The sequence below is a fragment of the Nocardia sp. AB354 genome (assembly GCF_049538315.1).
Lineage (GTDB): Bacteria > Actinomycetota > Actinomycetes > Mycobacteriales > Mycobacteriaceae > Nocardia > Nocardia nova.
In genome coordinates, this window is record NZ_JBMVFU010000019.1 from 1 (window position 1) to 113,567 (window position 113,567).

The 113,567-nt window shown below is 68.0% G+C and carries 112 protein-coding genes (1 of these 112 running past the window's edge); 65 read left to right on the forward strand and 47 right to left on the reverse strand.

Going from position 1 to position 113,567, the window contains the following annotated elements; all coding sequences use genetic code 11:
- Positions 1–307 precede the first annotated feature (307 nt).
- The 13 genes from ACPCUW_RS24535 to ACPCUW_RS24595 all read left to right on the forward strand — a co-directional run bounded on the left by ACPCUW_RS24535 (position 308) and on the right by ACPCUW_RS24595 (position 13,689).
- The gene (locus ACPCUW_RS24535) at positions 308–1,291 is read left to right on the forward strand and encodes a DUF2520 domain-containing protein (protein WP_082856667.1); all 984 of its coding nucleotides are present in this window, start codon (positions 308–310) and stop codon (positions 1,289–1,291) included.
- Positions 1,291–2,316 (forward strand): pantoate--beta-alanine ligase, encoded by a 1,026-nt coding sequence (gene panC / locus ACPCUW_RS24540; RefSeq protein WP_423427358.1) that lies wholly within the window; start codon positions 1,291–1,293, stop codon positions 2,314–2,316. The genes ACPCUW_RS24535 and panC overlap by 1 nt, the downstream gene beginning before the upstream one ends.
- Positions 2,317–2,330: 14 nt before the next feature.
- Positions 2,331–2,750: an aspartate 1-decarboxylase gene (gene panD, locus ACPCUW_RS24545; protein WP_030517343.1), complete on the forward strand. Its 420-nt coding sequence runs from the start codon at positions 2,331–2,333 to the stop codon at positions 2,748–2,750.
- 21 nt (positions 2,751–2,771) lie between these two features.
- Entirely contained in the window at positions 2,772–3,566 is a 795-nt protein-coding gene (locus tag ACPCUW_RS24550) for a type III pantothenate kinase (protein WP_036497452.1), read from the forward strand.
- 175 nt (positions 3,567–3,741) lie between these two features.
- A complete protein-coding gene (locus ACPCUW_RS24555) occupies positions 3,742–4,401 on the forward strand; it encodes a cysteine dioxygenase (RefSeq protein ID WP_423427361.1) in 660 nt (219 codons plus the stop codon).
- Positions 4,398–4,835 (forward strand): rhodanese-like domain-containing protein, encoded by a 438-nt coding sequence (locus ACPCUW_RS24560; protein ID WP_063010130.1) that lies wholly within the window; start codon positions 4,398–4,400, stop codon positions 4,833–4,835. The genes ACPCUW_RS24555 and ACPCUW_RS24560 overlap by 4 nt, the downstream gene beginning before the upstream one ends.
- Positions 4,836–5,000: 165 nt before the next feature.
- Positions 5,001–6,467, forward strand: coding sequence for a lysine--tRNA ligase (gene lysS / locus ACPCUW_RS24565; protein ID WP_423427471.1), 1,467 nt, complete (start codon positions 5,001–5,003; stop codon positions 6,465–6,467).
- Positions 6,468–6,581: 114 nt separating this feature from the next.
- The gene (locus tag ACPCUW_RS24570; RefSeq protein WP_030517338.1) at positions 6,582–6,947 is read left to right on the forward strand and encodes a histone-like nucleoid-structuring protein Lsr2; all 366 of its coding nucleotides are present in this window, start codon (positions 6,582–6,584) and stop codon (positions 6,945–6,947) included.
- A gap of 238 nt (positions 6,948–7,185) precedes the next feature.
- Positions 7,186–7,809 (forward strand): FHA domain-containing protein, encoded by a 624-nt coding sequence (locus ACPCUW_RS24575; RefSeq protein WP_063010126.1) that lies wholly within the window; start codon positions 7,186–7,188, stop codon positions 7,807–7,809.
- 111 nt (positions 7,810–7,920) lie between these two features.
- A complete protein-coding gene (locus tag ACPCUW_RS24580; RefSeq protein ID WP_423427363.1) occupies positions 7,921–8,895 on the forward strand; it encodes an esterase/lipase family protein in 975 nt (324 codons plus the stop codon).
- Positions 8,896–9,222: 327 nt separating this feature from the next.
- Entirely contained in the window at positions 9,223–11,772 is a 2,550-nt protein-coding gene (locus ACPCUW_RS24585) for an ATP-dependent Clp protease ATP-binding subunit (RefSeq protein WP_063010122.1), read from the forward strand.
- Positions 11,773–11,918: 146 nt separating this feature from the next.
- The gene (locus tag ACPCUW_RS24590; RefSeq protein WP_423427365.1) at positions 11,919–12,704 is read left to right on the forward strand and encodes a phytanoyl-CoA dioxygenase family protein; all 786 of its coding nucleotides are present in this window, start codon (positions 11,919–11,921) and stop codon (positions 12,702–12,704) included.
- Between the two features lie 76 nt (positions 12,705–12,780).
- Positions 12,781–13,689 carry an LLM class flavin-dependent oxidoreductase gene (locus tag ACPCUW_RS24595; RefSeq protein ID WP_423427366.1) on the forward strand — a complete coding sequence of 303 codons (909 nt, stop codon included), beginning with the start codon at positions 12,781–12,783 and terminating at the stop codon, positions 13,687–13,689.
- 24 nt (positions 13,690–13,713) lie between these two features.
- On the opposite strand, the gene ACPCUW_RS24600 is transcribed toward ACPCUW_RS24595, so the two are convergent.
- Both ACPCUW_RS24600 and ACPCUW_RS24605 read right to left on the reverse strand, forming a co-directional pair.
- The gene (locus tag ACPCUW_RS24600) at positions 13,714–14,379 is read right to left on the reverse strand and encodes a response regulator transcription factor (protein ID WP_030517332.1); all 666 of its coding nucleotides are present in this window, start codon (positions 14,377–14,379) and stop codon (positions 13,714–13,716) included.
- Positions 14,376–15,587: a sensor histidine kinase gene (locus ACPCUW_RS24605; RefSeq protein WP_423427368.1), complete on the reverse strand. Its 1,212-nt coding sequence runs from the start codon at positions 15,585–15,587 to the stop codon at positions 14,376–14,378. Before ACPCUW_RS24605 ends, ACPCUW_RS24600 begins: the two co-directional genes overlap by 4 nt.
- Positions 15,588–15,713: 126 nt before the next feature.
- Between ACPCUW_RS24605 and ACPCUW_RS24610 the strand changes: the two genes are divergently transcribed.
- From ACPCUW_RS24610 to ACPCUW_RS24620, 3 genes are all read left to right on the forward strand, one after another.
- Entirely contained in the window at positions 15,714–16,706 is a 993-nt protein-coding gene (locus tag ACPCUW_RS24610) for an ABC transporter ATP-binding protein (protein WP_423427370.1), read from the forward strand.
- Entirely contained in the window at positions 16,703–17,551 is an 849-nt protein-coding gene (locus tag ACPCUW_RS24615) for an ABC transporter permease (RefSeq protein WP_423427371.1), read from the forward strand. The genes ACPCUW_RS24610 and ACPCUW_RS24615 overlap by 4 nt, the downstream gene beginning before the upstream one ends.
- Positions 17,552–17,665: 114 nt before the next feature.
- On the forward strand, positions 17,666–18,109 hold the full coding sequence (locus ACPCUW_RS24620; RefSeq protein WP_423427372.1) for an OsmC family peroxiredoxin: 444 nt from the start codon (positions 17,666–17,668) through the stop codon (positions 18,107–18,109).
- 60 nt (positions 18,110–18,169) lie between these two features.
- Here the strand turns inward: ACPCUW_RS24620 and mhuD are convergent, their stop codons facing one another.
- A complete protein-coding gene (gene mhuD / locus ACPCUW_RS24625; protein WP_030517327.1) occupies positions 18,170–18,484 on the reverse strand; it encodes a mycobilin-forming heme oxygenase MhuD in 315 nt (104 codons plus the stop codon).
- A gap of 44 nt (positions 18,485–18,528) precedes the next feature.
- Here mhuD and ACPCUW_RS24630 point away from each other — a divergent pair, with 44 nt between their 5' ends.
- The 3 genes from ACPCUW_RS24630 to ACPCUW_RS24640 all read left to right on the forward strand — a co-directional run bounded on the left by ACPCUW_RS24630 (position 18,529) and on the right by ACPCUW_RS24640 (position 21,629).
- Complete coding sequence (locus tag ACPCUW_RS24630; RefSeq protein ID WP_423427374.1) at positions 18,529–19,272, forward strand: alpha/beta fold hydrolase; 744 nt, start codon at positions 18,529–18,531, stop codon at positions 19,270–19,272.
- A 125-nt stretch (positions 19,273–19,397) separates the two neighbouring features.
- On the forward strand, positions 19,398–20,570 hold the full coding sequence (locus tag ACPCUW_RS24635) for an acyl-CoA dehydrogenase family protein (RefSeq protein WP_030517325.1): 1,173 nt from the start codon (positions 19,398–19,400) through the stop codon (positions 20,568–20,570).
- A 228-nt stretch (positions 20,571–20,798) separates the two neighbouring features.
- On the forward strand, positions 20,799–21,629 hold the full coding sequence (locus tag ACPCUW_RS24640; RefSeq protein WP_030517324.1) for an enoyl-CoA hydratase/isomerase family protein: 831 nt from the start codon (positions 20,799–20,801) through the stop codon (positions 21,627–21,629).
- A gap of 75 nt (positions 21,630–21,704) precedes the next feature.
- On the opposite strand, the gene ACPCUW_RS24645 is transcribed toward ACPCUW_RS24640, so the two are convergent.
- From ACPCUW_RS24645 to carD, 6 genes are all read right to left on the reverse strand, one after another.
- Positions 21,705–22,001, reverse strand: a complete 297-nt coding sequence (locus ACPCUW_RS24645) for a hypothetical protein (RefSeq protein WP_063010108.1) — start codon at positions 21,999–22,001, stop codon at positions 21,705–21,707.
- 274 nt (positions 22,002–22,275) lie between these two features.
- Positions 22,276–23,244, reverse strand: a complete 969-nt coding sequence (rlmB, locus tag ACPCUW_RS24650) for a 23S rRNA (guanosine(2251)-2'-O)-methyltransferase RlmB (RefSeq protein WP_063010106.1) — start codon at positions 23,242–23,244, stop codon at positions 22,276–22,278.
- Between the two features lie 61 nt (positions 23,245–23,305).
- Positions 23,306–24,691, reverse strand: coding sequence for a cysteine--tRNA ligase (gene cysS / locus ACPCUW_RS24655; protein WP_423427377.1), 1,386 nt, complete (start codon positions 24,689–24,691; stop codon positions 23,306–23,308).
- A gap of 227 nt (positions 24,692–24,918) precedes the next feature.
- Positions 24,919–25,401 (reverse strand): 2-C-methyl-D-erythritol 2,4-cyclodiphosphate synthase, encoded by a 483-nt coding sequence (gene ispF / locus ACPCUW_RS24660; protein ID WP_063010212.1) that lies wholly within the window; start codon positions 25,399–25,401, stop codon positions 24,919–24,921.
- A 14-nt stretch (positions 25,402–25,415) separates the two neighbouring features.
- Positions 25,416–26,192, reverse strand: coding sequence for a 2-C-methyl-D-erythritol 4-phosphate cytidylyltransferase (gene ispD / locus ACPCUW_RS24665; protein WP_423427379.1), 777 nt, complete (start codon positions 26,190–26,192; stop codon positions 25,416–25,418).
- 10 nt (positions 26,193–26,202) lie between these two features.
- Positions 26,203–26,691: an RNA polymerase-binding transcription factor CarD gene (gene carD / locus ACPCUW_RS24670; protein ID WP_019931623.1), complete on the reverse strand. Its 489-nt coding sequence runs from the start codon at positions 26,689–26,691 to the stop codon at positions 26,203–26,205.
- Positions 26,692–26,963: 272 nt separating this feature from the next.
- Here carD and ACPCUW_RS24675 point away from each other — a divergent pair, with 272 nt between their 5' ends.
- The 3 genes from ACPCUW_RS24675 to disA all read left to right on the forward strand — a co-directional run bounded on the left by ACPCUW_RS24675 (position 26,964) and on the right by disA (position 30,404).
- Positions 26,964–27,692: a hypothetical protein gene (locus ACPCUW_RS24675; RefSeq protein WP_063010102.1), complete on the forward strand. Its 729-nt coding sequence runs from the start codon at positions 26,964–26,966 to the stop codon at positions 27,690–27,692.
- A 52-nt stretch (positions 27,693–27,744) separates the two neighbouring features.
- Positions 27,745–29,148, forward strand: a complete 1,404-nt coding sequence (radA, locus tag ACPCUW_RS24680; RefSeq protein WP_030517317.1) for a DNA repair protein RadA — start codon at positions 27,745–27,747, stop codon at positions 29,146–29,148.
- 152 nt (positions 29,149–29,300) lie between these two features.
- Complete coding sequence (gene disA / locus ACPCUW_RS24685; protein WP_423427381.1) at positions 29,301–30,404, forward strand: DNA integrity scanning diadenylate cyclase DisA; 1,104 nt, start codon at positions 29,301–29,303, stop codon at positions 30,402–30,404.
- 36 nt (positions 30,405–30,440) lie between these two features.
- Here disA and ACPCUW_RS24690 read toward each other — a convergent pair whose 3' ends face one another.
- Entirely contained in the window at positions 30,441–31,094 is a 654-nt protein-coding gene (locus ACPCUW_RS24690; RefSeq protein WP_063010098.1) for a hypothetical protein, read from the reverse strand.
- Positions 31,095–31,242: 148 nt separating this feature from the next.
- Positions 31,243–31,866, reverse strand: a complete 624-nt coding sequence (locus tag ACPCUW_RS24695) for a carbonic anhydrase (protein WP_030517314.1) — start codon at positions 31,864–31,866, stop codon at positions 31,243–31,245.
- Between the two features lie 98 nt (positions 31,867–31,964).
- Between ACPCUW_RS24695 and ACPCUW_RS24700 the strand changes: the two genes are divergently transcribed.
- A complete protein-coding gene (locus ACPCUW_RS24700; RefSeq protein WP_423427383.1) occupies positions 31,965–32,885 on the forward strand; it encodes an A/G-specific adenine glycosylase in 921 nt (306 codons plus the stop codon).
- A gap of 11 nt (positions 32,886–32,896) precedes the next feature.
- Here the strand turns inward: ACPCUW_RS24700 and ACPCUW_RS24705 are convergent, their stop codons facing one another.
- The 5 genes from ACPCUW_RS24705 to kstR all read right to left on the reverse strand — a co-directional run bounded on the left by ACPCUW_RS24705 (position 32,897) and on the right by kstR (position 39,388).
- Positions 32,897–33,856, reverse strand: a complete 960-nt coding sequence (locus tag ACPCUW_RS24705) for a metal ABC transporter permease (RefSeq protein ID WP_084494013.1) — start codon at positions 33,854–33,856, stop codon at positions 32,897–32,899.
- A complete protein-coding gene (locus ACPCUW_RS24710; protein WP_423427472.1) occupies positions 33,853–34,668 on the reverse strand; it encodes a metal ABC transporter ATP-binding protein in 816 nt (271 codons plus the stop codon). The genes ACPCUW_RS24705 and ACPCUW_RS24710 overlap by 4 nt, the downstream gene beginning before the upstream one ends.
- 257 nt (positions 34,669–34,925) lie before the next feature.
- The gene (locus ACPCUW_RS24715; RefSeq protein WP_082856661.1) at positions 34,926–35,855 is read right to left on the reverse strand and encodes a metal ABC transporter solute-binding protein, Zn/Mn family; all 930 of its coding nucleotides are present in this window, start codon (positions 35,853–35,855) and stop codon (positions 34,926–34,928) included.
- Between the two features lie 136 nt (positions 35,856–35,991).
- Positions 35,992–38,565 (reverse strand): trehalose-phosphatase, encoded by a 2,574-nt coding sequence (gene otsB / locus ACPCUW_RS24720; protein WP_423427385.1) that lies wholly within the window; start codon positions 38,563–38,565, stop codon positions 35,992–35,994.
- A gap of 166 nt (positions 38,566–38,731) precedes the next feature.
- Positions 38,732–39,388, reverse strand: a complete 657-nt coding sequence (gene kstR, locus ACPCUW_RS24725) for a cholesterol catabolism transcriptional regulator KstR (RefSeq protein ID WP_423427386.1) — start codon at positions 39,386–39,388, stop codon at positions 38,732–38,734.
- Positions 39,389–39,538: 150 nt separating this feature from the next.
- Between kstR and ACPCUW_RS24730 the strand changes: the two genes are divergently transcribed.
- The 6 genes from ACPCUW_RS24730 to ACPCUW_RS24755 are packed head-to-tail and all read left to right on the forward strand — an operon-like array spanning position 39,539 to position 46,661.
- A complete protein-coding gene (locus ACPCUW_RS24730) occupies positions 39,539–41,722 on the forward strand; it encodes an acyl-CoA dehydrogenase family protein (RefSeq protein WP_423427388.1) in 2,184 nt (727 codons plus the stop codon).
- Positions 41,723–41,776: 54 nt separating this feature from the next.
- On the forward strand, positions 41,777–42,946 hold the full coding sequence (locus ACPCUW_RS24735) for an acyl-CoA dehydrogenase family protein (protein ID WP_423427390.1): 1,170 nt from the start codon (positions 41,777–41,779) through the stop codon (positions 42,944–42,946).
- Positions 42,931–44,100, forward strand: a complete 1,170-nt coding sequence (locus ACPCUW_RS24740; RefSeq protein ID WP_063010086.1) for an acyl-CoA dehydrogenase family protein — start codon at positions 42,931–42,933, stop codon at positions 44,098–44,100. Before ACPCUW_RS24735 ends, ACPCUW_RS24740 begins: the two co-directional genes overlap by 16 nt.
- 22 nt (positions 44,101–44,122) lie before the next feature.
- Positions 44,123–45,073 (forward strand): bifunctional MaoC family dehydratase N-terminal/OB-fold nucleic acid binding domain-containing protein, encoded by a 951-nt coding sequence (locus ACPCUW_RS24745; protein ID WP_423427474.1) that lies wholly within the window; start codon positions 44,123–44,125, stop codon positions 45,071–45,073.
- Positions 45,070–45,489: a MaoC family dehydratase gene (locus ACPCUW_RS24750; protein WP_030517303.1), complete on the forward strand. Its 420-nt coding sequence runs from the start codon at positions 45,070–45,072 to the stop codon at positions 45,487–45,489. The genes ACPCUW_RS24745 and ACPCUW_RS24750 overlap by 4 nt, the downstream gene beginning before the upstream one ends.
- Positions 45,486–46,661 (forward strand): lipid-transfer protein, encoded by a 1,176-nt coding sequence (locus tag ACPCUW_RS24755; protein ID WP_423427392.1) that lies wholly within the window; start codon positions 45,486–45,488, stop codon positions 46,659–46,661. Before ACPCUW_RS24750 ends, ACPCUW_RS24755 begins: the two co-directional genes overlap by 4 nt.
- 127 nt (positions 46,662–46,788) lie before the next feature.
- Here the strand turns inward: ACPCUW_RS24755 and ACPCUW_RS24760 are convergent, their stop codons facing one another.
- Positions 46,789–47,391: a TetR/AcrR family transcriptional regulator gene (locus ACPCUW_RS24760; protein WP_423427393.1), complete on the reverse strand. Its 603-nt coding sequence runs from the start codon at positions 47,389–47,391 to the stop codon at positions 46,789–46,791.
- A gap of 87 nt (positions 47,392–47,478) precedes the next feature.
- Between ACPCUW_RS24760 and zapE the strand changes: the two genes are divergently transcribed.
- From zapE to ACPCUW_RS24790, 6 genes are all read left to right on the forward strand, one after another.
- Positions 47,479–48,585 (forward strand): cell division protein ZapE, encoded by a 1,107-nt coding sequence (zapE, locus tag ACPCUW_RS24765; protein ID WP_423427395.1) that lies wholly within the window; start codon positions 47,479–47,481, stop codon positions 48,583–48,585.
- Positions 48,586–48,698: 113 nt separating this feature from the next.
- Positions 48,699–49,637: a DUF4129 domain-containing protein gene (locus ACPCUW_RS24770; protein WP_423427397.1), complete on the forward strand. Its 939-nt coding sequence runs from the start codon at positions 48,699–48,701 to the stop codon at positions 49,635–49,637.
- A 5-nt stretch (positions 49,638–49,642) separates the two neighbouring features.
- Positions 49,643–50,137 (forward strand): hypothetical protein, encoded by a 495-nt coding sequence (locus ACPCUW_RS24775; protein ID WP_104391239.1) that lies wholly within the window; start codon positions 49,643–49,645, stop codon positions 50,135–50,137.
- A 49-nt stretch (positions 50,138–50,186) separates the two neighbouring features.
- Entirely contained in the window at positions 50,187–51,149 is a 963-nt protein-coding gene (locus ACPCUW_RS24780) for an AAA family ATPase (protein ID WP_030517297.1), read from the forward strand.
- Positions 51,146–52,420 (forward strand): DUF58 domain-containing protein, encoded by a 1,275-nt coding sequence (locus tag ACPCUW_RS24785; protein WP_063010078.1) that lies wholly within the window; start codon positions 51,146–51,148, stop codon positions 52,418–52,420. The genes ACPCUW_RS24780 and ACPCUW_RS24785 overlap by 4 nt, the downstream gene beginning before the upstream one ends.
- Entirely contained in the window at positions 52,417–52,866 is a 450-nt protein-coding gene (locus ACPCUW_RS24790) for a hypothetical protein (protein WP_423427399.1), read from the forward strand. The genes ACPCUW_RS24785 and ACPCUW_RS24790 overlap by 4 nt, the downstream gene beginning before the upstream one ends.
- Before the next feature lie 271 nt (positions 52,867–53,137).
- Here ACPCUW_RS24790 and ACPCUW_RS24795 read toward each other — a convergent pair whose 3' ends face one another.
- Together ACPCUW_RS24795 and kstD are read right to left on the reverse strand one after the other, a co-directional pair.
- Positions 53,138–54,001, reverse strand: coding sequence for a MaoC family dehydratase (locus ACPCUW_RS24795; protein ID WP_030517294.1), 864 nt, complete (start codon positions 53,999–54,001; stop codon positions 53,138–53,140).
- Positions 54,002–54,125: 124 nt separating this feature from the next.
- On the reverse strand, positions 54,126–55,829 hold the full coding sequence (kstD, locus tag ACPCUW_RS24800) for a 3-oxosteroid 1-dehydrogenase (protein ID WP_423427401.1): 1,704 nt from the start codon (positions 55,827–55,829) through the stop codon (positions 54,126–54,128).
- Positions 55,830–55,981: 152 nt separating this feature from the next.
- Here kstD and ACPCUW_RS24805 point away from each other — a divergent pair, with 152 nt between their 5' ends.
- From ACPCUW_RS24805 to ACPCUW_RS24830, 6 genes are all read left to right on the forward strand, one after another.
- Positions 55,982–56,767, forward strand: a complete 786-nt coding sequence (locus tag ACPCUW_RS24805) for a 2-keto-4-pentenoate hydratase (RefSeq protein WP_423427402.1) — start codon at positions 55,982–55,984, stop codon at positions 56,765–56,767.
- Positions 56,768–56,777: 10 nt separating this feature from the next.
- A complete protein-coding gene (locus tag ACPCUW_RS24810) occupies positions 56,778–57,689 on the forward strand; it encodes an acetaldehyde dehydrogenase (acetylating) (RefSeq protein ID WP_030517291.1) in 912 nt (303 codons plus the stop codon).
- Positions 57,690–57,702: 13 nt separating this feature from the next.
- Complete coding sequence (gene dmpG, locus ACPCUW_RS24815) at positions 57,703–58,755, forward strand: 4-hydroxy-2-oxovalerate aldolase (protein ID WP_036497546.1); 1,053 nt, start codon at positions 57,703–57,705, stop codon at positions 58,753–58,755.
- A gap of 252 nt (positions 58,756–59,007) precedes the next feature.
- Positions 59,008–59,493 (forward strand): hypothetical protein, encoded by a 486-nt coding sequence (locus tag ACPCUW_RS24820; RefSeq protein ID WP_146165143.1) that lies wholly within the window; start codon positions 59,008–59,010, stop codon positions 59,491–59,493.
- Between the two features lie 162 nt (positions 59,494–59,655).
- On the forward strand, positions 59,656–60,417 hold the full coding sequence (locus ACPCUW_RS24825) for a TetR/AcrR family transcriptional regulator (RefSeq protein ID WP_423427405.1): 762 nt from the start codon (positions 59,656–59,658) through the stop codon (positions 60,415–60,417).
- A gap of 119 nt (positions 60,418–60,536) precedes the next feature.
- Positions 60,537–60,944, forward strand: coding sequence for a cupin domain-containing protein (locus tag ACPCUW_RS24830; protein WP_063010204.1), 408 nt, complete (start codon positions 60,537–60,539; stop codon positions 60,942–60,944).
- Positions 60,945–61,083: 139 nt separating this feature from the next.
- Here the strand turns inward: ACPCUW_RS24830 and ACPCUW_RS24835 are convergent, their stop codons facing one another.
- Together ACPCUW_RS24835 and ACPCUW_RS24840 are read right to left on the reverse strand one after the other, a co-directional pair.
- On the reverse strand, positions 61,084–61,401 hold the full coding sequence (locus ACPCUW_RS24835; RefSeq protein WP_423427407.1) for a hypothetical protein: 318 nt from the start codon (positions 61,399–61,401) through the stop codon (positions 61,084–61,086).
- Complete coding sequence (locus tag ACPCUW_RS24840; RefSeq protein ID WP_423427409.1) at positions 61,401–62,624, reverse strand: Rieske 2Fe-2S domain-containing protein; 1,224 nt, start codon at positions 62,622–62,624, stop codon at positions 61,401–61,403. The genes ACPCUW_RS24835 and ACPCUW_RS24840 overlap by 1 nt, the downstream gene beginning before the upstream one ends.
- 225 nt (positions 62,625–62,849) lie before the next feature.
- Here ACPCUW_RS24840 and hsaA point away from each other — a divergent pair, with 225 nt between their 5' ends.
- From hsaA to ACPCUW_RS24865, 5 genes are all read left to right on the forward strand, one after another.
- Positions 62,850–64,019, forward strand: coding sequence for a 3-hydroxy-9,10-secoandrosta-1,3,5(10)-triene-9,17-dione monooxygenase oxygenase subunit (gene hsaA, locus ACPCUW_RS24845; protein ID WP_195072940.1), 1,170 nt, complete (start codon positions 62,850–62,852; stop codon positions 64,017–64,019).
- Entirely contained in the window at positions 64,019–64,900 is an 882-nt protein-coding gene (hsaD, locus tag ACPCUW_RS24850) for a 4,5:9,10-diseco-3-hydroxy-5,9,17-trioxoandrosta-1(10),2-diene-4-oate hydrolase (protein ID WP_030517283.1), read from the forward strand. Before hsaA ends, hsaD begins: the two co-directional genes overlap by 1 nt.
- Before the next feature lie 67 nt (positions 64,901–64,967).
- Complete coding sequence (gene hsaC, locus ACPCUW_RS24855) at positions 64,968–65,867, forward strand: iron-dependent extradiol dioxygenase HsaC (protein WP_423427411.1); 900 nt, start codon at positions 64,968–64,970, stop codon at positions 65,865–65,867.
- Positions 65,868–65,890: 23 nt separating this feature from the next.
- On the forward strand, positions 65,891–66,481 hold the full coding sequence (gene hsaB / locus ACPCUW_RS24860) for a 3-hydroxy-9,10-secoandrosta-1,3,5(10)-triene-9,17-dione monooxygenase reductase subunit (RefSeq protein ID WP_030517281.1): 591 nt from the start codon (positions 65,891–65,893) through the stop codon (positions 66,479–66,481).
- Between the two features lie 278 nt (positions 66,482–66,759).
- Positions 66,760–67,668: an AraC family transcriptional regulator gene (locus tag ACPCUW_RS24865; RefSeq protein ID WP_423427413.1), complete on the forward strand. Its 909-nt coding sequence runs from the start codon at positions 66,760–66,762 to the stop codon at positions 67,666–67,668.
- 57 nt (positions 67,669–67,725) lie between these two features.
- On the opposite strand, the gene ACPCUW_RS24870 is transcribed toward ACPCUW_RS24865, so the two are convergent.
- The 8 genes from ACPCUW_RS24870 to ACPCUW_RS24905 all read right to left on the reverse strand — a co-directional run bounded on the left by ACPCUW_RS24870 (position 67,726) and on the right by ACPCUW_RS24905 (position 76,747).
- Complete coding sequence (locus ACPCUW_RS24870) at positions 67,726–68,475, reverse strand: DUF427 domain-containing protein (RefSeq protein ID WP_104391152.1); 750 nt, start codon at positions 68,473–68,475, stop codon at positions 67,726–67,728.
- 425 nt (positions 68,476–68,900) lie between these two features.
- Positions 68,901–70,154: an MFS transporter gene (locus ACPCUW_RS24875; RefSeq protein ID WP_423427415.1), complete on the reverse strand. Its 1,254-nt coding sequence runs from the start codon at positions 70,152–70,154 to the stop codon at positions 68,901–68,903.
- Between the two features lie 8 nt (positions 70,155–70,162).
- Positions 70,163–70,663: a MarR family winged helix-turn-helix transcriptional regulator gene (locus ACPCUW_RS24880; RefSeq protein WP_423427416.1), complete on the reverse strand. Its 501-nt coding sequence runs from the start codon at positions 70,661–70,663 to the stop codon at positions 70,163–70,165.
- Between the two features lie 314 nt (positions 70,664–70,977).
- Positions 70,978–72,078: an acyl-CoA dehydrogenase family protein gene (locus ACPCUW_RS24885; protein WP_423427418.1), complete on the reverse strand. Its 1,101-nt coding sequence runs from the start codon at positions 72,076–72,078 to the stop codon at positions 70,978–70,980.
- Between the two features lie 31 nt (positions 72,079–72,109).
- Complete coding sequence (locus tag ACPCUW_RS24890) at positions 72,110–73,114, reverse strand: acyl-CoA dehydrogenase family protein (protein WP_423427420.1); 1,005 nt, start codon at positions 73,112–73,114, stop codon at positions 72,110–72,112.
- A gap of 55 nt (positions 73,115–73,169) precedes the next feature.
- On the reverse strand, positions 73,170–74,300 hold the full coding sequence (locus ACPCUW_RS24895; protein WP_195022926.1) for an acyl-CoA dehydrogenase family protein: 1,131 nt from the start codon (positions 74,298–74,300) through the stop codon (positions 73,170–73,172).
- On the reverse strand, positions 74,301–75,203 hold the full coding sequence (locus ACPCUW_RS24900) for an enoyl-CoA hydratase (RefSeq protein WP_255359499.1): 903 nt from the start codon (positions 75,201–75,203) through the stop codon (positions 74,301–74,303).
- Complete coding sequence (locus ACPCUW_RS24905) at positions 75,200–76,747, reverse strand: FadD3 family acyl-CoA ligase (RefSeq protein WP_063010043.1); 1,548 nt, start codon at positions 76,745–76,747, stop codon at positions 75,200–75,202. The genes ACPCUW_RS24900 and ACPCUW_RS24905 overlap by 4 nt, the downstream gene beginning before the upstream one ends.
- A 141-nt stretch (positions 76,748–76,888) precedes the next feature.
- Here ACPCUW_RS24905 and ACPCUW_RS24910 point away from each other — a divergent pair, with 141 nt between their 5' ends.
- From ACPCUW_RS24910 to ACPCUW_RS24930, 5 genes are all read left to right on the forward strand, one after another.
- Complete coding sequence (locus ACPCUW_RS24910) at positions 76,889–78,247, forward strand: acyl-CoA dehydrogenase family protein (RefSeq protein WP_423427422.1); 1,359 nt, start codon at positions 76,889–76,891, stop codon at positions 78,245–78,247.
- 75 nt (positions 78,248–78,322) lie between these two features.
- Entirely contained in the window at positions 78,323–79,117 is a 795-nt protein-coding gene (locus ACPCUW_RS24915; protein ID WP_423427424.1) for an SDR family oxidoreductase, read from the forward strand.
- Positions 79,118–79,395: 278 nt separating this feature from the next.
- Entirely contained in the window at positions 79,396–80,130 is a 735-nt protein-coding gene (locus tag ACPCUW_RS24920) for a hypothetical protein (protein WP_063010041.1), read from the forward strand.
- 45 nt (positions 80,131–80,175) lie between these two features.
- Positions 80,176–80,838, forward strand: a complete 663-nt coding sequence (locus ACPCUW_RS24925) for a TetR/AcrR family transcriptional regulator (protein ID WP_063010039.1) — start codon at positions 80,176–80,178, stop codon at positions 80,836–80,838.
- 9 nt (positions 80,839–80,847) lie between these two features.
- Positions 80,848–82,035, forward strand: a complete 1,188-nt coding sequence (locus tag ACPCUW_RS24930; RefSeq protein WP_423427427.1) for an acetyl-CoA C-acetyltransferase — start codon at positions 80,848–80,850, stop codon at positions 82,033–82,035.
- A gap of 92 nt (positions 82,036–82,127) precedes the next feature.
- Here the strand turns inward: ACPCUW_RS24930 and ACPCUW_RS24935 are convergent, their stop codons facing one another.
- Complete coding sequence (locus ACPCUW_RS24935) at positions 82,128–83,444, reverse strand: lipase family protein (protein ID WP_423427429.1); 1,317 nt, start codon at positions 83,442–83,444, stop codon at positions 82,128–82,130.
- A 546-nt stretch (positions 83,445–83,990) separates the two neighbouring features.
- On the opposite strand from ACPCUW_RS24935, the gene ACPCUW_RS24940 reads away from it, so the two are divergent.
- A complete protein-coding gene (locus ACPCUW_RS24940; RefSeq protein ID WP_064901577.1) occupies positions 83,991–84,896 on the forward strand; it encodes a cyclase family protein in 906 nt (301 codons plus the stop codon).
- 46 nt (positions 84,897–84,942) lie between these two features.
- A complete protein-coding gene (locus ACPCUW_RS24945) occupies positions 84,943–86,463 on the forward strand; it encodes a long-chain-fatty-acid--CoA ligase (protein WP_423427431.1) in 1,521 nt (506 codons plus the stop codon).
- 223 nt (positions 86,464–86,686) lie between these two features.
- Here the strand turns inward: ACPCUW_RS24945 and ACPCUW_RS24950 are convergent, their stop codons facing one another.
- Genes ACPCUW_RS24950 through ACPCUW_RS24975 form a run of 6 tightly spaced genes read right to left on the reverse strand, consistent with a single transcriptional unit; the run spans position 86,687 to position 92,553 of the window.
- Entirely contained in the window at positions 86,687–88,072 is a 1,386-nt protein-coding gene (locus tag ACPCUW_RS24950) for a phosphotransferase family protein (protein ID WP_423427432.1), read from the reverse strand.
- Positions 88,063–89,247: an acyl-CoA dehydrogenase family protein gene (locus ACPCUW_RS24955; RefSeq protein WP_423427434.1), complete on the reverse strand. Its 1,185-nt coding sequence runs from the start codon at positions 89,245–89,247 to the stop codon at positions 88,063–88,065. The genes ACPCUW_RS24950 and ACPCUW_RS24955 overlap by 10 nt, the downstream gene beginning before the upstream one ends.
- Positions 89,247–89,636, reverse strand: coding sequence for a nuclear transport factor 2 family protein (locus tag ACPCUW_RS24960; RefSeq protein ID WP_030518675.1), 390 nt, complete (start codon positions 89,634–89,636; stop codon positions 89,247–89,249). Before ACPCUW_RS24960 ends, ACPCUW_RS24955 begins: the two co-directional genes overlap by 1 nt.
- A 31-nt stretch (positions 89,637–89,667) precedes the next feature.
- A complete protein-coding gene (locus ACPCUW_RS24965) occupies positions 89,668–90,579 on the reverse strand; it encodes a hydroxymethylglutaryl-CoA lyase (protein ID WP_423427435.1) in 912 nt (303 codons plus the stop codon).
- Positions 90,576–91,871: a CaiB/BaiF CoA transferase family protein gene (locus tag ACPCUW_RS24970; protein ID WP_423427437.1), complete on the reverse strand. Its 1,296-nt coding sequence runs from the start codon at positions 91,869–91,871 to the stop codon at positions 90,576–90,578. Before ACPCUW_RS24970 ends, ACPCUW_RS24965 begins: the two co-directional genes overlap by 4 nt.
- A 46-nt stretch (positions 91,872–91,917) precedes the next feature.
- Positions 91,918–92,553 (reverse strand): TetR/AcrR family transcriptional regulator, encoded by a 636-nt coding sequence (locus ACPCUW_RS24975; RefSeq protein WP_423427439.1) that lies wholly within the window; start codon positions 92,551–92,553, stop codon positions 91,918–91,920.
- A gap of 123 nt (positions 92,554–92,676) precedes the next feature.
- On the opposite strand from ACPCUW_RS24975, the gene ACPCUW_RS24980 reads away from it, so the two are divergent.
- Together ACPCUW_RS24980 and ACPCUW_RS24985 are read left to right on the forward strand one after the other, a co-directional pair.
- The gene (locus ACPCUW_RS24980) at positions 92,677–93,243 is read left to right on the forward strand and encodes a VOC family protein (protein ID WP_063010029.1); all 567 of its coding nucleotides are present in this window, start codon (positions 92,677–92,679) and stop codon (positions 93,241–93,243) included.
- A 46-nt stretch (positions 93,244–93,289) separates the two neighbouring features.
- Entirely contained in the window at positions 93,290–93,928 is a 639-nt protein-coding gene (locus ACPCUW_RS24985) for a carboxymuconolactone decarboxylase family protein (RefSeq protein WP_104391165.1), read from the forward strand.
- 69 nt (positions 93,929–93,997) lie between these two features.
- Here ACPCUW_RS24985 and ACPCUW_RS24990 read toward each other — a convergent pair whose 3' ends face one another.
- The 5 genes from ACPCUW_RS24990 to ACPCUW_RS25010 all read right to left on the reverse strand — a co-directional run bounded on the left by ACPCUW_RS24990 (position 93,998) and on the right by ACPCUW_RS25010 (position 97,697).
- Positions 93,998–95,092, reverse strand: a complete 1,095-nt coding sequence (locus ACPCUW_RS24990) for an NAD(P)H-dependent flavin oxidoreductase (protein WP_030518669.1) — start codon at positions 95,090–95,092, stop codon at positions 93,998–94,000.
- Entirely contained in the window at positions 95,089–95,847 is a 759-nt protein-coding gene (locus tag ACPCUW_RS24995; protein WP_423427442.1) for a CoA-transferase subunit beta, read from the reverse strand. The genes ACPCUW_RS24990 and ACPCUW_RS24995 overlap by 4 nt, the downstream gene beginning before the upstream one ends.
- Positions 95,844–95,981 carry a hypothetical protein gene (locus tag ACPCUW_RS25000; protein ID WP_156511191.1) on the reverse strand — a complete coding sequence of 46 codons (138 nt, stop codon included), beginning with the start codon at positions 95,979–95,981 and terminating at the stop codon, positions 95,844–95,846. The genes ACPCUW_RS24995 and ACPCUW_RS25000 overlap by 4 nt, the downstream gene beginning before the upstream one ends.
- Complete coding sequence (locus ACPCUW_RS25005) at positions 95,978–96,859, reverse strand: CoA transferase subunit A (protein WP_423427475.1); 882 nt, start codon at positions 96,857–96,859, stop codon at positions 95,978–95,980. The genes ACPCUW_RS25000 and ACPCUW_RS25005 overlap by 4 nt, the downstream gene beginning before the upstream one ends.
- 73 nt (positions 96,860–96,932) lie before the next feature.
- Positions 96,933–97,697, reverse strand: a complete 765-nt coding sequence (locus tag ACPCUW_RS25010) for an enoyl-CoA hydratase family protein (RefSeq protein ID WP_030518666.1) — start codon at positions 97,695–97,697, stop codon at positions 96,933–96,935.
- A 50-nt stretch (positions 97,698–97,747) separates the two neighbouring features.
- On the opposite strand from ACPCUW_RS25010, the gene ACPCUW_RS25015 reads away from it, so the two are divergent.
- The 8 genes from ACPCUW_RS25015 to ACPCUW_RS25050 all read left to right on the forward strand — a co-directional run bounded on the left by ACPCUW_RS25015 (position 97,748) and on the right by ACPCUW_RS25050 (position 105,860).
- Positions 97,748–98,542 carry an SDR family oxidoreductase gene (locus ACPCUW_RS25015; RefSeq protein ID WP_423427445.1) on the forward strand — a complete coding sequence of 265 codons (795 nt, stop codon included), beginning with the start codon at positions 97,748–97,750 and terminating at the stop codon, positions 98,540–98,542.
- Positions 98,543–98,617: 75 nt separating this feature from the next.
- Complete coding sequence (locus ACPCUW_RS25020) at positions 98,618–99,535, forward strand: SDR family oxidoreductase (RefSeq protein ID WP_423427447.1); 918 nt, start codon at positions 98,618–98,620, stop codon at positions 99,533–99,535.
- A gap of 327 nt (positions 99,536–99,862) precedes the next feature.
- The gene (locus ACPCUW_RS25025) at positions 99,863–101,173 is read left to right on the forward strand and encodes a hypothetical protein (RefSeq protein ID WP_423427449.1); all 1,311 of its coding nucleotides are present in this window, start codon (positions 99,863–99,865) and stop codon (positions 101,171–101,173) included.
- Between the two features lie 11 nt (positions 101,174–101,184).
- On the forward strand, positions 101,185–101,697 hold the full coding sequence (locus ACPCUW_RS25030) for an ImmA/IrrE family metallo-endopeptidase (protein WP_063010015.1): 513 nt from the start codon (positions 101,185–101,187) through the stop codon (positions 101,695–101,697).
- 222 nt (positions 101,698–101,919) lie between these two features.
- Positions 101,920–102,966, forward strand: a complete 1,047-nt coding sequence (locus ACPCUW_RS25035) for a hypothetical protein (protein ID WP_423427450.1) — start codon at positions 101,920–101,922, stop codon at positions 102,964–102,966.
- Between the two features lie 1,062 nt (positions 102,967–104,028).
- Positions 104,029–104,196, forward strand: coding sequence for a hypothetical protein (locus tag ACPCUW_RS25040; RefSeq protein WP_156747601.1), 168 nt, complete (start codon positions 104,029–104,031; stop codon positions 104,194–104,196).
- Between the two features lie 10 nt (positions 104,197–104,206).
- Positions 104,207–104,722 carry an ImmA/IrrE family metallo-endopeptidase gene (locus ACPCUW_RS25045; RefSeq protein ID WP_423427452.1) on the forward strand — a complete coding sequence of 172 codons (516 nt, stop codon included), beginning with the start codon at positions 104,207–104,209 and terminating at the stop codon, positions 104,720–104,722.
- A gap of 112 nt (positions 104,723–104,834) precedes the next feature.
- Positions 104,835–105,860 carry a hypothetical protein gene (locus ACPCUW_RS25050; RefSeq protein WP_063010007.1) on the forward strand — a complete coding sequence of 342 codons (1,026 nt, stop codon included), beginning with the start codon at positions 104,835–104,837 and terminating at the stop codon, positions 105,858–105,860.
- A 194-nt stretch (positions 105,861–106,054) separates the two neighbouring features.
- On the opposite strand, the gene ACPCUW_RS25055 is transcribed toward ACPCUW_RS25050, so the two are convergent.
- Together ACPCUW_RS25055 and ACPCUW_RS25060 are read right to left on the reverse strand one after the other, a co-directional pair.
- Positions 106,055–106,471, reverse strand: a complete 417-nt coding sequence (locus ACPCUW_RS25055; protein ID WP_014348820.1) for a helix-turn-helix domain-containing protein — start codon at positions 106,469–106,471, stop codon at positions 106,055–106,057.
- A gap of 358 nt (positions 106,472–106,829) precedes the next feature.
- Positions 106,830–107,996 (reverse strand): steroid 3-ketoacyl-CoA thiolase, encoded by a 1,167-nt coding sequence (locus ACPCUW_RS25060; protein WP_063010005.1) that lies wholly within the window; start codon positions 107,994–107,996, stop codon positions 106,830–106,832.
- Between the two features lie 213 nt (positions 107,997–108,209).
- Here ACPCUW_RS25060 and ACPCUW_RS25065 point away from each other — a divergent pair, with 213 nt between their 5' ends.
- Positions 108,210–109,424, forward strand: a complete 1,215-nt coding sequence (locus tag ACPCUW_RS25065) for a cytochrome P450 (RefSeq protein WP_423427477.1) — start codon at positions 108,210–108,212, stop codon at positions 109,422–109,424.
- Between the two features lie 173 nt (positions 109,425–109,597).
- Here ACPCUW_RS25065 and ACPCUW_RS25070 read toward each other — a convergent pair whose 3' ends face one another.
- The 4 genes from ACPCUW_RS25070 to ACPCUW_RS25085 all read right to left on the reverse strand — a co-directional run bounded on the left by ACPCUW_RS25070 (position 109,598) and on the right by ACPCUW_RS25085 (position 113,344).
- Entirely contained in the window at positions 109,598–110,020 is a 423-nt protein-coding gene (locus ACPCUW_RS25070) for a nuclear transport factor 2 family protein (RefSeq protein WP_423427455.1), read from the reverse strand.
- A gap of 103 nt (positions 110,021–110,123) precedes the next feature.
- Entirely contained in the window at positions 110,124–111,290 is a 1,167-nt protein-coding gene (locus ACPCUW_RS25075; protein ID WP_062962009.1) for a thiolase domain-containing protein, read from the reverse strand.
- The gene (locus ACPCUW_RS25080) at positions 111,287–112,321 is read right to left on the reverse strand and encodes a thiolase domain-containing protein (RefSeq protein WP_423427456.1); all 1,035 of its coding nucleotides are present in this window, start codon (positions 112,319–112,321) and stop codon (positions 111,287–111,289) included. Before ACPCUW_RS25080 ends, ACPCUW_RS25075 begins: the two co-directional genes overlap by 4 nt.
- A gap of 12 nt (positions 112,322–112,333) precedes the next feature.
- Entirely contained in the window at positions 112,334–113,344 is a 1,011-nt protein-coding gene (locus tag ACPCUW_RS25085) for a Zn-ribbon domain-containing OB-fold protein (RefSeq protein ID WP_063009999.1), read from the reverse strand.
- A gap of 118 nt (positions 113,345–113,462) precedes the next feature.
- Here ACPCUW_RS25085 and ACPCUW_RS25090 point away from each other — a divergent pair, with 118 nt between their 5' ends.
- Positions 113,463–113,567, forward strand: partial view of an LLM class F420-dependent oxidoreductase gene (locus tag ACPCUW_RS25090; protein WP_063009993.1) — the 5' end (the start) only. 933 nt of this gene lie beyond the right edge of the window; 105 of the gene's 1,038 nt are visible here — the first part of the coding sequence; the start codon lies at positions 113,463–113,465; its stop codon lies beyond the right edge, outside the window.

A 113,567-nucleotide genomic window follows, 5' to 3' on the forward strand; every position in this document is an offset into this window, starting at 1 on the left:
ATCACGAGCCGTCCGCCCTCGGCCCTCGAAAACCGATCAGGTTCACATCTGCGAGCCGTAAACCTTGGGGGTCTCGGCCCGCCTCGATTTTGGACTGACGGAGCGAAGGAGCGCAGCGACTGAGCGGAGGAGGGAAAAATCGAGGCCCAGGGGGCCGAGAACCCGCCGGAGCGAAGCGGAGGCCAAAGGTACTGAGGGAAATATCACGCGCGGGTCCTCTGGCAGCGCACCCGGTCACTACCTATTCTCGACTCGTAACGTCCGGTACCCGCCATGCGGGACTGGAACGCCTTCCGAGAGGACAACGGTGACCTCCGATTTTTCGCGGCCCGACGAGGCCGATTCGTCGCGCCCCGCCGCGCCTGCGGTCTCGGGCTCGTCCGCTGTACCCGGCAGTGATCCGGCGCCGGCCCGGCTGACGGTCGGCATCGTGTCGGCGGGCCGGGTGGGTTCGGCGCTGGGTGTCGCGCTGGAGCGGGCCGGGCACGTGGTGTTCGGGGTGTCGGCGATTTCCGATGCGTCGCGGCATCGGGCGCACACGCGGTTGCCGGAATCGCAGATCTTGCCGGCCGAGGAGATCGCGGCGCGCAGCGAACTGTTGATCCTGGCCGTACCGGACAGTGAACTGCCCGGTCTGGTGGCCGGTTTGGCGGCGGCGCGGGTGGTCCGTCCGGGAACGATCGTCGCGCATACCTCGGGGGCCAACGGTGTGGCCGTCCTGTCCCCGCTGACCGATGTCCGCCCGCTGGCGATCCATCCGGCGATGACCTTCACCGGCCACGACGAGGACACCGCCCGCCTGGCGAATGCCTGTTTCGGCATCACCGCGGCCGACGAGATCGGCTATGCCATCGCGCAGTCGCTGGTGATCGAGATGGGCGGCGAGCCGGTGCGGGTCCCGGAGGAGAATCGCGCGCTGTACCACGCGGCTCTCGCGCACGGCAGTAATCATCTGGTCACCCTGATCGTCGATGCGGTCGCGGCGTTGCGGGCGGCGCTGGAGGGTCCGGGCCTGCTGGGGCAGCAGGTGGTCGACGACCAGCCCAACGGATTGGCGGAGCGGATGTTGGCGCCGCTGGTCTCGGCGGCGCTGGACAACGCGCTTCGGCGCGGCCTGCCTGCGCTGACCGGTCCGGTGGCGCGGGGTGACGCCCTCGCCGTTTCGACGCACCTGGAGGCACTGGCCGCGGCCGATCCGGAGCTGGCGGCCGGCTATCGCGCGATGTCGCTGCGCACGGCGCAGCTGGCCCGCACGAATCCGGATCTGATCGGCCTGCTGGAGGGATACTGATGTCGAATTCGGGAGCGAAGAAGCTGACCCCGGAGCAGCTGCGCAAGCTGTATCGCCCGGGCGAGCTCACGGTCGTCCACGAGCCGGCCGGTGTTTCGGCGGTGACCTCCGCACTGCGCGGGGTCGGTCGCACGGTCGCGCTGGTGCCGACGATGGGTGCTCTGCACGAGGGCCATCTGGAGTTGGTGCGCCGCGCCAAGCGCACGAATCAGGTTGTGGTGGTGTCGATCTTCGTCAACCCGCTGCAATTCGGTGAGAACGAGGACTTCGACAAGTACCCGCGCACGCTCGACAGCGATGTGGCGCTGCTGCGCGAGGAGGGTGTGGTGTTGGTGTTCGCGCCGAGCGTCGCCCAGATGTATCCGGACGGCCCGCGCACCTCGGTCCATCCGGGACCGCTCGGCGCCGAATTGGAGGGCGCCAGCCGCCCGACCCATTTCGCCGGGATGCTGACGGTGGTGGCGAAACTGCTGCAGATCGTGCGTCCGCACGAGGCGTTCTTCGGCGAGAAGGACTATCAGCAGCTGACGTTGATCCGGCAGATGGTCCGGGATCTGAACTTCGACGTCGATATCGTCGCGGTGCCCACGGTCCGCGAGTCCGACGGCCTGGCGCTGTCCTCGCGCAACCGCTACCTGGACGAACAGCAGCGGGAGTTGGCGATCACCCTGTCCGCCGCGCTGGCCGCGGGCCGGCATGCGGCGGGGCGCGGGCCCGACGCGGTTCTGGCCGCGGCTCGTTCGGTGCTCTACGGTGCGACCGGTGTCGACGTCGACTACCTGGAGTTGCGTGGTTCGGATCTGGGCCCCATTCCGAGCAGCGGGAACGCTCGTCTGCTGGTGGCCGCCCGCATCGGCGCCACCCGCCTGATCGACAACGTGCCCGTTTCCGTCCCTCCCGCGGTGTCCGATGCGGCGTCCGCGGGGCCCTCCGTGGTTACGCAGGCTGCCGCCTGCGGACCAGTCGCACCCGCCGACGGCCACAACGCTGTCCCCGATTTCCAGCCTGCCCAGGCCGACGCATAGGAAAGGCGACCACGATGTTGCGCACCATGATGAAGTCGAAGATCCACCGTGCCACGGTGACTCACGCCGATCTGCACTATGTGGGTTCGGTGACCGTGGACCCGGATCTGATGGACGCCGCCGATCTGCTCGAGGGTGAGCAGGTCTGCATCGTCGACATAGACAACGGCGCCCGGCTGGAAACCTATGTGATCGCCGGTGAGCGCGGTTCGGGCGTGATCGGAATCAACGGCGCCGCAGCGCATCTGGTGAACCCGGGTGATCTCGTCATCCTGATCGCCTACGGCATGATGGACGAGGCCGAGCTGCGCGAGTACCAGCCGCGGGTGGTGTTCGTCGACGACCGCAACCGTCCGGTGGAGCTGGGTTCGGACCCGGCGCACGCCCCGGAGGGTTCGGGGTTGACCTCGCCGCGCTCACTGACCTTCGCCTGAGCCGCGGGCAGCGGGGCGAGGATGCTGCTGACGATCGACGTCCGCAACACCAGTATCGAGATCGGCCTGTTCTCGGGCAGTGGTGCGCATGCGGAGCTGGTGCACACCTGGCGCGTGCACACCAATCCGCTGCTGACCGCCGACGAATTCGCCATGCAGGTGCGGGGTTTGGTGGGCGAGCGGCTGGACCAGGTGGTCGGGGTGTCGGCCTTGTCGACGGTGCCGCCGGTGCTGCGGGAGTTGCGCACCATGTTGGGGCGCTACTGGTCGCACGTGCCGCACGTGCTGGTGGAACCCGGTGTGCGCACCGGAATCCCGCTGCTGGTCGACAATCCGAAAGAGGTCGGCGCGGACCGGATCGTGAATTGCCTTGCGGCATATCATCGTTTCGAGTCGCCGGCGATCGTGGTCGATTTCGGCACCGCCATCTGTGTCGACCTGGTGTCGGCGAAGGGAGAGTTCCTCGGCGGGACGATCGCCCCCGGCGTGGAGATCTCCACCGAGGCGCTGGTGGCCCGGAGTGCGCTGCGGCGCGCGGAACTGACCCGCCCGCGTTCGGTGGTGGGTAAGAACAGCATGGAGTGTATGCAGTCCGGGGCGGTTTTCGGCTTCGCGGGCCTGGTGGACGGTTTGATCGACCGGATTCGCGACGAACTCGACGCCTTCGCCGGTGACGATGTGTCGGTGGTGGCGACGGGCCCGACCGCACCGCTGATCGTCCCCGAATCCGAGACCATCGACCACCACGAGCCGCATCTGACCCTGGACGGCCTCCGTCTGGTCTACGAGCGCAACCAGCAGCGCCGCCGCCCGTGACCGGCGCGCTGTGGGGTGAAACACACCGCCTTGCACGCGCTGGTCACCCTGCTAGACTTCGGCTCGTGACTTTCCGCGTGAGCACCCAGGAGTGTTGTCGAGGCTGATTCGCCTCGGCTGATTGTCGAGGCTGCGTATCCGCCCTCGGCCGTCCACTACTCCTGGAGCTTCGCTCATGCGTTCCTCTGTCCTCACCTCTGCTGTTACCTCCGCCGCGAGCGGTGATGCCGCGCGGCGTCGGACGGGGCAGTTGCCGCCCGCTCGTCCGGCCAACCGCCTCACCGCCGAGATCACCGATCGCTCGGTGTCGTCCGCATTGCCGACCCGGCTGCGCCCGGCGGATCTGCTGCGGCTGACCGACGAGGGCGCCGAGGACGTCGTGGCGGGCCGCTTCGACCACCTGCTGCCGTCCGGTGGCGTGTGGCCCACCGAAAACCGTTGGGCCGTCCGGCTTCTCGCGGACGACGAGGTCGATGTCTGGCTGATCAGCTGGGTGCCGGACCGGTCGACGGAATTGCACGACCACGCCGGCTCGCTCGGCGCGCTCACCGTGCTGAGCGGTGCGCTCTCGGAATTCCGCTGGAACGGCAAGGAATTGCGCCAGCGCACTCTCACCGCCGGTGATCAGGCCTCGTTCCCGCTCGGCTGGGTGCACGACGTGGTGCGTGCCCCGGATCAGTTCGCGGGTGTGCCCGAGCCGTCGAATCCGACGCTCTCGGTGCACGCGTATTCACCGCCTCTGTCCGCCATGTCGTATTACGAGGTGACCGGCCACGGGACGCTGCGACGTACCCGGACCTTGCTCACCGACCAGCCCGAAGGCGATGTGAAATGACGTACCCGCATCTCACCATCAACGACATGCTGGAGGCGGCGCGTGCGCGATTGACGCGCATGTACGCATTCGAATTGCCGGAGGCGATCGCGCGCGGCGCCCTGCTGGTCGACATCCGCCCGCAGGCCCAGCGGGTCAAGGAGGGCACCCTGCCGGGCGCCCTGGTGATCGAGCGCAATGTGCTGGAGTGGCGGCTGGACCCCACCAGCCCCGCGCGGCTCGCCCTGGCCACCGATCACGATCGCGAATGGGTGATCGTCTGCTCGGAGGGTTACACCTCCAGTTTGGCGGCAGCCACACTGCAGCAGCTGGGTCTGCACCGGGCCACCGATCTGGTCGGTGGCTACCAGGCGGTAAAGGCCGCGGGGCTGCTGTCGGTGGCCGCCGGCGCACCGCATCTGGCCGGTGAGATCACCGCACTCGTCTCGCTGTAATAGCCCGGGTGAGCGGGGGTCGGGCGCGCGCAGAACGATTTCCGGCGCACGATAGGGTGGTTCGCTGTGAGCACCCCGAAAAGCCCTTCGTCCGGTGGCTCCGCGGGCCGGGTTCCTGCGGGGCAATCGCATCCTGCCGCAGCGGAAGTCGACGTTCCCGAGCAGATGCGGATCCGCCGGGAGAAGCGTGAGCGGCTGCTCGACGCGGGCGTAGAGCCGTATCCGGTGGTGGTGCCGCGGACCCACACCCTCGCCGAGATCCGCGCCGCCTATCCCGACCTCGAGCCCGACACCAGCACCGGCGTGCCGGCCGGTGTGGCCGGCCGGGTCATCTTCATGCGCAATACCGGCAAGCTCTGCTTCGCCACGCTGCAGGAGGGGGACGGCACCAAGCTGCAGGCGATGATCAGCCTGAACGGTGTCGGCGCCGATGCGCTGGCGGCGTGGAAGGCCGATGTCGATCTGGGCGATTTCGTCTTCGTGCACGGCGAAGTGATTTCCTCCCGCACCGGCGAATTGAGCGTGATGGCCGATTCGTGGTCGATGGCGGCCAAATCGCTGCGTCCGCTGCCGGTGGCGCACAAGGAGATGAGCGAGGAGTCGCGGGTCCGCCAGCGCTATGTCGACCTCATCGTGCGCCCGGAGGCGCGGGAGATGGCCCGCACCCGGGTGGCGGCCGTGCGCGCACTGCGAAATGCGTTGGAGCGCAGGGGTTTCCTCGAGGTAGAGACGCCGATGCTGCAGACTTTGCACGGAGGTGCGGCGGCGCGTCCGTTCGTCACCCATTCCAATGCGCTGGATATGGATCTGTATCTGCGCATCGCGCCGGAGTTGTTCCTGAAGCGCTGCGTGGTGGGCGGGATCGAGAAGGTCTTCGAGGTCAATCGCAACTTCCGTAACGAGGGCGCCGACTCGACGCATTCGCCCGAGTTCGCGATGTTGGAAACTTATGAGGCCTACGGCACCTACGACGATTCCGCGCGGATGATGCGGGAATTGATCCAGGAAGTCGCACAAGAGGTCTTCGGCACTCAGGTCGTCACACTCGCCGACGGTACGGAATACGACCTGAGTGGTGAGTGGAACACCATCGAGATGTATCCCTCGCTATCCGATTCGCTGGGGGTCGAGGTAACGCCGGAAACTACTGTTCCGGAATTGCTCGCGCTAGCCGATCGGGTCGGTCTGGAAATTCCTCCGGACAAGGGTTACGGCCACGGCAAACTTGTCGAGGAACTGTGGGAACACAGCTATGGCGACAAGCTCTATGCGCCCACTTTCGTGCGGGACTTCCCGGTGGAGACCTCACCCTTGACGCGCCAGCATCGCAGTAAGCCGGGCGTCACGGAGAAGTGGGATCTGTATGTCCGCGGATTCGAGTTGGCTACGGGCTATTCGGAACTCGTGGATCCGGTCGTACAGCGGGAACGTTTTGTCGACCAGGCCAGACTCGCCGCCGCCGGTGACGAGGAGGCCATGCGGCTGGACGAGGACTTCCTCGCCGCCATGGAACACGGTATGCCGCCGACAACGGGTACCGGTATGGGAATCGATCGGTTGCTGATGGCGCTGACCGGACTCGGAATCCGGGAAACCATACTGTTCCCAATTGTGCGTCCGTCCGGTCGCTGAGTACCGGGTTTGAATGCCGATTCCCCGTCTTGGAAATTTCGTATCTAGAGGTATTCTCGACTCGGGCATCGGCCTGGTATCCGGGTCGCACGATTTCGAGAGGACGTTCATCTCATGGCAAAGAAGGTCACCGTTAGCCTGATCGACGATGTCGATGGTGAGTCCATTGCGGACGAGACCATCGAGTTCGCGATCGACGGTGTTTCGTACGAGATCGACCTGTCGGCGGCGAATGCGGCGAAGCTGCGGGACGGGCTGGACGTGTGGGTTGCCAATGCCCGCCGGGTGAGCGGTCGCCGGCGCAGCAAGCCGGTCGGTGCGACCACCGGTGCGCCGAAGGGCCGAGTTTCCATGGATCGCGAACAGAGTGCGGCAATTCGGGAGTGGGCGCGGCGTAAGGGCCACAAGGTTTCCGCGCGCGGTCGCATCTCCGCCGATGTCGTGGAGAGCTACCACAAGGAAGTCGGCCGCAACAACTAGTGCGGTCGAAAAGACCCGGCTGCGTCTGTGCCGCTGCCGCCCGGAGGAATCGTGCGACGTCCGGGCGGCAGCGGCATTTCGATGCCTCGGCGGTATTTCCGTGCGGTCGCGGTATTTCGGTGCGGCCGTACCCGGACGGTCCCGGCGTGGTGATCTTGCTCGTCGCCGCGTCGGCGCGGCACCATGGGGCCTATGCAGACCACGTCACTGGCGGTACGAGGGTGGGGGTAGCAACGCGGTGACGAATATTCACGAATCGTTTCTCCGGTTCATCGACGACACCGGCCGCCGCCACGAACTGACGCTGACCCCGGATCATCAGCGCATCACCATCGGGCGTTCGCCGCAGGCCGATCTGTCCCTGGGCTGGGACGCCGAGGTGTCGCGACTGCATGCGGCAGTGGAATACCTCGGCGCGCACTGGACGATCGTCGACGACGGACTCTCGCGCAACGGCACCTTCGTCAACGGCGAGCGGCTGGCCGGCCGCCGCCGGCTGGAGGCCGGTGACCGCATCCGGGTCGGGACCTCGATGCTGTCGTTTCACGATTACACCGGCACGGTCGACGACGCGACCCGGACTTCCGTCGGCTCGGTGCCGAGTCCCCGTTCGCTCACCGATACGCAGCGCGCGGTTCTGATCGCGCTGTGCCGCCCCTACCGCGGCAATACCGAATTCGCCACGCCCGCCTCCAATCAGCAGATCGCCGACGAGTTGTATCTGAGCGTGGATGCGATCAAAACCCATCTGCGCGCGCTGTTTTCGAAGTTCGGCGTCGAGGATCTGCCGCAGAATCAGAAGCGGGTGCGGCTGGCGGCGCTGGCCATCCAGAACGGCATCATCTCGCAGCGCGACCTCTGAGATCCGTCCGCCGGATGTGACGCGCGATTCCGGTTACCCGCCGGTATCGATCCGCACGGTTCCCTGCTCCCGCTAGCGTGTTGAAACGCGTTCTAGTTTTTGGAGCTCTCGATGTCGTCTCGTCCCGTGCGTGCGCCGCGTCTGCTGCGCCGGTTACCCGGATCCATCCTCGTCCTGGCGGTATTGAGCACCCTGTGGGTGACCGCCGCAGCGGCGGCCCACGCCGAATATCCGGTGGACTACAACTTCTTCTCCGGCATTCCGTACGAGCTGCGAAATCCGGGTGGTTCCCTGCCCGGCGCCGACGACTGGTCGTGCCGGCCCAGCGCCGCGCATCCCGAACCCGTGGTGCTGGTGCACGGCACCGGCGGCGGGGCGCAGACGAACTGGGGCGTGTACGCGCCGCTGCTGGCCAACGAGGGATATTGCGTCTACTCGCTGACCTACGGCGCCTACGACCTGCCGTGGCCGCTCTCGGCGATCGGCGGCATGCGGCCGATCGAGGACAGTTCGGCGCAGCTCGCGGAGTTCGTGGACCGGGTGCTGGCGGCGACCGGCGCCGCGAAGGTCGATCTGATCGCGCATTCGCAGGGCAATCTGGTGGGCAACTACTTCGTCAAGCGGCTGGGCGGTTCGGACAAGGTCGACAAGTTCGTGGCGATCGCCGCGCCGTGGCTGGGCACCTTCGGCCCGGTGATCGATCCGGCTCGCGATTTCGCGCGGCGCCTGGGCGCGGAGCCGGCCTTCGACGGCGTCCTGAGCGTGAGCCCCTGTGCCGCGTGCGCGCAGATGACGGGCAGTACGGATTTCATCCGGTCCCTGAATTCCGACGGCGTCTACGACCCGGACGTCACCTACACCAATATCGAGACCCGCTACGACGAGCTGGTGGTCCCGTACACCGTTGCCCTGGTGCCCGGACCGACGACGACGAACATCGTGGTCCAGGACGGCTGCGCGTCGGACTATTCGGAGCACGCGGGCATTGCGGGCAGCGACCGGGCGGCCGCGTTCGCGCTCAACGCCCTGGATCCGGACGATCCGCACCCCGTGCCCTGCCATTTCATCCCACCGCTCACCGGATAGTTCCGTCGGCGAGGACGTCGCGCGGAGATTCGCGGCCGAGTTTCGGGGCCGCGAACCCCGACGTCGGGAAGGGGGCCCGAAAATTCAGCTGTGGGCGTAGTTGCTGGGGAAACGTTCCGGGTTGGAGCCGCGTTAGAACGGTATGACTCGCGTTGTCGCCCGTTCGCAATAGGGTAGACGGACGACGGCCGTGACCCCCGCCAACTACAGTAGAGGCGGGGGATGCAACCCCAGGGCTTCATGGCAGGCTGGCGCCACAGGTGTGAAGCACGAAGCACAACAGCAGCGCCGGATGCCGTGGATAGCGGAGCAGGAAGTGAGGGAGCGATGTTCGAGAGGTTCACCGACCGCGCGCGGCGGGTCGTTGTCCTGGCCCAAGAAGAGGCTCGGATGCTCAACCACAACTACATCGGCACCGAGCACATCCTGCTGGGCCTGATCCACGAGGGTGAGGGTGTCGCGGCGAAGTCCCTGGAGTCGCTGGGAATTTCGCTCGAGGGTGTGCGCAGCCAGGTGGAGGAGATCATCGGACAGGGCCAGCAGGCGCCGTCCGGTCACATCCCCTTCACCCCCCGGGCCAAGAAGGTGCTGGAGCTGAGCCTGCGCGAGGCGCTGCAGCTCGGCCACAACTACATCGGCACCGAGCACATTCTGCTCGGCCTGATTCGTGAGGGCGAAGGCGTCGCGGCCCAGGTGCTGGTGAAGCTGGGCGCCGACCTCAACCGGGTGCGGCAGCAGGTCATCCAGCTGCTGTCCGGCTACCAGGGCGGTAAGGAGGCGGTGGAGTCCGGTGCTCGTGGCGAGTCCGGGACCCCGTCCACCTCGCTGGTCCTCGACCAGTTCGGCCGCAACCTGACCCAGGCCGCACTCGAAGGCAAACTCGACCCGGTCATCGGCCGCTCGAAGGAGATCGAGCGCGTCATGCAGGTGCTGAGCCGCCGCACCAAGAACAACCCGGTCCTGATCGGTGAGCCCGGCGTCGGTAAAACCGCCGTCGTCGAGGGTCTCGCTCAGGCCATCGTCAACGGCGAGGTGCCGGAGACGCTGAAGGATAAGCAGCTCTACACCCTCGACCTGGGTTCCCTGGTCGCGGGCAGCCGCTACCGCGGTGATTTCGAGGAGCGCCTGAAGAAGGTGCTCAAGGAGATCAACACCCGCGGCGACATCATCCTGTTCATCGACGAGCTGCACACGCTCGTGGGTGCGGGTGCCGCCGAGGGCGCGATCGACGCGGCCTCGATCCTGAAGCCGAAGCTGGCCCGCGGTGAGCTGCAGACCATCGGTGCCACCACCCTCGACGAGTACCGCAAGTACATCGAGAAGGACGCCGCCCTGGAGCGCCGGTTCCAGCCGGTCCAGGTGGGCGAGCCGACGGTCGAGCACACCATCAACATCCTGAAGGGCCTGCGCGACCGCTACGAGGCGCACCACCGGGTGTCCATCACCGACGGTGCGCTGGTGGCCGCGGCCACGCTGGCCGACCGGTACATCAACGACCGGTTCCTGCCGGACAAGGCGATCGACCTGATCGACGAGGCGGGCGCGCGGATGCGCATCCGCCGGATGACCGCTCCGCCGGACCTGCGCGAATTCGACGACAAGATCGCCGATGCCCGCCGGGAGAAGGAAAGCGCCATCGACGCGCAGGACTTCGAGAAGGCCGCGCGGCTGCGCGACAAGGAGAAGCAGCTCGTCGCCAAGCGCGCCGAGCGGGAGAAGCAGTGGCGTTCCGGTGATCTGGACGTCGTGGCCGAGGTCGACGACGAGCAGATCGCGGAGGTGCTGGCCAACTGGACCGGTATTCCGGTGTTCAAGCTCACCGAGGAGGAGACCACCCGTCTGCTCCGCATGGAGGACGAGCTGCACAAGCGGATCATCGGCCAGGAGGACGCGGTCAAGGCCGTGTCGAAGGCCATCCGCCGTACTCGCGCCGGCCTGAAGGATCCGAAGCGTCCGTCCGGTTCGTTCATCTTCGCCGGTCCGTCCGGCGTCGGTAAGACCGAGCTGTCCAAGGCGCTGGCGAACTTCCTGTTCGGCGACGACGACGCGCTCATCCAGATCGACATGGGCGAGTTCCACGACCGCTTCACCGCCTCGCGGCTGTTCGGTGCCCCTCCGGGCTACGTCGGCTACGAGGAGGGCGGCCAGCTCACCGAGAAGGTGCGCCGCAAGCCGTTCTCGGTCGTGCTGTTCGACGAGATCGAGAAGGCCCACCAGGAGATCTACAACACCCTGTTGCAGGTGCTGGAGGACGGCCGCCTCACCGACGGCCAGGGCCGGACCGTGGACTTCAAGAACACGGTGCTGATCTTCACCTCGAACCTCGGCACCTCGGATATCTCGAAGGCCGTGGGCCTGGGCTTCTCGCAGTCCAACGCCGAAGGCTCGAACTACGAGCGGATGAAGCTCAAGGTCAACGACGAGCTGAAGAAGCACTTCCGTCCGGAGTTCCTCAACCGTATCGACGACGTCATCGTCTTCCACCAGCTCACCAACGAGCAGATCGTGGAGATGGTGGATCTGATGATCAACCGCGTCGCGACGCAGCTGCGGAACAAGGATATGGAGATCGAGCTCACCGAGAAGGCGAAGAGCCTGCTCGCCAAGCGCGGTTTCGATCCGGTGCTGGGCGCTCGCCCGCTGCGCCGGACCATCCAGCGCGAGATCGAGGATCAGCTCTCGGAGAAGATCCTGTTCGGCGAGATCGGCCCCGGCCAGATCGTCGAGGTCGACGTCGAGAACTGGGACGGCGAGGGCGCCGGCGAGGATGCCAAGTTCACTTTCGCCGGTAAGGCCAAGCCCGCCAAGGCGGAAGCCGAACCGGTCGCGGCGCTGGCCGGCGCCGGTGAGACCGCTCCGGAGGCCTCGGGCGAGTAAGTAGTCCGTACGAACCGACCGATGCCGGTCACCCCGACGGGGTGGCCGGCATCGTCGTATCTGCGGCTGCCTGCCCTGAAAATGAGTGGCGGCCGCGCGGGAACCTGTTCCATGCTGGCGATGTTCGCGAGCGGAATGAGGGCTGTGTGCTGACCGATGCCGAGGTGCAAGACTTCATCTCCGACGGTTTCGTCCGAGTGGAGGGTGCGTTCTCCGAGTCCACCGCGGCCGGGGCGCGGGAAATACTCTGGCGCGCGACCGGATGCGATCCGGCGGATTCCGGAACGTGGACGCGGCCGGTGGTCCGGCTGCCCGGTTTCGCGGACCCGCCGTTCGCCCGGGCCGCGCGCAGCCCACTGCTGGCCCAGGCGTGCGATCGGCTGGTCGGTGCGGGCCGATGGGTCGCCGCTCAGGGACTGGGCACCTTCCCGATTCGCTTCCCCAGCGAGCAGTCGCCGGGTGACGACGGATGGCATATCGATGCGAGTTTCCCGGGCGAGGATCCGCAGGACTATCTGCGGTGGCGCATCAACGTGCGGTCGCAGGGGCGGGGGCTGCTGATGCTGTTCCTGTTCTCCGACGTCGGCCCCGACGATGCGCCGACACGGATCCGGATGGGCTCGCATCTGCGCATGGCGAAGGTGCTGGAACCCTACGGTGTGGCCGGAGTCGCGATGTCGGACCTGGTCGAGGACTTCGCCGCCACCGCGGACCTTCCGGAAGTGGCGGCGACCGGTCGGGCCGGAGATGTGTATCTGTGCCATCCGTTCCTGGTGCATGCCGCCCAGGCGCATCGAGGCCGGAACCCGAAATTCATGGCCCAGCCGCCGCTGCTGCTGCACGAACCGTGCGTGCTGGACCGGCCCGACGGTGCGTATTCGCCGGTGGAGCAGGCGATCCGACAGGGGCTCGAGCTCGGCGTCACCCGCTGACTACGCGCGGGGACGTACCCGGGATGTGTTCTCCGGACGGATGATTCGCGCTGCCGCGAGGCAGAGGGTGAAAGTCATGGATATCGGATTGCATCTGACGAACTTCGCGCTGGACACCCCTTCCGAACGCATCGGATCGCGCCTGGCCGAGGTCGTCCACACGGCCGAGGACAGCGGGTTCTCAGTCGTCGCGGTGGGTGATCATCTCTGGCAGAGCCCATGGCTGGGACGGGTGGAACAGAATGTGCTGGAGGCGTATTCGACACTGTCGTTCATCGCGGCGCACACCTCGCGGGTGGAGCTGACCGCGGTGGTGTCGGGGGTGCACTATCGGCATCCGGCCATGCTCGGAAAGCTGGTCACCACCCTGGATGTGCTGTCCGGCGGCCGGGCCTGGCTGGGAATCGGGACGGGCACCTCCACCGGCGATGTGGAAGGGTACGGCCTGCCGTTCCCGCCGCTGCGCGACCGCTACGACATGCTGGAGGAGGCGCTGCGGATCTGCCGGGCCATGTGGACCGGTGCGCGGGGCGGTCCGGAACCCGTATCCGGCAAGCACTTTCACGTCGAGCGCCCGCTGAACGCTCCGCAGGTGGTGCGGAATCCGCCGGCGGGCGGACATCGCCCGCATCCACCCGTGCTCGTCGGCGGCGACGGTGAGCGGCGCACATTGCCGCTGGTGGCGCGCTACGCGGATGTGGCGAGTCTGCGGCCGGGGCCGGAGCTGGCGAGCAAGATCGAACTGCTGGACCGGCTGTGCGCGGAGATCGGCCGCGATCCGCGCGAGATCCGCAAGAGCTGCGTCTTCGCCTTCGATCTCGGGCCGAGCGGTGGCGCCGTGGGCCAGGTGCTGGGGCAGCTGGAGCGGATGGCGGAGGTGGGAATCGATCTGGTGATCGGACGGGTGGCCGGCGTCGACGAGCTGACGCCCCTGGAGGTGCTCGGGCGCGAGGTGATCCCGGTGGCCGCGGAATTCGGTCGCTGACCCGGAGTCGCGACCGACCCCGAATTACTGCCAGCCGGGGCGGACCAACCCCGACTCGTAGGCAAGGACCACGAGTTGCGTTCGATCACGGGCGTTGAGTTTCACCAGGATTCGGCTCACGTGAGTGCGAGCGGTGGCGGGGCTCATGAAGAGGCGCCGGCCGATTTCGGCGTTGGTGAGCCCTTCCGCGACCAGCGCCATCACCTCGCGCTCCCGATCGGTGAGCTCCGACAGCGCCGCGGCGGGCGCGGGTTTGGCGTGGGTGGCGAATTCGGCGACCAGGCGGCGGGTGACGCTGGGCGAGAGCAGCGCGTCTCCGGCGGCCACCACGCGCACCGCCTTCACCAGATCCGCGGGTTCGGTGTGTTTGACCAGGAACCCGGTGGCGCCCGCGCGCACGGCTTCGAAGACGTATTCGTCGAGTTCGAAGGTGGTGAGTACCACGACCTTCACCTCGGACAGGCCGGGGTCGGCGGCGATCTCGCGGGTGGCCGACAGGCCGTCGAGGACCGGCATGCGGATATCCATCAGCACCACATCGGGATGCAGCTCCCGGGTCATCCGCAGGGCCTGGTCGCCGTCGCCGGCCTCCCCGACGACCTCGATGCCGTCCTGGGCGTCCAGCAGCGCGGCGAATCCCGCGCGAACCAGAGCCTGGTCGTCGGCGACCAGGACGCGGATCTCGTTCACGACACCTCCTGTAGGCCGGCGTCCGGCCGATCCGGAATCGGCAGCCGGGCCCGCACGGCGAACCCGCCGTCCGGCCGCGGTGCTGCCGAGAGCTCGCCACCCAGTGCGCGGGCGCGTTCGATCATGCCCGGAATTCCGTTCCCGCCACCGGTTGTGGACGACTGTGGAGAATTCGGGGAGCGCTCGTTGTCCACAGTGATGCACAGCTCGCTCGGCGAATAATCGACAGCCACGGTCGCTTCCGCCTCGGGCGCATGCCGCAGCACATTGGTCAGCGATTCCTGCACGATGCGAGCGGCGGCGACGTCGACCACCACCGGCACCCGGCGCGGTGTGCCGGAAATCCGGGTGTGGACCGGGGTGCCGGCGGCGCGCATCGGAGCCAGCAATGATTCCAGATCGCCGATGCCGACCGCCGGGCTGGTCGGCACCGCAACGGTTTCCGCGCCGGCGCGGATCGAGCGCAGCAGACTGTGCACCTCGCCGAGCGCATCGCGGCTGACCTCTTTGATCGCCGAAAGGGCGGTCGCGGCCTGTTCGGGTTTGCGGTCGAGCAGTTCCAGCGCCACCGACGACTGGACATTGATCAGCGACAGGCTGTGGGCGAGCACATCGTGCAGTTCGCGCGCGATGGCCAGCCGTTCCTGGGCCGCGCGCTGTTCGCGCTCGGCCAGTTCACGGGCACGCTCGGCTTCCCGGTTGCGCCGGGCAGCCTCGACGCGCTGCCGCCGCGCGATCAGCGCCGAACGCCGCTGCCGGATGCCCTCGGCGATCGCGATCAGCACCACGAGCCAGGCCAGGATGCCGACGACCGGCCAGCCCCCGGGCCCGTGGCCGCGCAGCGCGGGCACCGGCCACACCATCAGCAGGAATCCCAGCGGCACCAGCGGATAGGTGTACCAGCGGGAGCCGCGCGAGGCCGCGGTCAGGAAGGCGATGACCAGCGATACGAAGACCGGCCCGTAACCGTACCCGACCAGCAGATAGGCGACGGTGACCGCGAGCACGCCCACGAAGACCGCCCGGGGATACCACGCGCGCATCGTCAACAGCAGCGGGCCGGCCACCAGCAGCGCATATCCCAGCGCATCCAGTGGACGCACGCCGGACTGATGCGCATTCGCCGCATGCCCGCCGCCCAGCTGGACGACGGCCACGACGACGCACAGCATCACATCCCGGGCGCCGGGCCGTTTACTCGACTGCACAGTTCGAACGGTAACCCCGCCGCGTCGCCGCACGAGCCCGCGCGCCGCGAATTACGTCCAGATACGTACGCCGAGCCGGGCGCCCCGGCGGATGTGTCGGTGCTGGTCGAAGCGGATGGTCGAGGTATGAACAGATCGAATGCCGATCCGGCCGGCGAGTTCCCCGGCACGGTCACGCGGACCCGGGCCAGCGCCACCGAGGTCGTGGTTACCGAGTCTCTCACCAAGAAGTACGGCGACCACACGGCAGTCGACGCCGTCTCCATGACCGTGCGCCGCGGCGAGATCTACGGATTTCTCGGCCCCAACGGCGCCGGTAAGACGACGACGCTGCGGATGCTCGTCGGGCTGATCGCGCCGACCTCCGGTACCGCGACGGTGCTGGGCCTGAATCCGGGCGAACGGGAGTCGTTGCGGCGCATCGGCGTTCTGATCGAAGGGCCCGGCTTCTATCCGTACCTGTCCGGCCGCGACAACCTGCGCGTGCTGGCCCGCTACCACCTGACCGAGCGCACCGCCGGTTCCCGGCCTCGCGACCGATTCGCCGAGGTGGACGAGATCCTGGCGCGAGTCGGACTCGCCGACCGGGCAGGCGATCGGTTCCGCACCTACTCGCTCGGCATGAAGCAGCGCCTCGGCGTCGGCGCGGCCCTGCTCGGCAACCCGGATCTGCTCATTCTCGACGAGCCGACCAACGGTCTGGACCCGGCCGGAATGGCTGAAATGCGAGAACTGGTGACCGGTTTGGCCGCCGACGGGCACACCGTCGTGCTCTCCTCGCATCTGCTCAGCGAGGTGCAGGAAATCTGCGATCGGGTCGGCGTCATCTCCGGCGGGAAGTTGCTCACCGAATCGACCGTGAGTCAATTGCGCGGCGCGGCAACACTTCTGGTTCGGGCCGAGCCGATGGAGACGGCCTATCCGGCGGTGCGCCGGGTGGTGGGCGAACACCGTGCGTTACCGACCGCCGCCGGCATCAGAGTCGATGCCGGCAGGGCAATGGCGCCCGAGGTGGCGCGCGCGGTGATCGCATCCGGCGCGGATCTGCTGGAACTGCGCACCGACGAAAAGTCGCTGGAGGAAGTGTTTTTCGAGATGACGAAACAGGAGCACCGATGAACGACGTAGTGGCCTGCACCAGGGCCGAATTCGCACGGCTGCGGAAGTGGCCCGCGTTCTGGATCGTGCTCGGCACCTGGATCGCGCTGAATCTCGTCTTCGCGTATCTGTTCAACTATCTCGCCTACACCTCGGGCAGCAGTTCCCGGATGTCGAACGGGCAGCCGCGCGAGGTGCTGTTGCAGTTGATGCTGCCCGCGGCCGTGCCGGAGGTGTTCACCCAGGGCATGGCGATGTTCGGCGGTGCGCTCATGCTCGTCCTGGGCGCGCTGGTGGTGGGAAGCGGATACGGCTGGGGCAGTTGGAAAACCGTTTTCACCCAGGGACCCTCGCGCCGTGCGGTGGTCGGCGGAACCGTGGTTTCCCTGATGAGCGTGGTGGTGGGCCTGGTCGGTGCGGCGTTCGTGGTGGATACCGGGGTGGCCGCGATGATCGGGGTCGCCGAGCATCGGACGCCGACGCTGCCGACGGCCGCGCACACCCTGCTCGGTCTCGCGACCGGCGTGGTGATCCTCGGTATGTGGACGCTGGCCGGCGCGCTGATCGCGGCGATCGCCCGTGGTCCGGCACTGGCGGTGGGCCTGGGCCTGGTGTGGGTGCTCGTCGTGGAGAATCTGCTGCGCGGCGTCGCGTCGATTTTCTCGCCTGTCCGGGCGCTCACCGACCATCTGCCGGGGACCGCGGCGGGTTCGGCGGCCGGGGCCATGCGCACCGTGGGCGGCACGGCGACGCCGGGCGTCCTGGACATCCTGTCCCGACCGGCGTCGTTCGTCGTGCTGGCGGTGTACATCGCGGTATTCGCCTGCGGCACAGTGGCACTGATGGTGCGCCGCGATATGGCGTGAACAGCGCCGCGGCGTCGCGCCGGAATCGCGCCGGGCCGGACAGCGGTGAGTCGAGCGCGCGCGGCGAGTAGGTTCGATCGCGACGGCTCATTCTCACTCGACGAAAGGACAGCGATGCCTACACGCAGCGCGCGTACCGCATGGACCGGTGGCTTGCAGGACGGTTCCGGACAGGTCGACCTGGCCAGTTCCGGTGCCGGCAAATTCGACGTCTCGTTCCCGAAGCGCACCGCCGATACCGCCGAGGGCACCACCAGCCCCGAGGAACTGATCGCGGCCGCGCATTCGTCCTGCTACGCGATGGCGCTGTCCGGTCAGATCGGCGCCGCCGGCGGCACCATCGAAAGCCTGGACGTGAATGCCGACGTGATGCTCGGCCCGGATCCCGCGGGCGGTTTCCGCATCTCGGCGATCAAGCTGACCGTGCGCGGCCGGGTCTCGGGTATCGACGCCGGCGGCTTCGAGCAGGCCGCCCAGACCGCCAAGGCCGGTTGCCCGGTCAGCAAGGCTCTGGCCGGCGTCGAGACGATCGAACTCGACGCCGCCCTCGAAAGCTGAGCCGGGGCGACCGGCGCACCTCACCCGGTGGTCGGACCGACCACCGGGTGCGGCGAGAAACTACTGAGCGGGCTTCGCCGCGACGTCGAGGACCACCTCGAATTCCAGCAGCGAGGCGCCCGTGGCGACCGGCTGGCGGGCCTGGCCGGCATGCGCCTCCTTGGCCGGTCCGTCTCGCCACGCGGCGAACGACTCCTCCGAATCCCACTGCGTCACAACGAAATACCGGTTGTCACCGGCGACCGGGCGCAGCAACTGGAAGCCCAGGAAGCCGGGGGAATTCTCCACCGCGTGCGCCCGATGGGCGAAGCGCTTCTCGAGTTCGGGTCCGGCTCCCTCGGGAACCTCGATCGCATTGATCTTCACAACAGCCATGAGCACAGGCTAATCCCACCGCGCGGCACGTATCGTCGGTGCCGATGTTGTACGACGAGGGTGGCACCGGGGTGCCGATTCTGCTGCTGCACGGATTGATGGGCAGCGCGCGGACCTGGGCGGGTCAGGTGCCGTGGCTGCGCGAATTCGGCCATGTCCACTCCTTCGACGCCGCTGGGCACGGCCGACCGGCCCCGCCGGAGCTCACCACCGAGGCATTCGTCGCCGATCTGGCCGCCGCGACCGCCGCGATATCGGAACCGATGGTGGTGATCGGCCATTCGATGGGCGGACTGCACGGGTGGATGTTCGCGGCCGCGCACCCGGAGCGGGTCCGGGCGCTGGTGGTCGAGGATATGGCGCCCGATTTCCGCGGGCGCACCGCGCGGCACTGGGCGGAGATGATCGAGGCCTGGCCGCAACCGTTCCCCGACGCCGACGCGGTACTGGACTTTTTCGGCCCGGTCGCCGGGCGCTACTTCCTCAACTCGTTCATGCGCGGCGGAGACGGCTACCGGTTACACGGTTCGGTCGCGACCTTCCGCGACATCTCCGAGGAGTGGGGCACCCGCGATTTCTGGGCCGAATGGGCCGCGGTGCGCGTGCCGACCCTGCTGATCGAGGGCGAATACACGATCACGCCGCCAGGTCAGATGCGGGAGATGGCGGCCGCTCGGACGGGTGTGCGCCATGTGGTCGTCGGTGCCGCCGGACATCTCGTCCACGACGACCAGCCCGCTGTCTATCGCGCCGAAGTCGAACGGTTTCTGCACGAAAACATGGGTTGATCGGATCGCCTGCGCGTGGGTCCGGGCGAAGGGAGACCCGAGGTCCGGCAGTTGCGGGCAATCGCCTTCAGTCTCGGTGGGGAGGCGACGTATGCTCCACTCAGGCCCCGACCATAAGGTGAATCATGATTAACTTCTCGATACCCGCCGACCTCGCCGCCGAACGTGACCGCATCCGCCGGTTCGTCATCGACAAGATCGTTCCGTTCGAGCGCGACCCCCGCCTGACCGCGCACGGGCCCAACGACGATCTGCGCCAGGAATTGGTCGAATTGGCGCGGGCCGAGAAGCTGCTCACCATTCAGGCGCCCGAGGCACTGGGCGGCCGCGGGCTCACCCACGTCGAACAGGCCGTGCTGTACGAGGCGGCCGGGTGGTCCACCCTGGGACCGGTCGCGATGAACTGCGCCGCGCCCGACGAGGGCAACATGTTCCTGCTGTCCAAGGTCGCCGACACCGAGCAGGTCGACCGCTTCCTGATGCCGGTGATCGACGGCCGTCAGCGCTCGGTCTTCGCGATGACCGAGCCGGGCGGCGCCGGATCCGATCCCGGCCAGCTCGCCACCACCGCCACCTTCGACGGCGAGAACTTCACCGTCAACGGCCGCAAATGGCTGATCACCGGGGCCGACGGGGCCAAGACGTGGATCATCATGGCCAAACTCGAGGACAACGACCACCTCCCCGCGGGCCCGACCCTGTTCCTCACCGAGGGGGACGCGCCCGGAATCGTCATCGAGCGAACCATGAACACGATGGATCGCAACTACGTCGGCGGCCACGGCGTCGTGCGTTTCGAGAATCTGATCCTGCCCAAGGAGTCGCTGCTGGGAGAGAGCGGCCAGGCGCTGCGCTACGCCCAGCTGCGACTGGCCCCCGCCCGCCTCACCCACTGCATGCGCTGGCTCGGCGCCGCCGAACGCGCCCAGAGCATCGCCGTCGAACACGCCAAGACCCGCACGGCCTTCGGCAAGCCGATCGGCGAGCACGAGGGCGTGTCCTTCATGCTCGCCGACAACGAGATCGCCCTGCACCAGTGCCGCCTGACCATCTGGCACGCCTGCTGGTTGATGGACCAGGGCCACAAGGCTCGCCACGAGAGTTCGATGGCCAAATCGTATGTGTCCGAGGAACTGTTCAAGGTCGCCGACCGCTGCGTCCAGGTCCTCGGCGGCATCGGCATCAGCGACGAAACCGTGGTCGAGATGATCTTCCGCGATATGCGCGCCTTCCGCCTCTACGACGGCCCCACCGAGGTCCACAAGTACGCGATCGGCCGCCAAGTGTTGCGGGGATAGCGGTCCTGCGCCTGCTGCCATCTGTCAAGGCGTACGTCCATGAGCCGTTCACCGTGAGGGTCTCGGCCCGCCTCGATTGTGGAGCGACGGAGCGAGGGAGCGCAGCGACTGAGCGGAGGAGTGAAAAATCGAGGCCCAGGGGGCCGAGACCCCGCCGCAGCGAAGCGGAGGCAGATAACACAGCCAGTAAGGTGGTCGGGAAAGATCACCCAAACCTAGGATCGTCGCATGAGTTCGGAACTGCAGGTCGATGTGTCCGCCGGTGTCGCCGTACTCACGCTCAACCGTCCCGCGCAGCAGAACGCCATGACGCCCACGATGGCGGCGGAGCTCGGGACCGCGCTGCGGCGCTGCGATACCGAGGACGCGATTCGGGCGGTGGTGATCACCGGGACGCCGCCCGCGTTCTGCGCGGGCGCCGATCTGTCCGCCCGCGTCGGTGACGTGCGCGGCACGATCGATCCGCCGCCGTGGCAGATCCGCAAGCCGGTGATCGCGGCCGTGAACGGGCATGCCGTGGGGATCGGGCTGTCGCTGGCCCTGCAGTGCGATCTGCGATACATGGCCACCGATGCCGTATACGGGCTGAATCAGGTGCGTCGCGGCGCGATGGCCGACGGCTACGCGCACTGGACACTGCCGCGGCTGGCGGGAATGGCCAACGCCGCCGACATCATGCTCACCGGCCGCACCTTCGACGGTGAGGAAGCGCGCCAGATGGGCGTGGCCAACAGCAGTCTGCCGGCGGGCGAGGTACTGCCGACCGCCTTGGCCGTGGCGCACGACCTGGCGGCCGGTTCCGCGCCGCTGCCGACCGCTCTGACCAAGCGGCTGCTCTGGGAGGGCCTCGGGATGAGCCCCGAGGCGGTCGGCCGGCTGGAATCCGAGCTGCACGGCTTCGTCGGCAAGAGCGTGGACGCGGCCGAGGGCATGGCGGCGTTTCGCGACCGCCGCCAGCCACAGTGGAAGGGCAGTATCAGCGCCGAATGGCCCGCGGGCGAGTTGTCGTCGCCGAGCGAGCGTCGCGGTCTGGACGGCACCGCCGAGGAACCGGCCTAGTCCTGCGAAGCCGGGCGCTTCGACCTCGGACCGGTTCCGGAGCCACCGCCGGCGAGTTCCCCCGGAGCCGCCCGGTCAGCGCCCGCCGATGAGCATCAACAGAAAGACGCACGCGTACAACACCATCAGTACGGTGCCGACGATGCCGACCACATAGCCGACCACCACCTGCGATCGGCCGCCGATGGTGCCGCCGGACATCTCGATCTGGTCGAGCGCCCGCTTGCCCATCACCCACGCCACCGGACCCAATGCGCCACAACACAATAGGCTCAGCACACCCAGGATCAGCACCGTCGTCGCATGGGGGTGTTCGACCGGGTTACCGGTCGGCGGCTCAGGCAGCGATCCCCAGTAGTCGGGTTGATTCATGGCCACCGTGCGAGTCTAAGGTGCGCCCACCCGAAAAGCTGTATCTTCGGCCTACGCTTCGCTTCGGCGGGGGTCTCGGCCCCTTGGGCCTCGAGTTTTCACTCCTCCGCTCAGTCGCTGCGCTCCCTCGCTCCGTCGCTCCAAAAGCGAGGCGGGCCGAGACCACCATGGTGCACGCTTCGTAGACGTTCACCCAGGTGGGATGAGCGCCTGCTGCCTCGCAAATGGCTGCGACGGTGCAGAACTCAATGGCCGATGGCCCGGCTGCGACCACTCAGCGGCGTTGGCGGGCGATGTCGGCCAGCACGACTCCCGCTGCCACCGAGGCGTTGAGCGACTCCACCGGCCCGGCCATCGGGATGCTGATGATGGTGTCGCAGGTTTCGCGGACCAGGCGCGACAGGCCCTTACCCTCCGAGCCGACGACCACGACGGTCGGTGTGGTGCCGTCGAAGTCGTCGAGGACGGTGTCGCCGCCGGCATCGAGGCCGACCACCTGCAGACCTGCCTTGGCCCAATCCTTCAGTGTGCGAGTCAGATTGGTCGCACGCGCCACGGGCAGCCGGGCCGCGGCGCCGGCGCTGGTGCGCCAGGCGACCGCGGTGACGCTGGCGCTGCGGCGCTGCGGAATCACCACGCCGTGCCCGCCGAACGCGGCGACCGAACGGATCACCGCGCCCAGGTTGCGGGGATCGGAGATGTTGTCCAGCGCCACCAGCAGCGGGGCGGTCCCGGAAGCGCGGGCGCTGTCCAGCAGATCCTCCGGATGGGCGTAGCGGTACGGCGGCACCTGCAGGGCCATGCCCTGATGTAAACCGTTGGTGCTCATCCGATCCAGGTCGATGCGCGACACCTCCAGGATGGAGATTCCGGCATCGGCGGCGCGCTGCACGGACTCGGTGAGGCGGTCGTCGTTCTCGGTGCCCAGCGCGACATACAGCGCGGTGGCCGGAACCTCCGCGCGCAGACACTCCACCACCGGATTGCGGCCGAGCACCAACTCCGGCCCGTCGTCGCCCTTGCGGGTACCCGGCCGGGCGCGGTTCTGCCCCTGCGTCGCCTTGGCCGCTTTCGCCGCCGCCGCAGCGCGTTTCGCGGCGGGGTGGTTCTTGCGCATGGTGGCGGGCGGGGTGGCGCCGCGGCCCTCGAGTCCGCGACGGCGCTTACCACCGCTGCCGACGACGGCGCCCTTCTTGGTGCCGCCCTTACGGATCGCACCTCGTCGCTGCGAATTTCCTGCCATCAGTATGCCTTTCGTGTCGGTCGCGACACCCGCACCCGATCAGCAGGCTTCGCTGGGAGAATCATTTGGCCAGCGACCAATCCGAGCCGCCGGGAGTGTCGACGACGTCGATTCCGGCCGCGCCCAGCCGGTCGCGCACGGCGTCGGCGGTGGCCCAGTCCTTTTCGCGGCGGGCCTGCTGGCGGCGTTCGAGTTCGGCCCGCACCAGGACGTCGAGCGCGGATTCGGCCGCCGAGGTGTCCTTCGGGCCGGCCCAGTGCGCGTCCAGCGGATCGACGCCCAGAATTCCGAGCATCGCCCGCACCTGTCCGGCGGCCTCGCGCGCCGATTCGCCCGCGCCCGCTTCCAGCGCCCGATTGCCCTCGTGCACCACGCGATGAATCTCGGCCAGGGCCTTCGGGATCGCGAGATTGTCGTCCAGCGCCTCGGCGAAGGCGTCGGTCCATTTCCCGACCGCGACCTCACCCACCCGCTCGACGGTGCGCTGCACGAATGCCTCGAGTCGCTGATAGGTCTGCGCGGCATCCGCCAGCGCCTGTTCGGAATATTCGAGCATCGACGCGTAATGCGCACTGCCCAAATAGAACCGCAATTCCACGGCCCGCACCTGGGCGAGAATATTCGGCACCGAGAGCGTGTTGCCGAGCGATTTCGACATCTTCTCGCCGCCGAGCGTCACCCACCCGTTGTGCAGCCAGTACTGCGCGAATCCGTCTCCGGCGCCGCGGGATTGGGCGATTTCGTTCTCGTGGTGCGGGAAAACCAGATCCATACCACCGCAGTGGATATCGAATTCGGGCCCGAGGTAGAACTCGGCCATCGCCGAGCATTCCAGATGCCAGCCCGGACGCCCGGGTCCCCACGGCGAGGGCCAGGTCGGCTCGCCCGGTTTCGCGGCCTTCCACAGCGTGAAATCGCGCGGATCGCGTTTACCCTCGCCGGCGCTCTCGCCCTGCTGCACATCTTCGAGTTTGTGCCCGGACAGCGCACCGTATTCCGGATAACTGCGCACATCGAAATACACGTTGCCGCTCGACGCGTAGGCGTGCCCGCGGGCGATGAGCCGCTGCATCATCTCGACCATCTGGGTGATGTGCCCGGTGGCCCGTGGTTCCACCGACGGCGGCAGTACCCCGAGCGCCTCGTAGGCGCGGTCGAAGGCGCGTTCGTGCGTCGCTGCCCATTCCCACCACGGGCGGCCCGCCGCGGCGGCCTTGGTGAGGATCTTGTCGTCGATATCGGTGACATTTCGCACGAAGGCCACGTCGTAGCCGTTCGCGGTGAGCCAGCGGCGCAGCACGTCGAAGGCGACGCCGCTGCGGACGTGCCCGATATGGGGTTCGCCCTGCACGGTGGCGCCACACAGGTACACCGACGCACGTCCAGGGACCAGCGGGGTGAAATCCCGCAGGGTCCGCGTCGCGGTGTCGAACAGGCGCAGAGTCACGACCAGCCATCCTAAGGCTTGTTGAACAACGGTATGGGTGGGCCCCTCCTATGGTCCACGGTCCATCGAATGCGATGACACCGCGGGTCCGGAACGGATTTCGACGGGGCATGTTTCCGGAGCGAGTGTGCGGCCGCCCGGCGCGGATGCGAATACGGCGGCCGGCGCCGAGTTCGCCGCCGTAGATCGGCGCGAACGATAAATCCGCACCGAATCGCCGACTGCGGTTACGCGGTACTACATCGCCCGTCGTGCACGAGTAATGCGGTCGCGACCGCGGCGATTCCCTCCCCACGGCCGGTGAGCCCCAGACCGTCGGACGTCGTACCGGAGACCGAAACCGGGGCGTCGAGTAATTCGCCGAGTATTTTTTGCGCTTCGGCGCGTCGCGGCCCGATTTTGGGGCGATTACCGATGATCTGCACCGCCGCGTTGACGATCCGATATCCGGATTCGGCGAGCAGGCGCCGTACCTCGGTCAGCATCGCGGCGCCGGAGACGCCCTCCCACTCGGGACGTCCGGTGCCGAAGACCGCGCCGACATCGCCCAGGCAGGCGGCCGACAGCAGCGCATCGCACAGGGCGTGGGCGGCCACATCGCCGTCGGAATGTCCGGAGCAGCCGTCGTCGCCCTCGAACAGCAGCCCGGCCATCCAGCAGGGCCGACCGGGTTCGATGGGATGCACATCGCTGCCGATGCCGGTGCGCAGCGCGGTGAAATCGGTCATCCGGTCACCGCCGCCTCGGTCGTCGTGGTGACCGCGGTCTCGGCGTTCGCCGCGCCGGCAGCCCCGCCCGCGGCGGTGGAGTCGTCCGCTACCAGCGCGTTCGCCAGTCGCAGATCCAGTGGGCCGGTGATCTTGAATGCCAGGGGATCGCCCGGAACCACCGAGACGGTCGCGCCCATCGCCTCCACGAGTCCGGCATCGTCGGTGGCGGGCAGGTCGACCGCATAGGCCTCGCGCAGCAGCGCGGCGTCGAAACCCTGGGGAGTCTGGATCGCCCGCAGTGCGGAGCGGTCCGGTGTCCCGGTGACATCACCGGCCGCGTCGACTGCCTTGATGGTGTCGGCCACCGGGATGCCGGGGACGACCGCGCGATGACCGGCGTCCAGCGCGTCCACGACGCGCTCGATCAGCGACGGCGGCGTCAGGGCGCGGGCCGCGTCGTGCACGAGGATATGGGTGGCTTCCGGGGCGGCGGCCAGGCCGGCGCGCACCGAGTCGGTGCGTTCTACGCCGCCGGCCACCACATCGACCGGTATCGAGCTGGCCGCGTGGGCACGGGCGGCGAGCAGTTCCCGGGCCGCATCGATCATCTCGATGGGCGCCATGATCACGATGCGGTCGACGACCCCGGACGCGATCAGACCGTCTACTGCGTGTACGAGCATGGGACTGCCGCCGACCGGGACGAATGCCTTGGGTGTCGATTCACCCAGGCGAACGCCCCGACCGGCGGCAGGTACCAATGCCACAACGCGGCGGGAGTTGAGCGTCAAGGCGATGCGGTCAGGAGGCCGCGGCGAGAACCTCGTCGAGCAGGGTCTCGGCCTTGACGTCGTCGGTGCCCTCGGCGAGCGCGAGCTCACCGACCAGGATCTGCCGGGCCTTGGCCAGCATCCGCTTCTCGCCGGCGGACAGGCCGCGGTCCTGCTCCCGACGCCACAGGTCGCGGACGACCTCGGCCACCTTGTTCACATCGCCGGAGGCGAGCTTCTCGAGGTTGGCCTTGTACCGCCGAGACCAGTTCGTCGGCTCCTCCGTGTGCGGAGCGCGTAGCACCTGGAAGACTCGGTCGAGACCTTCCTGGCCGACGACGTCGCGGACGCCGACGTACTCCGCGTTCTCTGCGGGAACCCGAACGGTGAGATCGCCTTGAGCGACCTTCAGGACCAGATACTCTTTCTGAACACCCTTGATGGTGCGAGTCTCGATTGCTTCGATCAGCGCCGCTCCGTGGTGGGGGTAAACGACGGTGTCTCCGACCTTAAAAATCATGTGTCCCGTGCCCCTTTCGATGTTCACAGTTTAACATGCGACTCGATAACGCCGCGATCAACGGCGCAGGTCAGGGGCCACAACAGGCCGACCTTGGGGCTTGACAGATCGCGATGCGTGTGCATCCCGTTGTGGCAGAACGGGATACGCGGCTCGCGGGTCGCCGCGGAACATTACACCGGACCGGTCCACACCGACCACCCTGCGAACTACTACGCTGCCTACTACTACTCTCCATCGTGGAGTGAGCCGGTCGACATGGAGGACAACCCGTGACTGCCCTGAAAGCCACCACAGCGTCGAATGTGACCAAGGTGTCGCGGCGCGCAATCGCTGTTGCCGCGCTGGCCACCGGTGCGGCGCTGGCGTTGTCCGGATGCGGTGCCGGCCAGATCTCGCAGACCGCGGGTCAGGTGCCCGCCGTCAACGGCAGCGCGGCCACCGTCGGCAACGTGGCGCTGCGTGACGTGCGCATCCTGCTGCCGCAGTCGGAGGAGTACACCAACGCCAAGGGTGGCAAGTCCGTCGTCGCGTTCAGCGCGATCAACGAGGGCTCGTCCAAGACCGACCAGCTGGTCAGCATCACCACCGACCTCGGCCAGGTGAAGATCACCCCGGCCACGCCGGAACTGATCCCCGGCCAGACGGTCGTCGCCGCGAGCCCGGAGGCCGCCAAGGCCGCCCAGGCGGGCGCCGAGAACGCCTCGCCGACCACCGGCGCCGCGCAGCCCACCAGCTCGCCCGCCACGCCCACGCCGGAGCACAGCGCGTCGCCGCGCCAGGAGGGCGCCGGTTCGCCCGATCAGCCGGCCGACCCGAACGCGCATCCGATCCTGGTCGAGATCACCGGACTGACCAAGGACATCGTGCCGGGCCTGACCTACGGCGTCACCTTCAACTTCAAGAACGCCGGCACCGTGCAGGTGCAGGTGCCCGTCGACGCCGGCCCGAACACCCCGCGGCACGAGGGCGCGACTGTCGCCGAGCACGGCGGCCACTGAGGCTCGCCCCTGAACACCGGCCCATGTCGGCCCCCCTATCTAGGCTGCGCACGTGGCCAAGGTGAAATCGCTGTACCGCTGCTCGGCATGCGGGAACGAGGTTGCCAAATGGGTGGGGCGCTGCCCGGGGTGCAACGAATGGGGAACCGTCGACGAGGTGGTGTCGGCCGGCGCCGGGGCGGGAGCGCATGCCGCCGGGCGCCGGGCACTGCTGCCCTCGACGGCCGCGGCGCCCATCTCGACCATCGACTCGAAGGTCACCCGCGCCCGGCCCACCGGTGTCGCGGAATTGGATCGCGTCCTCGGCGGCGGGGTGGTGCCCGGATCGGTGGTGCTGCTCTCGGGTGAGCCGGGCGTGGGCAAGTCGACGCTGCTGCTCGAGGTCGCCCACCGCTGGGCGCGGGAGCGCGAGGAGCGTGCGCTCTACGTCACCGCCGAGGAGTCCGCCGGGCAGGTCCGGCTGCGCGCCGACCGGACCGGGGCGGTGCACGAAAGGGTCTATCTCGCAGCCGAATCCGATCTCGCCACGATTCTCGGCCATGTCGATCAGGTCCGGCCGACGCTGCTGGTGGTCGATTCGGTGCAGACCATGCTGGCCGCCGACGCGGACGGGGTGATCGGCGGTGTGACCCAGGTGCGCGCGGTGACCGCGGCCCTGACCTCCCTGGCCAAGGCGAGCGGTATCGCGGTGCTGCTGGTCGGCCACGTCACCAAGGACGGCAATGTCGCCGGGCCGCGCACCCTCGAACACCTGGTGGATGTGGTGTTGCAGTTCGAGGGCGACAAACACTCCACCCTGCGCATGGTGCGCGGCATCAAGAACCGCTTCGGCAGCGCCGACGAGGTCGGCTGTTTCGAACTGCACGACGACGGCATCGCCGGGGTGAGCGATCCGTCCGGGCTGTTCCTGCATCACCGTGCGGATCAGGTTCCCGGCACCGCGATCACGGTCGCGATGGACGGTAAGCGGCCGCTGCTCGGCGAGGTACAGGGGCTGACCGTATCCACCCAGGTACCCGCCCCGCGACGCGCGGTGAGCGGTCTGGACTACAACCGCGTCTCGATGGTGCTCGCGGTGCTGCAGAGCCGTTGCGGTGTGTATCTGGGCAAGCACGACGTCTACGCCGCCACGGTCGGCGGCATGCGGTTGACCGAGCCCGCCGCCGATCTGGCCGTCGCGGTCGCGATCACCGGCGCCGAACGCGATATCCCGCTGCGCGCGGGCATGGTGGTGCTGGGCGAGGTCGGCCTCGCCGGTGAGGTCCGGCGTGTCACGGGGGTCGGGCGCAGGTTGCGCGAGGCCGAGCGGCTAGGTTTCACGGAGGCGTTGGTACCGCCCGGAACCGACCTGTCCGGCATCGGAATGAAGGTGCACGAGGTCGCGAGTGTTCGTGCGGCTCTCGCCTCGAGTGGTTTGTCGAAGCGACGACGCGAGCGTGTGGAGGCTGTGGAATGATCCCGGGCCGTTGGGTGACACACCTGCTCGGCCGTCCCGCGCCGCGCCGCAGGTTCGTGACTCCAGCGGACGTGCCGGCCGCGGTGGATGCGGTAACTCCGGTAGATGGGGTGGCCGCGGTAGATGGGGTGGCTCCGGCGGATGGGTCGCCCGTGGCCGAGGCGGTCGAGGCCGATGGTGACCCCGGCCTGAGTACCACCATCGCCCGGCTGGTGCCGGGCACCGAACTGCGCGACGGTATCGACCGGATCCTGCGTGCCCGCACCGGCGGGCTGATCGTGCTCGGCTACGACGAGGAACTGGAGCGAATCTGCGACGGCGGATTCGAACTGGACGTCGAATTCTCGCCGACCCGGCTGCGTGAGCTGTCGAAAATGGATGGCGCCGTGGTGCTTTCGACCGACGGCGCACGTATCCGCCGCGCCAATGTCCATCTGGTTCCCGACCCCGGCCTGCCGACCACCGAATCCGGCACGAGGCACAAGGCGGCCGAGCGCACCGCCGCGCAGACCGGCTATCCGGTGGTGTCGGTGAGCCGCTCGACGGGCATCGTCACGGTCTATCTCAACGGGCACCGGCATCCGATCCAGACCTCGGAGACCATCCTGTCGCGCGCCAATCAGGCGATGGCGACGCTGGAGCGCTACCGTTCGCGCCTGGACGAGACCACCCGGCAGCTGTCGCTGGTGGAGTTGAACGACTGCGCCACGGTGCGCGATGTGCTGGCGGTGGTGCACTGCCTGGAGCTGGTCCGCCGCGTCGCGCGCGAAATCAGTTCCGACGTGGCCGAACTCGGCGTGGACGGCCGGCAGCTGGCGCTGCAATTGGCCGAACTCGTCGGCAACACCGAGGCCCTGCGCCGCCTGCTGGTCCGTGACTACATCCGCACCGAACCGGTCGACGACGCGATGGTCGACCGCACGCTGGCAGCGCTCGACGGGCTGCTCGAGGTGGATCTGCTCGAACTCACCAATCTCGCTCCGCCACTCGGCTTTCCGGCGACATACGAGGCTCTCGACACCGCCGTGGGCCCGCGCGGATATCGGGTGCTGGCCGAGATTCCGCGAGTGCCGCTGCGCCGCGCCGAACCCGTGATCGCCGCATTCGGCTCGCTGTCGGGCCTGGTTTCGGCGAGCGCCTCGGATATCGAGGGCGTCGACGGTATCGATGCGCATCTGGCCCGACAGATCCGCGAGGGCCTGTCCCGGCTGTCGGAATCCGGCGCGGTGCGATCGGCGGAATCCGGCACGGTCTGAACCGGCTTCGGGCGCTCCCGCTTTCTTACCGGTGAGTCAGGCGATGTTGAAGGTCTCCGGCGCGCTGCGCACCGAACCGAACTGCGCCACCACCGCGTATCCGCCGGCCGGCACCGGAACGCGATCGCCCGCACAACCCGGCTGCGACGTGGTGCCCGACCAGGTGAGAGTGAACGCCGCCTGCTGGCCGCCGTTGAGCGTGCGGAGATCGGCCGGACCGCCCTGATCGCAATCGGTGTTCGACCACAGCTTGCGCTGGCCGTCCAGCGACTGCACCCACACCTGCTGCAGGCCCGAACCCATATCCCGAGTACAGCCCGCGGTGGAGATGTTGGTGAGCACGATGGTGAACACCGGCTGATCACCGGCCTTGTAGGTCGGCTGGCCGACGGTCACCTTCACCGCCAGCGACTGATCCGGGCACGGGGCGGGGATGCCGCTGGCGGTGGCGTTGACGGTGCCCGAAGCCGGCGCCTTCGAACCGCTGGGATCGGCGGTGGTGGATCCGCCCGCCTTCGCGGAGGTGGAGGTCGCCCCCGCGGCCTTGGGGTCCTTGTCGTCCCCGCCGCCGCGCAGCAACATCAGCGCCAGCCAGATGACCAGAGCGAGCGCGACGATCAGCGCGCCGATGGCGAGCAGGCGGCGACGCCAGTAGATCTCCGGCGGCAGTGGTCCATTCGGTTCCAGCACGGCAACAACGGTAAGGGCACGATCGTGCCGTTCCGCTCAGGTACGCGGCGTGTCGGCGCCGAAATGGCGGTGACGCCGGGTACATTTTCGCGCCGCCTTCCGCGGCGGTGCGGGCACCCGGCGATCACCGTGTGAGAACCGTTGTGGTTCAGACTGTTTCGCCGATATCGCCGATCACCTTGTGCAACTGCGCGCGGCCGTCGGCAAGCTTGTAGTTCACACAGGCGATCGCGCACTGTCCGCTGTCGACCCGATCGGAGACGATCTTCGAGCGATCGGTGAGCAGGCGTGCGGTCTCCTGCACGTGGCGGGCCTCGAGTTCGTCGACTTCGGTGAGTCCGTCGCGGCGGCCGGTGAGGATGGACGGCGATACGCGCTCGACCACGCTGCGGATGAATCCGCCGGGCACGTTGCCGTCGTCGAGGGCGTCGATGGTCGCGCGGACCGCGCCGCAACTGTCGTGTCCGAGGACCACGATCAGCGGCACATTGAGGATGGCGACGCCGTATTCGATCGAGCCCAGCACCGACTCGTCGACGACGTGGCCGGCGGTGCGGACCACGAACATATCGCCGAGGCCCTGGTCGAAGATGATCTCCGCCGCGACGCGGGAGTCGCCGCACCCGAACAGGATGGCCCGGGGCTGCTGGCCACCGACGAGTTTGGCGCGGTCGGCGGCGCCCTGGCTGGGGTGCTGCAGTGTGCCGTTGACGAACCTGTCGTTACCCTCGCGGAGAGACTTCCAGGCACTGATCGGGTTGGTATGAGGCATGCGTCCCATTTTCCACAGCTTGCGGGCTACCGGCGAGTCCGATTGGCTACACGTGGGCAAATTTCGGATCACCGGCGGGCGAGCACGGTGGTGATGTCGTGAGCTCGAAGGCGGCGAGCGAGACCACGCGCGACCCGGTCGCGGGCGTCGACAGCGACGTTCTGATCGACTGGTACGAGCAGTCCGCCCGGGACCTGCCCTGGCGGCGGCCCGGCGTGAGCGCCTGGCAGATCCTGATGAGCGAGATCATGCTGCAGCAGACGCCCGTGGTCCGGGTGGAGCCGATCTGGCGGGAATGGGTGCGGCGCTGGCCGGTGCCCTCGGCGATGGCCGCCGCCTCGCCCGGTGAGGTGCTGCGCGCGTGGGGCAAACTCGGATATCCGCGCCGTGCCCTGCGGTTGCATGAATGCGCCCGGGTGCTCGCCGCCGAATACGGCGACGTGGTGCCCGACGATGTCGAGGTGCTGCTCACGCTGCCCGGCATCGGCGCCTACACCGCGCGGGCGGTGGCCTGTTTCGCCTACGGGCAGCGAGTTCCGGTGGTGGACACCAATGTTCGCCGAGTGGTTGCCCGTGCGGTGCACGGCCGCGCCGAGGCCGGCAATCCGCGCGCTCGCGATCTGGCCGAAACCGAGGCCCTCCTCCCGGTCCGGATCGACCGGGCGGCGGTCTTCTCCGCGGCGCTGATGGAATTGGGAGCCACCGTCTGCACAGCTCGCACTCCCGACTGCGAGCGCTGCCCGCTGCCGCGCTGTACGTGGGTCACCTCCGGTCGTCCGGCATCCGATGTGGTGCGCCGTACCCAGAAATACGACGGCACCGATCGGCAGGCTCGCGGGCGACTCCTGGACGTGCTGCGCGCGGCCACCGGACCGGTCGAACGGGTGGCTCTCGACCTGGCCTGGACCCGCGATCCGGGCCAGCGCGACCGGGCACTGGATTCGCTGCTCGTCGACGGTTTGATCGAGCAGACCCCCGAGGGGTTGTTCGCGCTGGCCGGTGAGAGCGGCGCGAACTGAATTCGGCGGTTTTATTTCGTTGCGGCCTCGGCGGCGACGGACGGGTTCGCCGGAAGTACCGGCTGCGGCGAGCCGGGCGACTCCTCCACGCGCACGACCGCTGCCGTGCGGCGGCGCGCGTTCACGACCGGGCGGCCGATGAACCGGCAGGCCAGGTAGATCACGAACGAGATGGTCGTGATGAAGGTCGAGACCGGGACGCCGGGCGCCAGGGACAGCAGAATCCCGCCCACGGCGGCGATTTCGGCGAACAGCACCGACAACAGCGTCGCCCGCAGCGGGCTCGCGGTGAGCTGGGCGGCGGCCGCTGCGGGGGTGATCAGCAGCGACAGCACCAGCAGGGCGCCGACGATCTGCACCCCGAAGGCAGCGGTCACGCCGAGCAGCACCGCGAACACCACCGAGAGCGCGCGCACCGGAACCCCGCGCGCCACCGCGACTTCCGGGTCGGTGCTGGCGAAAAGCAACGGGCGGTAGATGAACGCGAGCACCGCCAGCACGCCGACGGTGCAGAGCGCGAGCGAGGTGAGACCGGTGCCGCCGACGCTGACCACCTGCCCGGTGAGCAGGGAGAATTTCGATCCGGCGCGACTCGGCCCCAGCCAGAGGAACAGCACCGACAGGCCGAGCCCGAACGACATCACCACCGCGATCACCGAATCACGTTCGCGCGCCTTGGAACCCAGCAGACCGAACATGACCGCCGCGATCACCGATCCCGCGATCGCCCCCGCGCCCACGCCGATACCCACCAGCAGCGCGGCCGCGGCACCGGTCAGCGAGAGTTCGCTGGTGCCGTGCACGGCGAACGACATCTGCCGGTTCACGATGAGCGGCCCGATCACGCCGGCGAGCAGTCCCAGCAGGGCGGCCGCGAGCACCGCCTGCTGCACGAAGTCGTAGGACAGCAGGTCGGCGGTGGTGTGCAGATCCAGCATCTTGGTGAGGACGTCGGAAAGTTTCTCGTTCATTCGCCGGCTCCCTCGGTGTGGTGGGTGCCCAGTGCATCGATTTCGTCGCCGGTGCCGACGACCACCAGCCGGCCGCGGACGCGCAGCACGTCGACCTCGGTGCCGTAGAGCTCCGAGAGCACCTCCGAGGTCATCACCTCGTCGGGCGTGCCGATCCGGAACCTGCCCTCCACCAGATACAGCACCCGATCCACCAGCGGCAGAATCGGATTGATCTCGTGCGTCACGAACAGCACCGCGGTGTCGTGGGTGCGGCGGCGGCGATCGATGAGTTCGGACACCAGCCGCTGATTGGCCAGATCCAGGCTCAGCAGCGGTTCGTCGCACAGCAGCACGCGCGGATCACCGGCCAGTGCCTGCGCCACCCGCAAGCGTTGCTGCTCACCGCCGGACAGCGATTCCAGCGGTGCGTTCGCGAAATGCTCGGCTCCGACCTGGGCGATGGCGTCGGCGACCCGGCGCCGGCGCTCGCCCCGGCCGCGCCGGCCCAGCCCCCAGCGATGCCCGTCCACGCCCAGCCCGACCAGATCGATCCCGCGCAGTTGCACACCGGCATCGATCGTCTTCTGTTGTGGCACATAGCCGATACGCGGATTGCCCAGCCGGGCGGGCGCCCCGCTCACCTCGACCGTCCCCGCACTCGGCGCGAGCTGCCCCAGCAGCATCCGCAGCAGCGAGGTCTTACCGGATCCGTTGGGTCCCAGCACCGCGACGAATTCGCCGGGCGCGACGTCGAGATCGAGGCCCTCCCAGAGCGTGCGCGGACCGAACGCCAGGCGCGCACCCCGCAGCGATACGGCGGGTGCCGCCATGGACGCCGCTGATGTGGTCGCGGAAATCGTCGCCGCCTCGCCGGTCTCCTCGCAGAACGCGCACTCCGCGCCGTCGAAACGGGTCGTGCTGCCAACAGAGCCGGGCCGGGCCGCCGTATCCGGGGATTCGTCGGCGGTCGGCCGGGTCCGCTGGTCGCCGTCCCTATCGGTGTGGCCGTCGCAGGAGAGTGCGTCGGCTCCGCTGCCGGCGGATTCCGGCGCTTCGGTTCGGGTGCGTCCCGCCATCACTACCTTCCTCAGCCGAGCGCGGCGGCCAGCGCCGTCGCGTTGTCGGTCTGCCACTTCACGAAATCGGTGTTCGCCGGGAGGGTTTCGGTGACCTCGACGATCGGCACACCCGCGGATTTCGCGGTCGCGGCGACATCCTTCGTGGTCTTGTCCTCGGTCTGGATGTTGTAGACCAGCGCGCGAACCTGCTTGCCGGTCAACAGCTCTCGCACCGCCGCCAGATCCGCCGGCGAGGGATCGGTGCCCTGTTCGATCGCCTCCTCGAAGGCGTGCGGGGTGCGGTCGTCGGTGTCGGCGGCCAGCAGCAGATAGTGCGCGAGCGGTTCGGTCTGCAGCACCGGCGTCTTCGGGTGGGCGGCCGCGGCTTTCGCGGTGATCGCGGAGATGTTCGCCAGCTGGGCGCGGAATCCGGCGGCGCGATCGGTGAAGGCCTGCTTGTGCTCGGGATCGATGCGGCCGAGTTCGTCGGCGATCCGCCCGGCCACGGCGTCGACGGTCTTCATGTCGTACCAGACGTGCTCGTTCTCGTCGTTCGGCGTCGAGCGCAGGTCGAAGGCGGCGATGCTGGGTTTGCCGCGCCCCGCGGCCGCCTTCTCGGCGAACTCGTCGTAGTGGCCGCCGTTGTAGAGCACCAGCGCGGCATCGCGGATCGCGGCGGCATCGGTCGGGCTGGTTTCGTAGGAGTGCGGGTCCACGGCCGGGCTGTCGATGATCGACTTCACCTCGACGTCGGGACCCCCGACCGCCGCCGCGACGCTGCCCCAGACATCGGTGGAGGCGACGATTTTCGGCTTCCCCGAATCCGAGGACGATCCCGAGCAGGCGGCCAGCGTGACCGCGGTGGTGATCCCCAGCGTGACGACAGCGATTCGAGCGGCGAAACTTCTGATCACGCGGGGTACTCCTGCACACGAGCTCTTAACGGAAACGATTTCCATTTAAATGTAGCGTATGTGGCGGGTCCGGACCCCATCGATCGGACCGGCCGGGATGTGAACCGCACCACGAACAGGGCCCGCGACCGCTCGATCCGAGCGACCGCGGGCCCTGGAACGGGAATCCGGCGACCGGTGGCTACTGCACCATGGCCGCTACCGGCTGGCTCAGCAGCTGGGCGCAGCGCAGCAGACCCAGATGGCTGTAGGCCTGCGGGTGGTTGCCCAGGGAGCGTTCGGCGACCGGGTCGTACTCCTCGCTGAGCAGTCCGGTCGGGCCGGCGACATCCACCAGCTGGGCGAACAGCGCCTCGGCGTCCTCGCGCTTGCCGATCAGCAGGTAGGCCTCCACCAGCCAGGCGGCACACAGGTGGAAGCCGCCCTCACCGCCGGGCAGGCCGTCGTCGTGGTGATAGCGGTATACCGTCGAGCCGCTGCGCAATTCGGCCTCGGTGGCGACGACCGTGGCCGCGAAGCGTGGATCCGACGGTTCGATCAGTCCGCTGAGGCCGATGTGCAGGGTCGCGGCGTCCAGATCGGTGCCGTCGTAGGCGGCCGTGTAGGACTGCACCTGCTCGTTCCAGCCCTTGGCCTTCACCTCGTCGGCGATGGTCTCGCGCAGTTCGACCCACACCGGGTCGATGCCGCGGTCGAACCGCTCGGCCAGCTTCAAAGCCCGGTCGACCGTCAGCCAGCCCATCACCTTCGAATACACGTGGTGACGCGGGTTGCCGCGGATCTCCCAGATGCCGTGGTCCGGTTCGCGCCAGCGGCGCTGGACAGCCTGGACCATGGCCTCGACGAGTTCCCAGTCGCGGTCGGGCAGTGCCTTGGCCGGGTCGAGAATGCCCTTGCCCTCCCGAGCCTCGGCCAGGGCCGCGATCAGATCCACGATCGGGCCGAACACATCCAGCTGGACCTGCATATTCGCCGCGTTGCCCACGCGTACCGGCCGCGAGCCCGCGTAACCGGGCAGCTGATCCAGCACCGCCTCCGGGGGCAGCGTCTCGCCGTAGAGCGTGTACAGCGGGTGCAGGCGTTCCGGTCCGGCCAGCGTCTCGAGCACGCGGTGCGTCCAGGCCAGGAAATCCTCGGCCTCCGCCAGCGAGCCCAGGGTGACCAGGGCGTGCGCGGTGAGCGAGGCGTCGCGCAGCCAACAGTAGCGGTAGTCCCAGTTGCGGACGCCGCCGATGTCCTCGGGCAGCGAGGTGGTGGCCGCGGCCAGAATCGACCCCGACGGGGCGTGTACCAGCCCGCGCAGGGTCAGCGCCGAACGCTTCATCAGATCGGGCTTCAGCGGCGGCAGGTTCAGATCGGCGGCCCAGTCGCGCCAGTGCCGCTCGGCCTCGTTGCGCCGATCCGCCTCGCTGACCATCGCTGGGGCGAGATCGGAGGTGCCGCAGCGCATTTCGAGCACGATCGGCCCCTGCGAAGGGTCGACCACCGCGCGGGCGACGTGGTGGATGCCCTCTTCGGAGATCTCCCACTGCACGCCGGGGGAGCGCAGCACGATCGGATCGTTGGTGCCGTGCACGCGCAGGCCGGCCGGTTCGCGGACCAGCGTCACCGGCACCTGCCCGAACTCCGGGCGGGGTGCGAAGGTGACCACCGCGCGCGCGTCACCGGTGATCACGCGGGTCAGATCGGTGCGTTCCAGCGCGACGTCGTGCGGCAGGTAGTCGACGATTTTCAAACTGGACCAACGGGTTTCGACGGTCATGGTGCCGTCGACGTAGCGCTGGGACAGCGGCAGGCTCTGACGCTCGGGGGCGATGGTGAAATGTCCGGCAGCCGGGCCGCCCAGCAGATGAGCGAAGACCGCCGCCGAATCCGGCTCGGGATGGCAGAACCAGCTGACGGTCCCGTCGGGGGTGAGCAGCGCCTTGGAGCGCGGCGAGGCCAGCATGGTCAGCCGCTCGATGCGCGGCGCCGACGCACCCGCCAGCCAGGTACGGCGCTCCTCGAGCAGGAACGCCAAAGCCTTGGCGACCTCCTCGGTGCTGGGCACCCGGTACTCCGCGAGGCTCTCGCCGTCGCCCACCTTGATGCCGATGTCCGGACCCGACAGCCGCGCGAAGGCCTTCTCGTCGGTGACGTCGTCACCGAAGAAGACGGCGGCCGAGGCGCCCTCCTGATGGCGGATGATGTCGAGAGCCGCGCCCTTGTCGGTCTGGATGACGGCCAGTTCGATGACCGCCTTGCCCTCGGTGACCTGGATGCCGACCCAGCTCGCCGGACCCTGCCGGGCCTGCTGCAGCGCACGCCGGCCCACCTCGGGAGTGGCGTTGCGCACATGCAGCGCGATGCTGGCCGGCTTGGCCTCGACGGTGACGCCGGGATTGTCGTCGGCGATGGCGGCCAGGGCGTGGCGCACCTCGGTCAGCAACTGCTTGGCGTCGTTGTCGATGGCGTGCACGAATCCGACATCGAATTCGGAGCCGTGGCTTCCGATCAACTGCACCTCGACGGGAAGCCGGGAAAGCGCCGCGAGATCTCGCAGCGCGCGGCCGGAGATGACGGCCGCGGTAGTGGTCGTCAGGCCGGCGAGCGCACGCAATGCGCTGACCGATTCCCGATGGGGATAGGCCTTTGCCGGATCGGAGACTATGGGCGCGATTGTCCCGTCGTAGTCCGAAGCGACCAATAGCCGCGGCACGCGGGCTACGGCCGACAAGGCACGGCGAAGTTCGTGTGGCAGATCCTGTGCGCTCACGCATCCAACCTAGTGATCGGAGGAGATTTTTCAGGGCGCGAGAAACTTTACTGGGTCAGGTTTGCCCGCGTGTTGGCGCAGTGATACGTGCTGTTTACACGAGCTCGCCAGGCAAGTTTCGAACGCCGGACCTACATTGTCCGGCAATCCGCTCCCTGCCGCGCGCTCAGGACTTTTCGCCCAGCAAGAGGTCGACGGTCAGGTCGAGGCGCTCGGCCACATCGGTCGCCGAGGCGCGCCGGGTGAGCCACGCCACCAGATTCGACAGCCACACGTCGCTGATGACGCGGGCGATGGCCAGATCGCGCTCGGTGGGCTCGCCCTCGTTCACGGCCCGCGCGAAGAAGCGGTCCATCACCTTGCCGACCCGGTCGACCTCGGCGGCCGCGGAGGCGTCGGCGAACATGAACGCTCGCGTCATGGCCTCGGTGAGCAGGGGATCGCGCTGCATGGCGCGGGTGACCTGGGTCAGCATCACGTGCATGCGTTCCTGCGGGGTCTGCCCGGCCAGCGGCTTGCGTTTGCTGTCGAACTGCTCGAATTCCCGGGCCAGTGCCGAGACCAGCAGATGCACCTTCGAGGGGAAGTACCGATACAGCGTGCCGACCGCGACGTCGGCGCGTTCGGCGACCGCGCGCATCTGCACCGCGTCGTAACCGCCCTTGGAGGCGAGCGCGAGGGTGGCGTCGAGGATCCGCTTGCGCCGTTCGCGCTGGGCCGCCGAGCTCAGCTCGTCCTCGGTGAGGGTGCTGACCGTCGCGCGATTGCGGGCTCCGTTCTGCGCACCCGAGTCGGCTGCCTGCTCTCGGGAGGGACTGGCCATTCGTGAAAGTCCTTTCCTGCACGCACGTCGGTTCCGGTGGCCGACGAGCGTAATTCAGCGGCGGCGACGGACGCCCCTTGACTTACGCCCGACCGTCACATTAGAACATGTTCTAGGTGTGGGAGTCACGCCGGAAAGGCGGTATGGAGTGTGACCATCGCCACCACTGACGAGCATAAAGCCGTCCAGGAGTCGATGCGCGGATGGGCCGCAGCGGTGCACCCGATTGCAACAATGCGCAGTGGCGCGCCGGGGTACTGGCGTGAATTCTGGCCGGGCCTGGTGGGCCTCGGCATCTTCCGCGTCGCGGTCCCCGAGGAGGCCGGCGGCGCGGGCGGCTGCGTGAGCGATCTGGCCGTGCTGATCGAGCAGGCGGCGCATGATCTCGTGGGCGGACCGGTGACGGCTACCGCGCTGGCCGGCCTCGTTGCCGGCGACACCCTCGACGAGGATACGCCCTGCGGTATCGCCCTGGGCGAGCCTGTTGTGCTGTCGCACAACGCAACCGACGCGCTGGAAGTGACCGGCACCTGGGAGACCGTGCTCGGCGCCGACGAGCAGACCGCGCTGTTGCTGCCGGTACGCTCCGGCGACCGCGATCTGTGGTGCCTGCTGCCGGCGGGCACGCCGGGCGTGACGGTCGAGGCGCTCGAGCCCCTGGACCCCAGCACTCCGCTGGCCCGTGTGGTCTGCGCAGGCGTCGCGGTGCCGGCCGGGCACATCTTCGAACCGCCCTACGCGGTGGGCGATCTCGTGGCCGCGCTGATCGCGGCCGAGGCCGCGGGGATCGCGGGCTGGTGCCTGGAGACGGCGGTCGACTACGCCAAGGTCCGGGAGCAGTTCGGCCGCAAGATCGGCGAATTCCAGGCGATCAAGCACATCTGCGCCTGGATGCTGTGCCGCACCGAACAGACCCGCGCCGTGGCGGCGGACGCGGCGGCAGCGGCCGATCCGGCGACCGCCGCGGGAGCTACCGATGCGGGTGGTGGCGAACTGCGACTGGCCGCCGCCGTCGCGATGGCGATCGCGCTGGACGCCGCCGTGGAGAACGCCAAGGACTGCATCCAGGTGCTGGGCGGTATCGGCTTCACCTGGGAGCACGACGCGCACCTGTACCTGCGGCGCGCGACCGCGCTGCGGGCGTTGCTGGGCGGTTCGGCACACTGGCGGGCCGAGGTGGCGAAGCTGACGCATGCCGGGGTGCGGCGCAACGTGTCGGTCGACCTCGGTGACGCCGAAGGCGGATCGGCATGGGAGGCAGCGGGTCTGGACACGGCCGAGGGGACCGTGCCGGCCGCCGACCTGGCCCGTATCGCCGCGCTGCCCGCCGGAGAGCAGCGCCGCGCACTGGCCGAGGCGGGACTACTGGCCTGCCACTGGCCGGCTCCCTACGGTCGCGACGCCGACCCGATTCAGCGCAGTCTCATCGAGGATCAGATCCGTAAGGCCGGAATCGAGCTGCCGGATCTGGCGATCGCCAACTGGGCGATTCCGACCCTGCTGCAGTGGGGTACGCCCGAGCAGATCGAGCGCTACGCGCTGCCCACGCTGACCGGTGAGATCATCTGGTGCCAGCTGTTCTCGGAGCCGGGCGCTGGCTCCGATCTCGCGGCGCTGCGCACCGTCGCCGAGCGGGTCGAGGGCGGCTGGAAGCTGCGCGGCCAGAAGGTGTGGACCTCGCTCGCCGACCGTGCCACGTGGGGAATCTGTCTGGCGCGCACCGATTCCGCCGCGCCGAAGCACAAGGGCATCAGCTACTTCCTGGTCGACATGAAGAGTGCGGGGCTCGAGATCCGGCCGCTGGTGGAGATCACCGGGGAGGCGCGCTTCAACGAGGTCTTCCTCGACGACGTGTTCGTCCCCGACGACTGCCTGGTGGGAGAGCTCGGCAACGGCTGGCGGATCGCCCGGTCCACGCTCTCGGCGGAGCGAGTGGCCATGGGCGGCAAGGGAATCGGCGACGAGCTCGAGGCCCTGATCGCCGCAGCTCCCACCGCGGGCCCGGGTGCCGAGGTGGTCGCCGATCGCCTGGGCGCGCTGGTCGCCGATTCGGTGGCCGGCACGTTGCTGGAGGCGCGTGCGGCCGCGAAATTACTGTCCGGCGGTGACCCCGCGGCGGAGAGCAGCGTCCGCAAACTGGTCGGCGTCCGGCACCGGCAGGCAGTGGCCGAATTCGCGGTCGAACTGTCCGGCACGGCCGGTGCGCTGGATACCGACGTGGTGAAGGAATTCCTGCTCACTCGCTGTCTGTCGATCGCCGGCGGCACCGAACAGATCCTGCTGACCGTCGCCGGTGAGCGGATTCTCGGGCTGCCGCGCGAATCGAAGGGCTGATACCGCAGGGCCGTGGCCACCAGAGCAGCCCACATCCGACAGGGAGCAAAAGAATTGGACTTCACCAGAGACGAGAGTCAGGACGCGGTCGCCGAAGTCGTCGTGAGCCTGCTCGAACACGACAGCGCGCGTGATCTCGCGTTGTGGCCCGCGCTGGTCGACAGCGGGCTGCTGGCGCTGCCGCTGCCGGAACAGCACGGCGGCGACGGGATGGGACTGCTCGAGGTCTCGACCCTGCTGACCGAACTCGCGACCCACGCGGTGGCGGTGCCGGCGCTGTCGACCCTCGGGTTCGGCGTACTGCCGCTGGTCGGCCATGTCGGAGACGACTTGGCGGCCAAGGTCTTTCCCGCCGTCGCCAAGGGCGCGATCCTGACCGCGGCACTGCACGAACCGGCCGCCCCGTTCGTCGCCGAACCGCAGACGAAGGCGGTGGCCGACGGCGATTCGGTGCGGATCATCGGCCGCAAGATCGCGGTGCCGTACGCGGAACAGGCACAGTGGATTCTGGTGCCGACCGACCGCGGTATCGCGGTCGTCGACGGTGACGCGAACGGCATCACCCGTACCGAGAGCCCGAGTTCCACGGGCGCGCCGGAATTCTCGGTGGCCTTCGACGACACGGTGATTCCGGCGGCGCAACTGCTTGATATCCCACTGGAGGACCTGCACCGCATCGCCCTGGCCACCCTCGGGGCGGTCGCCGACGGTTTGCTCAAAGGCGTGCTGGCGCTGACCTCGGAACACCTGCGGACCCGGCAGCAGTTCGGCCGCCCGCTGGCCGAATTCCAGGCTGTCGCACAGGAAATCGCCGACGTCTACGTGGTCTCGCGCGCCTTGCAGGTGGCCGCGACATCCGCGAACTGGTCGCTGGCGCAGTATGTAGGTCGCAGCCCGGCTCGGGCCTGGACTGACGGAGCGGGGGAGCGAAGCGGAGGAGCGAAGGAGGGAAGGACCGAGCCATCGGGGGCTGCGACCCGCGACGCCGGAGGTGGCGCCAAGGACACTGCACGTGTCGATGACGACCTCGATGTGCTGGCGTTCTGCGTGGCCTCCGAGCTGCCGGCGGCCATGCAGCGGTGCCATCACCTGCACGGCGGCATCGGCGTCGATGTGACTCACCCGCTGCACCGCTACTACTCACAAGCCAAGGACATCGCCCGCTGGCTCGGCGGTGCGTCGTTCCGGCTGGACCGGTTGGGAGCCAGATGTACATCGATCTGACCGCTGAACAGCACAAGCTGCGCGACGAACTACGCGCCTACTTCGCCGATCTCGTCACTCCCGAGGAGGAGGCCGAGATGGCGGTGAACCGCCACGGCGACGCCTACCGCGCGGTGGTCAAGCGGATGGGCCGCGACGGGTGGCTGGGCGTGGGCTGGCCGAAGGAATACGGCGGCCAGGGCTTCGGCCCGCTGGAACAGCAGATCTTCTACAACGAGGCGGTCCGCGCCGATGTGCCGGTGCCGCTGGTGACGCTGCTGACCGTCGGCCCGGCGCTGCAGTCGTTCGGTACCGACGAGCAGAAGCGCAAGTTCTTGCCCGGAATCCTCACCGGCGACATCCATTTCGCCATCGGATATTCCGAGCCGGACGCCGGCACCGACCTGGCCGCGCTGCGGACCTCGGCGGTGCGCGACGCCGACGGCGACTGGATCGTCAACGGGCAGAAGGTGTTCACCACGGGAGCGCACGAGGCGGATTTCATCTGGCTCGCGGTTCGCACGGGTTCGGTCGAGTCCCGGCACAAGGGCATCTCGATCCTGATCATGGACACCACCGATCCCGGCTACTCGTGGACGCCGATCATCACCGCCGACGGCGCGCATCACACCAACGCCACCTACTTCGACAACGTCCGCGTGCCGGCGGAAATGCTGGTCGGGGAGGAGAACGGCGGCTGGAAGCTCATCACCACCCAGCTCAATCACGAGCGGGTGAGCCTGGGACCGTCCGGCAAGATCGAGCAGCTCTACGAGCGGGTACGTGACTGGTCGCGGCGCCAGGGTGTCCTGGAGGAGCCCGAGGTGCGGCGCGCGCTGGGCCGCCTGCACGCCATGGTGCGGGTCAACGAACTGCTGAACTGGCAGGTCGCCTCGAATATGGAGCGCCCCGATTCCGACCAGCGGGATGTGATCGCCGACGCCTCGGCGACCAAGGTGTACTCCACGGAGGCGCTGCAGGAGGCGGGCCGGCTGGCGGAGGAGATCGTGGGGCGCTTCGGCGATCCGGCCGATCCGGTCACCGCGGAACTACTGACCTGGCTGGACAAACGCACCAAACAGAACCTGGTCGTGACCTTCGGTGGCGGCGTCAACGAGGTCATGCGCGAACTGATCGCGCAGATGGGTCTGCGCCTGCCCCGCGTACCGAGATAGGAGTTTTCGCGTGTCGGAAACCATGACGGCGGAAGAGATCCGCGCCGCCGGCGAGAAGATCCAGCAGCTGGGCGAGTCCGCTCCGCGGCTCGGCCGCGACCCGGTGAACCAGCCGATGATCAACAACTGGGTCGAGGCGCTGGGCGACGCCAACCCGATCTACGTCGACGACGACGCCGCCCGCGCCGCCGGACATCCCGGAATCGTCGCACCGCCGGCCATGGCCCAGGTGTGGACCATGCCCGGTCTGCACGGCTCACGGCCCGCCGACGACCCGATGAACGCGGTCAACGATCTGCTCGACGCCGCCGGTTACACCTCGGTGGTGGCGACCAACTGTGAGCAGACCTACCACCGCTACCTGCGCCCCGGCGAGCGTCCGGTGGCGCGGACCAGACTGCGAGAATTGGTGGGGCCCAAGCGAACCGGCCTCGGCGAGGGCTGGTTCGCGACCTATCTGCTGACCTGGTACGTCGACGACGAACCCGTCACCGAGATGTTGTTCCGGATGTTGAAGTTCGCACCCGGCACGGCGAAGCCGGCCGCTACCGAACCCGGCGAGGTGTCGGCGGAGGATCTGGCGAAGCGGGTCCGCCCCACCGTGTCCAAGGACACCGAATTCTTCTGGGCCGGAACAAAACTCGGTGAGCTGCGGATCCAGCAGCGCCCGGACGGATCGTTGCAGCATCCGCCGGTTCCGGCGCTGTGGAAGGACCACACCGAACAGTCCGACTACGTGGTGGCCTCCGGTCGCGGCACCGTCTTCAGTTTCGTGGTGCACCACGCGCCGAAGGTGCCCGGCCGTCAGGTGCCGTACGTCGTCGCTCTGGTCGAACTCGAGGAGGGCGTGCGCATGCTCGGTGAGCTGCGCGGCATCGACCCCGCCGAGGTCGAGGTGGGCCTGCCCGTCGAAGTGGGCTTCCAGCAGCTCGACGACGACAACACCGTGCCCTATTGGAAGGCCGTGCGATGACATCCACGATTCAGCCGACCGCCGTGCAGGTCGGAACCACTCTGCCCGAGTTGGTGATTCACGCCGACCCGACGTTCGTGGTCTCCACCGCCCTGGCCACCCGCGACTTCCAGGACGTGCACCACGACCGCGACAAGGCCGTGGAGCGCGGGTCCAAGGACATTTTCGTCAACATCCTCACCGACACCGGTCTGGTGCAGCGTTTCGTCACCGATTGGGCGGGGCCGGGGGCGGTGGTGAAATCCATCGCCCTGCGCCTGGGGGTGCCGCTGTACGCGGGCGACACCCTGACGCTCAATGGAACCGTGGCGGCCGTGGACGGCGCGGACATCACCATCGACGTGGTCGGCAAGGACAGCCTCGGCGACCACATCACGGCGAAAGCCGTTATCTCCCTGCAGGAGGCACGCCAGTGACGGGTCTGAGCCGCCGCGCCGCCATCGTCGGCATCGGCGCCACCGATTTCTCCAAGGACTCCGGCCGCAGCGAGCTGCGCCTGGCGGCCGAGGCCGTCACCGCCGCACTCGCCGACGCCGGCCTGACGCCCGCCGATGTGGACGGCCTGACGACCTTCACCATGGATACCAACACCCAGGCCGCGGTCGCGCGGGCCACTGGTATCCCGAGCCTGAAGTTCTTCAGCAACATCCCGTTCGGCGGCGGCGCGGCGGCGGCGACCGTGCAGCAGGCCGCCATGGCGGTCGCCACCGGAGTCGCGGATGTCGTGGTGGCCTACCGCGCGTTCAACGAGCGGTCCGGAAATCGCTTCGGGCAGTTCGCCACTCATCTGGCGACCGGCAATCCCAGCTCGTCGGGTGTGGACAACGCATTCTCCTACACCCACGGCCTGGGCACGCCGGCCGCGCAGGTCGCCATGGTGGCCCGGCGCTATATGCACGTATACGGCGCGAGCAGTGCGGATTTCGGCCGGGTGGCGGTTGCCGACCGCAAACACGCGGCGGTGAATCCGGCGGCGCATTTCTACGGCAAGCCGATCACGCTCGACGACCACCAGGCCTCGCGCTGGATCGCCGAACCGTTGCATCTGCTGGATTGCTGCCAGGAGACCGACGGCGGGGTGGCCATCGTGGTCACCAGTGCCGAGCGCGCCCGGGACCTGCCGAACAAGCCCGCGCTGATCGCCGGTGCGGCCCAAGGGTCGGGTGCGGACCAGTACGTGATGACCAGCTACTACCGCGACGCCCTGACCGGCCTGCCGGAAATGGGCCTGGTGGGCGACCAGCTGTGGGCGCAGAGCGAACTGCGGCCGGAGGATATGCAGGCGGCCATTCTCTACGACCACTTCACTCCGTTCGTGCTGATGCAGCTCGAGGAGCTGGGCTTCTGCGGTCGCGGCGAGGCCAAGGATTTCGTGGCCGACGGGGCGATCGAAATCGGCGGCCGGCTGCCGGTCAACACCCACGGCGGCCAGTTGGGCGAGGCCTACATCCACGGGATGAACGGCATCGCCGAGGGAGTGCGCCAGATCCGCGGCAGCTCGGTGAACCAGGTCGAGGGCCTGGAGAACATCGTCGTCACCGCCGGCACCGGTGTGCCGACCTCCGGACTGGTACTGACCGCAGCCTGATCCGGTCGCCCGTGGGCCATGAACTTCCCGTGCAAACCTCGGCGAAAAGGTGGGAAATCAGCCGAAAGCGCCGAGGTTTGCACGAAAAGTTCAACCCCGATGCGGATCGACCGATGGCTCATCGCGGTTATCCGGACCCCGCGCGCAAGTGGGCCCGAAGCGGGCGGGCCAGCTGTTCGACACTTCGCGCTGTTCCGGCCGCCAAACCTGTTCGCGCACCGGCGAATCGGTCGAAGACCAAGCCCTCGATGACGGCGATGTAATCGGACGCGGCCGTGTCGGGGTCGGTGGCGCCCAGCGCGCGGAACAGCTCACGGGCGTGCCGATGGGAGAACAGGCTCGCGACCAGGCGGGGATGCAGGTCGGGGTCGCCGAGCAGGTCGGTGATCAGCATGTGGCGGGCGATCAGATGGTTACGGCGTTGCGCCAGGAGGTTGTCCAGCCACGCGGCGACCGCGGCGGCGATGTCGTCCGGGTCGGAGGCCGGTAGGTCGGCGGCGCGGAAATCGGTGCGCGAGCGCTCGGTGATCGCGTCGACGATCGCCTCGATCAGTGCGCGCTTGGTGCGGAAGTAGTACGAGGTAGACCCGGCCGGCAAGCCGGCCTCGGTATCGAGCGCCCGATGAGTCAGCGCCCGCAGCCCCTGGCGGGCGATCAGGTCGATCGCCGTGCCGACGATGAGTCCGCGCCGGTTCGTCGCACCTACCTCACCCGCTGGACGTGTGGACATCGTCACCTTCTCTCGTTTCCCACGGGATCATCCTCTACAAGTGTAGAGGTGCTCTACGGGTGTAGAGCCATCAGGAGGGTGGAGACCGTGGACGGACTGGTTCTCGATGACGCTCAGCGCACAGCCGCGGCGGCACTGGCCACGGTGGCCCGGCGATGGGGCCGGCGCCGGTGGTCGTTCCCGCGGCCGGTCCCGCGCGGGGTCTATCTGTACGGTCGTCCCGGGCGCGGCAAGACGATGCTCATGGACGAGTTCTTCGATCGGGTGGATTCGACACGTAAGTGCCGCTTCCACTTTCACCAGTTCTTCGCCCGGCTTCATACGGCGATCGCCGAATCCGGCGCGCTGCCGGCCGCGCTGGACGCAGTACTCGGCGACACCGAACTGATCTGTTTCGACGAATTCCACGTGCACGACGTCGGCGACGCCATGCTGATCACCCGCCTGCTCGAGGCCCTGTTCGCGCGGCGCATCGTGCTGGTGGCGACCTCGAACTATCCGCCCGAGGAGCAGCTGCCCAATCCGCTGACGCACGCGAAATTCGAACCTGCCATCGCCCTGCTGCGTGCGCATCTGGCCGTGCTCGCGGTCGACGGCCCGCAGGACTACCGTGCCCGCGGGGACCATCCGCGGACCGGATTCGCGAGCGGGCGCTATGTGCGCGGGCGCCGGTCCGGCGCCGACCGGCCGGCCGAGGTGCCGATCGCGCACCTGCTGCTCCGAGCACGAACCGTGGAGGCGAACCTGCTGGTGGTCGACTTCGACGAGATCTGCGCGAAGCCCTTGTCGGCCATCGACTTCCTGACCCTCACCCACACCTACCGGCGCTGGGTCCTGTGCGCGGTGCCGCCGCTGCGGCGGGTACCGGTCGACGCGGTGACGCGGTTCGTCAACCTCGTCGACGTGCTCTACGACGCCGATCTGGCACTCACCCTCTACGCCGAGGTTCCGCTGCCGGAGTTGATCCGCGACGTCGCCGCCGCCCCGGATCTGGACCGCACCGCGAGCCGGCTGGGCCGGTTGCCCGGCGCTCGCCCGGCGAGCGTCGTCGAGTCGGCCGAGTCGCGGAGCGCGGTGACCGAGCACCCGTCGGCGTCCACCGAAGTGAAGTGCGTTCGTTTGGACGGACGTGCCGTCGACGAGCCCGAATGCTGTGCGCGGTCACAGTTTCTTCGGCTGTCAACTGGCGGCTAGGGGCATAGACCGGATCGGTCACCGTCCGGTGTCACGATTTCCCTCCTCACGGACCGTTCGGCATGTAACGATGTGCCTGTTTGTGCAGTTCGGATGTTTTCTGGGAGAGGCCCGTGGCCGGGGTGAGAACGGCGATACCACGCGCGATCGGGCTGATCGCACTGATGGCGTGCGTCGTCTTCGCGCTGCGCGGATACCTGCCGGGTACCGGCGGTCCGCATGCACCGTCTCCGCCCTCGGCGGTGACGGTGGCACTCATGCCGGTGCTGTCGCTGGTGTCGGTGGTGATCCTGCTGGCCGGGGTACTGACCAGCCAGCACCACCTGCCGCTGGCGATGGCCGAGGTCGACCGTGACCGTAAGCGGCAGCCGTTCCGGTTGGGCCGGTTCGGGATCGTGGTCCTCATCGGCACCGCGGTCGCGGCCGTGCTGACCGCGATCGTCTGGGCGGTGTATCTGCTCGCCGGCGGGCGCGAGGAAGCCGTCGCGCCGCGATCGAATCCGCCCGCCACCGCACAGCAGCCCGAAACCACCGCGCCGCCGACCACCCAGCCGTTCTCCGGCAGCCCGGAGCTGAGCGGTCACGCCCTGCTGTTCGTCGGCGCATGCGCCGCGGTGCTGGTGGCGGTCGCGATCCTCGGTCTCGGCGTGGTGGCCTTCGGCGCTCGGGACCGCCGGGGCGCGCCGGCGCTGCTGCCCCCACCCGTGGCCGCCGATGCGCCGGTCTCGCTGGCGCAGGTCGCCGAGATGGGCCTGGCCGCGATGATGGCCTCGGGCAAGGACGCGCGCGCCGCGATCATCGCCTGCTACGTCGCGATGGAAAGCGGTCTGGCGCAGGCTCGCGAGGTGGCGCCACTGATCTCCGATACCCCCTCGGAGGTGCTGGCCCGGGCCTTCGATCGGGGTGTCCTGCACGACGCCTCGGCCCGCGAACTCGTGACGCTGTTCGAGGAGGCCCGGTTCAGCCCGCATTCGATCCTGGAATGGCAGCGCATGCGCGCCGAACAACTGCTGCGTATCGTGCTGGCGGATCTGCAGGGGGCGCGGCTGTGACCCGGATGACGATCGCGGTCGGCGCGGTGCTGATGATCGCGCTGATCGAGCTGGTCGGCCTGAGCAACCAGCGCGAGATGCTGCCGATTCTGGTCGGGGTGCCGGTACTCGGCGCCCTGGCACTACTGCTGTGGTCGCTGGTCGAGCGTTCTCGGGCCCAGGCCCGCGCCGACCTCGACGACCACGACTTCGAGAACGGCCCGGCCGAAATGCTGAGCCGCTGGCACGCGCGGGCACAGATGCTCGCGACCCGTGCCGACGGCACCCGGGCCGATTGGGATCGCTATCTGCGCCCGCTGCTGGCCAAGGAGTTCGAACTGTCCAGCGGGCATCGGATCGCGAAGAACCGCAAGGCCACCGAGGCCGCCGGACGGCTGCAGTTCGGACCGGAACTGTGGCGCTGGGTGGATCCGGCCAATTCGTCGCCGCGTGATCAGACCTCGCGCGCGCCGGGCCGGGCAGCACTGGACGAGATTCTACGTCGCTTGCAGAGCATGTGAGCTGCTTGCAGAACATGTGAAATGGGTTGGAACTAGTGCGAGATCGGATATGACGACACCTTTGGATGTGACCATCAAACGCACCGATGCGGTGCTGCGGGAGATCGCCCGCGTCGTGGTCGGCAAGCGCGATGAGCTGCAGCTGATCATGGTCGCGGTGCTATCGGGCGGCCACGTCCTGATCGAGGACCTACCGGGCTTGGGTAAGACGCTCATCGCCCGATCTTTCGCCACCGCATTGGGGTTGGACTTCACGCGCGTGCAGTTCACCCCGGATCTACTGCCCGCGGACCTCATCGGTTCGACCATCTACGACATGGCCTCGGGGCGGTTCAATTTCCGCCGCGGGCCCGTGTTCACCAACATGCTGCTCGCCGACGAGATCAACCGCACACCGCCCAAGACGCAGGCCGCACTGCTGGAGGCGATGGCCGAGGGGCAGGTGAGTATCGACGGCGAAACCTTCCCGCTGCCGCAGCCTTTCATCGTGCTGGCCACCGACAACCCGATCGAGTACGAGGGCACCTATCCGCTGCCCGAGGCCCAGTTGGACCGATTCGCCATGCAGTTACGGCTGGGATATCTGTCGGAGAAGGACGAGACCCAGATGATCCGCCGCCGGCTCGAACGCGGCGCGGTCACCCCGCAGGTGGGTCAGGTGGTGGACGCGCAAGGTCTGGTGGAGATGCGCCAGGCGGTCGAATTCGTCACCGTCCACCCGGATGTGGTGACGTATGTGGTCGCCCTGGCCGCCGCCACCCGCGGTCATCCGCAGGTCGAGGTGGGTGCGAGCCCTCGCGCCGAACTGGATCTGGTGCAGATGGCGCGGGCCCGGGCGCTGCTGCTGGGGCGCGACTACGTGATCCCCGAGGATGTGAAGGCGCTGGCGGTTCCGGCCATGGCGCACCGGATCACGCTGCGCCCGGAGATGTGGGTGCGCCGGATCCGCGGCGAGGACGTCATCTCCGAATTGCTGCGCCGCCTGCCCGTACCGCGCGCGACGGTGACATGAGACATCGCGATACCACCTCGGCGAGCGAGGTCGATCTGCGCTGGCGGCCCGCGCCACTGGTGTACATGCTGGCGGTCGCCGCCGCGGTCGCGCTGGTGCCGGCGATCATGCTGGAGCGCTGGCAGCTGGCGGTCTTCGCGGCGCCGATGCTGGGTGTGCTGGCCACGGCGCCGATTCAGTTGTCGCGCACCAGGATTCAGATCGACGGCGGGGGAGTGCTGCGCTGCTTCGAATCCGAGGAGGTCGAACTCGCGGTCGCCGCCTTCGTCGAACAGGGGCATGCGCTGCTGCGTTGTCGCCCCGAGGAGGCGAACGGACTCGAGGTGCGCGTGGAGGAGTCGTCCGATTCCGGACCGGCTCCGGCGGGCCTGCGGTTGGCGCTGTCCACGCAGCGCTGGGGCCGCTATCCGGTGACGGTGCGGCTGACGGCATTGAGCCCGGCCGGTCTGGCCCAGGCCGCGGCGAGTGTCGCGGCCGGCGAGGTCTACGTATATCCGATCGCGGACCCACAGCGAATGCGCCTGCCGCGCACCGAACTTCCGGAACGGATCGGTACCCATCTGACCCGCCGGCACGGTCCGGGCGTGGAATACGCCGATATTCGCGCCTACGCTCCCGGTGACGAATTGCGCATCGTCAACTGGCCGGTGAGTGCGCGTCGCGGCCGGTTGTACGTCACCCAACGGCTCACCAATCGCGCCGCGGATGTCGTTGTGCTGGTGGACACCTCGCTGCAGGCGCCGGGTCCGGCCTCGGATTCGATGGAGCTGACGGTGCGCGGCGCCGCACAGGTCGCGCAGACCGCGCTGCAGGCGGGCGACCGTACCGCCGTGGTGTGCCTGGGCCGCGCGCCGCGCTGGCTGCGGCCCGATATCGGACGCCGCCAGTTCTATCGCATCATCGACACGGTGCTCGGCGTGGGCGACGAGCACATTCCCAATGTCGGCACGCTGGCCCCGCATTCGGCGGTACCGATCGGCGCGGTCGTGGTCGCGTTCTCGACCCTGCTCGACACCGAATTCGCGCTGGCGCTGATCGACCTGCGCAAACGCGGACATGCCGTAGTGGTGGTCGACGTGCTGCGCGGCACGCCGTTCAAGGACGGCCTGGATCCGACGCTGGCCCGGATGTGGCAGTTGGAACGCACCGCGATGTATCGCGACATGGGCACGGTCGGTGTGGATATCGTGCCCTGGCCCGAGGGGGCTCGCCTCGACCAGGCGATGCGCCTGCTGCCCGAACATCGGCGAATGGTGCGGGTGAAGCGATGACGAGATTTCTGGCCGTGCTGTCCGGGCTGCTGCTGACCACCGCGGTGGGCATCGTGCTGCCGTGGGCCGCGATTCCGGTGTTCGTGACGGTGGTCGCGGGCTGGTGGTTCCGATCGGTCGCGGTGGTGGCGGTGCTGATCGCGCTCGGTGCGCTGGCGTGGGCCGATACCGGGGCACTGGCCGCCGCCGGGACGGGTCTGGTCGCCACCACCTATCTGCTCAACACCGCCACGTTGCACGCCCCGGCGGGTGTGGTTCCCACCACACTGCCCTCGGTGATCGGCGCGCTCGGATTCGCCGCCGCGGCGGTGCTCGCAACGCTGATTCCGGGACGGCTGGCCTGGCTGCCGCTGGCCGCGCCCGTGCTGGTCATCGTCCTGTACGCCGCGATCGTGCAGGGCCTGACAGTGCGCGAGGATGCCCCGGATTCGGCGGAACCGACGTAGTCGAACGAGCGTGATATACCCCACAACCAGGATGTTTGCCCTACTACGCGATGTCGTGGTTTCCTACTACACCTTGTAGTCTGATGGCATGTGGATTATCCCGATCATCGCTGTCATCTGTTCCGTCGCGATCGCCGGCCTGTTCGCCACCGGCTTCCCGGACTGACGCCGACAGGCACCGCCCGGAACATCAGCGAACCGGGATAGGACGAAACCGCCCGACCGGCACTGCCGGTCGGGCGGTTTCTCGTTCGGCGGCGGGTAGCCGGTGTCAGGCTGAGAAACTCAACCGCACATCACTCAGCACGGGGGCGTCCTCGCGTTCGACCACGGTGGCGCCGATGACGAGTTCGTCACCCTCGCGCCAGATCCGCGACCGGATCGTCTCGCCCGGATACAGCACGCCCGCGAACCGCGCCCGGAAGCCGGTGACCCGGCTCGCGTCCGAGTCCAGCACGGTGTCGGTCGCGGTCTTGCACACCAGACCGTAGGTGCACAGGCCGTGCAGGATCGGATTGGGAAAGCCTGCGGCGCGGGCGAATTCGGGATCCGAATGCAGTGGGTTGCGGTCACCGCACATGCGGTACAGCAGCGCCTGCTGCGGCAGTGTCGGGGTGAGCACCTCGAAATCCGGGGTCCGATCGGGCAGTTCGGCCTTGGTGCTCGGGCCGCGCTCACCACCGAAACCGCCCTCGCCCTTGGCGAAGATCGAGGAACGCGCCGTCCACAGCGGCTGCCCGTCGGATCCGGTGATCACCGTCTCGTGTGCGATCACCGCCGCCGACCCCTTGTCCCACACCTCGGTGATCCGCCCGGTGCTGCTGGCCTTGCCCTCGGCCGGAATCGGCCGGTGCACAACGATTTCCTGGCTGCCGTGCACGACCTTGGCCAGGTCGATCTCCACGCCGGGATAGCTCACCTTCGGCGGTTCGGTGACCCGCATCGTCGGTGCGACGGTCGCGAAGGTCGGCAGCACCTGCGGCTCCCGATCGTCGAGATATCGCAGTTCACCCGGATCGGTCCAGCGGGTACCGGCGCTCAGGCCCAGGTGGTACAGCTGCACATCCGACGGCGTCCAGGAGAACTCCTGGGCCGGAAGTTCCGCTCCCAGAGCGGTTTTCAAGTCAATCGGCATGATGTTTCCTTACTCCGCCACGTCGCGATCGCACCCGCGGCGACCGAGGGCGTCCCCGGTGCGCCCGGCTCCATTCGTCTCGGCCGGGCCGGGCGCACGGTAGGGGATGTCCCACTGAACGGTTTTACTTGCTCGCCGCGCCGGTGGGGGCCTTCTCCTCGCGCGCCTTCTCGACGATATCCATGACCGCCAGATAACCGAAGGTCAGCGCGGGTCCGATGGTCGCGCCGGGACCGGCGTAGGTGTGGCCCATGACCGGGGTCGAGGAGTTGCCGGCGGCGTAGAGGCCCTCGATCACGCTGCCGTCCGCCCGCAGCACGCGCGCCGCGGTGTCGGTGACCAGGCCGCCCTTGGTGCCCAGGTCGCCGGGCACGATCTTAGCGGCGTAGAACGGGCCCTGCACGAGGGCCGCCAGGCACGGGTTCGGCTTCACCGTCGGATCGCCGTAGTAGCGGTCGTAGTGGCTCTTGCCGCGCCCGAAGTCCTCGTCCACGCCCTTTTCCGCGAAGGCGTTGAAGCGGGCGACGGTGGCGGCGAGATTGTCCGCCGGCACGCCGAGACGCTGGGCCAGCTCCTCGAGGGTGTCGGCCTTGACGATGTTGTCGTTTTCCATCCAGCGGGACGGAAAGCGCTGGCCCGGCTGCAGCCCGGCGAAGATGTAGCGGTTGCGGTAGCGCTGGTCGAATACCAGCCAGGCCGGGATGTTCTCGCCCGGACCGTCACCCTGACCCCATTTGCCGCCGTACATGGTGTGCACGGCCTCGACGTAAGGAGCGGACTCATTACCGAATCGCTTACCGTCGGCGTTCACCATGATCGCGCCGGGCAGATTGCGCTCGGCCAGCGCGAACCACGGCTTGCCGCCCTTGAAGATGGTCGGCCCCCACCAGGCGTCCTCCATGAATCCGATGTCGCCGCCGACCTCCATACCGGCCCGGATGCCGTCACCGGTGTTGGCCGCGGCGCCCGTGGTCCACTCGGTGGTGATGGGCTTGCGCTGGTACTGCTCGCGCATCTCGGCGTTGTGCTCGAAACCACCGGTGCCCAGCACCACGCCGTAGCGGGCCTTGAAGATCGTCGGCTCGCCGTCGACGGTCGCCTCGACACCCACGACCCGGTCGCCGTCGGTGATCAGCTTGGTCAGCGGGGTGTCGAGCAGCACCGGGACATTCGCGTCCATCAGGCCCTTGCGCATCGCGGCGATGATCGCCTGGCCCATGCCGACGATGTGCTTGCCGGTGAATTTCGCCAGGTAGGTGCGGGCGCCGACGCGCATGGCCCGCATCATGCCCTTCGGGTGGCGGCGGATCAGGTTCAGCCGGACGAAGTCGGTCTGCATGACCACGACGTTCAGCGGGGCCTTCGCATACGGCGGTTCCAGCTTGGCCGCCTCGGCGCCGAGCGCCTTCAGGTCGAACGGCTTCGGCTCGCAGGAGCGGCCGGAGCCCAGGCCACCCGGGGCCTCGGGGTGGTAGTCGGAGTAGCCGGGGACCCAGGTCATCCGGAGCGGGCTGTGATCGAGAACGAAGTCGAAGGCCTCCGCGCCGCGATCGATGTAGGTGTCGATCTTCTCCTTCGGCACCACGTCACCGATGATGCCGTGCAGGTAGCGGCGGGCCTCCTCCCGGTCATCGGGCCGGCCGGACGCCTGGAGCGCCTTGTTGCCGGGGATCCACACACCGCCACCACTACGCGCGGTCGAACCGCCGTAGTGTGCGGCCTTCTCGATGAGCACCGCACGCAGGCCGTGGTGCGCGGCGGCGAGGGCGGCGGTCATCCCGGCGGCGCCGCTGCCGACCACCACCACGTCGTATTCCCGATCAGTCATGTAGAACACGTTATAGAATCGGATCAGGTTCGGTCTATATTGGTCTGGCAGATGGGACTGCTGACACGAGAAAATGCAGGAAAACTCGTTTCAGTTTGTATCCCGCTCACCGGCTGGTCACCAGACCGAGCGCCCCAATGGAAGGAACAAGCGTGCTGTCCGACGCGGTACGGAATGAACTGGCCGCGGAGCTCGCGGTCGCCGAACGAGACCGGGTGCCGATCGATCCGCTGGTCACGCGGTATGCGGCGATCGATGTGGTCGACGCCTATGAGATTGCGCTCATCAACATCCGGCAGCGGCTGGCCGACGGCGCGAAGGTGGTCGGCCACAAGGTCGGGCTCTCCTCGAAGGCCATGCAGGAGATGATGGGCGTCGACGAACCCGACTACGGCCATCTGCTCGCCGATATGCAGGTGTTCGAGGATGTTCCGGTCGACACGTCGAAGTACCTGTTCCCGCGCGTCGAGGTCGAGGTCGGCTTCGTGCTGGGCGCGGATCTGCCCGGCGAGGAGTGCACCGAGGCCGACGTGCTGGCCGCGACGGTGGCCTACGCCCCCGCCATCGAGTTGATCGACACCCGCATCAAGAACTGGAATATCGCGTTGTGCGACACCATCGCCGACAACGCCTCCTCGGCCGGCTGGGTGCTCGGTCCGGAGCGGGTGGCCCCGGATGCCTTGGACATCAAGGCGATCGACGCGACGCTGACCCGCAACGGCGAGGTCGTCGCGCAGGGTCGCAGCGACGCGGTGCTCGACGATCCGACCATCGCGGTGGCATGGCTGGCCCGCAAGGTCGCCTCGTTCGGGGTGCGGTTGAAGGCCGGCGACATCGTGTTGCCGGGTTCCTGCACCCGTGCCATCGACGCCCGCCCGGGTGACGACTTCCATGCCGAGTTCGCTGGACTCGGTTCCGTCCGTTTGACATTCAGCTGAGGGAGATCAAGTGACTGACAACGGGAAGGTGACAGCCGCGATCGTCGGCTCCGGCAACATCAGCACCGATCTGCTGTACAAGCTGCTGCGGTCGGAGCGGATCGAGCCGCGCTGGATGATCGGTATCGATCCGGACAGTGAGGGGTTGAAGCGCGCCCGCGGGCTGGGTCTGGAGACCTCGCACGAGGGCGCCGACTGGCTGCTCGCGCTGCCGGAGAAGCCGGACATGCTCTTCGAGGCCACCTCGGCCTACGTACATCGCGAATACGCGCCGAAATACGAGGCGGCCGGTATCCGCGCGGTGGATCTGACCCCCGCCGCAGTCGGCCCGGCGGTCGTGCCGCCGGTGAACCTGGGCGCGAATATCGACACCCCGAACGTCAACATGATCACCTGCGGTGGGCAGGCGACGATTCCGATCGTCGCGGCCGTCTCGCGCGTGGTCGAGGTGCCCTATGCCGAGATCGTCGCCTCGGTGTCCTCGGTCTCGGCGGGTCCGGGTACTCGCGCCAATATCGACGAGTTCACCAAGACCACCAGCAAGGGTGTGGAGACCATCGGTGGTGCGAAGCGCGGTAAGGCGATCATCATCCTCAACCCGGCCGAGCCGCCGATGATCATGCGCGACACAATCTTCGCCGCCATTCCCGAGGATGCCGACACCGATGCGATCAGCGAATCCATCCACAAGATGGTCGCCGACATCCAGGAGTACGTGCCCGGCTACCGCCTGCTCAACGAACCGCAGTTCGACGAGCCGAGCGTGATTTCCGGTGGGATGGCGAAGGTTTCGGTCTTCGTGGAGGTCGAGGGCGCGGGCGACTTCCTGCCGCCCTACGCCGGCAACCTCGACATCATGACCGCCGCCGCCACCCGGGTGGGCGAGGTCATGGCCGAACAGATCCTCACGGCTCGGGTCTAGGAGGGACCAGATCATGAACTACGTATTGCAGCCGTTCTCCCAGGAACTCGACGTCCGCGTCACCGACACCTCGCTGCGCGACGGTTCCCATCACAAGCGTCACCAGTTCACCGCCACCGAGGTGCGCGATATCGTCGCGGCCGTCGACGCCGCGGGCGTGCCGGTGATCGAGGTGACCCACGGTGACGGCCTGGGTGGTTCTTCGTTCAACTACGGGTTCTCCAAAACCCCTGAGCAGGAACTGATCACGATCGCGGCGCAGACCGCGAAGCAGGCCAAGATCGCGGTTCTCATGCTGCCCGGCGTGGGCGTCAAGGAGGACATCAAGATCTCCCAGGACAACGGCGCGTCCATCGTCCGCATCGCCACCCACTGCACCGAGGCCGACGTCTCGATCCAGCACTTCGGGTACGCCCGCGACCTCGGCATGGAAACCGTCGGCTTCCTGATGATGTCGCATTCGCAGCCGCCGGAGGTGCTCGCGAAGCAGGCGCGCATCATGGCCGACGCGGGATGTCAGTGCGTCTACGTCGTGGACTCCGCCGGTGCGCTGGTGCTGGACCAGGTGTCCGACCGCATCGCCGCGGTCGCCGCCGAACTCGGTGACGACGCCCAGGTCGGCTTCCACGGCCACGAGAACCTCGACCTCGCCGTCGCCAACTCGATCTACGCGGTGAAGGCCGGCGCCAAGCAGATCGACGGCAGCGCGCGGCGTTTCGGCGCCGGTGCGGGCAACACCCCGGTCGAGGCGTTCGTCGGCGTCGCCGACAAGATCGGCATCAAGACCGGTATCGACTTCTTCGCGATCGCCGACGCCGCCGAGGATGTCGTGCGCCCGGCGATGCCGCAGGAATGCCTGCTGGACCGCCAGGCCCTGATGATGGGCTACGCCGGGGTGTACTCGAGCTTCCTCAAGCACGCCGAGCGTCAAGCCGAGCGTTACGGCGTCTCGGCGGCCGAAATGCTGGTGCGCGCCGGTAAGCGCAAGCTGGTCGGCGGCCAGGAGGACCAGTTGATCGACATCGCGCTGGAACTGCAGCGGGAGAAGCAGGGCGCCTCCGCCTGAATATGTCGGAAATGACGGGCCGCGAACGGTATTCGTTCGCGGCCCGTTTCAGCGTTCGATCGATCGTTCCCGCGGAGGCGAATTCACCGGGGCGCGCGACGGATGGTGAACGGCAATTTCGAGGTGACCACGTGTGTTAACGCGTGGGTTCTTCCACGCGATCCGGATACGGGTCTGGGAGGCGCTGTACTCTTGCGCGGCAGGCAATTCTGCTCTCGGGTTATGCGCGCGGACGAAAACATAGGAGTTGCTGTGAACATACGAGCGTTGATCGGCGGGTCTGTTGCCGCTGTTGCGATTTCGATGGCCGGTGGGGCGGTGGCAGGTGCGCAACCGTTCGTCGCCGCGAACGGGCCCACGGTGCAGAACCCGGCGGATTATCTGGTGGGTGACACGGTGTATTTCAGTGCCGGATACGCCAATTGCTCGATGCACCCGAACGGTGATGTGGGCTGTGATATCAGCCCCGGAATCGCCTACCTGTTCGGAATTCCCATCAACAACGTCGCCATCGATCTGCCATTCCTCCCGGCGCATCCGACCTTCGGTCTGACCGGCCCGCTCGGACGCGCCGGCAGCCGCTCCATCGACTCGGGGCCCGCGTCCGACGGCTACGACTACGGCGGCGTCATCAACTACGGCGGCGCCACCTGCAGTGCCGGTGGACGCGGTGCCGTGCAGTGCAGCTCGAAGGGACACACCTTCAACTTCGGCTGGTCGGGCACCAACCTCAGCTGACGGCAGCACGGAACCGGCTCAGCGGGCCGCGAACGCTCCGACGTTCGCGGCCCGCGGTCGTTCGTGCGGCCGGGCGGATCGACCGGGTCGTTTCGATCGGCGACCGGGAACAGGCAGGTTGATACACTCGCGTATCCACGTGTCCATGGAGAGGAAGCGTTCGTGACGTCGGTCGGTGCGCGGAATTCGTCCGAGGCCGGGCGCGGCCGGACATCGCAACGCCGCCGCGACGCATCGGCCGAATCGGGGACGCCGGGAGGGGCCGCTTCCGTCGGTGATGTCGCCGGTCCGAGGGGCGTAGCGACGCGTGAACCGCGAAGGACCAAGCGGCGGGCCGAAACTCGGCAGCGGTTACTCGCCGCCGCCTTCGACGCTTTCGCCGAAGAGGGGTTCGGTCGCTGCACGGTCGAGCAGATCTGTGAGCGCGCCGGGTTCACCCGGGGTGCGTTCTACTCCAACTTCAGCTCGCTGGAAGAGCTGTTCCTCGCGATGTGGGAGCTGCGCTCGGCCGAGATGCTGCGCGAGCTGGCGGGAGTGCTCGAGTCGGAGACCGGCGCCGACGTCCAGGACCTGCGCGCCGGTGTGGAGCAGGTGCTGCGGGCGGTTCCGCTGGACGACAAGTGGTTTCGCATCACCGCCGAATTCACCGCCCACGCCCTGCGCAATCCGCCGCTGCGGCGGGTGATGGTCGCGCGGGAGAACGCCATCGTGGCGGCCCTGCTGCCGGTCCTGGAGGCGCTGCTGAACCGCGCCGGACGCACCGTCACCGACCGCGAGGGCCTCGGCCGCGCGGTGGTCGCGGTGCACGACGGAACCTCGCAGCAGTGCCTGCTCGAACCGGACGACCCCGCCGTCCGAGAACAGCGCACCACTCTGTTCACTCACGTCGCGATGGCCTACAGCGTGGGGCGCGACGCGCGATGACCCACCGCCGGAACGTCTGCGCCGATCCGCGGCAGCGAGCCGGCGCCACGCCGCCGAGTTCGCGGCGTCGGCCGTAGCCGCGCACAATCCGGGGGACGACAACTGTGCAGGAGGCGACGATGTCCGAACGACCCGCGCTGGCCGAGGCGCTGGATCTGCAACCGCATCCCGAAGGCGGCTGGTTCCGCGAAACCTACCGCAGCCCGGTCGAATTCGAGCCGGACGGCTACGACGGGTCGCGTGCGTCCGCCACCGCCATCCACTTTCTGCTGTTGCCGCACGAACGTTCCGCGCCGCATACCGTGCGCTCGGACGAGATCTGGCTGTGGCAGCGCGGTGGTCCGCTGCTGCTGAACATCGGCGGCGACGAAGTGATTCTCGGCCCGGACGTCGAGCGAGGCCAGCTCCTGCAGGCCGTGGTTCCCGCCGGCGTCAGCCAGGCCGCACGTCCGGCCGGCGACGAATATGTGCTGGTGAGCTGCGTGGTCGCGCCCGGATTCGATTTCGCGGACTTCCGGCTGGACTGATCGCCGGGTGAACAAATCGTGCAAACCTCGGTGATTCGGCGCGATTTCGGCCTTTCGCGCGGAGGTTTGCACGAATAGTTCAGGCCCGCCCACCGAATCCCTGTCGGATACGGTGGGCGGGCCTGAGCAACACGCCTGCCTACTCGTCGATCGCCAGGATGCCCTCATCGATCGCATACTGGATCGACTTCTCCAGGTCCGGGCACGGATCCGGCCGCCCCGGCCCGGCCAGCTTCGCGAAGACCGGGCAGTGTTCGGCCGGGCTGACCGTCCACTGCACCGAGCGCTGGTGCGAGGAGGACTTGCGGACCAGGACTTCCACTCCGCATGCCCGGCAGGCCACCGGCGTCAGGCCGTCTTCGAGATAGCGCTGCTTGTCGACGGCCGTCTGGGCACGCACCTGTTCCCGGCGTTCCGGGCGGTCCGCGAAATCGGGTGCTTTGGCCCAGGAGACCATCAGGCACCCGCCTCCTGCTTGACGGCAGGGTTCGTCTTGCCGGCCGCCTCTTCTTCTTCCTTCTTGCGCCGCAGATTCTCGGCGACCTCGGCCTCCCAGTGCTCGTTGGCCTTGGTGGTGTCGACCTCGAATTCGAAGCGCTGCACCATCTTCGGGTCGATATCGGCGACGTCGACGTAGAACTGGTCGTACCAGCGGCGCAGCTGGTAGACCGGGCCGTCCTCCTCGCAGAGCAGCGGGTTGTCGATCTTGGACTTGTGCTTCCAGATCTCCACGTCCTGCAGGAAGCCGTCGCCGAAGAAGTCGGTCATGGACTTGGCCAGCTTCTGCGCCGTCTCGTCGTCGATGCCCTTGGGCTTCTCGACCGACAGGCCGTACTGCAGCACGAACGAATCCTGCGTGACCGGGTAGTGGCAGTTGATCAGCTGGACCTTGATCTGGTAGCCGCCGTAGATATTGGTCAGCGGATTGATCATGTAGGACGGGCCGAAGTAGGACGCCTCCGACTTCAGCAGCGTCTCCCCGCCGTACTTGGCGGCCATGCCGATGTCCGGACGGCCCTTGGTCTCGAGGAACTGCGTGGCCACGTGGCCTTCGAAGACGTTCTTGAAGTACGTCGGGAAGGCGAAGTGGATGTAGAAGAAGTGGGCCATGTCCACCACGTTGTCCACGATCTCGCGGCAGTTGGCGCCCTCGATCAGCATCGTGTTCCAGGTGAACGGGGTCCAATCGCTGTTGCGCTCCTCCACCGGGTTGCCGTCGGCATCGGTGTAGGGCCCCTCGATGTAGGGGATCGTGACGTCGTCCGGCGGCGGGTTGCCCTCGTGGTCGTGCCAGACGTACAGCTGGCCGTTGCGCTCGAGGGTGGTCCAGGCGCGGGTACGGGCCAGCGGTGGCACGCGGCGCGCATAGGGGATCGAGGTACAGCGGCCGTTGCCGCCCCAGCGCCAGTCGTGGAACGGGCACGCGATGGAGTCGCCCTTGATCTCGCCCATGCTGAGATCGCCGCCCAGGTGGCGGCAGTAGGCGTCGAGCACCTTCAGCTCGTCGTCGCTGTCGGCCCACACCACGAGTTTGGTGCCGAAAGCCTGCACGGCATGCGGCTTACCGTCGCGAAACGTCTCGGCCAGGCCCAGGCAATGCCAGCCCCGCGCGTACCGCGTCGGTGTCGAGCCGACGTCGATCTCGCGGACCTTCCCGCTCCGCTGTGCGGTTTCTGCCATCGTCATCCCTCCTCTGGAAGTACTAGAACACGTTACAAAATTGAGCGGCCCAGCGCCAGCTATTCCGTTGACTACCAGGCAAAGGTGTTCGTTGTGGGACAATGAACACCCGTTCTCGACATAAATAAGAACGTGTTCTAGTCTCAAGACAAGTATCGGTTCCGCAGAACGGAATGCGACCGATACACCCGTTCCGATTTCGACCAGGCAGGAGCAGCCCCCGAGATGACGCAAGAAGTAACCGAGCGGGTCGAAGCACTGTTGCCGAAGCTGCGCGAACAAGCGCAGGAGGCAGAAGATCTGCGCCGCATCCCAGACGAGACCATGAAGGCGCTGCAAGAGACCGGTTTCTTCAAGCTGCTGCAGCCGCGCCAGTGGGGCGGATACGCCGCCGACCCGGTCGTGTTCTACGACACCGTGCGCAAGATCGCCAGCGCCTGCGGTTCCACCGGCTGGGTGGCCGGCATCATCGGCGTGCACAACTGGCATCTGGCGCTGTTCGACCAGCAGGCACAGGAAGAGGTCTGGGGCGAGGACACCCAGGTCCGCATCTCCTCCTCCTACGCCCCGATGGGCGCCGGCGTGGTGACCGAGAGCGGCGACGGCTACATCGTCAACGGCTCCTGGGCCTGGTCGTCGGGTAGCGACCACGCCACCTGGACCTTCGTCGGCGGTCCGGTGATCAAGGACGGCAAGCCGGTCGACTTCGGCAGCTTCCTGGTTCCGCGCACCGACTACCGCATCGACGACGTGTGGAACGTGGTGGGCCTCAAGGGCACCGGTTCCAACACGCTGGTGCTGGAGAACGTCTTCGTGCCGCGGCACCGGTTCCTCAGCTACAAGAGCATGAACGATCTGACCGCGCCGGGTCTGCAGCAGAACACCGATCCGGTCTACAAGATGCCGTGGGGCACCATCCATCCCACCACCATCTCCACGCCGATCGTCGGCATGGCCTACGGCGCGCTGGACGCGCACGTGGAGCACCAGGGCAAGCGCCTGCGCGCGGCCTACGCCGGTGAGAAGGCCAAGGACGACCCGTTCGCCAAGGTGCGCATCGCCGAGGCCGCCAGCGATATCGACGCCGCGTGGCGTCAGCTGTCGGGCAACGTCGCCGACGAGTACAAGCTCCTGGTCGCCGGCGCGGAGATTCCGTTCGACCTGCGCGTGGCTGCGCGCCGCGATCAGGTCCGCGCCACCGGCCGGGCCATCGCCTCGATCGACAAGCTGTTCGAGAGCTCGGGTGCGACCGCGCTCGCGAACGGCACTCCGCTGCAGCGGTTCTGGCGTGACGCGCACGCCGGTCGCGTGCACGCCGCCAACGATCCCGAGCGCGCCTACATGATGTACGGCACCCACGCGTTCGGGCTGCCGGTCACCGACGGGATGGTGTGATGACCGCCGTTTCGGAGCTGACCTACGAGTCCACCTCGAAGTTCGCCCAGGTCCGCCCGGATCTGAAGCTGCACTACCACGAGGCCGGCGAGGGTAACGGCCCCACCATCGTGCTGTTGCACGGCGGCGGTCCGGGCGCCTCGTCGTGGTCGAACTTCGCGCGCAACATCCCGGTGCTGGCGCAGCACTTCCACGTGCTGGCCGTGGACCAGCCGGGCTTCGGGCAGTCGGACAAGCCGACCGATCACCCGCAGTACTTCGTGCACAGCGCCTCGGCGCTGAAGGATCTGCTCGACACCCTGGGCATCACCGACCGCGTTCACCTGCTGGGCAATTCGCTGGGCGGCGGCGCGGCGGTGCGGTTCGCCCTCGACTATCCGGACCGGGCCGGCAAGCTGGTGCTGATGGGTCCGGGCGGACTGAGCACCAACCTGTTCGCCCCGGACCCCACCGAGGGTGTCAAGGCGCTGGGCAAGTTCAACGTCGAGCCCACCCGCGACAATCTGGAGAAGTTCCTGCGGATCATGGTCTTCGACCAGTCGCTGATCACGCCGGAACTGCTCGACGAGCGCTTCGCCTCGGCCAACACGCCCGAAGCGCTGGCCGCGACCCGCGCGATGGGAAAGTCGTTCGCCAGTGCGGATTTCGAGAAGGGCATGCTGTGGCGGGAGGCCTACAAGCTGCGCCAGCCGGTGCTGCTCATCTGGGGCCGTGAGGATCGGGTGAATCCGCTCGACGGCGCGCTGGTGGCGCTGAAGACCATCCCGCGCGCGCAGCTGCACGTGTTCGGCGGTTGCGGGCACTGGGCGCAGCTGGAAAAGTTCGACGAATTCAACCGGCTGGCAACCGATTTCCTCTTCGGTGTGAAGGAGGCCCGATGACCTACCATGGCGCAGCCGGTCATCGGGCCGACCGGGTGCGGGTGTCCCGCAAAGCAAAGGAGTCGCGATGAGTATTCGTGCGCTCGGTTATATGCGCATCGAGGCGACCGACGTGGCCGCCTGGCGCGAGTACGGGCTCAAGGTGCTCGGCATGATGGAGGCCGACGGGCCCAACCCCGACGCCCTCTACCTGCGGATGGACGATTTCCCCGCCCGGCTGGTGATCGTGCCGGGCGAGAAGGACCGCCTGCAGGTCTCCGGCTGGGAGGTCACCGACGCCCCTGGGCTGCAACGACTTCGGGAGACGCTGACCAAGGCCGACGTCGCCTTCGAAGAGGGCGCCAAGGACGAGCTCGCGGAGCGGCGCGTCGAGGGCATGATCCGCTTCCAGGATCCCTCCGGCAATACGCTCGAGGCGTTCTACGGCGCCCAGTACCTGGCCCGGCGCTTCGTCAGCCCTTACGGCCACAAGTTCGTCACCGCCGAACAGGGTCTGGGCCATGTGGTGCTGACCTGCAACGACGATGCCGAAGCGCAGGCGTTCTATCAGGATGTGCTCGGTTTCCGGCTGCGCGATTCGATGCGGCTGCCGCCGCAGGTCGTCGGCCGGCCCGCCGACGGCGACCCGGCGTGGCTGCGCTTCTACGGCTGTAATCCCCGCCATCACGCGCTGGCGTTCCTGCCGCTGCCGAATCCGACCGGCATCGTGCACCTCATGGTCGAGGTGGAGAATTCCGACGACGTCGGACTCTGCCTGGATCGCGCGCTGCGCAAGAAGGTCAAGATGTCGGCCACCCTCGGCCGGCACATCAACGACAAGATGTTGTCGTTCTACATGAAGACCCCCGGCGGATTCGACATCGAATTCGGCTGTGAGGGTTTGGAAGTCGACGACCACTCCTGGATCGCGCGGGAATCCACCGCGGTGAGCCTGTGGGGTCACGACTTCACGGTGGGATTCAAGTAGCGAGCGCGGAGAGGGCGACAACCATGACCGCCACGGGCGAATACCCGGAGATCGACGGCCGGCAGTTCCGGAATGTGCTGGGGCAGTTCTGCACCGGTATCACGGTGATCACCACCTTCACCGAGGCCGAGGACGCCGAGCGGGCGCCGATCGGTTTCGCCTGTCAGTCCTTCGCCGCCCTCTCCCTCGACCCGCCGCTGGTGCTGTTCTGCCCCACCAAGGGGTCGCGGTCCTGGGCCGCGATCGAGCAGTCGGGACGGTTCTGCGTGAACGTCCTGGCCGAAGAACAACAACAGGTGTGTGCCCGCTTCGGTTCCCGCGAACCCGACAAGTTCGCCGGAATCGGCTGGAGCACTTCGGAGCTGGGACTTCCGGTCCTGGACGACGCGCTGGCCACGATCCAGTGCACGGTGGACAGCGTCGTCGACGGCGGCGATCACTACATCGTGATCGGCCGGGTACAGGCCCTGTCGGAGTCCACGGACTCCGGCAGGCCGCTGCTCTTCTACCGCGGCCAGTACACCGCCATCGAACCCGAGAAGACCACCCCGGCACCCTGGCGAGCCGACCTCGAACACTTCCTCACCACCACCACCCTGGACACCTGGCTGTAGGTCCGGGCGATCGTCGGGGGCGGGCACCTTTATCGGTGGCCGCCCTCCGCTGTTTCGCGTGGCCGGCACGGATCCGGAATACGTCGGACGGGTCGTAGTGGGCCGGCACGGCGGCGTAGCACGGTGACAGATCGGTCATGGTGACCTCGGGTGGTCGGTACGGACGGGCGCGGATTCGTCCGGTGCTGTGCCGTGTCCGGTGGGTGCGTTGACCGTGACCGGGTCGGTCAGCATGCTGGTGATCGTCGCGGTGTGAGATCGGCCGAGTGGGGCAGCGTGTGGACATCTTGAGTGAGACGGTGGCGGCGGTGCGGACCGGGCTGCCCGCCTCGGGACTTTTCGTGCGGCACGCGCCCTGGGGACGGCGGTATCCGCTGGTGCCGGGGGCCGGATTCCATATCGTCCTGCAGGGCGAATGCTGGCTGCTGGCGCCCGAGTCGGAGCCGGTGGCGATGGGGCCGGGCGATGTGTTGTTCATGCCGCGCGGGGCCGCGCATGTGATAGCGGACAGTCCGCACAGCGCGATCACCGAGGTGGCGACCCCGGGTGAGCCGCGTGAGATCCCCGGGCCGGGATCGCGGACAACCCTGCTGTGCGGTGCGTACGAGGTCAGCCGGAGTCGCCGTCACCCGCTGCTGGATCAACTGCCCGACTTCCTGCACCTGCCCGCGGATCCGGACCGCTCCCCGGCGCTGCGTGCCGCGGTGGATCTGCTCGTCGGCGAGCTCACCGAACCGCGGCCGGGCACCGATGCCGCGGTACCCGCACTGCTGGATACGCTGCTGCTGTTCGTCCTGCGCTCCTGGTACGAGCGGGCCGAAACGTCCGGCTGGGCAGGCGCTTTCACCGATCCGGCGGTGTCGGCCGCGCTGCGCGCCATCCACGCCGACCCCGCGCGGGCCTGGACCGTACCCGAGCTGAGCGCGGTGGCGGGAGTATCCCGCGCCACCCTGGCCCGCCGGTTCGCCGCGACCGTCGGCGAGGCACCGCTGTCGTATCTGACCCGCTGGCGCATGCTCACCGCCGCACGCCTGCTGCGCGAGACCGACCTGCCGATCGCGGCGATCGCGCACCGCGTCGGCTACGGTTCCGAATTCGCGTTCGCCAAGGCATTCAAGCGCGAATACACCCTGGCCCCCGGGCGTTATCGCCGCGCGGAGGAGTTGCCGCCCGTCCTCGCGGTGTGAGGAGGCCGAATGCATCCGGAAGGCCCCGTGTCGCTGGACCAGAGGTAGCGCCGTGAATCAGCTGAACGGGGTGGAATGTTCCTGCCGGACCCCGTCCACATACAACTCGACCTTCTCGTTGTAGAAGCAGACCAGGCCCGCGACCTTCTGGCTCTCCGGCAGGGGAGTGCGGTAGTACCAGACCAGATCGGGATATTCGGTCTCGCCGATGCGGATGTTGTAGTACTCGGCGGTGCCCTTGTAGGGACAGCTCGTCGTGGTGGCCGAGGGCGTGAGCAGATCCATCCGCACATCGGTCAGCGGGAGGTAGTAGCGGGGGACGAGCCCGGTCTCGTAGAGGATGTGCGGCGAATCCGATTCCGCCACCACCTCGCCGCCGAGTTCCACCCGCACAGTGCGTGAACTGGCGAGGATGTCGACGCGCGTATAGGGATTGCGCGGATGGACGTAGATCGGCTCGTCCTCCTCGAACCACCGATCCATCTGTTCCCACTCCAAGCGGATGTGCTCGCGCAGCTCCGGGATCGGCGACTCCGGATAGCGAAGGGCGGCAGCGGGTCTGGTGGTATCGCCGATCACCACGTCGTAGATGTCGCCCTCGCCACGACTGGTGGAATGCTTGGTCGATCCGGTCGCGACCAGTTCGGCGCGAACGTCCTCGACCGGCACGTAGTAAGTGGGGTAGTAAGGGCTCTCCCAGACCAGCAGCGGACGGATGGTGTCCGCGACGACGTGCCCGTCCACATAGGCCCGGATTCGCCGGTGACCCGCCTCGGTCCGTACCCGCCCCCGATTCGTCTCGGTCATTGCACCACGGTACGCGCGGAAGGTGACGCGGTGTGCGTCCGAGATTCGATCGCGCGGCGGATGATCTCTCGGGCTTTGTCTCCTGTCACGGATTCTTCGGCGAGTTCAGCGAACAATCGACCGTAGACAGCGATCTCTCGCGGCTGAGTAATCGTCAACTCGGCTGTGACAGCTTCCACGAGTGTCAGTCGTTCGTCGATCGACGCGGCACCGGCCCATAGCGGTATGCCCGAACTTTTCGTGCAACCTCGGTTCACCGCTACCGGCCGCACGAGCGAGAACGGGTGGAGAGGGAAAGGCCGGAATCCCCTGCGGGTTTCGCGAGGGGATTCCGGCTCACCGCCGTTGCGGTCAGAGAAGGGGTACCGCAGCGGAGGGTGTCGTCGGGGCCGAGGGGGTGGATCGTCCCCGACGACGAGTTCGGGTCAGTCGTCGCCGACGGTGATGGCTTCGGCTTCGGCCGGGCTGTGTTCGGCCGGGTCGTGCTCGTCCATGTGGGACAGGGCCGACCGGCCGCCGAGCAGCACCAGGACGCCGACCGCGGTACACGCGGCGCCGACCCAGAACGGCAGGGCCATCTGATGTTCGCCGAGCTTGCCGGCCAGATACGGGGCGGCGGCGCCACCGACGAACCGGACGAAGCTGTAGGCGGCCGAGGCGGTGGAGCGTTCCACCGGGGCGGAGATCATCACGGCCTCGGTGATCAGGGTGTTGTTCACGCCGAGGAACAGGCCCGCCAATACGGTGCCCACGATCAGCACCGGCTTGTGATCGGCCCAGATCGCCATCGCGGCCAGATCGGCGGCGAACAGCGCCAGCGCGGTCGCGATCATCGGCACGGTGCCGAACATGCGCTGCAGTCGCGGCGCGAAGACCACCGAGGCCAGCGCCAGCAGCAGACCCCAGCCGAAGAAGATGAATCCGATCGAATAGGTGCCCATGTTCAGCGGGAACGGGGTGTAGGCGAGCAGGGTGAAGAACCCGTAGTTGTAGAGCAGTGCGGTGATGCTGACCAGCAGCAGTCCGCGGTGCCGTAAGGCCTTGAAGGGGGCCGCGATCGAGGTGTGGTGGGCCGGTTTCGGCATCTCCGGCAGCAGGGCGACGATCGCGACGAACGCCACCGCCATCAGGACGGCGACACCGAAGAACGGTGCGCGCCAGCTGAATCCGCCCAGGAATCCGCCGACCAGCGGTCCGGCGGCGATACCGATGCCCAGTGCCGCCTCGTACAGGATGATGGCCCGGGCGACTCCGCCGCTGGCCGCGCCCACGATGGTGGCCAATGCGGTCGCGATGAACAGCGCGTTACCCAGTCCCCATCCGGCGCGGAAGCCGACGATCTGCCCGACCGTTCCCGACGATCCGGCCAGCGCGGCGAAGACGACGATGACGGCCAGGCCGGCGAGTAGCGTCTTCTTGGCGCCGAAGCGGCTCGACACCACGCCGGTGATCAGCATCGCGACACCGGTGACCAGCATGTAGCTGGTGAACAGCAGGGTGACCTGCGACGGCGATGCGTGCAGCTGTTCGCCGATCGGTTTCAGAATCGGATCCACCAGGCCGATACCCATGAAGGCGATGACCGAGGCGAAAGCTACTGCCCATACCGATTTGGGTTGCTTGGTCGTCGGAGTGGTCGTCGCCTCGGTCGCGGTCGGTGATGAGAGAGTGGTGCTCATCAACGCTCCTACTTCGAGACTGTATGCGGTGCAGCCGATTTCAGGGCTTCGAGGAGATCGGTCAGTTCACTTTCGAGGTGGCTGAGCCGGTCGATGCCGAAGTCGGGCAACCGGGCCGCGAGGGCGGTGCCGAACGCGCGACGGGACACGGACAACTGTTCGTGCCCCGCCGGCGTCAGCTCGACGACCACGGCTCTGGAGTCGTCGGGGTCTTTGGTGCGTGCGGCGAGTCCGGCGGCTGTCAGCCGGCCGATCAGCGCCGTTGCCGAGGGCTGGGAGCAACCGTCGATCTCCGCGAATTCGCTGATTCGCAGCGGATCGTGCTCTTCGAGCGTGGACAGCGCCCGCACCATCGCACGCGGGAGCGCTCGGGTTCCCAGCGTGCCGGCCAGTCGAGTGAGCCGCGCGGCGGTGACGGCGATGTCGACCATGAGCACCTCGGCCGGATCCGGGGCGGAGACCGGGCTCCGGGCCGAATCGGGGAGAGTGGGCGACTCGTTCGACTGCACGAAAATTATGTTACATAAGCTAACTATGTATGTACATAGCCTAACTATCTATTTTCCGGTGACCTCGCGCACAGCTAGTTTCGGCAGGTCGGCGCCGCTCTTGCGGCCGCAGCGGAAGCGGCTTCGCTGTCGGTGGCGGCGGTGGCGGCGGTGGCGGCGGTGGCGGTGGCGGCAGGCGGCTGTACCAGCAGGGTTGAACGGGGCGGAACGGCAGAGCCGGACGGCCGGGTCGCGAACACGACTCGACCCCGCGACCGTGGGGCGCGGGGTCGGAGTACGCGAGCGCGGCCGCGTGAATTGTCGGGCGATGCGGATCAGGCGGGTCGAGCCAGCGGCCGTCCCGGCATCCCGAATAGTTCGGCATCGCCGTGCGCCCGCTTGAAATACAGATGCGCGTCGTGCTCCCAGGTGATGGCGATGCCGCCGTGCATCTGCACGGTCTCCGACACCACCGAACGGAACGCGTGTGAGCAGTGGATGCGCGCCGACTCGAGGTCGAGCGTCGTCTCCGCGGTCACCGGTCGATCCAGATCCGCGATCGCGGCGTACGCGGCCGAGCGGGCCGATTCCACCAGCACGTACATATCGGCCATGCGGTGCTTGAGCGCCTGGAAACTGCCGATCGGGCGGCCGAACTGCACGCGCGACTTGCTGTACTCCACGGTCGTGTCGAGGCACTGATCGGCCGCGCCGACCTGTTCGGCGGCCAGGGCGGTCCAGGCCACCGCCCGCAGGCGAGCCGTGATCGCGTCCGCATCCCCGCCCAGCCGGGTGGCCGCCGCGCCCTCGAAGGCGACGGTGCTCAGGCGCCGCGTCGGATCCATGGTCCGGACGACGGTGCGGGTGACTCCCGCTGCGGTGGCGTCGATTTCGTAGAGTCCGTCGGCTGTCACCACCAGCAGGGTGTCGGCGTCGGCGCCGTCGAGGACGTAGTGCGCGGTCCCGGTCAATGTGCCGCCGTCGGCCCGCACCGCGTATCCCGCGGGTCCACGAGCCGCACCGGTGCTCGCGACTGCGTTTGTCGCCCAGCCTTTTTCGTCCGCCCAGCACACCGCGAGCGTCCGGCTGCCCTCGGCGACCCCGGGCAGCAATCGCTGCGCCGCGGCGGCATCGCCCGTCGCCAGCACGGCCTGGACGCCGAGGACCGCCGATCCGAGCATCGGCGGGTTGTGCAACGTGCGCCCCAGTTCCTCGATCACCACCAGCGCCGTATCGATCCCGGCGCCGACGCCGCCGTACTCCTCCGGAATCGCCAGCGCGGCCACACCCACCTGCTCGCACAGCAGTTGCCACAGCCGCTCGTCGTAACCGAGTTCGCTGTCGATCGCCTGCCGCAGGGCGGCCCGGTCGCCGTGCCGGGTGAGGACGGCGCGTACGGTCGCGGCCAGTTCCTGCAGTTCCGCGGTATCGGTCATCGCCGTACTCCCGTCTCGTCGTCTCGGTGGTTCACGCGCCGGCCGCCACCGGCGTACGCAGCGCCGCGGCGATCCGGGCGCGATGGAAATCGGCGGTGCCCCACGCGGATCGCAGAGCGGTCACCTTGGTCAGCCACAGCGACAGATCGCATTCGGCCGTGTAACCGATGGCGCCGTGCACCTGCAGGGCGATCCGCGCCGTCCGGTACGCGGCCTCCGCGCAGGCGAATTTGGCCGCCGAGACATCGCGGGCGCGGTCGGCGGTGCCGAAGCTCAGCGCCGCGCGGTACAGCAGCGGTTCGGCCATGTCGAGGCCGATCTTCGCATCGGCCAGATGGTGTTTGATGGCCTGGTAGCGCCCGATCGGCTGCCCGAACTGATGCCGCTGGATCACATAGGCGACGCTGGTGGCCAGCATCGCGTTACCCGCGCCCAGCAGCTGGGCCGCCGCCGCCAGCGCACCGGCGTCGAACGCCGTCTCCGCCGCGGCGAGCACCGAATCACCCTGTGCCACCACCTCGTCCGGGCTCACCGTATACAGCCGCCGCGCCGCGTCCACCGATTCGATCCGGTCGCCTCGGCGAGCCGTGCACAGCGTGTCACCGTCCACGACCAGCACCACATCGGCGGAATCGGCGTCGAGGGCAGGTGTTTGCGGCGAGAGCGCGATGGTGCCGAGCGACTCACCCTCAGCGAAGCTCGGCAGCCATCGCCGCGCCGGACCCGAATCGTCGAGCGCCTGCAACAGCGCCGGAATCACCGCGGCGGTCTCGATCACCGGGCCCGGCACCGCGGCCCGGCCGAATTCCCGGCACGCCACCACCAGGTCGATGGTCTCGGCGCCCATCCCGTCGTATTCCTCGGCCACGGCCAGGCCCAGAGCGCCGGCGCCGGCCAGGTGCCGGATCAGTGCCCGGCCGCCGCGGGCGCCGCCGCCGTTCCAGTTGCGGATGACGGCGGGCGTGCCCGCGGCATCGCACATCTTGCGCAGGCTGCCGGCGAAGTCGCGTTGTTCGGGGGACAGTGCAAATCTCATCGATGGGTCCATTCGGGGGTGCGGCGCGGGGAGGCGGGGTGGCACATGGCGGATCTCAACGCGGTAGCCCGAGCAGGCGCTCGGCGACGATATTGCGCTGAATCTCGTTGGTACCGGCATAGATCGGGCCCGCCAGCGAGAACAGGTAGCCGTCGGTCCAGGCGCTGCTCTGCTCGGCCGAGGCGCCGAGCAGATCCAGGGCGGTCTCGTGCATCGCGATATCGAGTTCGGACCAGAAGACCTTGTTGATCGACGATTCCGCGCCGAGTTTGCCGCCCTCCGACAGCCGGGTCACGGTGCCGAGGGTGTTGAGCCGGTAGGCCTCCGCGCCGATCCACGCGTCGACCACGCGGTTGCGGGCCGCGGTGTCGGCCGGATCGGCGGTCTCGCGCCACAGCTCGATCAAGCGTGCGGCCGTGGCGTTGAACCGGCCCGGGCTGCGCAGCGACAGGCCGCGTTCGTTGCTGGAGGTGCTCATCGCCACCCGCCAGCCCGCGCCCGGTTCGCCGATCACATCGCGATCGGGGACGAAGACGTTGTCCAGGAAGATCTCCGCGAAACCGGGCTCGCCGTCGAGCTGCGGGATAGGCCGAACGGTCACACCGTCGGCCGACAGCGGGAACATCACATAGGTGAGGCCCTTGTGCCGCTCGGCCTCCGGATCGCTGCGGAACAGGCCGAAGGCCCAGTCCGCGAACGAGGCTCGCGAACTCCAGGTCTTCTGCCCGTTGAGCACCCAGCCGCCCTCGACCCGCTTCGCGCTGGAGCGAATGCCCGCGAGGTCGCTACCGGCCTCCGGCTCCGACCACGCCTGCGCCCAGATGTCGTCGGCGCGAGCCATTCTCGGCAGGATCCGCTCGAGCTGTTCCGGCGTGCCGTGTTCGAACAGGGTGGGGGCCAGTAGGAAGATGCCGTTCTGGCTCACCCGCCCGGGCGCGCCCGCGGCGTAGTACTCCTCCTCGAACAGCACCCACTCGAGCAGCGAGGCGTCGCGCCCGCCGTATTCGCGCTGCCACGACACCACCGAGAGCCGGGCATCGGCGAGGGTGTGCTCCCAGGCTCGATGCGCCTCGAAACCCTCCCGGGTGTCCATCGACGGCAGCGGTTCGGCGGGGACGTTGGCGCGCAGGAACTCGCGCACTTCGAGCTGGAATTGCGCTGCGGCCGAATCGAGTTCGAGATCCATCTACTTGCCGCTCCGTTCTGCGGTCGTGGCGGTCGTTGCGGTCGCCTTCATCGACTTGGCGGTCATACCGGCCAGCGAGTCGGTGCCGACCTCGGCGTTGTGGGCGTGGGCGAAGTGGTGCAGGCCGAAGACCGAATCCATGCCGGCGCGCAACCCCATCAGGTCCTCGCACTGGTTGACGGCCTTCTTGGTCAGCGCCAAGCCGAATTGCGGCATGGTGGCGATCTTCTCGGCCAGCTCGAGAGTGTGCGATTCCAATTCGGCGCGAGGCACGACCCGGTTGACCATGCCCCACTCGTAGGCCTGCTCGGCGCTGAACCGATCACCGGTGAACAGCACCTCCTTGGCCCGCCGCGGGCCCAGCACCCAGGGGTGCGCGAAGTATTCGACGCCCGGAATGCCCATCCGGACAACGGGATCGGAGAAGAAGGCGTCGTCGGCGGCGACGATCATGTCGCACACCCAGGCCAGCATCATCGCGCCCGCGATGCAGGCGCCCTGCACCATCGCGATGGTGGGTTTGGGAATCTCCCGCCAGCGCCGGCACATGCCGAGGTAGACCTCGAGCTCCCGGGCGAAGCGCTGATCGCCGCCGGGCCGGTCGACGTGGTCCCACCACAGCGCGGCCTTGTTGTCGTATTCGATGTGGTGGTCGCGTCCGGGCGTGCCGATGTCGTGCCCGGCGCTGAAGTGTTTTCCGCTGCCCGCCAGGATGATCACCTTGACCTCGGCGTCCTCGACCGCCCGCGTGAAGGCGGCGTCGAGCGCGTAGGTCATCACCGAATTCTGGGCGTTGCGGTAGTCGGGCCGGTTCATCGTGACCAGGGCGATCGGACCACGGCGCTCGTAGGTGACGACCTCGCCCTCGTCCGGAATCGGCGCGGGGGTTGCGTCTGTGGTCACGAGATCTCCTCACGTAGTTGCCGCTTGAGCACTTTGCCGGCGGCGCTGTAGGGCAGCCGGTCCCGGAACTCCACGAATCGCGGCACCTTGAAATTGGCCAGGGTCTTCTTCGCGTAGGCGACGACGTCGTCTTCGGACAGTTCGGCACCCGCCCGGCGCACGATGTAGGCCTTGCCGACCTCGCCCATCCGCTCGTCCGGCACCCCGATCACGGCGGATTCGGCGACGCCGTCGAGCCGGGCCAGAGTCTGTTCGATCTCGGCCGGGTAGACGTTGAAGCCGCCGGAGATGTACATGTCCTTGAGCCGGTCGGTGATCTTGAGATAGCCGCGCTCGTCGAGGATTCCGACGTCGCCGGTGTGCAACCAGCCGTCGGCGTCGATGGTCTTGGCCGTGGCCTCGGGATCGTCGAGATAGCCGACCATCACGTTCGGCCCGCGCAGCAACACCTCGCCGTGATCGCCGATGCGCACCTCGAATCCGGCCATGGCCGCACCGGAGGTATTGGCGATGGTCTCCGGATCGTCGTCGGGCAGGCACATGGTGCCGAAGCCGGAGGATTCGGAGAGGCCGTACGCGGTGACGACCACCTCGAATTCCAGTTCGCTGCGCATTCTCTCGACCAGCACCACGGGTACGGTCGCCGCGCCGGTGACCGCCACCCGCAGGCTGCTCAGATCGAAATCGGCGCGGGCGGGATGTTCCAGGATGGTCTGGTAGATCGTCGGCGGACCGGTCAATACCGTGATGGCCTGCTCCTGCACCATCCGCATCGTCTGCGGCACGTCGAAGGTCGCCTGCGGCACGATCGTGGCGCCGGTGACCAGGCAGGCGAGGATGGCCGCCTTGTAGCCGAAGTTGTGGAAGAACGGCGGGATCACCAGATAGCGATCGGAGCTGTTCAGCGTCGACCGCTCCACCCAGGCCCGCACCACATCGAGTGCCTGGCGCTGGGCGACGAGCGTGCCCTTGCTGCGGCCGGTGGTGCCCGAGGTGAACAGGATGTCGGCGATGTCTTCGGGCTCGACCGATTCCGCGCGCGCGATCACCTTCTCCACCGGCGTCTGCGCGGCGAGTTCGGCCAGTTGCGACCAGGCGACGGCATCGTCGTAGGCCGATTCGCCCTCCGCCGGAATGACGATGATCGTGCCGACCGCCAATTCCGGTGCGGCCGCGCGCAATTCCGCGAGGCGCTGTCGGCCCAGGAACGGATCGGCGATGAACAGCGCCTTCGCATCGACCCGGGCGATCACATCGGCGGCCTCGTCGGCGACGTAGCGGGTGTTGAGCGGAACCAGTGCGGCGCCGGTGTAGTGCGTGGCCAGTGCGGCCACCACCCAGTGCCAGGTGTTGGGCGCCCAGATCGCGATCCGATCGCCGCGCTGGATTCCGCGCGCGATCAGCGCCCCCGCCGTCTGCCGCACGGCATCGAGTAGTTGCACCCAGCTCAGGTGCACCTCGCCGTCGCTGACCGCCGCCGCATCGCCGTGGATGCGCGCGGCTTCGTGCAGGGCGAGAGGGGTGGTCTGCACAGGGGGTGTCACGTCGTCCTCGTCTTCTACACGCTGGTCGACGGGCCGAGCAGCCGGCTTGTCCGGCGTGGTGACGGCTCGGTCCGTCGGTCGATTCGCGCTGCAGAGCTCACCGCCCTACAAAGCAAGTGCTTGGTAGGTTACTCTACCGGAGTGAGTGCGATCCAGACCCCCGATTCCGCCGCCGGCGCGGATGCCTCCCCCGCGGCGGCCCCCGGTACGGAAAACGCAGCCGACCAGGAATTCCGCGCCGAAGTGCGGGAATGGCTGGCCGAAAACCTGAACGGGCAGTTCCGCGAGCTGCGCGGGCTCGGCGGGCCCGGAAGTGAGCACGAAGCCTTCGACGAGCGGCTGGAGTGGGACCGCCACCTCGCCGCGGCGGGGTTGACCTGCCTGGGCTGGCCGGTCGAGTACGGCGGCCGGGCGGCGACGCTGCGCCAGCAGGTGATCTTCCACGAGGAGTACGCGAGCGCGAATGCCCCGGCGCGCGTCTCGCACCTGGGGGAGGAGCTGCTCGGCCCGACCCTGCTCGCCTTCGGCACCGAGGAGCAGAAACAGCGCTTCCTGCCCGGTATCCGCTCGGTCACCGAACTATGGTGTCAGGGATATTCCGAGCCCGGGGCCGGTTCGGACCTGGCGAACGTGTCGACCAGCGCCCGGCTCGACGGTGACGAATGGTCGATCAACGGCCAGAAGATCTGGACCTCGCTGGCGCATCTGTCGGACTGGTGTTTCGTCATCGCCCGCACCGAATCCGGCTCGACCCGCCACCACGGCCTGTCCTATCTGCTGGTGCCGATGAAGCAGCCCGGTATCGAGGTGCGCCCGATCATCCAGCTCACCGGCACCGCCGAATTCAACGAGGTGTTCTTCGACAACGCCCGCACCGCCGCCGATCTGGTGGTGGGCAAACCCGGTGAGGGCTGGCGAGTCGCCATGGGCACGTTGACCTTCGAGCGCGGCATCTCCACCGTCGGCCAGCAGATCCGGTTCGCGCGCGAACTGTCGAATCTGGAGGCGGTGGCGAAAGCCAATGGCGCGCTGGCGGATCCGGCCCTGGCCGAGCGCATCGACCAGGCGTGGGTGGGTTTGCGCGTGCTGCGCGCACACGCGCTGCGGACCCTGGAATCGGCGCATCAGAACGTCGACGCCCGCGCAGGGTCCGATCGCGGCACTCGGGGGCCTTCCGTGGTTACGCAAGCTGCCTCCTCCAGGCCTGACCCGAGTGCCGCGGCCGCGGGCCAGGCCTCGGTCTCGAAGCTGTTGTGGGCCAATTGGCATCGCGGCCTCGGCGAACTGGCCATGGACGTGCTCGGCGCCGAAGGCCTGATCGCCCGGCCTCCGGTCGGCGGCACCGGCTCCGCCCTCGATCCGCACCCCGCGGACGACCTGAACCAATGGCAGCGCCTCTATCTGTTCACCCGCGCCGACACGATCTACGGCGGCTCGAACGAAGTGCAGCGCAACATCATCTCCGAACGCGTGCTCGGCCTGCCCCGCGAAGCCCGCTGACCACCCCGCCCGGCCGAACCTTCGACCGGAAACCATCGGCCGAAGCCGCTGTTCGGCCGTAAGGAAGGACCTACAGTGCCTGATCTCTCGGTTCCGCCCCAGCCGATCTCCGGTCACGGACTGCTCGCCGGCCGGGTCGCGGTGATCACCGCCGCCGCCGGCACGGGCATCGGATCGGCCACCGCGCGCCGCATGCTCGACGAGGGCGCCGACGTCGTGGTCTCCGACTGGCACGAACGCCGGCTGAAGCAGACCGAGGAGGAGCTGGCCGCGGAATTCCCGCAGCGCAAGGTCGCCTCGGTGGTCTGCGACGTGACCAGTACCGAACAGGTCGACGAACTGATCCACGCCGCGGTGCAGCGCCTGGGCCGCATCGACATCATGGTCAACAACGCCGGCCTGGGCGGTGAGACACCGGTCGTCGACATGACCGACGAACAGTGGGATCGCGTCCTGGACATCACGCTGAACGGCACCTTCCGCTGCACCCGCGCCGCGCTGAACTACTTCCGCACCGCGGGCCACGGCGGCGTGATCGTCAACAACGCCAGCGTGCTCGGCTGGCGGGCCCAGCACGGCCAGGCCCACTACGCCGCCGCCAAGGCCGGTGTCATGGCATTGACCCGCTGCAGCGCCGTGGAGGCCGCGGAACTGGGCGTGCGAATCAACGCGGTCGCGCCGAGCATCGCCCGCCACCCCTTCCTGGACAAGGTGAGCTCCACCGAACTGCTCGATCGCCTGGCCGCGGGCGAGGCCTTCGGCCGGGCCGCCGAGCCGTGGGAGGTCGCCGCCACCATCGCGATGCTCGCCAGCGACTACACCTCCTACATGACAGGCGAAGTCGTCTCGGTAAGCAGCCAGCGCGCGTGAGAAGAAACCTCGGCAAGAGGTACGCCCCGACGGTCCTGAGGTAACGCACCAGGGTGCACAGCTGCGAGAGGTACACCCCGGTAGTTCTCGGCCCGCCTCGATTTTGGAGCGACGGAGGGAGGGAGCGCAGCGACTGACCGGAGGAGTGAAAAATCGAGGCCCAGGGGGCCGAGAACCCCGCCGCAGCGAAGCGGAGGCAAAAAACACTGGCGCCTACTGCCCCTACCTGTGGGATCCTGAGAACGTCCGGTTCCGACAGTTCGAAGGGACCACGACCCATGGGTCTGGACGGTCGACAGGAAGACAACGACGTACTGGAACTCGAGTTGATTCGCGAGGTGGTGCTCGCGCGGCGGCGGCAGGACAGCGTCGTGCTCGCCGCTCTCACCCTCGGTGCGGAATTGCTCGATCACCCCGATGCGCACGCGACGGCGACCCGCGCTGCGCAGATTCTGCACGAACACGAGGTCGACGAGGCCGAGGTGGCACGCGATCCGCGTGCCGCCCTGCGTGCGGATATGGCCCGCGATCGGCGGCGAGTGCGGCGCATCGGCGCCGGCTGCGGCCCGGGGGAGGCCGATCCCGGTGGGGAACGCCGCCGGCAGCAGACCGCCTTGCTGTGCGAGGTGCGCGCCGATCTACTGGAGGTGGTCCGGCGCTGCCGGCGGTTCCGATTCGATCGCCTCGCCTTCGCCGACGGCATCGATCGAGGACTGGCCGCGGCCACCGGCAAATTGGAGGGCGCCGCCGATCGCGACACCTATCTGGCGTGGCGGCGCGGCATCGTGCTCAAACTCAGTGAGATCCCGGATCCGGCCGGCCCGCCGCGGGCGATGGCGACCGTGGACGCGGGACCCGGCCGGGGGCCGCTGACGGTGGAATGGGACAGCTGCGAGCGTCGGCTCGCGCTGGTGGCACGGATGAAACGGGCCGGTATCCCGCCGATGGAGATCTGCGATCGGCTCCTCGTCGATCTGTCGATGTCCTCGCCGCTGCGCTATTCCATTCGGTGAGCCACCACCGTAGACCAAGCAAATGCTTGGTTGTATTATGGCCGAGTGACCGCATCCGAGGCCTCCAAATCCGCACGCCGCAACGAGTTGCTCGGCCTGGCCGCCGGCCTGTTCGCCGAGCGCGGCCTGCGTGCGACCACGGTCCGCGATATCGCCGATGCGGCGGGGATTCTATCCGGCAGTCTCTACCACCACTTCGACTCGAAAGAGGCGATGGTGGACGAGATCCTGCGCGGCTTCCTCGACGATCTGTTCGGCCGCTACCGCGAGATCGTCGCCTCCAACCTGTCGCCGCGAGCCACGCTCGAGGCGCTGGTCATCGCCTCCTGTGAATCGTTCGACCGCTGGCATTCGGCCGTCGCGATCTATCAGGCCGAGGCCAAAAGGCTCAGTGACACACCGCGTTTCGAGTACATCGCGGAATACAACCGGGAATTCCGGGAGCTGTGGCGCAATGTGCTCACCGAGGGCGTGCGCGACGGCAGCTTCCGCCCTGAGCTCGATGTCGAGCTCGCCTTCCGCTTCCTGCGCGACACCGTCTGGGTGGCGGTGCGCTGGTATCAGCCCGGCGGCCGCATCACCGCGGACACCCTCGCCAAGCAGTATCTGACCATCGTGCTCGATGGGCTCACCAACCCCGAGAACCGTTCCGGCGCAGTTCATTCCGGAGCATCTCAGTCCGGCGCCGAATCCGGCACATCCGAATAGGAGCGTTACATGTCCACACCGTCCGATCGCCGCCGGTACGCGCCGGTACGCGAGGCCTACGTCATCGATGCCGTGCGGACGCCGATCGGTAAGCGCGGCGGTGCGCTGGCCGGTGTGCATCCCGCCGACCTCGGCGCGGCGGCACTGCAGGGGTTGCTGGGCCGCAACGCCATCGATCCCGGCAACGTCGACGATGTGATCTTCGGCTGTGTCGACGCCATCGGCCCGCAGGCCGGCAACATCGCCCGGACAGCCTGGCTGGCGGCCGGATATCCGGAGGAGGTCCCCGGTACCACGGTGGACCGTCAGTGCGGATCCAGCCAGCAGGCGATCAATTTCGGCGCGCAGGCCATCATGAGCGGCACCGCCGAGGTGATCGTCGCCGGTGGCGTGCAGAACATGAGCGCGATCCCGATCTCGGCCGCCATGCTGGCCGGTAAGGAATACGGTTTCGACTCACCGTTCGTCGGCGCCAAGGGCTGGGACCACCGCTACGGCACCGGTGAGGTCTCGCAGTTCAACGGCGCGCAGCTGATCGCCGAGAAGTGGGATATCAGCCGGGAAGATATGGAGCGCTGGGCACTTCGCAGCCACGAGCGCGCCCGCAAGGCCATCGCCGAGGGCGCCTTCGATCGCGAGATCGTGCCGGTCGGCGACTTCTGGATCGACGAGGGACCGCGCGAGACCAGCCTGGAGAAGATGGCCGGACTCGAGCCGCTCAGCGAGGGCAGCCGCCTGACCGCCGCGGTCGCCAGCCAGATCTCCGACGGCGCCAGCGCCACCCTGCTGGCCTCCGACTGGGCCGTCGCCGAATACGGCCTGAAGCCGCGCGCCCGCATCCACCACGTCAGCGCCCGCGGCGCCGACCCGATCTACATGCTCACCGCGCCGATCCCGGCGACCAAGTGGGCGCTGGAGCAGACCGGGCTGACCATCGACGACATCGATGTCGTCGAGATCAACGAGGCATTCGCCTCCGTGGTGCTGGCCTGGCTGAAGGAGACCGGCGCGAACCCCGACAAGGTGAACGTGCACGGCGGCGCGATCGCGCTCGGACATCCGCTCGGCGCCACCGGCGCGAAGCTGTTCGCCACCCTGCTCAACGAGCTCGAGCGGGTGAACGGCCGCTACGGCCTGCTCACCATCTGCGAGGGCGGCGGCACGGCCAACGTCACCATCATAGAGCGAATCTCCTGAGCCGCTTCGCCTTTCGTCAGGCGAATCCGATCCGGTGAACACGGAAGAGGCCCCGCACGCCGCGGGGCCTCTTCTCATATAGTCCGGTGGGCTCAGATCACCGGGTCCAGCGAATTGCCCGGCGCGACGGCGCCGCAGTTCGCCGGCGCCGGCCGGCCCGCGAACCGGTCGTCGAGCCAGAGCAGGGCCTCCGGCAGCCACGCGATGGTCGACGGAGTGTGGCTGAGCAGGTCGTACTGCCGATACAGGATCGCGGAGTTCCCGGTGTCGCAGTACTGCCGGGCCAGGCTGCGCACGTCGCCCGCGACCATCACGCCGTCACCGGGGCCGGACACCGGCTTACCGTTGTCGGTCCCTTCCAGCACGCCGTTGGCGCCCTGCCCGATGAGCATCGGAATCGTCGGCGTCGGCGCCAGACCGAGGTCGACCTTGCGCACCGCCGCGACGAACGGCGCCACGCTGTTGGGATCGGCGTACTCCGGCTTCACCATCTGGGCCCAGGTCAGGCCCGGGTATTGGAACAGCACATTGGCGATGGACGCGTACTGCACCTTGTTCAGGATCTCGGCGCCGTACGCACTCATATAAGGCGAGAAGTCGATGTCGTAGGAGCGGCCGATGCCGATCACCGCCATGGCCGCCACCCCGGCCCAGCCGAAACTGCCGTCGATATAGCGCAGGTTGCGTGCCGGATTGACCAGGACGCCACCTTCGGCCGCCCCGACCAGCTGCCGGTCGACATCCGGGGCGTAGACCGGCGCCAGGGCCGCGGCCCAGTTGGTGGCGATCGCGCCGCCCGAATATCCGAACAGCGCGACGCGGGTCTGCTCGTTCAGGCCGACCTGCGCCGAGTGGGTCGCCGCCCGGATCGAGTCCAGGGTGTTCATTCCGTACTCGGGGCCCGCGGCGAAATCGGCCGCCTGGCCCTCGGTGTCGGCGACGATGATCGTGTAGCCCTGCGCCAGCAGCGGCGCGATCAGCTCACCCTCCACATTGTTCACCGCGCCGCCGAAGGACACATTGCCCGCGACCGATCGCGACGGCCCGTCCTCGGGATTGAGCGAGTCGTAGAAGGACTGGTAGGCAACGGCTTTCGCAGGATCGACGCCGGTCGGCGGCAGGAGTACGGAGGTGACGTTCACGGCCGGACGCTGCCGGGCATCGGTCGTGCGGTACTGCAGCTGCACCGCCGTGACGGGCGTCGGGATGCCCGCGAAGTGGTACGGCATCGTCCGCGTCTGCAACACGGTTCCTGGTGCGATCGAGGACAGCGGCGCCGCGCCCGTGTACTCGTAGAACGAATCGGATGCCGCGTGCGCATTCGGTGCGAGACCGGTCGCTGAGCCGACGAGCAATGACATGGCCGCGACGGCGGTCGCGATCTGAAGGACTGCGCGTCCTCGTTTCACCAGAGTCCCCTTCTACCCGAACCGGACACCTTCGTCCGGTTACTCGTTGGTAGTGTGAACCCAATCACCCTCGCACGTCAATATGGCGGAAATCAACTGCTCGGTTTCGGAAATCGGCAGCTTTCGATGAGTCTGCGCGTGCCGCTGCATCTACGGCTCAGCTGGAGATGAGCGGCTTTCCGGACGAAAAGCACTGCGCAGCAACAAATTATGTTCGACATGGCCGATACTTCCGCGACGCTGCGAAGCTGTCCCACGAACGCTATGAAGTGAAACCGCACAGTATCGGATAGTCGCCGCCAGGTGAGCGGAAGAAGTGTGTGAATAGCCTTGCGCTATCGCATCTCAGCCGAGTTCGTACGCCCCGCTTCGTCCGGGCCGTTCCATCTCGCCTGGTCCGGAACCTGCCTCCCGGCCTCGGGCGGGGCGAACCTGACATCCGGCTATTGACACCGAAAGTGCCGTCGGACACACTTGCGGCACGAAGTTGACATGACTGTCACGTCACAAACTGTTCAGGAGGCAACGGTGCCCGAAGTTCCCGATATGCGCGCTCTGGGCCGGAAGGTCAGCAATTGGGGTCGGTGGGGGACCGACGACGAGCGCGGAACCACGAATCTGATCACGCCGGAGCGGGTGGTGGCCGCGGCGGCGCTGATTCGCACCGGTGAGACCTTCAAACTCGGCATTCCGCTCGACGGTGACGGCCCACAGCCCGGCGGCGCGCGCATCAATCCGATCCGGTTGATGTCGGAAAACGGCCAGGAACAGGTGCTTCCCGGCGGTTTCAAATGGGCCGACGACTTCGTCTTCATGCCGTTGCAGGCCGGTTCCCAATACGACTCGCTGGCGCATGTGCACTACGACGACGAGCTGTACAACGGACACCCCGGCTCCGGAGTGACGGTCAAGGGCGCCGACAAATGCGGTATCCACACCCAGTCCGGTGGCATCGCCGGGCGCGGCGTGCTGCTGGACGTGGCTCGCCATCGCGGCGTGGACTGGCTCGAAGCCGGAACCGCGATCGGTCCCGACGAACTCGACGCCGTCGCGGCCGCCCAGGGCGTGGATGTGGGCGCCGGCGACATCCTGTTGATCCGCACGGGCTGGCGCAGGAAATTCCTCACCGACGGTGATCCGCAGGGCTTCATGGCCGGAGAGCCGGGCCTGAGCCTGGCGTGTGCGACCTGGCTGCGCGACAAGGACGTGGCCGTCGTCGGCTCCGACAACTGGGCGGTCGAGGTGATGCCCGGCGAACATCCGGGAACCGCGTTCGAACTGCATATGGTGCTCATCCGCGATATGGGCCTGACCCTCGCGGAAATGCTCGACTTCGAGGATCTGGCGCGGGCGTGCGCGGGCGACGGACGCTGGGACTTCTTCTACGCCGGCCCACCCCTGCAATTCACTCGCGGGGTCGGCTCGCCGATCAACCCGCTCGCGATCCGGTGAGAAGGGTGCCTGCCATGCATGTGGAATCGGCGAGGAGTTCGGACAGATGCTGATCGGTGACATCGTCGAATACGGGGCGCGTAAACACCCCGACCGGATCGCGGTGCGCTTCGAGCAGGAGGCGATCGATTACCGGCGGTTGCGTGACGGTTGCCGCCGCCTCGCGAACGCGCTGCTCGGCGTGGCGGAGCCGGGTGACCGGGTGGCGATTCTGTCGGCGAACTGCCCGCAGTATCTGGAGTGCTACTACGGCGTTCCGATGGCGGGAATGGCGTTGACGATCCTCAACTTCCGGTTGCACGAGGACCAGATCGCCGGCCTGATCGAGCATTCCGACGCCCGGGTGCTGATCGTCGCGGAGGAGTTCGCCGATCTCGTGGACCGCATCCGCGACCGGATCCCGTCGGTCACCACTGTGGTGTCGATCGGCGCCGCACCGGGCACCATCGGATGGGACGAGTTCGCCGGTACGGCCTCGGCCGCCGCGCCCGCCTACCGTCCCGATCCCGACGATGTGGCGTGGCTGGTCTACACCAGCGGAACGACCGGGGCGCCGAAGGGCGTCATGGTCTCGCATCGCAATCTCCTTGCGGGCGTGACCTCTTCGGCGCTGCAGTGGACCGTCGCGGAGGAGACGGTTTTCCTGTTCTGCTTCCCGCTGTGCCATGTCGGCGGCTATGTGGTGCTGGTCAACCATCTGATCGGCGCCACTGTGGGCATCCTGCGCGCCTACGACAACGCGACCTTCCTGCGGGTGGTCGACGAATGGCAGGTGACCCAGACCGGGCTGGCGCCGACGATGATCAATTTCCTGCTGCAGGATCCGGCGTTGGAGCGGCATTCGCCGAAGACGCTGCAGGCGATCGGATACGGGTCCTCCGCCATCCCGTCCGCGGTGCTGCGCGCGGGCCTGGAGCGGTTCGGATGCGATTTCTATCAGGGCATGGGGATGACCGAACTCGCCGGGAACGTCTTGCATCTGGACGAGGAGGCGCACCGGCGGGCGGCGCGCGGGGAAACCCATCTGCTCGCCTCGGCGGGTAAACCCATGCGGTTGGCGGATATTCGCATCGTCGACGAGGATTTCGCCGATGTCGCGCGGGGCGAGATCGGCGAGATGGTGGTGCGCGCGGACCAGGTGACCATCGGCTACTGGAACGATCCGCGCGCGACCGCGGAGTCGTTCATCGACGGCTGGTTCCGCACCGGCGATATGGTCCGCCAGGACGAGGAGGGCTTCGTCTACATCGTCGACCGGAAGAAGGATCTGATCATCAGCGGCGGTGAGAACGTCGCCTCGCTGACGGTCGAACAGGCGCTGTACCGGAATCCGCAGGTCGCCGAGGCCGCCGCCATCGGCGTCCGCGACGACACCTGGGGCGAGGTGGTGTGCGCGGTGGTCGTGCTGCGCGACAACGCGACCGCCACGGCCGCCGACATCATCGCCGGCTGCCGTGAACACCTGGGCGGATTCCAGGTTCCGCGGCGGGTGGAGTTCCTGGACGCACTTCCGAAGAACGTCACCGGCAAGATCCTCAAACGCGATCTGCGCGACCAGTTCTCCTGAACCACTCCGCGACCCGGCGGTCCGGTGGTGACGATGACCGTCGCCACCGGACCGCCGTTTCGTTTCGCCGACGGCGCTGGACGCGCCCGGTCGCCACCAGCGAGTATGACGCGATGGACGCCCGACGGATGGACGACATGCGGCGCCTGGAAGACCGGAAGACGAGAACCGGCCGGGAGCTACCGAACAGCGGTAGCTCCCGGCCGATGCCGCCGTTGTGCGACTATCCGAGGTGGCGTGGATTCGCGACCCGCAATCGCGCGAGAACCGCGGCCGAGATCGCCGCGCGCACGGCATCATCGGTGTACGACACCACGCCGGAGCGCAGCCGCGCGGCCAGCTCCGCTTCGGACTCGCAGCCCAGCCCCGCCAGCCGGCTGTGCACTTCGGCGGTGGCGGCGGGGCCTGCGGCCAGTTCGCGTGCGGCGATACCGAGCAGGTTGGCACACACCCGCAGCAGATAGCGCGAGCGCGACTGCTCGGGCGGGAGCGCGGGCCCGACCTCTGCGGCCAGCGTGTCGGCGACCAGCTCGAGTATTTCGGTCGGATGCGGCCGATCGTGCACGGTAGCAGGCATGTCCGAGGGCGAGGGAACCGAAACGCTCTCGTCGAGCAGGTCCAGGACGGCGAGCAGATCGTATTCCGATTCGCAGACCCGGCGCCCGATCGCGGCGAGCTCGAGTGAGCGTTCGTCTCCGCCGAGATGCCGCTGCGCCTGAAAGCGGCTGAGTACCAGCCACTTCAGAGTGCCGAAGACTTCCCACCAGTGCAGCTCCGCCGCGGTGGGCCGGTAGCCCGCGGACCGTTCGTAACCGTCCAGTAGTTGCTCTCGGCTCCCCAGTCCACCCACCGGAGCCGCGGCGCCGAAGCGCCAGGCCCGCACACACAACCAGCCCAGATCCTCGATCGGATTGCCGAGATGGGCCAGCTCCCAGTCCAGGACCGCGCGCACGCCGTCCGGCTCGATCAGGAAGTTGCCCAGCCGGAAGTCGCCGTGCACCAGTGCCTTCGGGCGATCCGCGGGCCGGTGCTCACGCAGCCAGCACAGTCCGGCCTCGACCGCCGGCCGCGGATCGTCCAGGTCCCGATAGATCTGTTCGATGCCGGCGAGCGGATCGTGATCGTCGAGGATGTCCAGGGTGTCCAGTGGGGTCCGGTGAATCAGTCCGAGGACGTACCCCAGATCGCCGGCGAGGCGCTCCCGCACCGCGGCGAAGGCCGGATCCCGTTGCAGTTTGCGGGGAATCGACTCCCCGGCGACCCGCTCCATCAGCAGATAGGGGGCGTCGATACCGGGCGCGGTAGCCCCGTCCGCGAGGACGGCGGGCACGGGCACCCCGGCCGCACCGGCTGCTCGCAGACAGACCGCCTCCGCGTGCATGCGCGCGGGATCGCCGTGGCCGGGTGGGTCCCGCCGCAGCACGGCCCGCACCGCGGTGCCGGTCCCGTCGCGGGCCTCGATCGCATACACCTGCCGGCTCGCGCCACCGGTGAACTGCCGCAACACGACATCGGTGAGTTCGGTTTCGAGAGTGGCGGCCAGTACCGAGCGAACGCCGTCGGCGAGCGTAATCGGCTCGGCAGCAGTTGATTCCGCGCTCACAGCCACGGCGCCGCCTCGGGGGAGCGCAGCAACCGGCGCGCGGTCGACATGCGATGCACCTCGTCGGGGCCGTCGTAGACGCGGGCGTAGCGGGCCTGCCGGTACATCCGTTCCAACGGGGTGTCGGCGGTCAGCCCGAGGGCCCCGTGTACCTGGATGGCGCGATCGATCACGTTGTGCAGCATCCGCGCACCCCAGAACTTGATCAAGCCGACCCGAACCCGATAGTCCTCACCGGCATCCATGGCGCGGGCGGCGTCGAGCGTCATCAGCCGGGCCGCGTGGATCTCGGCGGCGGATTCGGCGATGTACCGGTGGATTTCGCCCTTCTCGGCGAGCAACGATCCGTGTACGTATCGGGTGTTCGCCCGCTCGCACATCAATTCGTAGGCGCGTTGTGCCTGCCCGAGCCAGCGCATGCAGTGGAAGATCCGCCCCGGTCCGAGCCGGTCCTGCGCGACGATGAAACCCTTACCTCGCTCGCCGAGCAGATTGGCCGCCGGGACCCGCACATCGGTGAGCCGGACCTCGTAGTGATCGCTCGGATCGTGGCCCATGGTCGGGATGGAGCGGACGATCTCGAAGCCGGGGGTGTCGGTCGGCACGATGATCGCGCTGATCCGCGAGTGCCGGGGAACCGATTCGGGTTCGGTGCGGGCGAAGACCGTGCAGTAGGCCGCCTGGGCGGCGCCGGTGGTGAACCATTTGTGCCCGTTGATGATCCAGGTGTCGCCGTCGAGTTCGGCCTCGGTGGCGATCAGGGTGGGATCGGATCCCGCGACCTCGGGTTCGGTGAGGCCCACCGACGGCAGGATGTCGCCGGCGACCATGGGCGGAATCCAGCGGACGCGCTGTTCCTCGGTGCCGTGCCGGTACAGCATGAGCGTGTCCTGCATGGATACCGAACCGACGGCCAGCATGCCGAATTCGGACCGGCCGATGATCTCGTTCAAATAGACGAAGTCGAGGAACGGCACCCCGCCGCCACCGAGTTCGGCCGGATGGCCCAGCGCCCACAACCCGAGTTCCTTCGCCCGGTCCTTCAGGCGGGCGAGGGTGGCGTGTGCGATGTCGTCCTCGCGGGCCAGCACCGGCTCCGCGGGCACGACCTCGGTATCGATGAATGTGCGCATCCGCGCGGACAATTCGGCGATCTCGCCGTCGGGGCGGTTGACCGACATCACCGGTAACCTCCGTTCGTCGCCGAGACCTCGCGCAGCGGCTGCGTCGCCGCCGAGTCGACATATTCGTCGATCCTGGTGATGCGCCCGTCTTCGACGCGGACGAACAGGCTCGCGGGTACCTCCAGATCGCCGTGGCCGGGTAGATGGCCACGCACGACGTGCTGCTGCGCGAAGCCGTCGGTCAGCACATGGCGCCGAATATCCTCGTACCGTAGGTTTTCCACCGTGCGCGAGAGCCAGCGCAGCACCCGCAGATTCTCGGTGACGGTCTCCTCGGCGTTCTTGTCGTTGTGCCAGATCCGGGCGTCGGGCGCGTACAGCGCGGTCAGGGCCGCGGTATCGCCCGCGCTGACCGCGGCGAAGAAGCGGTCGGCCAGTTCATCCATGCGAAGGACCTCCGGGTCGTTCTCGTGCGGCTCACTGCGATGCCGCATTGCTGGGCCGCAGGCGGCCGCCCGCGGTGAGCAGATTGCTGTCGACGGGTTTGCCGAGCAGGCGCGAGATCAGCCGGGCGGCGTCGAGCGCCCGGTCGATATCGATGCCGGTCTCGATGCCGCTGTCGTCGAACAGATAGGCCAATTCCTCGGTCGCGATATTGCCGCTCGCTCCGGGGGCGAACGGGCATCCGCCGAGACCGCCTGCGGCGGAATCGAATCGGCGGACGCCGTGTTCGTAGGCGGCCCAGGCATTGGCGAGTCCCTGCCCGCGCGTGTTGTGCAGATGTATGCCGAGTTCGGTATCGGGCGCCGCCGCGCGTACTCGGTCGATCACATCCGCGGTGCGGACCGGCGAGGCGGTGCCGACGGTATCGGCGACGGCGAGCGAATCGGCGCCGGAAGCTACTGCCCGCGCGGCGATCTCGGCCACCCGCTCCGGCGGGGTGCGGCCCTCGAACGGGCAGTCGAAGGCGATCGCGACGATCACCTCGAGGTGCCCGCCGACCGCATGAACCTGTTCGGCGATGGGGTCGATGAGAGCGATCGATTCGGCACTGTCGCGTCCCACGTTCGCCCGGCTGTGCCCGTCGGACGCCGACACGACGTACTCCAGCCGATGCACACCGGCGGTGAGTGCGCGCCGCAGCCCACCGAGGCCCGCGACCAGGGCGGAGAATTCCACGCCCGGCCACCGGCCGAGTTGTGCGGCAACGGCTTCGGCGTCGGCGAGGGCCGGTATCGCGCGCGGCGAGACGAACGAGGTGACCTCGATCCGGCGCACACCGGTGGCGACGAGGGCATCGATGAAGGCGAGTTTGGCCTCGGTGGGAATCGGTTCCTCGATCTGCAGACCGTCGCGCGGCCCCACCTCGCGAATATCGACGGCGGTCATCCGATCGTGCCTTCGCCGCGCAGATTCGCCAGCCGGTCGGCGTCGTATCCGAGCAGCTCACCCAGCACTTCGTCGGTATGCGTGCCCGGCCGGCTCGGACCACCCCAGCGCACGCCACCGGCGGTGGCGCTGAGTCGCGGCACCACACCGACGCCCTTGACCGGGACGGGATCGTATCCGGCGTCGTCGCTGCCGACGGACGGATCGACGTGGTCGACGAAGATGCCGCGCGCGGTGAACTGGGGATCCGCCATCACCTCGGCGACGGTGTTCACCGGGCCGGCGACCACGCCGTGGCGGTTCAGCAGATCGATCAGATCGGCGGCGGTGAAATCTCCGGCCCAGGAAGCGATCATCTCGTCGAGCTCGTCCTGCCGCTCACCCCGCGCCGAATGAGTGGAATACCGTGGATCGGAAGCGAGTTCGGGCCGGCCCATCGCGGTGACCAGCCGCCCGAAGACGGTGTCCTGATTGGCCGCGATGATCACCCACAGCCCGTCCTTGGCCTTGTAGAGATTCGACGGCGCCACCCGGTCCAGCCGGGTGCCCGACGGCTGGCGCACATGTCCGGTCTTGTGGAAATCCGGCACCGTGGACTCCTGGATCGCCAGCGACGCCTCGGTCAGCGCCGCGTCCACCACCTGCCCGCGCCCGGTCCGCTCCCGCACCAGCAGTGCGGCGAGGACGCCCTGGAAGGCGAACAGTCCGGCCAGACTGTCGCCCAGCGACAACGCCATTCGCGGCGGCGCCTGTCCCGGGAATCCGTTGAGGTGGCGCAGCCCGCTGATGCCTTCGGCCACCGAGGCGTACCCCGCCCGGGACGCGTACGGGCCGGTCTGCCCGTAACCGGAGACCCTTGCCAGCACCAGCCCCGGATTCAGTTCCCCGAGCACGTCGTAGCCGAGACCCCAGCGCTCCAGCGTGCCGGGCCGGAAACTCTCGACCACGACATCGGCCGTGCGCGCCAATTCCAGGAAGATGTCGCGCCCCGCCGGGACACGCAGATCGAGGCTCACACACCGCTTGTTGCGTGCGTGCACGGTCCAGAAGTACTGGTGACCGCCACCGGCCGCCTGCCCCCAATCGCGAAGGGGGTCGGGACGATCCGGCGCTTCGATCTTGATGACGTCGGCCCCCATATCGCCGAGCAGGCGTCCGCAGTACGGCCCCGCGATCAGTGTCCCCAGCTCGAGCACGCGGAAGCCGTCGAGCGGTCCGGCCGCCGGGTGCGCGGTATCGGTCTCGCCGTCGTCCGCGTCGGGATGCGCGGTGTGCGGTGGATCCGTTCTCATCCTGCCTCCTGTCGTGTGCGGGACACCCGCACCCGCGAAAATGCCGTTATCTGTCGTCCGGATCGAGACCCAGCGCGCTGACCGACATCTGGTCGAGGGTGTTCAGCAGCGCGTCCTCGTCGGCGTCCTCGCCCTGGATCAGCCACAGGTAGAGGGTGTGGTCGACCATCGCGGACATGGCCCGCGCGGCCAGTTCCGGATCCAGCGACGCGCGAACCAAGCCCTCGCGCTGCCAGCGGGCGATCGACTGCGCGGTGCGCTCGATGAGTTGGCGCCGATGTTCGTGGCGCAGCCGCCGGAACTCCTCGTTGAAGGTCGCGACCTGTTCGACGATCGCCATCATCCGGGCATTGCGCCGGTAGGCCGCGTAATAGGACCGATTGGCGGCGATGAGCCGGGCGGCCGGCGAGAGTCCCGCGGGCATGGGTTCGCGACGGTGCATATCGTCGAACAGCCGCGTGCTCAACTCGCCGAACACATGTTCCTTGGACTCGAAATAGCGGTAGAAGGTGCCGTAGGAGACGCCCGCCTCCTCGCTGATCTGTTCCACTCGGGTATCGAGGAATCCGACGGTCTCGAACACCTTGCGCGCCGCGTCCAGCAATGCGTCGCGTGTCTTGCGGCCCCGGGGCGTCAGGTTGTCGACGGGGGTGGGCGCGCTATTGACAGATGACTTCGGCACGGATCACACTATCCACGAACATGACATGACTGTCAAGTCAGTTCAGCCGGGAGAATCCCAGCTCACAGTAGAGGTGCGGACCCGTCACGGAGGTCGAATCGGCACCACAGCGGAAGGACTGCAATGAGCGCCGCCAACCCGAAATACGAACTACGCGGAATCAACCATCTCGCCCTGGTGTGTTCCGATATGCGCCGGACGATCGAGTTCTACTCCGGCACCCTGGGCATGCCGTTGATCAAAACCATCGAGCTGCCGCACAACCTCGGTCAGCACTTCTTCTTCGACTGCGGCGGCGGCAACACCATCGCCTTCTTCTGGCTCGCCGACGCGCCCGATGCCACCCCCGGACTGGCCGCGCCCAAAGGACTTCCGGACGAGGGGGAGTTGGTGAGCGGAGTGGGCTCGATGAACCATGTGGCGTTCGCCGTGCCGCCGGAACTGTTCGACGACTATTACCAGCGGGTGCAGGCCGAGGGCATCAAGGTCAGCCGGGTCCTCAATCACGACGACAGCCCCGCGGGAGTCTCCCGCGATGTGCACCCCGGAACCTTCGTGCGGTCGTTCTATTTCCAGGACCCGGACGGCGTACTGCTCGAATTCGCCTGCTGGACCAGAACTTTCACCGAGGCCGACGTCTCACATGAGCCGAAGACCGCCGCCGATCGCCGCGCCGCCGCCGAACTCTGACCCCGATCCACCCTCCGCGAAACCGCACTACCGAGAGGTTCGAAACATGCCCCGCCTGCGTGAAGTCCCGCGCGCCGAAGTTACCGACGAGCGGATCCTGTTCTATTACGACCGGCTGTTCGGACCCGACCGCGATCCGGCCGTCGACCACGGCACCGTCCACGCCACCCCCGGCGACTGGTGGACCGTCTTCGCGCAGTCACCGGAGGTGTTCCGGCACGCGGTCCGGGGATTCGCCGTCTACCGCAACTCCCGCCTGGATCCGTTACTGCGCGAACTGGGACAGTGCCGGGCCGGATACGCGCGCGGCAGTCAGTTCGTGTTCTCCCAGCACTGCAAGCAGATGCGGTCGCTGGGTGCGCCGGAGGAGAAGATCGCGGCCATCCCGTCCTGGCAGATCAGCGACTGTTTCTCCCAACTCGAGCGCGCGATTCTGGCCTACACCGACTGCCTGGTCCACGATGGCGGACGGGTGCCGGACGAGGTGTTCGCGGTCCTGCGAGCCAACCTCGGCGATCCGGAGATTCTGGAACTGACCTACATCACCGCGCTGTACGACATGCACGCCACGATGTGCCGCGCCCTGCGGCTGGAATTCGACGATCGCCCGGAACCCGTTGCGGAGGTGCAGATTCCGGAAGGTGTCGAGGTGCGCGATCTGTCGGCCGACCTGTCGGGGGAGTAGCTGCGAACCGGAAAGGCCGCCCCGCCGGCATCGGCGAGGCGGCCTTTCCTTGCGGCCGAACGGCTTCGGTTACGCCGACGGGCCGGGGGTCGCCTCGGCGCCGTCACGGAGCGCGGCGATCGTGTCGATCCGCGCGATTGCTTCCTCGATGATGCGGTCGATCAGCTCGGCCACCGTGGGCAGATCGTCGATGATGCCGGCGACCTGGCCCGACGCCAGCACACCCGCGTGCGTATTGCCTTCCACCAGACCGGCTTTCAGCAGCATGGGAGTGTTGGCGGCCATGATCACCTGCGACCAGGTGAGGTCCTTCTGCTTGCGCATGGCAAGGCCGTCCTTGATCATGGTCGACCATTTCATGCCGGTCATACCTTTGAACTTCACGGCGTTCGAGACCGCGGCGACGAGGCCGCGATAGCTGCCCGAATGTTCCAGCTTGTCGACCAGTTCGGTGTTGAGCACCCGGTGCGGCATGCCGTCGACCTTCAGCGAGACGACCGTGTCCTGCAGACCGCGCGAAAGGTACTGCTGTTTCACCGAATCCGGCACACTCGAGTCCTGGGTGAGGAGGAACCGGGTACCCATCGCGACGCCTGCCGCGCCGTAGGCCAGGGCGGCGGCCAGACCGCGGCCGTCGAAGAATCCGCCGCCGGCCACGACCGGAATATCGACCGCGTCCAGTACCGACGGCAACAGCAGCGTGGTAGCCACCGAACCGGTGTGCCCGCCGCCCTCACCGCCCTGCACGATCACCGCGTCCGCGCCCCATGAGGCGACCTTGACCGCATGCTTGGCCGCGCCGATGGACGGCATGACCACGACACCGTTGTCCTTCAGGCGCGCGATCAGTTCCTTCTTGGGGGCCAGCGCGAACGAGGCGACCTTCACGCCCTCGCGGATCATCAACTCGATCCGGTCGGGCGCGTCGGACAGGTCGGCGCGGATGTTCACACCGAAGGGCTTGTCGGTCTTGGCCTTCGTCTTGGCGATCGCGACCTCGAGTTCCTCGAGCGTCATCGTCGCCGAGGCCAGGATGCCCAGGCCGCCGGCGTCGGCGGTCGCGGCGACCAGACCCGGCCCGGCCACCCAGCCCATCCCCGTCTGCACGATCGGATGCTCGATGCCGACCAGCTCGGTCAGCGGAGTCCGCAGCCGGCCGCTCACGAGGCCACTTCCTTTTCCCGGATTCCCTTGGGATCCAGCACCGTCCGAATGATCCGCAGTTCTTCCTCGGTGGGCGTGCGAGTCACCTCGGCGCTGTCCAGTCCGGCCACCTCGAACGCGGTGTTCTCGGCGACCTCGGCGGCGGTGACCCCCGGATGCAGCGACAGCGCCCGCAGGGTGTGGCCGGGACCGCCGAAGTCGAACACGCCCAGATTGCTGATCACCCGATGCAGGTGGTGGAACCGGTACGCCGGATTCTCGGGATCGATCTTGTCGTAACCGATTCCGCACACGATATCGACGGTCTCGCAGAACACGCGCTTGCTGTGCTTGGGCACGAAGTAGCTGGTCGCGTGGTTGATGGTGTTACCCGGTGCGCCGCGCACACCGAACATCTGCCGGCTCGGCTGCTGCAGCGCGCCGAAGGCGGACAGATTCTGATTGCCGTAGCGGTCGATCTGGTTGGCGCCCATGACGACATGGCGCCGCCCGGAAGCCACGACGTCGAACACCTTGCCGAACGGAATCCAGCCCTCGGTGGGAGCCTTGGCACCCAGCGCGGGGGTTTCGGCGAGCAGCAGGGCCTCACCGTCGGAGATCAGCAGATCCGGTTCGAAGGTCAACCGTGCCAGCCGGGCCCCGATGGTGGGGGTCGGCGACATCGGGCTGGCCATGATCTCACCTGCGCCGCGGAAGATCTCGGCGCAGGCGACCGCGCACACCTCGGCGCGGGTCACAGTGGTGGTGTCGCTCATCGGCGCTCCTCGGATCGGACGGGGGCCTGGTCGAAACGCACACTCATCACGCCCGGGCGGGTGAACACCACGCGCATCCGGGTCCGAATCGAATGCTGGTCGCGGTGTGCGGAAGTGGTTGTCTGCTCGCTCATTTCGCCTGCTCCGCCGCGAATTCTGCGACCGCGGAACGATACTCGTCCTCGGTCACGTCCAGATAGCGGGCCTTGAAGGCCGCCCAGGTCCCGGGGTCCTTGGCCGCCTCGACGTAGTGGCGCTGGAACTTCTCGTCGCGGCCGTAGCTGCCGGAGAAGGTGAAGTGCGCGCCGTCCGGCGCCTCCACGACGCCGTCGACCATCATGCGATTGAGGATGATCGCCTGGTTCGGAACGGCTTTCACCAGTTCCTCGGTCTCGACCAGCCGATCCACCGACAGGAACCGCCGCTCCGCGGCCAGGCAGTAGAGATCGTCCATGTACGGGTCGACGCCGGTGTAGGCGGCGTTGCCGTGCTTGTCGCCGATGTCGAGGTGGACGAACGCGGCGTCCAGGGTCAGCGCCGGCATCGCGACCAGGGTTTCGGTACGGCCGTCGGCATCCGGATACGGTGACTGGACCGTCCGCAGTTCACCGTCCCAGAACGTCAGCACGTCCGACCCCAGCCCGGCGCGGGTGGGCAGGAACGGCAGCCGGGCCGCGGCCGCCTGCAGGCCCGATTTGACCATGCCCTCGTCCATTTCGCGGGAAACCAGCTCACCGCCGGTGCGCGCCTTGGCGAACCAGGGATCGTAGAACGGCGCCGAATCCAGGGATACGAATCCGTAGTAGGCCTTGCGCACCTTGCCCGCCGAACACAGCAGACCGAGATCCGGCCCGCCGTAGGTCACCACGGTCAGGTCGGTGACGTCCGAGCGCAGCAGCGCCCGCACGAACGCCATCGGCTTACGCCGCGAACCCCAGCCGCCGAGGCCGATGGTCATCCCGCTGCGCAGCTGGGAGACGGCCTCCTCCAACGACATCCGCTTGTCGCGCATGCTCATCGCACCTCCTGTGTCTTGCGGGACACCCGCACCCGGTCGGCCCGATGCGCGGGCTGCGCATTGTGGCTCATCGTGCCTCCTTCTTGGCCGCCAGATCCTCGTCGAACCGCGCCCGGATCTCATCGGCCACACCGGCGAGATTCAGCTCGAAGGTGAAGCCCTGTTCGAAGCGGTAGCTGCGGTGCACATCCTGCAGATCGATGCCGTTGAGCGCGCGCTTGGCGGCCCGGATGACCCGGCCGTCCTTGGCGGCGATGTTCTTCGCGACTTCCAGTGCGGCGGAATCGAGTTCGGCCCGCGGCACCACCTTGTGCACCGAACCGAAGTGGTGCAGCTGCTGCGCGGTGACGGTGGAGGCGGTGTAGAACAGCGTGCGCATCATGTGCTGGGGGACCAGCCGGGCCAGGTGGGTGGCCGCACCCAGTGCGCCGCGCTCGACCTCGGGCAGCCCGAAGGTGGCGTCGTCGGAGGCGACGATGACGTCGGCATTGCCCACCAGGCCGATGCCGCCGCCGAGGCAGAAGCCGTTCACCGCGGCGATCACCGGCACCGGGCACTCGTAGACCGCGCCGAAGGCGTCGTAGCAGCCGTGGTTGGCGTCGATGAGCGTCTGATGGCCCGGGTTGCGCTGGATCTCCTTGATGTCGACCCCGGCGTTGAATCCACGGCCCTCGGCGCGGAGCACGACGACCTTGGTCTCCGGGTCGCGCCCGGCCTCGCGAATCGCATCGGCCACGCCGAACCAGCCCGCGGTGGGCAGTGCGTTGACCGGCGGATAGTCGATCGTGACGACCTCGATACCCGAGGTCTCGGTGTGACGGTTGATCCCCATCGCATGTCCATTCGTTGGCAAAACAAGCAAGTGCTTGGTAGGTTAGCACGGTGGCAATCGAAGTGGACCTGTCCGGATCGGTAGTTCTCGTGACGGGCGGGGTCAGGGGCGTAGGCGCCGGCATCAGCCGGGTATATCTGGACGCCGGCGCGGCGGTCGTGGTGTGCGCCCGCCGCCCCGGTGAGGCGGCGATCGAGAGCTCCGGCCGCACCGCCGAATTCCTGCCGTGCGATGTGCGCGACGGTGAGGCGGTCACCGGGCTGATCGAGACGATCGTGCAGCGCCACGGCCGGATCGACCATGTCGTCAACAATGCCGGTGGGGCGCCGTTCGCCCCCGCCGCCACCGCCTCCCGCAATTTCCATGCCAAGATCGTGGAGCTCAATCTGCTTGCCCCCCTGCTGGTTTCGCAGGCGGCGAATGCCGTGATGCAGCAGCAGCCCCAGGGCGGCTCGATCGTGATGATCTCGAGCGTCAGCGGCCATCGTCCCTCGCCCGGCACCGCCGCCTACGGCGCGGCCAAGGCCGGTCTGGACAGTCTGGTGTCCTCGCTGGCGATCGAGTGGGCGCCGAAGGTGCGGGTCAATTCGGTGATCGTCGGGATGGTCGGCACCGAATCCAGCCATCTGCACTACGGCGACGATGCCGGGATCGCGGCCGTGGAGGCGACCGTGCCGCTGGGGCGGCTGGCGACACCCGAGGACATCGGCCGGGTCGCGGTCTTCCTGTCCTCCCCGCTGGCCGGCTACGTCAACGGCGGATCGCTCATCGTGCACGGGGGTGGGGAACGTCCCGCCTTCCTCGACGCGGCGACCGTCAACGACGCGCAACCGGCCGCGCGATAACAGCCGCCAGCTGGCGACCGCGCCCCGCTTCGTGACGAAAACCCTTACCGCACCGAGGAAATGAGAGCAGCAGATATGACCGACAACTCCGAGCGGATCTGTGCAGGACGCACCGTGATCGTCACCGGCGCCGGCCGCGGAATCGGCCGGGCCCACGCGTTGGCCTTCGCCGCGGCGGGCGCCAACGTGGTGGTCAACGACCTGGGCGCGGAACTGGACGGCGCCCCCAGCGCCGATCCGCCCGCCGCGCAGGTGGTCGAGGAGATCGTGCAGGCCGGTGGCCGGGCCGTCGTCAACGGTGACGACGTGGCGGACTGGGCCGGTGCGAAGCGGCTGATCGGCCAGGCTGTGGAGACCTTCGGCGGCCTCGATGTGGTGGTGAACAACGCCGGTATCGTGCGCGACCGGATGCTGGTCAATCTGGCCGAGGACGAGTGGGATGCCGTGATCCGCGTCCATCTCAAGGGCCACTTCGCGACCATGCGGCATGCCATCGAGTATTGGCGCGCGGAATCCAAGGCCGGTCGCGCCCGCGACGCCCGCATCATCAACACGAGCTCGGGTGCCGGTCTGCAGGGCAGCGTCGGACAGGGCAACTACGCGGCGGCGAAGGCCGGTATCGCGGCGCTGACCATCACTGCCGCAGCGGAATTCGGGCGCTACGGGGTCACCGTCAACGCCATCGCGCCGTCCGCGCGCACCCGCATGACCGAAACCGTCTTCGCCGATATGATGGCCCGCCCCGACGACGGCTTCGACGCGATGGCGCCGGAAAACGTCTCGCCCCTGGTGGTCTGGCTGGGCAGCCCGGATTCGGCCGGTGTCACCGGGCGCATGTTCGAGGTCGAGGGCGGCAAGGTGGCATTGGCCGACGGCTGGCGCCACGGTGTCGCCGAGGACCGCGGTGCACGGTGGCAGCCGTCCGAATTGGGACCGGTGGTGCGTGAGTTGATCGCCAAGGCAACCGATCCCGAGCCGGTCTACGGAGCCTGAGCACCGCAATCCTCACAGCAACGATCCGCGCCGGTGAGATCGCGTCCCGCCGCCTCCTTCCCGCGGCCGCGATTCGCCGGCGCCGGTTTGTGAATTCCCTTGTGCCCGTGCCGATGACGTCGCCTTTTCGGTTCGCCGATGGTGAGTGGGCTGGGTCACCGCGGCAGTCGATTCCGCTTTCCGCGACGCGACGGGTGATCGGCCTCACATGATCTCGCTGCGCGAGCAAACTGTCGGCAGTTAAGATGGGCCCGCATTCGTTCGGTCCCGGAGGTTTGTAGCGACCGGGGAGAAATCTGCGCTGAGAAGTTGAGGGAAGGCAAGCGCATGACCATGGGTCGCATCGCGCGCGTTGTTGCGGTAGCCGGATTGATCGGCAGTTGCGGGGTCCTCGGCCCCCTGGTGGCCAACGCTCAACCAGCCACCCCTGCTACCGCCCCGCACCCCTCGCCGACAGCCCCGCACAGCTCGCCCTCCGGCAATCCGAGCGCCGCGCAGCCCGATGCCGCGACGCCCGTTCGAGATTCCGCAGCTCGGCCGAATGCCACCGCGTCATCGCCCGATGATCCGGCGGGCCGGGTCACCCCGGTGTCGCAGCCCGCGGCCGGGCCCGGCGTGGTGGCACAGCAGGGGCCGTCCGGTTCGGCGGGGCCCACTCCGTCCGACGACGGCCGATACGACGGCCACCTGACCATTCCCGGACGCTCGACCACGTCGTCGACGCCGGCGCCGTCGCAGGTTTCCGCACCGCCGCCGCCCATCACGCCGACTCCGGTTGCCGGTGAAGGCTTCGCGGGCCTGGCGAGCATTCTGGGCACCGGCTCGGCCGCGGTCGGATCGGCGGCCGCGGGTTCGGCCGCGTCCGGCTCGGCGCTGACCGGTTCGGCGTTGGGCGGAACCGGTTCCGCCGCAACGGGTTCGGTGGGCGCGGCCACGGGCTCCGCCCTGGCCGGAACCGGCTCCGCGGCCGCCGGTACCGGATCGGCCGCTGCCGCAACGGGTTCGGCGGCTACCGGTTCCGCGCTCGCGACCACCGGATCGGCCGCCGCCGGAACCGGTGCGCTGCTGGCCGGGCTGCTCGGCACGGGCTCCGCCGCCACCGGATCCGCGCTCGCGGGCCTCGCCGGGACAGGTTCCGCCGCAACGGGTTCCGCGCTGGCAACGCTGCTCGGCACCGGCTCCGCGATCACGGGATCGGCTGCCGTGGGGTCGGCCGCCGCGATGTCGCCGTTGCTGCTTCTGCTTCTGCTGCAGCCGGTTCCGCCCCCGCCGGTACCGGCAGCGCCTCCGCTCGCCATCCCGCCGGTGCCGCCGGTCCCCGCCGTCCCCGCGGTGCCGGGTGCGCCTTTCGTCGCCGCACGCCCGGCGCCCGCCGCGGTCCCGCCCGCGGCGCCACCCGCACCACCGGCTCCTGCCCCGGCGGACCCGGCGCCCGCACTGGCCCAGTCGAATCCGGCCGTGCGTCCTACCGCGGCCAGTAGCGGCCTGCCCGAGGTCAAGACGCTGGCCGTGCTCGGCGGCGTGATCGCCATGGCGCTGGCCGCGGCCGGCTCCGGCGCGGTGAGTTTCCAGAGCGCCTCCGCCGCGCAGGCGCGCGTCGACGCCGCACGCGCGGAATTCTTCGGACCGAGGGGCTGAGGGGGCGCGAGATGACCGAGAGCCGGATTCAGACGGGCCGCTCCTACCGCCGCGTCGCCGCCGCCGTCGACGCGGTGTGCGCGGTCGCCGCCGATTTCGACGCCACCACGTTGGAGGAGGTGGTCCTCGCGATCTCCGCCGAACGCGGCCGCCTGATCGAAATCGCCGACGCCCAGCTCGGACCGGGTGTCTGCGGTCAGCGCCGCAGCTATCCGGACAAGGACGTGATCGTGCTGGCCGCCGCCCTGCCCAGCCGCGACCACACCCTCGCGCACGAACTGGGCCATGTGGTCTTCGACCACCCGGGTGAACCGGCCGCCGAGGTGACGCTCGAGGCCAGCGACGATCTGATCGCCTACATGCTGTCCCAGCGCGCGCATCAGCGGATCGTCGACGACGGGCGCGACGATCAGTACGAGTGGGAGGCCGAAACCTTCGCCGGCATGCTGATGACCCGCCTGCGCGTCTTCAACAATCGCGGCGCCGGGGTCTCGGTGCTCCGATTCGACGAGGCTCTCGGATGACCGAGGGGACCGGAGGCGGCAGCGTGCGTAACCACGGAGGGCCCCTCGGACATCCGCAGAAGACTCGGATGACCGAGGGGACCGGAGGCGGCAGCGTGCGTAACCACGGAGGGCCCTTCGGTCGTCCGCAGAAGACTCGGATGACCGAGGGGACCGGAGGCGGCAGCGTGCGTAACCACGGAGGGCCTCTCGGACATCCGACGACAGGCACGGGGTAGAAACATGACGTTCTGGTTGACTGCGCTGTTGGTGTGGATGGCGGCCGGCGCCCGCATCGGTCGTGTCCTGGTGAAGCCCGCGACCACGGCCCGGGTGGCGATCGTGATCGCGGTCGCGGCGGTGGCCGCCGCGGCCACCCTCGGCATCCCGGAGATCGCGGTCGCGGTGGATCACGCACTGCCGCAGGGGATCAACGGCCAGGCCCTGGCCGACCGGCTGGTGGCGGCGACCTGGCTGCTGTTCGCGGTGGCGACGTCGGTGGTCGCGGCCGCCGCCTGGCCGGTGGTCTCGCGCCGGAATCTTCGTCAGATCGCCTGGCTGGTCTACGGTTTCGGCGCGCTCGTCATCGCGGCCACCATCGGGTGGTCGATTCTGTTCGGCTGGGTCATGACCCTGCTCGGCTGCGTCTTCGTCGCCGTGACCGGCCTGCGCAATCTGGACTGGACGGCGCTGGGGCGCGGTATCGCGCTCTACACCGCCGGCACGGTGGTCGCGGGAGTCCTTGCCGCGCTGTCGATTCGGCGCCTGGCGATCGGTGAACAACCCGCGCGCCCCGGCGATCCGGGCTGGTTCTGGCCGGCCTGGCAGCTCGCGAGTCTGCTGATCGCGGTCGGTGCGGTGTGGATCGTGATCGAGCTCTGGGTGCGGGCGCGCCTGCTGCTGCGCCAGATTCGGACCCTGCATCGCACCATGATCAAGCGCTTCCCCGAGGTGGTGGCGCACGAGCAGACGGTGTCGGCCACTCAGCTCAAGGCTTCCGATCAGGTCGCGCAGATCATGGACGCGCTGTATCTGCAGACCGGCGGCGGTATGGAACTGGCGGCGGCCGGGGTGCCCGCGCGTTCGGTCACCGAACGTGCCGAGCGGGTGGCCCGCTGGGCCCGCAATCCGCTCGGTGACGAGATCGTCGACGCCCGCTGGATCGCACCGCCGGAGGGATTGAGCCCGCGCGGCTGGGTGCAGGCGATCGCCCGCGCCTTCGAGCGCACCGTGTCCGAGCCGATACCTTCGGGGCCGAAACCTCCAGGGCCGAAACCCGCAGTCGCATAGCGTCCCGAGCCGGTGTACGGAGCCTGATCGCGGCAACCCGCTCGGCAACGACACACGCCCGCCGGATCGTGCAACGGTGCCTCCTTCCCATCGCGATGATCCGCACGGGTCGACGATTCCGCGCGCCGCGGCGCGACGAGCATTCGGGCTCAACCGATCTCGCTGCGCGAGCGAACTGTCTGAAGTTAGGATGTGCCGCATCGCGAGGTCCCGGCGATGGGTTGTGGCGACCGGGTAGAGATCTGCGCTGAGAACTCGAGGGAAGGCGAGCGCATGACCATGGGGCGGGTAGCGCGCGTTGTTGCGGTCGCCGGAATGATCTGTAGTTGTGCGGTTCTCGGCCCCCAGCTAGCCGCCGCTCACCCAGCTCACAACAATCCGGCTCGGCCGAATCCGGGTCAGCCCCATCCAGGTCAGCCGAATCCAGGTCAGCCGAATCCAGGTCAGCCGAATCCGGGTCACGCCCAACCATCCCATCCGCCCGCATCTCAGCCGAACGCCGCAATGGAGCAGGGCTCCGCAGATTCCCGGCCGACTGGTCCCGGTGCCGAAGCACGGCAGCAGCCGGGCGCGTCCGCACCGGGTGCGGGGGGGCCTACTCCGGCAGACGATAACCAGAACCATGGCAATCTTGACGCCCCGGGAGGCGCTACGACCTCGTCGGCGCCGGCTCCCGCAGGGTTGCCCGGACCGGCGGCCCCTGGTTCCCTCCTGGCCTCACTGACCGGAACGGGCCCCGCCGCAACGGCTTCCGAATCGGCTATTGTGATCGACCCCGGGCCCCCGGTTACCGGACCGGCCGCGATCAGGGCCGCTGCCGCGAGGTCGCCGCTGCTGATTCTCGTACTGCCGCACCGGGTTCGGCGGCGCGGGGTTCCCGCGCGACCGACGCCGGTGCTCCCGACGATGCCGCGGGTCCCCGCCGGTCCCCTGCCTCCGGTCGACGTCGCCGCCCCACCCGCGCCGGCTGCGGTCCCGATCGCACCGACCCCCGCCCCGTCGGCGTTGTCCGCGGCTCCGGCGCCCGCGCCGGCCCAGCCGAATCCCGCCGGGGACCAGATCGTGGCCATTGGCAGACCGCCGGAGGTCGAGATTCCGGCGGTCGCCGGCAGTGTGATCGCCACGGCGCTCGCCGCGGTCGGCTCCGGTGTGATGAGCTTTCGCAGTGCCTCGGCGGCGCAGGCACGCCTCGACGCCGCACGGGCGGAATTCTTCGGACCGAGGGCCTGAGGGGCGCGGAATGATCGAGAGCCGGACTATTAAGACAGGCCGCTCGTATCGCCGCGTCGCCGTCGCCGTCGACGCGGTGTGCGCGGTTGCCGCCGATTTCGACGCCACCACGTTGGAGGAGGTGGTCCTCGCGATCTCCGCCGAACGCGGCCGCCTGATCGAAATCACTGATGCCCGGCTGGGGCCGGGCGTCTGCGGTCAGCGCCGCAGCTATCCGGACAAGGACGTGATCGTGCTGGCCACGGCCCTGCCCAGCCGCGACCACACCCTCGCACACGAACTGGGACATGTGGTCTTCGACCATCCCGGTGAACCGACCGCCGAGGTCATGCTCGAGGCCGGCGACGACCTGATCGCCTACATGTTGTCCCAGCGTGCGCATCAGCGGATCGTCGACGACAGTCGAAACCAGCAGTACGAGTGGGAGGCCGAGACCTTCGCCGGCATGTTGACGACCCGCCTACGCGTATTCGACAACCGTGGTTCCGGCGTCTCGGTGCTCCGATTCGACGAGGCACTCGGATGACCGAGTGGCCCGGAGGCGGCAGCTTGCGTAAACACGTAGGACTGCTCGGTCATCCGCAAAAGGCTCGGATGACGGTGCATGCCGGTCATCCGACGAAAGGGAAGGGTTGGTGATGATGTTCTCGTTGACGGCCCTGTTGGTGTGGATGGCGGCCAGTGCCCGTATCGGCCGCGTCCTGGTGAAGCCCCCGACCACGGCCCGGATGGCGATCGTGATCGCGGTCGCGGCGGTGGGCGCCGCGGCCACCCTCGGCGTTCCGGAAACCGCGGTCGCGGTGGACCACTCACGGCCGCAAGGAATCAACGGTCAGGCTCTGGCCGACCGGCTGGTGGCGGCGACCTGGCTGCTGTTCGCTGTGGCCACCTCGGTGGTGGCGGCTGCCGCCTGGCCGGTGGTCTCGCGTCGAAATCTGCGTCAAATCGCTTGGGCGGTATACGGTTTCGGCGCCTTCCTCATCGCCGCCACCATCGGTTGGTCGATCCTGTTCGGCTGGGCCATGACGCTGCTCGGATGTGTCTTCATCGCGGTGACGGGTCTGCGCAATCTGGACTGGACGGCGTTGGGGCGCGGTATCGCGCTCTACACCGCGGGCACCATGGCCACGGGAGTGCTTGCCGCACTATCGATCCGGCGGCTGACGGTCGGTGCACAACCGGTTCCTCCCGGCGAGCCGGGGTGGTTCTGGCCGGGCTGGCAGCTCGCGAGTCTGCTGATCGCGGGCGGCGCGGTATGGATCGTGATCGAGCGGTGGATGCGGGCGCGGCTGCTGCTGCGACAGATCCGAGCCCTGCACCGGACCATGATCAAACGTTTTCCCGAGGTGGTTGCGCACGAGCAGACGGTGTCGGTCACCGAGCTCAAGGCGTCCGACCAAGTCGCTCAGATCATGGACGCGCTGTATCTGCAGACCGGCGGCGGTATGGAGCTGGCGGCGGCGGGGGTGCCGGCGCGTTCGGTCACCGAACGCGCGGAACGGGTGGCCCGTTGGGCCCGCAATCCGCTCGGTGACGAGATCGTCGACGCCCGCTGGATCGCACCGCCGGAGGGATTGAGCCCGCGCGGCTGGGTGCAGGCGATCGCCCGCGCCTTCGAGCGCACCGCGGTCGACCGGAAATCAGCTGTCGCACAGGCGGATTGACCATCGATGCGGCCGGACCGATTGGGCGGGCGGTCCGATCGCGCAGCGCAGGGTCGTATTGCGCAGCGCAGCGTGAATCGCACAGCGCAGCGTGAAATGCACAGCGAAGACCGAAGCGTCACCGCTTCGGTCTCAGGTCACAAGACAACACAGTGCGGTTCCGAGTGCCGCACTGTGTTGCCTTGTCCGACTTGCTATTCCGTGCCGTCCGGTGGAACCTCGGGCAGACCTTCACTCGCCCGGAGCTTTTCGGCCATCGAGGTCAGGAGGTTCTGCGATTCTTCGGAGAGATCGAACGCCCTGCTCGACAGCCGACGCAGTCCATAGCCCTGCAGCTGGGACAGCAACTCCAGATCATGGTCGATCTTGGCGGCGTAGATGTCGTTGAAGAAGTAGTCCGGTTTGACCTTGAAGAACTTTGCCAGTGCGGCAACCGTTTCATCTGAGGGGTTCGTCCGCTGACCCGACCGCAACTGCGAGAGATACGGTTTCGAGATCGGATGCCCGGAGGCGGTGAGCGCTGCCGCCACCTCGGCATTGGTGTGCGGCTTACGCCCCGGGGGATGCACGGTTTCGAACAGCTTGTTCAGCCGCGCCGCGAAATCAGCCATTGTGAGCCGCCCAATTCCCTTCGCTGTACTAACAGTCGTTATCTCGGATACGTATCATTGATATTAGCGGCTGAGTAACTGAAAACCTACGCCTGATTCAGGATTTCCTTGAAGCTTCCAGGTCGGCCGTCCGGGAACCGTTCAGCGTCGGCGCGTTTGCGGGGCACCGCACCCTCACTGGTCGAGGGGCAGTACGCTCCGGTTCTGGCCCGTCGAACGAGTCTCGCTCAACGGGCCATTGATAACCGGAAGATAGCTGACATCTCATCCTTTTGTCTGTATCGCAGTTTGTGTGGCGTACGACACGTCTCGGACCTGTGAGGATGAACGTTCAACTACGGATGAAATCTGTTCGGTATTACAACCGCTCGATGATTGTTCCGGTCGCAAGTGCGCCACCGGCGCACATGAGGACCATTGCGATCGACTTGTCGGAGCGTTCCAGCTCGTGCAGGGCGGTGGTGATCAACCGCGAGCCGGTGCTGCCGACCGGATGTCCGATCGCGATCGCGCCGCCGTTGACGTTGACCCGGTCCATATCCGGCTTGTGCACCGACGCCCACGACAGCGGGACCGAGGCGAAGGCCTCGTTGATTTCGAAGAGGTCGATGTCGGCGATGCTCATGCCCGACTTCTCCAGCAGCCGCGTCGTCGCCTGTACCGGGCCGTCCAGGTGGAACTCCGGCTCGGCGCCGACGAGGCACTGGGTGACGATGCGCGCCCGCGGCTTCAGTCCCGCACGCGCGGCGGCCTGTTCGTCCATGAGCAGCACCGCGGCGGCACCGTCGGAGATCTGCGACGAGGTGCCGGCGGTGTGAATTCCGCCCTCCAGCACCGGCTTCAGCTTCGCCAGGCTCTCCCGGGTGGTCTCGCGCAGTCCCTGGTCGCGGTTGACGTCGAGCGTCTCGCCGGTGAGGGTGCCCTCCTTGTCGACCTGCGGCGCGCCGGCGATGGTCAGCACCTCGCGGTCGAAGCGCCCCTCCGCCCAGGCCTGCGCGGCCAAACGCTGTGAGCGCACGCCGAATTCGTCGATATCGTCGCGGGTGATGCCGCGCCGCTTGGCGATTCGCTCGGCCGCCTCGAACTGGTTGGGCATATCGATGTCCCAGCTCGCCGGGCGGCGGGGCCCGGCGTTCTCGCCCACGTTCGCGCCCAGCGGGACGTGGCTCATGGATTCGACGCCGCAGGCGACGCCGATGTCGATCGCGCCCTGGGCGATCTGCCCGGCGATCAGGTGGTTGGCCTGCTGGGCGGACCCGCACTGGCAGTCGACCGTGGTCGCGCCCACCTGCCAGGGGAGTCCGGCGTGCAGCCATGCGGTGCGGGTGACGTTGTTGCCCTGCTCGCCGACCTGCATGACGCAGCCGCCGATGACCTGTTCGACCAATGCCGGATCGAGCTGTGCGCGTTCGAGGACGCCGCGCTGCGCGGCGCCGAGCACCTCGGCGGCGTGCAGGCCGGCCAGCCAGCCGTTGCGTTTGCCGATCGGGGTGCGCGCGGCCTCGACGATGACGGGGGTGCCCATAACTTCAACCTTTCGAACAGGATCCGTATCAGCACAGAAACTGGAACAAGTTCTGTGGATGTACTGAGGGCGGACTATGGCTTCTTTACTACTGATACCACCTATGCTGCAATGAAGGTAGAACGTGTTTCAGTTAGTCGAAGGAGACAACTGGTGGTTGACACCCATGTAGCTCCGAACCTCCCCGAGGGGTTCGACGCCACAGATCCCGATATGTGGGCCCGCGGCATTCCCGTCGAAGAGTTCGCGGAGCTGCGCCGGGCCGCGCCGATCTGGTGGAACCCGCAGTCTCCGGAGGTCGGAGGGTTCCACGACGACGGCTTCTGGGTCGTGTCCAAGCACGCCGATGTCAAGGAGGTCTCGCGGCGCGACGATTTCTCCACCTACGAGAACACCGCGATTCCCCGCTTCAACGACGACATCCCGCGCGAGGCCATCGAGCTGCAGCGCCACATCCTGATCAACAAGGATGCGCCCGAACACACCAAACTGCGCAAGCTGATTTCCAAGGGCTTCACCCCGCGCGCGATCAACGGTCTGCGCGCGGAGCTGTCCGCCCGCGCCAAATCGATCGTCGACGCGGCCGCGGCCAGCGGCGCCGGCGACTTCGTCACCCAGGTGGCCTGTGAGCTGCCGCTGCAGGCGATCGCCGAACTGATCGGCGTCCCGCAGGAAGACCGGATGAAGGTCTTCCAGTGGTCCAACGAGATGACCGGCTACGACGATCCGGACACCGATGCCGACCCGGCCGCCTCGTCGATGGAGATCCTCGGCTACGCCTGGCAGATGGCGGAGGCCCGCAAGGCGGAACCGGCCAACGACATCGTCACCGCTCTGGTCAATGCCGATATCGACGGTGAGGCGCTGACCTCGGAGGAGTTCGGCTTCTTCGTCATCCTGCTGGCGGTCGCCGGAAACGAGACCACCCGCAACGCCATCACCCACGGCATGATCGCGTTCCTGGAGAACCCGGAGCAGTGGGAGCTCTACAAGCGCGAGCGGCCGGCCACCGCCGCCGACGAGATCATCCGCTGGGCCACGCCGGTGAGCTCGTTCCAGCGGACCGCGCTGGTCGACACCGAACTGTCCGGGGTGCAGATCAAGAAGGGCCAGCGTGTCCTGCTGATGTACCGCTCGGCCAATTTCGACGAGGAGGTGTTCGAGAATCCGTACACCTTCGACATCACTCGCGATCCGAATCCGCACCTGTCCTTCGGTGGTACCGGCGCGCACTTCTGCATCGGCGCCAACCTGGCCCGCCTGGAGATCGACCTGATCTTCAATGCCATCGCCGACCACCTGCCCGATATCACCAAGCTCGGCGACCCCAAGCGCCTGACCTCCGGCTGGCTCAACGGCATCAAGGAATTCCAGGTCGACTACAAGACCAAGGCAGTGCCGCCTCTCCGGGACTCCAGCGTGCCGTGAGGCGGTGGTCGGCCTGGTCGTCGGTCTCACGTTGTGAGCGCCGAGAGTTCTGGGCGTGCCCGGTGAGTTACCCATGTTCTTGCGAAATCAGTCGATGAACTGGGAAGTCTCTATTGGACCTGGACACGGAAGGGCGGGCACCCACGGTGCCCGCCCTTCCGTCTGGTCCGGCGCTATTCCTTGCGCATGGTCCCCATCGCGCGATCGGTTTCCCAGAACGCGCGCAGTGCCACGATCTTCCCGGCGTCGTCGACCTTGTAGGTGAAGACGCCCTCGGCGTCGATGACGTGTCCGCCCAGCTGCGTGCGGATCAGCCCGGTGAAGGCCACCTCGCTGCCGCAGGCGAAGGAGTCCCCGAAGAGGAAGTCGATGGATTCGGTGGGGGCGATGGCTTTGTCCCAGAACGCCGCGATGGCCTCGTGGCCGCGGTGGCCCGCGCCCTCGGGGTCGAAGACCGAGGGGCCGATCGGATCCTCCACGATGCCGTCGGTGGCGAACAGTGCCAGCCACGCGTCCTTGTCCCGGGCGCGGACCGCAGCCTGTGAGGCCCGTCCGGCGAGGCGTGCCGGATGTTCGGTGGTGGTGGTAGCGGTCATGTCGAACTCCCGGCTCGGCGGTATCGGCGAATTTGCTGATGGAATTGCAAATGTGCTTTCCGCCGGCAATCCGGTCACCCGGAAATGCCGGCGGAATTGCGCGTCACCGTGGTTCCGAGCCCACTACCCACATCGAGAAGTACTGTGATCCGCCACCATAGGCATGGCCGAAGGCTTTTCGAGCACCCTCGACTTGGTAATCGCCGGCCCGGCCCATTACCTGCTTGGCCGCCTCGGCGAAGCGGATCATGCCGGACGCGCCGATCGGATTGGAACTCAACACGCCGCCCGAGGGGTTGACCGGCAGCTTCCCGCCGATCTCGGTCTCGCGCGCGTCGACCAGCTTCCAGCCCTCGCCCTCGGGGGTGAAGCCCAGGTTCTCCAGCCACATCGGCTCGAACCAGGAGAACGGGACGTAGATCTCGGCCGCGTCGATCTCCTCGAGCGGATTGGTGATCCCGGCCTGCTTCCACAGTGCGGCCGCGGCGTCGCGTCCGGCCTGCGGATTGACCTGGTCGCGGCCGGAGTAGGCCAGCGGTTCGGTGCGCATGGCCGTGCCGTGCACCCACGCGACCTTCTTACCCGACGCCTCGGCAGCCTTCGCCGACTCCTCGTCGCCGATCACGATCGCGCACGCGCCGTCGGAGGACGGGCACGTCTCGTCGAAACGCACCGGATCCCAAAGCATTTGGGACGCGAGTACCGATTCCATGGTGATATCGGGCTGGCGCAGGTGTGCGAACGGATTCTTCGCACCGTTGCGGCGATCCTTCACCGCGACCATCGCGCCGATGTGCAGGGGAGCGTTGGCCCGGCGGATGTACGCGCGCACGTGCGGTGCGAAGTATCCGCCCGCACCGGCGCCGACCGGCATCGTGAACGGCACCGGATTCGACAGCGCCCACATGGCATTGGATTCGGACTGCTTCTCCCAGCAGATCGCCAGCACCCGGCGGTACACACCGGCCTGCACGTGGTTGGCGGCCACGACGCCGGTCGAACCGCCGACCGAACCCGCCGTGTGCACGCGCAGCAGCGGTTTTCCGGTGGCGCCCAAGGCATCCGCCATGAACAGCTCGGGCATCATCGAGCCCTCGAACAGATCCGGCGCCTTACCGACGATCACCGCGTCGATATCGGCCATCGTCAGATCGGCATCTTCGAGTGCGCGATCGATTGCCTCGCGGCACATACCGGCCATCGAGACATCGGTCCGTTTCGTCACGTGATGGGTTTGTCCCGTGCCGAGTACGGCGGCTTGCTGCGTCATCGTCCTGCCTCCAGGATCGCCACCAAGTTCTGCTGCAACGCCGGACCACTGGTGGCGTGTGCGAGGGCTCGCTCGGCGGTGCCGTTCATGATTTCGTTGGCCGCGTAGCCGATTCGTTCCAGACCTGCGGCGAACATCGGGTTGCCCGCCAGCGCACCACCCGAGGGGTTGATGCGGGTGGACTCGCTCAGCCCGATGGCCTGCTTCAGGATCAGCTGTTCGTGGCTGTAGGTCGCATGCAGTTCGGCGACATCGAATCCGCTCGCATCTCCGCCGAGCACCGCCTTGGCCGCGGCCGCGGTGGAGGGGGAGGTGGTCAGATCGCGGGCGCCGATCATCGGGGTGTCGATGCGATGCGCCATGCCGGTCAGCCACGCCGGCCGCTCGCACAGCTCGCGAGCCTTGTCGCCGCGGGCCAGCACGATCGCGGCGGCGCCGTCGGTGATCGGCGCGATGTCGTGCTCGCGCAGCGGATTCGCGACATACGGTGCGGCGAGGCGCTTCTCGATCTCGGCGTTGTCGGCGGCCGAGACCGCGGCCATATCGCGTTCGGTCCAGTTCCCGGCGTCGAGTCCGGCCCGAGCCTGCAGTCCGGCCACCGAGACCGCATCCGGCCACAGCGGGGCGACCAGGTAGGGGTCCATCTGCATCGTCAGCACCTGCCGCAGCGTGCCGGCCGAAGGCTTGCCGAAGCCGTAGACCAGGGCGGTCTCGGCCTGTCCGGAGCGCAGCTTCACCCACGCCTCGTACAGCGCCCAGGCGGCGTCCATTTCGACGTGCGATTCGTTGATCGGCGGCACGGCGCCGATCGAGTCGATCGCGGAGATGAACGAGAAGGCCCGTCCGGCAAGGTAATCGGAGGAACCCGAGCACCAGAAATCGATATCGGACACGCCGATGCCGAGCTTGTCGTACAGCTGCCGGAAGCACGGGACCAGCATTTCGACACCGTTGGTGGTGCCGTAGGTTTCACGGACATGCGGGGCGTGGGCGAAGCCCACCACCGCGATATCTGTAGCGTTGTCGCTCAAGGTGTTTCGCTCCTAGAGGTGGTGCCGGTAGCTGTCGTAGTCCGCGTCCGGCTCGCCGTTGGGCTCGAAGTGGTCCACGTTCTCCAGCGTGTAACCCCACTCCTCGCGCGGCTTCCACACCGCCTTCACGCGCATACCCATGCGGACTTCGCTGGGATCACAGCCCAGCACCCGGTGCAGCACCGGAATATCGGCGCCGTCGAGCAGTACGTACGCGGTGACGTACGGCGGCTTGATCTTCTGTCCCATGAACGGCACGTTCACGATGCAGAACGTGGTGATGGTGCCGGTGTCGGGCAGGTCGACCATCTCGTCGGTCGGACGGCCGTCGATCGGGTCGGCGCCGCGGGGCGGGAAGTACACCTTGCTCTCGGCGTCGGCGCGACCGCCGATCAGGCGTCCCTCGGCCAGCGCCTTCAGATACCGCGTCTCGGTGGGCGAGGCGGTGTGCTTGTACCGCAGGTCGATGGGAGTGACGATGCCGGTGACCGGCTCGGCCGCATCGGCATCCGACGAGGTGGAACCGGCTGGGGCCGAGGAGGTCTCGCCCGGTTCGACACAGGCTATGTCGTGGATGCTGCCGGTGCGTTCGGCGGCCCAGCGCACCCGCACGCGCAATCCGCTGTGCACCTCGTCGGGAGACGACACGTCGAGAGCGTGCAGCACCGCCGTGTCGGCGCCGTCGAATTTCACCAGCGCCCAGGCGAAGGGGCGGTCGAACGGCTGGCCGGGCAGCGGATCGGCGACCCAGCTCCAGCTCTGCACCGTGCCGACATCGGAGACGTCGACGAAGTCGGTCAGCCGCTCCGCGGTCACCGGATCGAATTCCGCCGGCGGCACGATCACCCGGCCGTCGCTGCCGCGGACGCCGACGATCCGGCCCTCGCGCAGCCCGGTCAGGAACCGGCCGATGGTCGGTCCGACCGATCGGGTGTAGTCGAACTTCATTCGTAGTTCGGCGCTGAGTACCTCGGGTGCGGGTTCCGCTTCCGGACCGCTGCCTTTCGCGATTACGCCGGTCATGGTGTTCCCATTGGTCACGATATCGAGTAGAACAGGTTCTTATTCTGGTGGCAAGGGCTACCTGGAAAGGTGTCCGGCAACGGGCTCGGTGAAACGGGCTGGGCGGAAGGAGTCGACGATGCGGTTCGGATTGCAGCTCGGATATTGGGGTGCGGGGCCGCCGCCCAACGCCGGGGAGTTGGTGGTGGCCGCCGAGGAGGCCGGATTCGACGCGGTGTTCGCC

Bases quoted from the DNA above. Each gene is read 5' to 3' on its own strand.
- panC (WP_423427358.1), top strand. From the start codon at position 1,291: ATGTCGAATTCGGGAGCGAAGAAGCTGACCCCGGAGCAGCTGCGCAAG.
- panD (WP_030517343.1), top strand. From the start codon at position 2,331: ATGTTGCGCACCATGATGAAGTCGAAGATCCACCGTGCCACGGTGACT.
- ACPCUW_RS24550 (WP_036497452.1), top strand. From the start codon at position 2,772: ATGCTGCTGACGATCGACGTCCGCAACACCAGTATCGAGATCGGCCTG.
- ACPCUW_RS24555 (WP_423427361.1), top strand. From the start codon at position 3,742: ATGCGTTCCTCTGTCCTCACCTCTGCTGTTACCTCCGCCGCGAGCGGT.
- ACPCUW_RS24560 (WP_063010130.1), top strand. From the start codon at position 4,398: ATGACGTACCCGCATCTCACCATCAACGACATGCTGGAGGCGGCGCGT.
- lysS (WP_423427471.1), top strand. From the start codon at position 5,001: ATGCGGATCCGCCGGGAGAAGCGTGAGCGGCTGCTCGACGCGGGCGTA.
- ACPCUW_RS24570 (WP_030517338.1), top strand. From the start codon at position 6,582: ATGGCAAAGAAGGTCACCGTTAGCCTGATCGACGATGTCGATGGTGAG.
- ACPCUW_RS24580 (WP_423427363.1), top strand. From the start codon at position 7,921: ATGTCGTCTCGTCCCGTGCGTGCGCCGCGTCTGCTGCGCCGGTTACCC.
- ACPCUW_RS24585 (WP_063010122.1), top strand. From the start codon at position 9,223: ATGTTCGAGAGGTTCACCGACCGCGCGCGGCGGGTCGTTGTCCTGGCC.
- ACPCUW_RS24595 (WP_423427366.1), top strand. From the start codon at position 12,781: ATGGATATCGGATTGCATCTGACGAACTTCGCGCTGGACACCCCTTCC.
- ACPCUW_RS24610 (WP_423427370.1), top strand. From the start codon at position 15,714: ATGAACAGATCGAATGCCGATCCGGCCGGCGAGTTCCCCGGCACGGTC.
- ACPCUW_RS24615 (WP_423427371.1), top strand. From the start codon at position 16,703: ATGAACGACGTAGTGGCCTGCACCAGGGCCGAATTCGCACGGCTGCGG.
- ACPCUW_RS24620 (WP_423427372.1), top strand. From the start codon at position 17,666: ATGCCTACACGCAGCGCGCGTACCGCATGGACCGGTGGCTTGCAGGAC.
- mhuD (WP_030517327.1), bottom strand. From the start codon at position 18,484: ATGGCTGTTGTGAAGATCAATGCGATCGAGGTTCCCGAGGGAGCCGGA.
- ACPCUW_RS24630 (WP_423427374.1), top strand. From the start codon at position 18,529: ATGTTGTACGACGAGGGTGGCACCGGGGTGCCGATTCTGCTGCTGCAC.
- ACPCUW_RS24635 (WP_030517325.1), top strand. From the start codon at position 19,398: ATGATTAACTTCTCGATACCCGCCGACCTCGCCGCCGAACGTGACCGC.
- ACPCUW_RS24640 (WP_030517324.1), top strand. From the start codon at position 20,799: ATGAGTTCGGAACTGCAGGTCGATGTGTCCGCCGGTGTCGCCGTACTC.
- ACPCUW_RS24645 (WP_063010108.1), bottom strand. From the start codon at position 22,001: ATGAATCAACCCGACTACTGGGGATCGCTGCCTGAGCCGCCGACCGGT.
- rlmB (WP_063010106.1), bottom strand. From the start codon at position 23,244: ATGGCAGGAAATTCGCAGCGACGAGGTGCGATCCGTAAGGGCGGCACC.
- carD (WP_019931623.1), bottom strand. From the start codon at position 26,691: ATGATTTTTAAGGTCGGAGACACCGTCGTTTACCCCCACCACGGAGCG.
- ACPCUW_RS24695 (WP_030517314.1), bottom strand. From the start codon at position 31,866: ATGCCTCATACCAACCCGATCAGTGCCTGGAAGTCTCTCCGCGAGGGT.
- ACPCUW_RS24705 (WP_084494013.1), bottom strand. From the start codon at position 33,856: ATGAACGAGAAACTTTCCGACGTCCTCACCAAGATGCTGGATCTGCAC.
- ACPCUW_RS24710 (WP_423427472.1), bottom strand. From the start codon at position 34,668: ATGGCGGCACCCGCCGTATCGCTGCGGGGTGCGCGCCTGGCGTTCGGT.
- ACPCUW_RS24715 (WP_082856661.1), bottom strand. From the start codon at position 35,855: ATGGAAATCGTTTCCGTTAAGAGCTCGTGTGCAGGAGTACCCCGCGTG.
- kstR (WP_423427386.1), bottom strand. From the start codon at position 39,388: ATGGCCAGTCCCTCCCGAGAGCAGGCAGCCGACTCGGGTGCGCAGAAC.
- ACPCUW_RS24740 (WP_063010086.1), top strand. From the start codon at position 42,931: ATGTACATCGATCTGACCGCTGAACAGCACAAGCTGCGCGACGAACTA.
- ACPCUW_RS24745 (WP_423427474.1), top strand. From the start codon at position 44,123: ATGACGGCGGAAGAGATCCGCGCCGCCGGCGAGAAGATCCAGCAGCTG.
- ACPCUW_RS24750 (WP_030517303.1), top strand. From the start codon at position 45,070: ATGACATCCACGATTCAGCCGACCGCCGTGCAGGTCGGAACCACTCTG.
- ACPCUW_RS24760 (WP_423427393.1), bottom strand. From the start codon at position 47,391: ATGTCCACACGTCCAGCGGGTGAGGTAGGTGCGACGAACCGGCGCGGA.
- ACPCUW_RS24775 (WP_104391239.1), top strand. From the start codon at position 49,643: ATGACGATCGCGGTCGGCGCGGTGCTGATGATCGCGCTGATCGAGCTG.
- ACPCUW_RS24780 (WP_030517297.1), top strand. From the start codon at position 50,187: ATGACGACACCTTTGGATGTGACCATCAAACGCACCGATGCGGTGCTG.
- ACPCUW_RS24785 (WP_063010078.1), top strand. From the start codon at position 51,146: ATGAGACATCGCGATACCACCTCGGCGAGCGAGGTCGATCTGCGCTGG.
- ACPCUW_RS24790 (WP_423427399.1), top strand. From the start codon at position 52,417: ATGACGAGATTTCTGGCCGTGCTGTCCGGGCTGCTGCTGACCACCGCG.
- ACPCUW_RS24795 (WP_030517294.1), bottom strand. From the start codon at position 54,001: ATGCCGATTGACTTGAAAACCGCTCTGGGAGCGGAACTTCCGGCCCAG.
- kstD (WP_423427401.1), bottom strand. From the start codon at position 55,829: ATGACTGATCGGGAATACGACGTGGTGGTGGTCGGCAGCGGCGCCGCC.
- dmpG (WP_036497546.1), top strand. From the start codon at position 57,703: ATGAACTACGTATTGCAGCCGTTCTCCCAGGAACTCGACGTCCGCGTC.
- ACPCUW_RS24830 (WP_063010204.1), top strand. From the start codon at position 60,537: ATGTCCGAACGACCCGCGCTGGCCGAGGCGCTGGATCTGCAACCGCAT.
- ACPCUW_RS24835 (WP_423427407.1), bottom strand. From the start codon at position 61,401: ATGGTCTCCTGGGCCAAAGCACCCGATTTCGCGGACCGCCCGGAACGC.
- ACPCUW_RS24840 (WP_423427409.1), bottom strand. From the start codon at position 62,624: ATGGCAGAAACCGCACAGCGGAGCGGGAAGGTCCGCGAGATCGACGTC.
- hsaA (WP_195072940.1), top strand. From the start codon at position 62,850: ATGACGCAAGAAGTAACCGAGCGGGTCGAAGCACTGTTGCCGAAGCTG.
- hsaD (WP_030517283.1), top strand. From the start codon at position 64,019: ATGACCGCCGTTTCGGAGCTGACCTACGAGTCCACCTCGAAGTTCGCC.
- hsaC (WP_423427411.1), top strand. From the start codon at position 64,968: ATGAGTATTCGTGCGCTCGGTTATATGCGCATCGAGGCGACCGACGTG.
- hsaB (WP_030517281.1), top strand. From the start codon at position 65,891: ATGACCGCCACGGGCGAATACCCGGAGATCGACGGCCGGCAGTTCCGG.
- ACPCUW_RS24870 (WP_104391152.1), bottom strand. From the start codon at position 68,475: ATGACCGAGACGAATCGGGGGCGGGTACGGACCGAGGCGGGTCACCGG.
- ACPCUW_RS24875 (WP_423427415.1), bottom strand. From the start codon at position 70,154: ATGAGCACCACTCTCTCATCACCGACCGCGACCGAGGCGACGACCACT.
- ACPCUW_RS24885 (WP_423427418.1), bottom strand. From the start codon at position 72,078: ATGACCGATACCGCGGAACTGCAGGAACTGGCCGCGACCGTACGCGCC.
- ACPCUW_RS24890 (WP_423427420.1), bottom strand. From the start codon at position 73,114: ATGAGATTTGCACTGTCCCCCGAACAACGCGACTTCGCCGGCAGCCTG.
- ACPCUW_RS24895 (WP_195022926.1), bottom strand. From the start codon at position 74,300: ATGGATCTCGAACTCGATTCGGCCGCAGCGCAATTCCAGCTCGAAGTG.
- ACPCUW_RS24920 (WP_063010041.1), top strand. From the start codon at position 79,396: ATGGGTCTGGACGGTCGACAGGAAGACAACGACGTACTGGAACTCGAG.
- ACPCUW_RS24930 (WP_423427427.1), top strand. From the start codon at position 80,848: ATGTCCACACCGTCCGATCGCCGCCGGTACGCGCCGGTACGCGAGGCC.
- ACPCUW_RS24940 (WP_064901577.1), top strand. From the start codon at position 83,991: ATGCGCGCTCTGGGCCGGAAGGTCAGCAATTGGGGTCGGTGGGGGACC.
- ACPCUW_RS24945 (WP_423427431.1), top strand. From the start codon at position 84,943: ATGCTGATCGGTGACATCGTCGAATACGGGGCGCGTAAACACCCCGAC.
- ACPCUW_RS24955 (WP_423427434.1), bottom strand. From the start codon at position 89,247: ATGTCGGTCAACCGCCCCGACGGCGAGATCGCCGAATTGTCCGCGCGG.
- ACPCUW_RS24960 (WP_030518675.1), bottom strand. From the start codon at position 89,636: ATGGATGAACTGGCCGACCGCTTCTTCGCCGCGGTCAGCGCGGGCGAT.
- ACPCUW_RS24965 (WP_423427435.1), bottom strand. From the start codon at position 90,579: ATGACCGCCGTCGATATTCGCGAGGTGGGGCCGCGCGACGGTCTGCAG.
- ACPCUW_RS24970 (WP_423427437.1), bottom strand. From the start codon at position 91,871: ATGAGAACGGATCCACCGCACACCGCGCATCCCGACGCGGACGACGGC.
- ACPCUW_RS24980 (WP_063010029.1), top strand. From the start codon at position 92,677: ATGAGCGCCGCCAACCCGAAATACGAACTACGCGGAATCAACCATCTC.
- ACPCUW_RS24985 (WP_104391165.1), top strand. From the start codon at position 93,290: ATGCCCCGCCTGCGTGAAGTCCCGCGCGCCGAAGTTACCGACGAGCGG.
- ACPCUW_RS24995 (WP_423427442.1), bottom strand. From the start codon at position 95,847: ATGAGCGACACCACCACTGTGACCCGCGCCGAGGTGTGCGCGGTCGCC.
- ACPCUW_RS25000 (WP_156511191.1), bottom strand. From the start codon at position 95,981: ATGAGCGAGCAGACAACCACTTCCGCACACCGCGACCAGCATTCGATT.
- ACPCUW_RS25005 (WP_423427475.1), bottom strand. From the start codon at position 96,859: ATGCGCGACAAGCGGATGTCGTTGGAGGAGGCCGTCTCCCAGCTGCGC.
- ACPCUW_RS25010 (WP_030518666.1), bottom strand. From the start codon at position 97,697: ATGGGGATCAACCGTCACACCGAGACCTCGGGTATCGAGGTCGTCACG.
- ACPCUW_RS25020 (WP_423427447.1), top strand. From the start codon at position 98,618: ATGACCGACAACTCCGAGCGGATCTGTGCAGGACGCACCGTGATCGTC.
- ACPCUW_RS25025 (WP_423427449.1), top strand. From the start codon at position 99,863: ATGACCATGGGTCGCATCGCGCGCGTTGTTGCGGTAGCCGGATTGATC.
- ACPCUW_RS25030 (WP_063010015.1), top strand. From the start codon at position 101,185: ATGACCGAGAGCCGGATTCAGACGGGCCGCTCCTACCGCCGCGTCGCC.
- ACPCUW_RS25035 (WP_423427450.1), top strand. From the start codon at position 101,920: ATGACGTTCTGGTTGACTGCGCTGTTGGTGTGGATGGCGGCCGGCGCC.
- ACPCUW_RS25045 (WP_423427452.1), top strand. From the start codon at position 104,207: ATGATCGAGAGCCGGACTATTAAGACAGGCCGCTCGTATCGCCGCGTC.
- ACPCUW_RS25050 (WP_063010007.1), top strand. From the start codon at position 104,835: ATGATGTTCTCGTTGACGGCCCTGTTGGTGTGGATGGCGGCCAGTGCC.
- ACPCUW_RS25055 (WP_014348820.1), bottom strand. From the start codon at position 106,471: ATGGCTGATTTCGCGGCGCGGCTGAACAAGCTGTTCGAAACCGTGCAT.
- ACPCUW_RS25060 (WP_063010005.1), bottom strand. From the start codon at position 107,996: ATGGGCACCCCCGTCATCGTCGAGGCCGCGCGCACCCCGATCGGCAAA.
- ACPCUW_RS25065 (WP_423427477.1), top strand. From the start codon at position 108,210: ATGTGGGCCCGCGGCATTCCCGTCGAAGAGTTCGCGGAGCTGCGCCGG.
- ACPCUW_RS25070 (WP_423427455.1), bottom strand. From the start codon at position 110,020: ATGACCGCTACCACCACCACCGAACATCCGGCACGCCTCGCCGGACGG.
- ACPCUW_RS25075 (WP_062962009.1), bottom strand. From the start codon at position 111,290: ATGACGCAGCAAGCCGCCGTACTCGGCACGGGACAAACCCATCACGTG.
- ACPCUW_RS25085 (WP_063009999.1), bottom strand. From the start codon at position 113,344: ATGACCGGCGTAATCGCGAAAGGCAGCGGTCCGGAAGCGGAACCCGCA.